This window comes from Streptomyces sp. NPDC012935 (genome assembly GCF_042900345.1).
Lineage (GTDB): Bacteria > Actinomycetota > Actinomycetes > Streptomycetales > Streptomycetaceae > Streptomyces.
Window position 1 is genome coordinate 1 of record NZ_JBIBBC010000020.1, and the last position, 112,944, is coordinate 112,944.

105 protein-coding genes are annotated in these 112,944 nt (G+C 70.2%); 49 read left to right on the forward strand and 56 right to left on the reverse strand.

The annotated features are described in order from the left end of the window. The first annotated feature begins 172 nt into the window (after nt 1-172). Nucleotides 173-754, forward strand: a complete 582-nt coding sequence (locus tag ACFY5C_RS34495; RefSeq protein ID WP_344408261.1) for a Uma2 family endonuclease — start codon at nt 173-175, stop codon at nt 752-754. Between the two features lie 262 nt (nt 755-1,016). Here the strand turns inward: ACFY5C_RS34495 and ACFY5C_RS34500 are convergent, their stop codons facing one another. Beyond that, the gene (locus tag ACFY5C_RS34500; RefSeq protein ID WP_086872828.1) at nt 1,017-2,126 is read right to left on the reverse strand and encodes a hypothetical protein; all 1,110 of its coding nucleotides are present in this window, start codon (nt 2,124-2,126) and stop codon (nt 1,017-1,019) included. 118 nt (nt 2,127-2,244) lie between these two features. Continuing rightward, the gene (locus ACFY5C_RS34505; RefSeq protein ID WP_389452064.1) at nt 2,245-2,733 is read right to left on the reverse strand and encodes a hypothetical protein; all 489 of its coding nucleotides are present in this window, start codon (nt 2,731-2,733) and stop codon (nt 2,245-2,247) included. A 735-nt stretch (nt 2,734-3,468) separates the two neighbouring features. Here ACFY5C_RS34505 and ACFY5C_RS34510 point away from each other — a divergent pair. The 5 genes from ACFY5C_RS34510 to ACFY5C_RS34530 all read left to right on the forward strand — a co-directional run bounded on the left by ACFY5C_RS34510 (nt 3,469) and on the right by ACFY5C_RS34530 (nt 8,828). Continuing rightward, the gene (locus ACFY5C_RS34510; RefSeq protein ID WP_389452067.1) at nt 3,469-4,302 is read left to right on the forward strand and encodes an alpha/beta fold hydrolase; all 834 of its coding nucleotides are present in this window, start codon (nt 3,469-3,471) and stop codon (nt 4,300-4,302) included. Nucleotides 4,303-4,321: 19 nt separating this feature from the next. Then, the gene (locus ACFY5C_RS34515; protein WP_389452070.1) at nt 4,322-5,227 is read left to right on the forward strand and encodes an alpha/beta fold hydrolase; all 906 of its coding nucleotides are present in this window, start codon (nt 4,322-4,324) and stop codon (nt 5,225-5,227) included. After that, nucleotides 5,224-6,822, forward strand: a complete 1,599-nt coding sequence (locus ACFY5C_RS34520; protein WP_389452073.1) for an FAD-dependent oxidoreductase — start codon at nt 5,224-5,226, stop codon at nt 6,820-6,822. The genes ACFY5C_RS34515 and ACFY5C_RS34520 overlap by 4 nt, the downstream gene beginning before the upstream one ends. Continuing rightward, entirely contained in the window at nt 6,819-8,144 is a 1,326-nt protein-coding gene (locus ACFY5C_RS34525; RefSeq protein ID WP_389452076.1) for an amidohydrolase family protein, read from the forward strand. The genes ACFY5C_RS34520 and ACFY5C_RS34525 overlap by 4 nt, the downstream gene beginning before the upstream one ends. A gap of 129 nt (nt 8,145-8,273) precedes the next feature. Continuing rightward, nucleotides 8,274-8,828, forward strand: coding sequence for a TetR/AcrR family transcriptional regulator (locus ACFY5C_RS34530; RefSeq protein WP_389452078.1), 555 nt, complete (start codon nt 8,274-8,276; stop codon nt 8,826-8,828). 69 nt (nt 8,829-8,897) lie between these two features. Here the strand turns inward: ACFY5C_RS34530 and ACFY5C_RS34535 are convergent, their stop codons facing one another. Further along, entirely contained in the window at nt 8,898-9,764 is an 867-nt protein-coding gene (locus ACFY5C_RS34535; protein ID WP_389452081.1) for an alpha/beta hydrolase fold domain-containing protein, read from the reverse strand. A 257-nt stretch (nt 9,765-10,021) separates the two neighbouring features. Between ACFY5C_RS34535 and ACFY5C_RS34540 the strand changes: the two genes are divergently transcribed. The 3 genes from ACFY5C_RS34540 (at nt 10,022) to ACFY5C_RS34550 (ending at nt 11,692) form a co-directional block, all read left to right on the forward strand. Next, nucleotides 10,022-10,366: a DoxX family protein gene (locus ACFY5C_RS34540; RefSeq protein WP_389452084.1), complete on the forward strand. Its 345-nt coding sequence runs from the start codon at nt 10,022-10,024 to the stop codon at nt 10,364-10,366. Nucleotides 10,367-10,577: 211 nt separating this feature from the next. After that, nucleotides 10,578-11,261, forward strand: a complete 684-nt coding sequence (locus tag ACFY5C_RS34545; protein WP_389452087.1) for a ferric reductase-like transmembrane domain-containing protein — start codon at nt 10,578-10,580, stop codon at nt 11,259-11,261. Nucleotides 11,262-11,299: 38 nt separating this feature from the next. Then, a complete protein-coding gene (locus ACFY5C_RS34550; protein ID WP_389452090.1) occupies nt 11,300-11,692 on the forward strand; it encodes a hypothetical protein in 393 nt (130 codons plus the stop codon). A gap of 115 nt (nt 11,693-11,807) precedes the next feature. Here the strand turns inward: ACFY5C_RS34550 and ACFY5C_RS34555 are convergent, their stop codons facing one another. The 5 genes from ACFY5C_RS34555 to ychF form a co-directional block, all read right to left on the reverse strand. Then, nucleotides 11,808-12,434: a TetR/AcrR family transcriptional regulator gene (locus ACFY5C_RS34555; RefSeq protein WP_389452093.1), complete on the reverse strand. Its 627-nt coding sequence runs from the start codon at nt 12,432-12,434 to the stop codon at nt 11,808-11,810. 707 nt (nt 12,435-13,141) lie between these two features. After that, nucleotides 13,142-13,729, reverse strand: coding sequence for a TetR/AcrR family transcriptional regulator (locus ACFY5C_RS34560; RefSeq protein WP_389452096.1), 588 nt, complete (start codon nt 13,727-13,729; stop codon nt 13,142-13,144). A 578-nt stretch (nt 13,730-14,307) separates the two neighbouring features. Further along, entirely contained in the window at nt 14,308-14,721 is a 414-nt protein-coding gene (locus tag ACFY5C_RS34565; protein WP_389452098.1) for a DNA-binding protein, read from the reverse strand. Then, the gene (locus ACFY5C_RS34570; protein ID WP_081551891.1) at nt 14,703-14,987 is read right to left on the reverse strand and encodes a hypothetical protein; all 285 of its coding nucleotides are present in this window, start codon (nt 14,985-14,987) and stop codon (nt 14,703-14,705) included. The genes ACFY5C_RS34565 and ACFY5C_RS34570 overlap by 19 nt, the downstream gene beginning before the upstream one ends. A 328-nt stretch (nt 14,988-15,315) precedes the next feature. Next, on the reverse strand, nt 15,316-16,404 hold the full coding sequence (gene ychF / locus ACFY5C_RS34575; RefSeq protein WP_389452101.1) for a redox-regulated ATPase YchF: 1,089 nt from the start codon (nt 16,402-16,404) through the stop codon (nt 15,316-15,318). A gap of 572 nt (nt 16,405-16,976) precedes the next feature. Between ychF and ACFY5C_RS34580 the strand changes: the two genes are divergently transcribed. After that, on the forward strand, nt 16,977-17,273 hold the full coding sequence (locus tag ACFY5C_RS34580; protein ID WP_389452104.1) for a hypothetical protein: 297 nt from the start codon (nt 16,977-16,979) through the stop codon (nt 17,271-17,273). Between the two features lie 254 nt (nt 17,274-17,527). Beyond that, nucleotides 17,528-17,977, forward strand: coding sequence for a DUF6542 domain-containing protein (locus ACFY5C_RS34585; RefSeq protein WP_389452107.1), 450 nt, complete (start codon nt 17,528-17,530; stop codon nt 17,975-17,977). A gap of 28 nt (nt 17,978-18,005) precedes the next feature. On the opposite strand, the gene ppgK is transcribed toward ACFY5C_RS34585, so the two are convergent. Next, nucleotides 18,006-18,755 (reverse strand): polyphosphate--glucose phosphotransferase, encoded by a 750-nt coding sequence (gene ppgK, locus ACFY5C_RS34590; RefSeq protein ID WP_389452110.1) that lies wholly within the window; start codon nt 18,753-18,755, stop codon nt 18,006-18,008. 29 nt (nt 18,756-18,784) lie between these two features. Further along, nucleotides 18,785-19,810, reverse strand: coding sequence for a 4-hydroxy-3-methylbut-2-enyl diphosphate reductase (locus ACFY5C_RS34595; protein WP_389452113.1), 1,026 nt, complete (start codon nt 19,808-19,810; stop codon nt 18,785-18,787). Between the two features lie 117 nt (nt 19,811-19,927). Here ACFY5C_RS34595 and ACFY5C_RS34600 point away from each other — a divergent pair, with 117 nt between their 5' ends. From ACFY5C_RS34600 to ACFY5C_RS34615, 4 genes are all read left to right on the forward strand, one after another. Next, nucleotides 19,928-21,316, forward strand: coding sequence for an APC family permease (locus tag ACFY5C_RS34600; RefSeq protein ID WP_389452116.1), 1,389 nt, complete (start codon nt 19,928-19,930; stop codon nt 21,314-21,316). A gap of 124 nt (nt 21,317-21,440) precedes the next feature. Continuing rightward, on the forward strand, nt 21,441-22,685 hold the full coding sequence (xseA, locus tag ACFY5C_RS34605; RefSeq protein ID WP_389452119.1) for an exodeoxyribonuclease VII large subunit: 1,245 nt from the start codon (nt 21,441-21,443) through the stop codon (nt 22,683-22,685). Between the two features lie 9 nt (nt 22,686-22,694). After that, a complete protein-coding gene (locus ACFY5C_RS34610; protein ID WP_389452122.1) occupies nt 22,695-22,952 on the forward strand; it encodes an exodeoxyribonuclease VII small subunit in 258 nt (85 codons plus the stop codon). Between the two features lie 140 nt (nt 22,953-23,092). Further along, a complete protein-coding gene (locus ACFY5C_RS34615; RefSeq protein ID WP_389452125.1) occupies nt 23,093-23,683 on the forward strand; it encodes a malonic semialdehyde reductase in 591 nt (196 codons plus the stop codon). Nucleotides 23,684-23,801: 118 nt separating this feature from the next. Here the strand turns inward: ACFY5C_RS34615 and ACFY5C_RS34620 are convergent, their stop codons facing one another. Further along, entirely contained in the window at nt 23,802-24,323 is a 522-nt protein-coding gene (locus tag ACFY5C_RS34620) for a DUF4245 domain-containing protein (RefSeq protein WP_389452127.1), read from the reverse strand. A gap of 126 nt (nt 24,324-24,449) precedes the next feature. Here ACFY5C_RS34620 and glpX point away from each other — a divergent pair, with 126 nt between their 5' ends. Next, nucleotides 24,450-25,487 (forward strand): class II fructose-bisphosphatase, encoded by a 1,038-nt coding sequence (gene glpX, locus ACFY5C_RS34625; RefSeq protein ID WP_389452130.1) that lies wholly within the window; start codon nt 24,450-24,452, stop codon nt 25,485-25,487. 156 nt (nt 25,488-25,643) lie between these two features. Here the strand turns inward: glpX and ACFY5C_RS34630 are convergent, their stop codons facing one another. After that, nucleotides 25,644-26,021 (reverse strand): WhiB family transcriptional regulator, encoded by a 378-nt coding sequence (locus ACFY5C_RS34630; protein ID WP_389452133.1) that lies wholly within the window; start codon nt 26,019-26,021, stop codon nt 25,644-25,646. A 175-nt stretch (nt 26,022-26,196) separates the two neighbouring features. Then, a complete protein-coding gene (locus ACFY5C_RS34635; RefSeq protein ID WP_389452136.1) occupies nt 26,197-26,880 on the reverse strand; it encodes a DUF1707 domain-containing protein in 684 nt (227 codons plus the stop codon). Between the two features lie 159 nt (nt 26,881-27,039). On the opposite strand from ACFY5C_RS34635, the gene ACFY5C_RS34640 reads away from it, so the two are divergent. The 4 genes from ACFY5C_RS34640 to ACFY5C_RS34655 all read left to right on the forward strand — a co-directional run bounded on the left by ACFY5C_RS34640 (nt 27,040) and on the right by ACFY5C_RS34655 (nt 33,647). Next, nucleotides 27,040-28,716, forward strand: coding sequence for a fumarate hydratase (locus ACFY5C_RS34640; RefSeq protein ID WP_389452139.1), 1,677 nt, complete (start codon nt 27,040-27,042; stop codon nt 28,714-28,716). A gap of 307 nt (nt 28,717-29,023) precedes the next feature. Then, complete coding sequence (locus tag ACFY5C_RS34645) at nt 29,024-30,409, forward strand: class II fumarate hydratase (protein WP_389452142.1); 1,386 nt, start codon at nt 29,024-29,026, stop codon at nt 30,407-30,409. Between the two features lie 72 nt (nt 30,410-30,481). Beyond that, on the forward strand, nt 30,482-31,180 hold the full coding sequence (locus ACFY5C_RS34650) for a DUF402 domain-containing protein (RefSeq protein ID WP_389452144.1): 699 nt from the start codon (nt 30,482-30,484) through the stop codon (nt 31,178-31,180). A 310-nt stretch (nt 31,181-31,490) separates the two neighbouring features. Next, nucleotides 31,491-33,647, forward strand: a complete 2,157-nt coding sequence (locus tag ACFY5C_RS34655; protein ID WP_389452147.1) for a SpoIIE family protein phosphatase — start codon at nt 31,491-31,493, stop codon at nt 33,645-33,647. A gap of 114 nt (nt 33,648-33,761) precedes the next feature. Here the strand turns inward: ACFY5C_RS34655 and ACFY5C_RS34660 are convergent, their stop codons facing one another. After that, nucleotides 33,762-36,149: a transglycosylase domain-containing protein gene (locus ACFY5C_RS34660; RefSeq protein ID WP_389452150.1), complete on the reverse strand. Its 2,388-nt coding sequence runs from the start codon at nt 36,147-36,149 to the stop codon at nt 33,762-33,764. 277 nt (nt 36,150-36,426) lie between these two features. On the opposite strand from ACFY5C_RS34660, the gene ACFY5C_RS34665 reads away from it, so the two are divergent. The 5 genes from ACFY5C_RS34665 to ACFY5C_RS34685 all read left to right on the forward strand — a co-directional run bounded on the left by ACFY5C_RS34665 (nt 36,427) and on the right by ACFY5C_RS34685 (nt 41,506). Beyond that, nucleotides 36,427-37,362 carry an SPFH domain-containing protein gene (locus tag ACFY5C_RS34665; RefSeq protein ID WP_389452152.1) on the forward strand — a complete coding sequence of 312 codons (936 nt, stop codon included), beginning with the start codon at nt 36,427-36,429 and terminating at the stop codon, nt 37,360-37,362. Further along, the gene (locus ACFY5C_RS34670; protein WP_389452154.1) at nt 37,359-37,616 is read left to right on the forward strand and encodes a hypothetical protein; all 258 of its coding nucleotides are present in this window, start codon (nt 37,359-37,361) and stop codon (nt 37,614-37,616) included. Before ACFY5C_RS34665 ends, ACFY5C_RS34670 begins: the two co-directional genes overlap by 4 nt. A gap of 346 nt (nt 37,617-37,962) precedes the next feature. Beyond that, nucleotides 37,963-38,487, forward strand: a complete 525-nt coding sequence (locus ACFY5C_RS34675; RefSeq protein ID WP_389452157.1) for a PadR family transcriptional regulator — start codon at nt 37,963-37,965, stop codon at nt 38,485-38,487. After that, entirely contained in the window at nt 38,484-39,173 is a 690-nt protein-coding gene (locus tag ACFY5C_RS34680) for an ABC transporter ATP-binding protein (RefSeq protein WP_389452160.1), read from the forward strand. The genes ACFY5C_RS34675 and ACFY5C_RS34680 overlap by 4 nt, the downstream gene beginning before the upstream one ends. Continuing rightward, entirely contained in the window at nt 39,170-41,506 is a 2,337-nt protein-coding gene (locus ACFY5C_RS34685) for an ABC transporter permease (protein WP_389452163.1), read from the forward strand. Before ACFY5C_RS34680 ends, ACFY5C_RS34685 begins: the two co-directional genes overlap by 4 nt. Here the strand turns inward: ACFY5C_RS34685 and ACFY5C_RS34690 are convergent, their stop codons facing one another. Beyond that, entirely contained in the window at nt 41,507-41,761 is a 255-nt protein-coding gene (locus ACFY5C_RS34690; RefSeq protein WP_389452165.1) for a hypothetical protein, read from the reverse strand. It lies immediately after the preceding gene. 138 nt (nt 41,762-41,899) lie between these two features. Beyond that, nucleotides 41,900-42,847 (reverse strand): LysR substrate-binding domain-containing protein, encoded by a 948-nt coding sequence (locus ACFY5C_RS34695; protein WP_389452168.1) that lies wholly within the window; start codon nt 42,845-42,847, stop codon nt 41,900-41,902. 187 nt (nt 42,848-43,034) lie between these two features. On the opposite strand from ACFY5C_RS34695, the gene ACFY5C_RS34700 reads away from it, so the two are divergent. Both ACFY5C_RS34700 and ACFY5C_RS34705 read left to right on the forward strand, forming a co-directional pair. Further along, entirely contained in the window at nt 43,035-43,589 is a 555-nt protein-coding gene (locus tag ACFY5C_RS34700) for a peroxiredoxin (protein WP_370264283.1), read from the forward strand. Nucleotides 43,590-43,594: 5 nt separating this feature from the next. Next, entirely contained in the window at nt 43,595-44,134 is a 540-nt protein-coding gene (locus ACFY5C_RS34705) for an alkyl hydroperoxide reductase (RefSeq protein WP_389452171.1), read from the forward strand. A gap of 24 nt (nt 44,135-44,158) precedes the next feature. On the opposite strand, the gene ACFY5C_RS34710 is transcribed toward ACFY5C_RS34705, so the two are convergent. From ACFY5C_RS34710 to ACFY5C_RS34725, 4 genes are all read right to left on the reverse strand, one after another. After that, nucleotides 44,159-45,583 (reverse strand): AI-2E family transporter, encoded by a 1,425-nt coding sequence (locus ACFY5C_RS34710; protein ID WP_389452174.1) that lies wholly within the window; start codon nt 45,581-45,583, stop codon nt 44,159-44,161. A gap of 147 nt (nt 45,584-45,730) precedes the next feature. Next, the gene (locus ACFY5C_RS34715) at nt 45,731-46,423 is read right to left on the reverse strand and encodes a transglycosylase SLT domain-containing protein (RefSeq protein ID WP_389452177.1); all 693 of its coding nucleotides are present in this window, start codon (nt 46,421-46,423) and stop codon (nt 45,731-45,733) included. Nucleotides 46,424-46,841: 418 nt separating this feature from the next. Next, a complete protein-coding gene (locus tag ACFY5C_RS34720) occupies nt 46,842-48,167 on the reverse strand; it encodes a PhoH family protein (RefSeq protein WP_389452180.1) in 1,326 nt (441 codons plus the stop codon). A 304-nt stretch (nt 48,168-48,471) separates the two neighbouring features. After that, on the reverse strand, nt 48,472-49,245 hold the full coding sequence (locus ACFY5C_RS34725) for an isoprenyl transferase (protein WP_389452182.1): 774 nt from the start codon (nt 49,243-49,245) through the stop codon (nt 48,472-48,474). A 950-nt stretch (nt 49,246-50,195) separates the two neighbouring features. Between ACFY5C_RS34725 and ACFY5C_RS34730 the strand changes: the two genes are divergently transcribed. After that, the gene (locus ACFY5C_RS34730) at nt 50,196-51,383 is read left to right on the forward strand and encodes a winged helix DNA-binding domain-containing protein (RefSeq protein ID WP_389452185.1); all 1,188 of its coding nucleotides are present in this window, start codon (nt 50,196-50,198) and stop codon (nt 51,381-51,383) included. Between the two features lie 14 nt (nt 51,384-51,397). On the opposite strand, the gene ACFY5C_RS34735 is transcribed toward ACFY5C_RS34730, so the two are convergent. After that, the gene (locus tag ACFY5C_RS34735; protein ID WP_389452187.1) at nt 51,398-52,183 is read right to left on the reverse strand and encodes a methyltransferase domain-containing protein; all 786 of its coding nucleotides are present in this window, start codon (nt 52,181-52,183) and stop codon (nt 51,398-51,400) included. Between the two features lie 51 nt (nt 52,184-52,234). Between ACFY5C_RS34735 and ACFY5C_RS34740 the strand changes: the two genes are divergently transcribed. Further along, a complete protein-coding gene (locus ACFY5C_RS34740; RefSeq protein WP_389452190.1) occupies nt 52,235-52,732 on the forward strand; it encodes a DinB family protein in 498 nt (165 codons plus the stop codon). Between the two features lie 45 nt (nt 52,733-52,777). On the opposite strand, the gene ACFY5C_RS34745 is transcribed toward ACFY5C_RS34740, so the two are convergent. Next, a complete protein-coding gene (locus ACFY5C_RS34745) occupies nt 52,778-53,656 on the reverse strand; it encodes an LLM class flavin-dependent oxidoreductase (RefSeq protein WP_389452193.1) in 879 nt (292 codons plus the stop codon). A gap of 236 nt (nt 53,657-53,892) precedes the next feature. Between ACFY5C_RS34745 and ACFY5C_RS34750 the strand changes: the two genes are divergently transcribed. Next, on the forward strand, nt 53,893-54,255 hold the full coding sequence (locus ACFY5C_RS34750; protein ID WP_389452196.1) for a DUF192 domain-containing protein: 363 nt from the start codon (nt 53,893-53,895) through the stop codon (nt 54,253-54,255). Nucleotides 54,256-54,281: 26 nt separating this feature from the next. On the opposite strand, the gene ACFY5C_RS34755 is transcribed toward ACFY5C_RS34750, so the two are convergent. From ACFY5C_RS34755 to ACFY5C_RS34820, 14 genes are all read right to left on the reverse strand, one after another. Beyond that, nucleotides 54,282-54,911, reverse strand: coding sequence for an OmpA family protein (locus tag ACFY5C_RS34755; RefSeq protein ID WP_389452199.1), 630 nt, complete (start codon nt 54,909-54,911; stop codon nt 54,282-54,284). Nucleotides 54,912-54,918: 7 nt separating this feature from the next. Further along, a complete protein-coding gene (locus tag ACFY5C_RS34760; protein ID WP_389452201.1) occupies nt 54,919-55,500 on the reverse strand; it encodes a hypothetical protein in 582 nt (193 codons plus the stop codon). Nucleotides 55,501-55,534: 34 nt separating this feature from the next. Then, nucleotides 55,535-56,155, reverse strand: a complete 621-nt coding sequence (locus ACFY5C_RS34765) for a pilus assembly protein TadG-related protein (RefSeq protein WP_389452203.1) — start codon at nt 56,153-56,155, stop codon at nt 55,535-55,537. After that, nucleotides 56,155-56,352: a Flp family type IVb pilin gene (locus ACFY5C_RS34770; RefSeq protein ID WP_389452207.1), complete on the reverse strand. Its 198-nt coding sequence runs from the start codon at nt 56,350-56,352 to the stop codon at nt 56,155-56,157. Before ACFY5C_RS34770 ends, ACFY5C_RS34765 begins: the two co-directional genes overlap by 1 nt. Before the next feature lie 133 nt (nt 56,353-56,485). After that, nucleotides 56,486-57,211 carry a response regulator gene (locus ACFY5C_RS34775; protein ID WP_389452210.1) on the reverse strand — a complete coding sequence of 242 codons (726 nt, stop codon included), beginning with the start codon at nt 57,209-57,211 and terminating at the stop codon, nt 56,486-56,488. Continuing rightward, nucleotides 57,208-58,431, reverse strand: a complete 1,224-nt coding sequence (locus ACFY5C_RS34780; protein ID WP_389452427.1) for a sensor histidine kinase — start codon at nt 58,429-58,431, stop codon at nt 57,208-57,210. The genes ACFY5C_RS34775 and ACFY5C_RS34780 overlap by 4 nt, the downstream gene beginning before the upstream one ends. 214 nt (nt 58,432-58,645) lie before the next feature. Beyond that, the gene (locus ACFY5C_RS34785) at nt 58,646-59,560 is read right to left on the reverse strand and encodes a DUF5936 domain-containing protein (RefSeq protein ID WP_389452213.1); all 915 of its coding nucleotides are present in this window, start codon (nt 59,558-59,560) and stop codon (nt 58,646-58,648) included. 34 nt (nt 59,561-59,594) lie between these two features. Then, nucleotides 59,595-60,539 (reverse strand): type II secretion system F family protein, encoded by a 945-nt coding sequence (locus ACFY5C_RS34790; RefSeq protein ID WP_389452216.1) that lies wholly within the window; start codon nt 60,537-60,539, stop codon nt 59,595-59,597. Between the two features lie 10 nt (nt 60,540-60,549). Beyond that, complete coding sequence (locus ACFY5C_RS34795; RefSeq protein WP_389452219.1) at nt 60,550-61,887, reverse strand: CpaF family protein; 1,338 nt, start codon at nt 61,885-61,887, stop codon at nt 60,550-60,552. A 12-nt stretch (nt 61,888-61,899) separates the two neighbouring features. Beyond that, nucleotides 61,900-62,271 (reverse strand): TadE/TadG family type IV pilus assembly protein, encoded by a 372-nt coding sequence (locus tag ACFY5C_RS34800; protein ID WP_389452221.1) that lies wholly within the window; start codon nt 62,269-62,271, stop codon nt 61,900-61,902. Between the two features lies 1 nt (nt 62,272). Further along, complete coding sequence (locus ACFY5C_RS34805) at nt 62,273-62,593, reverse strand: pilus assembly protein (RefSeq protein WP_389452431.1); 321 nt, start codon at nt 62,591-62,593, stop codon at nt 62,273-62,275. A 65-nt stretch (nt 62,594-62,658) separates the two neighbouring features. After that, a complete protein-coding gene (locus ACFY5C_RS34810; protein ID WP_389452224.1) occupies nt 62,659-63,921 on the reverse strand; it encodes a CpaE family protein in 1,263 nt (420 codons plus the stop codon). A gap of 9 nt (nt 63,922-63,930) precedes the next feature. Then, nucleotides 63,931-64,638, reverse strand: coding sequence for a Flp pilus assembly protein CpaB (gene cpaB / locus ACFY5C_RS34815; protein ID WP_389452227.1), 708 nt, complete (start codon nt 64,636-64,638; stop codon nt 63,931-63,933). 85 nt (nt 64,639-64,723) lie between these two features. Then, nucleotides 64,724-65,530 carry a hypothetical protein gene (locus ACFY5C_RS34820; protein WP_389452434.1) on the reverse strand — a complete coding sequence of 269 codons (807 nt, stop codon included), beginning with the start codon at nt 65,528-65,530 and terminating at the stop codon, nt 64,724-64,726. A gap of 243 nt (nt 65,531-65,773) precedes the next feature. Between ACFY5C_RS34820 and ACFY5C_RS34825 the strand changes: the two genes are divergently transcribed. After that, nucleotides 65,774-67,453: a chitinase gene (locus ACFY5C_RS34825; RefSeq protein WP_389452230.1), complete on the forward strand. Its 1,680-nt coding sequence runs from the start codon at nt 65,774-65,776 to the stop codon at nt 67,451-67,453. Nucleotides 67,454-67,468: 15 nt separating this feature from the next. On the opposite strand, the gene ACFY5C_RS34830 is transcribed toward ACFY5C_RS34825, so the two are convergent. Then, complete coding sequence (locus ACFY5C_RS34830) at nt 67,469-67,915, reverse strand: hypothetical protein (protein WP_389452233.1); 447 nt, start codon at nt 67,913-67,915, stop codon at nt 67,469-67,471. Between the two features lie 134 nt (nt 67,916-68,049). Between ACFY5C_RS34830 and ACFY5C_RS34835 the strand changes: the two genes are divergently transcribed. Then, nucleotides 68,050-68,565 carry a SigE family RNA polymerase sigma factor gene (locus ACFY5C_RS34835; protein WP_389452236.1) on the forward strand — a complete coding sequence of 172 codons (516 nt, stop codon included), beginning with the start codon at nt 68,050-68,052 and terminating at the stop codon, nt 68,563-68,565. A gap of 61 nt (nt 68,566-68,626) precedes the next feature. Next, nucleotides 68,627-69,877 carry a hypothetical protein gene (locus tag ACFY5C_RS34840; RefSeq protein WP_389452239.1) on the forward strand — a complete coding sequence of 417 codons (1,251 nt, stop codon included), beginning with the start codon at nt 68,627-68,629 and terminating at the stop codon, nt 69,875-69,877. Here ACFY5C_RS34840 and ACFY5C_RS34845 read toward each other — a convergent pair. From ACFY5C_RS34845 to ACFY5C_RS34860, 4 genes are all read right to left on the reverse strand, one after another. Then, complete coding sequence (locus ACFY5C_RS34845) at nt 69,874-71,193, reverse strand: Nramp family divalent metal transporter (RefSeq protein WP_389452242.1); 1,320 nt, start codon at nt 71,191-71,193, stop codon at nt 69,874-69,876. The two genes, ACFY5C_RS34840 and ACFY5C_RS34845, sit on opposite strands and share 4 nt — an antisense overlap. A 66-nt stretch (nt 71,194-71,259) precedes the next feature. Beyond that, nucleotides 71,260-71,751, reverse strand: a complete 492-nt coding sequence (locus ACFY5C_RS34850; protein ID WP_389452245.1) for an ATP-binding protein — start codon at nt 71,749-71,751, stop codon at nt 71,260-71,262. 98 nt (nt 71,752-71,849) lie between these two features. Beyond that, entirely contained in the window at nt 71,850-72,764 is a 915-nt protein-coding gene (locus ACFY5C_RS34855; RefSeq protein WP_389452248.1) for an anti-sigma factor RsbA family regulatory protein, read from the reverse strand. Nucleotides 72,765-72,828: 64 nt separating this feature from the next. Next, nucleotides 72,829-75,291: an ATP-binding protein gene (locus tag ACFY5C_RS34860; RefSeq protein WP_389452251.1), complete on the reverse strand. Its 2,463-nt coding sequence runs from the start codon at nt 75,289-75,291 to the stop codon at nt 72,829-72,831. 382 nt (nt 75,292-75,673) lie between these two features. Between ACFY5C_RS34860 and ACFY5C_RS34865 the strand changes: the two genes are divergently transcribed. Next, the gene (locus tag ACFY5C_RS34865) at nt 75,674-77,023 is read left to right on the forward strand and encodes a M14 family metallopeptidase (RefSeq protein ID WP_389452254.1); all 1,350 of its coding nucleotides are present in this window, start codon (nt 75,674-75,676) and stop codon (nt 77,021-77,023) included. Between the two features lie 4 nt (nt 77,024-77,027). Here ACFY5C_RS34865 and ACFY5C_RS34870 read toward each other — a convergent pair whose 3' ends face one another. The 5 genes from ACFY5C_RS34870 to ACFY5C_RS34890 all read right to left on the reverse strand — a co-directional run bounded on the left by ACFY5C_RS34870 (nt 77,028) and on the right by ACFY5C_RS34890 (nt 81,871). After that, on the reverse strand, nt 77,028-77,651 hold the full coding sequence (locus ACFY5C_RS34870; RefSeq protein ID WP_389452257.1) for a hypothetical protein: 624 nt from the start codon (nt 77,649-77,651) through the stop codon (nt 77,028-77,030). A 177-nt stretch (nt 77,652-77,828) separates the two neighbouring features. Next, nucleotides 77,829-79,307, reverse strand: coding sequence for a GntP family permease (locus tag ACFY5C_RS34875; protein ID WP_389452436.1), 1,479 nt, complete (start codon nt 79,305-79,307; stop codon nt 77,829-77,831). A 121-nt stretch (nt 79,308-79,428) separates the two neighbouring features. After that, a complete protein-coding gene (locus tag ACFY5C_RS34880; RefSeq protein WP_389452259.1) occupies nt 79,429-79,839 on the reverse strand; it encodes a RidA family protein in 411 nt (136 codons plus the stop codon). Continuing rightward, a complete protein-coding gene (locus tag ACFY5C_RS34885; RefSeq protein ID WP_389452262.1) occupies nt 79,836-80,597 on the reverse strand; it encodes an IclR family transcriptional regulator in 762 nt (253 codons plus the stop codon). Before ACFY5C_RS34885 ends, ACFY5C_RS34880 begins: the two co-directional genes overlap by 4 nt. After that, nucleotides 80,594-81,871, reverse strand: coding sequence for a sugar kinase (locus tag ACFY5C_RS34890; protein ID WP_389452265.1), 1,278 nt, complete (start codon nt 81,869-81,871; stop codon nt 80,594-80,596). The genes ACFY5C_RS34885 and ACFY5C_RS34890 overlap by 4 nt, the downstream gene beginning before the upstream one ends. 136 nt (nt 81,872-82,007) lie before the next feature. On the opposite strand from ACFY5C_RS34890, the gene ACFY5C_RS34895 reads away from it, so the two are divergent. Together ACFY5C_RS34895 and ACFY5C_RS34900 are read left to right on the forward strand one after the other, a co-directional pair. After that, complete coding sequence (locus ACFY5C_RS34895; protein WP_389452268.1) at nt 82,008-83,279, forward strand: amino acid deaminase; 1,272 nt, start codon at nt 82,008-82,010, stop codon at nt 83,277-83,279. Nucleotides 83,280-83,317: 38 nt separating this feature from the next. Beyond that, nucleotides 83,318-84,940, forward strand: a complete 1,623-nt coding sequence (locus tag ACFY5C_RS34900) for an amidohydrolase family protein (RefSeq protein WP_389452271.1) — start codon at nt 83,318-83,320, stop codon at nt 84,938-84,940. 55 nt (nt 84,941-84,995) lie between these two features. On the opposite strand, the gene ACFY5C_RS34905 is transcribed toward ACFY5C_RS34900, so the two are convergent. Next, nucleotides 84,996-85,925, reverse strand: coding sequence for a serine protease (locus ACFY5C_RS34905; RefSeq protein WP_389452274.1), 930 nt, complete (start codon nt 85,923-85,925; stop codon nt 84,996-84,998). A 231-nt stretch (nt 85,926-86,156) separates the two neighbouring features. Next, entirely contained in the window at nt 86,157-86,801 is a 645-nt protein-coding gene (locus tag ACFY5C_RS34910; RefSeq protein ID WP_389452276.1) for a hypothetical protein, read from the reverse strand. Nucleotides 86,802-86,927: 126 nt separating this feature from the next. Between ACFY5C_RS34910 and ACFY5C_RS34915 the strand changes: the two genes are divergently transcribed. The 7 genes from ACFY5C_RS34915 (at nt 86,928) to ACFY5C_RS34945 (ending at nt 93,828) form a co-directional block, all read left to right on the forward strand. Next, the gene (locus ACFY5C_RS34915) at nt 86,928-88,139 is read left to right on the forward strand and encodes a pyridoxal phosphate-dependent aminotransferase (RefSeq protein WP_389452279.1); all 1,212 of its coding nucleotides are present in this window, start codon (nt 86,928-86,930) and stop codon (nt 88,137-88,139) included. A 97-nt stretch (nt 88,140-88,236) separates the two neighbouring features. Beyond that, the gene (locus ACFY5C_RS34920; protein ID WP_389452282.1) at nt 88,237-88,656 is read left to right on the forward strand and encodes a hypothetical protein; all 420 of its coding nucleotides are present in this window, start codon (nt 88,237-88,239) and stop codon (nt 88,654-88,656) included. Nucleotides 88,657-88,735: 79 nt separating this feature from the next. Further along, nucleotides 88,736-89,320, forward strand: a complete 585-nt coding sequence (locus ACFY5C_RS34925; protein WP_389452285.1) for a Uma2 family endonuclease — start codon at nt 88,736-88,738, stop codon at nt 89,318-89,320. Between the two features lie 97 nt (nt 89,321-89,417). After that, a complete protein-coding gene (locus ACFY5C_RS34930; protein ID WP_389452288.1) occupies nt 89,418-90,482 on the forward strand; it encodes a hypothetical protein in 1,065 nt (354 codons plus the stop codon). Between the two features lie 16 nt (nt 90,483-90,498). Continuing rightward, nucleotides 90,499-91,674 (forward strand): toxic anion resistance protein, encoded by a 1,176-nt coding sequence (locus tag ACFY5C_RS34935; RefSeq protein ID WP_389452291.1) that lies wholly within the window; start codon nt 90,499-90,501, stop codon nt 91,672-91,674. Next, nucleotides 91,671-93,233, forward strand: coding sequence for a substrate-binding domain-containing protein (locus ACFY5C_RS34940; RefSeq protein ID WP_389452294.1), 1,563 nt, complete (start codon nt 91,671-91,673; stop codon nt 93,231-93,233). The genes ACFY5C_RS34935 and ACFY5C_RS34940 overlap by 4 nt, the downstream gene beginning before the upstream one ends. After that, on the forward strand, nt 93,220-93,828 hold the full coding sequence (locus ACFY5C_RS34945; RefSeq protein WP_389452296.1) for a hypothetical protein: 609 nt from the start codon (nt 93,220-93,222) through the stop codon (nt 93,826-93,828). The genes ACFY5C_RS34940 and ACFY5C_RS34945 overlap by 14 nt, the downstream gene beginning before the upstream one ends. Before the next feature lie 203 nt (nt 93,829-94,031). Here the strand turns inward: ACFY5C_RS34945 and ACFY5C_RS34950 are convergent, their stop codons facing one another. Then, nucleotides 94,032-95,855 carry a phosphoenolpyruvate carboxykinase (GTP) gene (locus ACFY5C_RS34950; RefSeq protein WP_389452299.1) on the reverse strand — a complete coding sequence of 608 codons (1,824 nt, stop codon included), beginning with the start codon at nt 95,853-95,855 and terminating at the stop codon, nt 94,032-94,034. Between the two features lie 342 nt (nt 95,856-96,197). Between ACFY5C_RS34950 and ACFY5C_RS34955 the strand changes: the two genes are divergently transcribed. The 4 genes from ACFY5C_RS34955 (at nt 96,198) to ACFY5C_RS34970 (ending at nt 98,850) form a co-directional block, all read left to right on the forward strand. Next, nucleotides 96,198-96,944 (forward strand): hemolysin III family protein, encoded by a 747-nt coding sequence (locus ACFY5C_RS34955; protein ID WP_389452302.1) that lies wholly within the window; start codon nt 96,198-96,200, stop codon nt 96,942-96,944. Between the two features lie 100 nt (nt 96,945-97,044). Continuing rightward, nucleotides 97,045-97,404, forward strand: a complete 360-nt coding sequence (locus ACFY5C_RS34960) for a hypothetical protein (RefSeq protein ID WP_389452305.1) — start codon at nt 97,045-97,047, stop codon at nt 97,402-97,404. Nucleotides 97,405-97,458: 54 nt separating this feature from the next. After that, the gene (locus ACFY5C_RS34965) at nt 97,459-98,088 is read left to right on the forward strand and encodes a TetR/AcrR family transcriptional regulator (RefSeq protein ID WP_389452307.1); all 630 of its coding nucleotides are present in this window, start codon (nt 97,459-97,461) and stop codon (nt 98,086-98,088) included. Nucleotides 98,089-98,121: 33 nt separating this feature from the next. Continuing rightward, nucleotides 98,122-98,850: a Mut7-C RNAse domain-containing protein gene (locus ACFY5C_RS34970; RefSeq protein WP_389452310.1), complete on the forward strand. Its 729-nt coding sequence runs from the start codon at nt 98,122-98,124 to the stop codon at nt 98,848-98,850. Here the strand turns inward: ACFY5C_RS34970 and ACFY5C_RS34975 are convergent. The 5 genes from ACFY5C_RS34975 to ACFY5C_RS34995 all read right to left on the reverse strand — a co-directional run bounded on the left by ACFY5C_RS34975 (nt 98,847) and on the right by ACFY5C_RS34995 (nt 107,596). Continuing rightward, entirely contained in the window at nt 98,847-101,264 is a 2,418-nt protein-coding gene (locus tag ACFY5C_RS34975) for a galactose oxidase-like domain-containing protein (RefSeq protein ID WP_389452312.1), read from the reverse strand. The genes ACFY5C_RS34970 and ACFY5C_RS34975 overlap by 4 nt on opposite strands. Next, on the reverse strand, nt 101,261-102,466 hold the full coding sequence (locus ACFY5C_RS34980) for a glycosyltransferase (RefSeq protein ID WP_389452314.1): 1,206 nt from the start codon (nt 102,464-102,466) through the stop codon (nt 101,261-101,263). The genes ACFY5C_RS34975 and ACFY5C_RS34980 overlap by 4 nt, the downstream gene beginning before the upstream one ends. Beyond that, complete coding sequence (locus ACFY5C_RS34985; protein WP_389452316.1) at nt 102,463-104,112, reverse strand: ArnT family glycosyltransferase; 1,650 nt, start codon at nt 104,110-104,112, stop codon at nt 102,463-102,465. Before ACFY5C_RS34985 ends, ACFY5C_RS34980 begins: the two co-directional genes overlap by 4 nt. Then, entirely contained in the window at nt 104,109-105,371 is a 1,263-nt protein-coding gene (locus tag ACFY5C_RS34990) for a glycosyltransferase (protein WP_389452319.1), read from the reverse strand. The genes ACFY5C_RS34985 and ACFY5C_RS34990 overlap by 4 nt, the downstream gene beginning before the upstream one ends. 191 nt (nt 105,372-105,562) lie before the next feature. Beyond that, entirely contained in the window at nt 105,563-107,596 is a 2,034-nt protein-coding gene (locus ACFY5C_RS34995) for a thioredoxin domain-containing protein (protein WP_389452322.1), read from the reverse strand. A 194-nt stretch (nt 107,597-107,790) separates the two neighbouring features. On the opposite strand from ACFY5C_RS34995, the gene ACFY5C_RS35000 reads away from it, so the two are divergent. Further along, nucleotides 107,791-110,991 carry a tetratricopeptide repeat protein gene (locus ACFY5C_RS35000; RefSeq protein WP_389452325.1) on the forward strand — a complete coding sequence of 1,067 codons (3,201 nt, stop codon included), beginning with the start codon at nt 107,791-107,793 and terminating at the stop codon, nt 110,989-110,991. Between the two features lie 120 nt (nt 110,992-111,111). On the opposite strand, the gene ACFY5C_RS35005 is transcribed toward ACFY5C_RS35000, so the two are convergent. Both ACFY5C_RS35005 and mca read right to left on the reverse strand, forming a co-directional pair. Continuing rightward, nucleotides 111,112-111,363, reverse strand: coding sequence for a hypothetical protein (locus ACFY5C_RS35005; RefSeq protein WP_389452328.1), 252 nt, complete (start codon nt 111,361-111,363; stop codon nt 111,112-111,114). Continuing rightward, a complete protein-coding gene (gene mca, locus ACFY5C_RS35010) occupies nt 111,356-112,216 on the reverse strand; it encodes a mycothiol conjugate amidase Mca (RefSeq protein WP_389452439.1) in 861 nt (286 codons plus the stop codon). The genes ACFY5C_RS35005 and mca overlap by 8 nt, the downstream gene beginning before the upstream one ends. A gap of 168 nt (nt 112,217-112,384) precedes the next feature. Here mca and ACFY5C_RS35015 point away from each other — a divergent pair, with 168 nt between their 5' ends. Beyond that, nucleotides 112,385-112,783: a DUF4307 domain-containing protein gene (locus ACFY5C_RS35015; RefSeq protein ID WP_389452331.1), complete on the forward strand. Its 399-nt coding sequence runs from the start codon at nt 112,385-112,387 to the stop codon at nt 112,781-112,783. The last annotated feature ends 161 nt before the right edge of the window (nt 112,784-112,944 follow it).

The following is a 112,944-nucleotide window of genomic DNA, read 5'->3' on the forward strand; positions in this document are numbered from 1 at the left end:
CTCGTACAGCCGCCGCCCCCCGACGACCGCCTCCCGCTCACTACGCCCCATCCCGCCCAGCCCTCCCCAACGTCTCCCCGCATCCTGCCACCGCCGGCGAACCCCCTCCCCATCCGGTGCGCCGCCGCACGATCTCGTGGTCGGGTCCCAGCCGAGTCGCTACCGTTGCACCATGACCGCACTGCCCGACTGGATGCGCCCCCCGCGCGAGGAAGGCTGGTTCGCGGAGGACCTGGACCGCCTCCCCGAGGCGCCCCGCCACACCGAGCTGATCGACGGAGCGCTTGTCTTCATGATGGCGCCGCAGAGGTGGTGGCACGGCCACCTCGTCACCATGCTCACCGTCGCTCTCATGGAGCAGGCACCCGGCGATGTCAGGGTCGGCCGCGAGATGACCATCAGGCTCGACGCGCGGAATCGCCCCGAGCCGGATCTGCTGCTGACGACAGCGGACTACGACGGAGACCGCACCTGGTTCGCACCGGACGAGGTGCGGCTCGTCATCGAGGTCGTCTCACCCGAGTCCGCACATCGGGACCGCACGGTCAAGCTCCGCAAGTACGCGGAGGCGGGCATCCCGCACTACTGGTGCATCGAGGACGAGACAGGATCCCCTGTCGTCCACGTCTACGAACTCGACGGCCCGACCGGCGCCTACGCCCCCGCCGGCATCTTCCGTGGCACCCTCGCCCGCCCCGTGCCCTTCGAGATCACCCTGGACCTCGACAAGCTCACCCCGCGGGGCGGCACCTGAGCCGGCGCCAAACCGCACGGAGGCTCTCCGGCCCTCACGTCGGCCGGACCGCCACGACCGGGAGCGGGTCGTCCGTGAGGGCGGATCGGTGCGGTGGAGAGCCGCCAGACCGTGCAGGCCGAAAGGCGCCCGCGCCAGCCACTTGATGGAGCCGGCGAAGAGCAGTTCATGCGGTCGTTGACGGTGGGGTCCGAAGATCGGACAGCAGATGTCGACCACTTGGGGAGGCACGAGCGTCTGGCCCTGTTCGGTTGCCAGACGGCTAGAAGGGGTGGTGGGTCCGGGTGCGCTGCGTGAGGTTCTCGACGAGCGTGAGCAGCCACGGGCTGCGCACGGCCGGCAGCCGGACCAAGGTGCGCAGGAACGTATCCCGGTCGGCCCGGAACGCATAGGTGGGAAGCAGCGGGAGAGGGTCGTCGCGGAGTACGTCTCGGGGTAGGCGACCTGACGCAGGCACCGGCAAATAGGGCCGGGGGGAGACCAGCCACAGCCACACACCCAGCGGCAGGGGCACCAGGTAAGCCGACGCAGTGGGGCCGGCGGGGGTCCAGGTCTGACCCGTCCGGGGATGGACCGGCACGAGAAGGATGTCGGCGCCCGCGTCCGGGGAGGGCTGTTCAGGTCCGGCCAGTACGGCGCGCCGCTTCGGAGGACCTGCGGGCAGCAGGGCGTCGAGCGCGCGTTGGAACACGTCCGCGGTCAGACCGCCCGGAACCTTCACCGGCTGCCCTTGGGAGGCAACCAGCAGGTGGGCGAGCGCCTGGCCCGCTGCCGCCTCCCACTGAGGGCTCCACGACCAGTAGTGGCCCGACCCCAGCCGTCCTCCCCACGTGGCAATCGGCTCGAACGGGGGCGTCTTCTCCCCCTTCTCTGCCAGCTCCGACCAGGAGAGGGGCGCAGTGTGGATACCGTCAACGGGGATGCGGTGCACGGCGTCCGGGCTGAGCCGCACTGCCTGCCAGAGCGAGCAGTCGTCGATCCTGGTCGCCACGGGGAGGTCGCATGTCGCACAGGCCATGTTGGGCCCGTCGGCTCCGTCGAGACCGCAGCAGGCACCGCCGCGTTTCTCAGGGATCAGCCGGGTTCCACGGATATCGCCCGGCGCGATGACACTGGCCCCGGGCGCGCTGTCGGACAGGGCGTGGACCGGCGCGTAGATGCCTCGTGCCTCCGCCTCGTCCGGATCGATCTCGTCCCACATCCGCCACGGCCCTCCCCAGGGGTCCGGGTCCACGGCAAACGTCCCGGACTCCATGAGGACCGGAAGCTGGGCCCCGTTCCCGTACTTCTGACGGGTGTGGACCGGCAGTGAGACCGGGGACAGCGCGGTGGTCAGCTCGGCGCCGCATCCCGCACACACGAAAACGAACAAATGCCCTCCGCCTGGGAAACAGACGCATCGTCGCAACTGGCCGGCAGCCGGCCAACATGTTTTCTCATCCGTCGCGGGAACGGCACCGCAGGGTCAGCGATGCATGCCCGCGGAAACGTCAAGGAGCGAACGGCTCCGCCAACAGCACGACCCGATCGCTCTCGACGTCGAACCCGACTACGGGATGGCTGCCGTCGCCGCCCTCGGCATCCATCAGCACTGGTTTCCCCAACCGCCGTCCGATGGCCGTGAGGAACCCGCAGAGCAAGTCGAGTCGCGCCTGCCCCTGGAGTTCCCGCAGGTCGACATCGAAGTCGATCTCGTCCGACGAATGGAACCGGAAGATCACCAGCACGTCGACAGCCGGCCAGACCCTCAACGGCGCGCACTCAGCATCGGCCGGGCGGGACAGCGCTGTCTCCGCCCGGGGCATCGGAAGTACCGACTCTCCCTCGGAGTACTGGTGCTTCCATCCGCTCGCGTCGACAAGGTCGAGGACAGCCTGCCAGTCCTCGACCGAGGCCCCAGGAACGAGCACGTCCGGCAGCGCGCCCATCAGATCAGGGTCGAAGAACCCCCTGACGTCATCCCACAGCAGGTCAGCCACTCCCCCATCCTGCCCGGCGCCCCTGCCCCCTGCGTACCGGGTTTCCCGCGCCCCTCCCCAGGTCCGCCCCTCGTTCTGTCCGACCTCACGCGGCACCCCGAAAACCCCGGCACACGGCCAGGAGGCAGGCTGATCCGGCCGGAGAGAACAGGAAGGGGCCAGACCCTAGGATCTGGCCCCTGACCTGGGGTTTTACGCCTTGACCGGGCACTTCAGCCGATCAAGGAATCAGGCACTACACGTTGAAGCGGAACTCCACCACAAGGCTCTGAACTGCGGAAATACAGGCGCATCCCAGCACGGGAGCCGCGACAAAGTACAAGAAGACCCAAGGTCGCCAACGCTACCCGGCAGCGCCCGCACGTGCCTGAAGTCCGAGGAACTTCCACGCCACATCAGGCTCGTGCCACCGCGTCGAACCTCGCAGGGCGGCACAGCGTCCGCGCTCGCTCGCGGTCTTCCAGGACGCCGACGGCCAGCTCCGCCGCCTGGCCACCGTCCAGAATGCACGTCCAGACCTCGGGGCCCACGCGAGCGCCCACAGATCCAGACCAGGCGCTCGGCCAGGGCCCTCATCGACAGCGCCTCCGCTCCCTCCTCGTCGACGGTGGGACCGGCGGACGACCGGCAGCGCGGCGCACCAACTGATCGATCTCCTCGCTCAAGACCACCGCGGTCGTAACACGCGGGGACTTCCGCTTGACACACCCACTTTTCGGTAACAGTGTATCCACTATGAGTACCTGGTCTGAGCCCCAGCCCGATTCCCGGTTCGTCGAGGTGGACGGCCTGCGGATCCACTACAAGCGTGCTGGGCACGGCCCGGCACTCGTCCTGCTGCACGGCAGTGCCTCATCCCTGCAGCACTTCGACCGCGCGACGGATCTGCTGTGGGATTCGTTCGATGTCATCCGTCCCGACCTGCCGGCGTTCGGGCTGACGGGCCCGCGCAAGGACCGCGACTACCGCGTCCCGGCGTACGCGGCGACGGTGGCGCGCTTCCTGGAGGCGCTGGGCGTGCCGCGCTACGCGGTGGCCGGCAATTCCCTGGGCGGCAACATCGCCTGGAACATCGCGCTGGATCATCCGGAGCGACTGACCGGCTTGGTACTGGTCAATGCCACCGGCTACCCGGAGAAGACGGTGCCCGCGGGGATGCGCCTGACCCGCAACCCGCTGGTGCGGCCCCTGCTGAGGCGGGTGATGCCGCGCGGGGCACTCGAACGCAACCTGCGCGGCGCCGTCGGGTCATATTCGCAGATCGTGGACGACGCCATGGTCGACCGCGCCCATCAGCTCATGAGCCGCCCCGGCAACCGCTCGGCCTTCGTCGACTTCTGCAACACCGACCAGCCGGACCGCAGCGCGCAGATCCCCCGCATCACGGTGCCCACGCTGGTGCTGCGCAGCGCGAGCATCGACGGCCAGCACTTCACCCGCGACGTCCCCGGCGCCCAGGAGCTCGTCCACCCCCACGGCGGACATCTGCTGCCGGAGGAGGAACCGCAGTGGGTCGCGGACGCGATCGCGAAGTTCCTCGGCTCCTGCGCCGACACCCCCGCGAACTGAGGGCAAGGAGGCCCGTTCCATGAAGTACTTCGTCGCCCCGGGCGAGGACCGCAAGCTCACCGCCGACTCGCGGGGGGCGCTGCGCGGCAGTTTCGTCGAGCTGTCCGACGGCGTCACCCACTACGAGTTGACGGGCCCCGAGGACGGGGATGTGGTCCTGATGGCGGGCGGTCTGACCATCCCGCTGTTCTACTGGGACGGCCTCGTCAGCGAGCTGCACGCCCGCGGGCTGCGCACGCTGACCTGCAGCGCCTACGGCCGCGGCTACTCCGACCGGGTACAGGCGCGATACGACGAGACGCTGTTCACGCGGCAGCTGGCCGAGCTGACGGACCGGCTCGGCCTGACGGCGCGTCCCCTGCACCTGGTCGGCACCTCCATGGGCGCGCTGGTCAGCGCGACGTACGCCGCCCGGTACCGCTCGTCGGTGTCCACGCTCACCATCGTCGGCCCCGCCGGTCTCGCGAAACCGCAGTTGACCTCCCCCGACCGGCTGCTGCGCAGCGATCTGCTGGCCGGGGTGGTCGCCCGCCGTCGCGGCCTTCAGCTGCTCCAGGGGCACCTGGGGCACAACGTCCGCGACCCCGAGCTCGGCGCGAAGCTGACCGAGATGGTCCTCGACGCCTTCCGCTTCGAGGGCTCGCTGTACGCGGTCTTCGACACCCTGCAGCACCTGCCTTTCACCGGCCGTGACGACCTCTTCCGGCGGACGGGGGCCCTGGGCATTCCGACGCTGCTGCTGTGGGGCGACGAGGACGCCGTCACACCGCCGGTGCACTTCGACACGGCACGCGCCCTGCTGAAGCCTCAGAAACATCACGTGATCAATAAATGCGGACATATGGCCCCCTTCGAACGGCCTCGCGACGTAGCCGATCAGCTCGTCCCGTTCGTGTCCGCACGCACCGAAAGGCTCGACTCATGAACAACCCGCAGGCCATCGACGTCCTGATCGTCGGTGCCGGCCCCTCGGGCTCCGCCTTGGCGATCGACCTCGTACGCCGCGGACTCGACGTCCGGATCGTCGACAGGTCCCCCCACGCTTTCGACGGCTCGCGCGCCAAGGGCATCCAGCCCCGCAGCCTCGAAGTCCTCGAGGACCTCGGCGCTCTCGACGACGTGCTGGCCGGCGGCAACAGCTATCCCAAGCTCGGGATCCACGCAGGACCCATCGGTGTGCCGTGGAAGATGTTCCCCCACAAAGAGGCAACCGCGGACGTCCCGTACCCGAACACCTGGCTGATCCCGCAGTTCCGCACGGACCGCGCCCTGCATGCCCGGCTCAGTGAGCTCGGCCGCGAGGTCGAGTTCGGCAAGGAACTGACCGAGCTGACGCAGGACGAGGACGCGGTGGTCGCCAAGGTGGTGGGCCCGGAGGGGGTCGAGGAGATCGTCGCCCGCTATGCCGTGGGGGCCGACGGCGGCTCCAGTGCGGTGCGCAAGCAGCTCGACATCGGTTTCGTGGGGACGACGGACGAGTCCGACCGCGTGCTGATCGTGGATGCCTCCGTGAGTGGCCTGGCCCGCAACCGGTGGCACATGTGGCCCGGCCTTGGCGGCAAGCTCATCGCCGCCTGCCCGCTGCCCCACAGCGACATGTTCCAGTGGATGATCCGGCTCACGCCCGACGAGAAGCCGCCCCAGGAGATCGGCGCCATCGTCGACCGGATCCACTCCCACACCCGCAACCGGCACATCCAGCTGCACGAGATCCACTGGACGTCCGTGTTCCGGCCCAACATCCGTCTTGCGGAGCACTACGGCCGCGGACGTGTCTTCCTCGTCGGCGACGCGGCGCACGTCCACACCCCGGCCGGTGCCCAGGGCCTGAACACCGGTATGCAGGACGGCTACAACCTCGGCTGGAAGCTCGGCCAGGTCCTCGCCGGAGCCGACCCGGTCCTCCTTGCCACCTACGAGGCCGAGCGGCAGCCGATCGCCGCCGGGGTCCTGGGACTGTCCACGGAGAAATGGGGCGGCATCGCCAAGCTCGACCCCTCCAGCATGAAGCGCGGCAAGGACGAGCAGCAGCTCTCCCTGACCTACTACGGCGGCCCGCTCGCCCCCGCCGACGGCGACAGCAGCGACACCAGCACGCTGCACGTGGGCGACCGCGCCCCGGACGCCCGACTGCTCAGCGCCGACGGCGCCGAGATCCGCCTGTTCCACCTCTTCCAGGGACCACACTTCACCGCCATCGCCTACGGCCCCGGCGCCGCCCGGGACCTCGAACTCCTCGACTGGCCGACGACGGGCGCCCAGCTGAAGCGGCTGACGGTCGGATCGGCCGCGGGCGACGGCCGCGCCTTCTCCGACCCCAGGAACACGCTGCGCAGTGCCTACGGCCTGACCGGCGACACGCTGCTGCTGATCCGTCCCGACGGCTACATCGGGCACATCGCCACTCGGGATTTCCTCACCACCACACAAGCCGCCGTGCGGGCAATGACGCCCGAGGCAAGGAGCCGCGCCATGTCCCAGCAGAGCCGCACCTCCGCCGGTTCGGGGGCCAGTGAATGAGCCGCATACTGCTGCGCGGGGCGCAGGTCATCACGATGACGCCGGACCGGCCGGACGCCGAGCAGGTCGACATCCTCGTCGACGGCGAGACCATCGCCGCCGTCGGCGAAACCATCGAGGCGCCCGGCGCAGAGGTCGTCGACTTCTCCGGCCGCGTCATCATCCCCGGCCTGGTCAACGCGCATCTGCACACCTGGCAGACCGCGCTGCGCTCCGCGGGCGCCGACTGGACGCTGATGCAGTACCTCACCCACCTGCACGGCAAGTGCGTCGGGCACTACACCCCGGCCGACATGCACATCAGCAATCTCGCCGGCGCCCTGAACCAGCTCAACTGCGGTACGACCACGGTGGGCGACTGGTGTCACAACGCCCTCTCCGCCGACCACGCCGACGCGGCCGTCGAGGGACTGCTCCAGGCCGGGATCCGCGCGGTCTTCCTGCACGGCACGCCCTACCGCTCGCCGGACACACCCCACCCGCTCGCCGAGATCGACCGGCTGCTCGACGGGCCCACCCGCGACCACGCCCTCCTCACCGTGGGCATGGCCCTCCAGGGGCCGCAGTACTCCTCCGCCGAGACCGCGGTGGCCGACTTCCGAGCCGGCGCGGAACGCGGCCTCGTCGTCTCGATGCACCAGAGCGGCGGCGAACCCTCACCCGGCTGGGAGGCCGTGCGCAACGCCGGACTGTTCAGCCCCCTGACCAACATCGCGCACGGGATCGACCTGCCCGCGGACTGGCTGAAGACGCTCCTCGAAGCGGGCGTCACTTTCACCACCACCCCGGAGAACGAACTGGGCCAGGGACACGGCACACCCATCACCGGATCCCTGCTGAGCCTGGACGCGGCACCCTCGCTGGGCACCGACATCGACACCGCCGTACCCGGCACGGTGCTCACCGCCGCCCGGATCGCTCTGGCCCACCAGCGGAGCCTGGACCACGCCCACCACCGGCAGACGACCGGCACGTACGCCAACACACCGTCCGTCACCAGCAAACAGGCGCTTGCGTGGGCCACGGTGGAAGGAGCGAAGGCACTGGGCCTGGCAGACAAGGTGGGCCGGATCGAGGCGAGCATGCAGGCCGATCTGGTCGCCGTCGACGCCCGGGCGCTCAACCTGTGGCCGGCGCACGACCCGGTCGCCACGGTCCTGCACGCCGACATCGCCAACATCGAAGCCGTGATGGTCGCCGGCACCTGGCGCAAACGCGATCACGTCCTGCTCGCATCCGGTCTCGACGAGGTCAAGGACCGGCTACGCGAGTCCGGAGAGCGGCTGCTGCGCAGCATCCGGCCCGCGGGCTCTCCCGGCTGACCTACCGCAACGGCCCCCACGCATGAACCGCGCCGGCGCGCACGACACCCGTCCTCGTCGGCGCGATGTCCACGCGCCCTCAGAGCCGCACACCGCGGCCTCGTTTCGCCCAGCAAGCAAGAAGGTGCCGTGAGCAGCCCCATGCCGACTACCGCGGGGATGCCCCGCGACGCCCTGCACCAGGAGCAGATCGTCCAGGCGGCCATCGCCCTTCTGGACGAGGGCGGCATCGAGAGTCTGAGCATGCGAAGACTCGGCAGCCGTCTCGGCATCACCGCGGCGGCACTCTACTGGCACGTCAAGAGCAGACACGATCTGCTCCTGCTGGCGGCTGACACCGTCTGGGGGCAGACACCCCTCCCCGCGCTCGACGGCGTCGAATGGCGTCCGGCCCTCCTGGCCATGGCCGACAACCTGCATTCGATGCTTCTCAGGCACCCCTGGCTGCTGGCCGCCATGACCATCCAGCCTCTCGACGGCCCGGCCAGGGGCCGCCATGACGAGCACCTGCTCGCGGTCTGCGAGGCGTCGGGCCTCACCAGGCGGGATGCCGAGCAGGCCGCCCAGAGCGTCGTCACGTTTGCGATCGGCGCCGCCCTCGCAGCCACCCCTCGCCCGTATGTGTCCTTCGGACTGCAGTCACTTCTCGACGGCGTCGAAGCCAGGCTGGCCGCCCGTACCTGACCCGACACAGCAGAAGAGGCAGACGCTCGGCTACAGAGCGCCTGTCTCTGAAGATCGCCTCTCACCCGCTCAGGAGGCCGCGGACCGCACGATGGCGCGGGCCGCAGCACGCCCCTCGGGAGCGGGGACGAGCGGGTAGGCATGGACCGCACCGTCGCACACGATGACATTCACCGCTGCCCCTTCCGCGGCAGCCCGTTCTTCCAGGCGCCGGACGTCCGGGTAGCACAAGTCGCGAGTGCCGATGTAGACGTCGATGGGCGCCAGGGGGTCAAGCGGGCCATTGACGGGACTGAGCCGGGGTTGGGCGGGGTCGTCCCCGCCTGCCCAGCCACGTGCGGCCGCGAGCAGGCTGCTGGTGGTGAGGAACGGATCTCGGGCTTCGACCGCGGGAATAGCAGGGTTGGTCAGAGTCAGATCCAGCCAGGGGGAGATCAGTACTACTCGGGTCGGCTGGGGCAGACCCGAGCCGACCAGGCTCTGCGCCATGCCCAGAGCCAAGCCCGCGCCGGCGGAGTCGCCCATGATCGTGACCTGGCCGGTGTCCGGGTCGCCGAGCAGGTCGCGGTAGACGGCAGTGACGAAGGGATAGGCGTCACGGTAGGTGTACTTCGGCGCCAGCCCGTAGTGCGCCACCTCGACTCGTACACCGGCGTCCACGAGCTGCGAGATCAACTGCCAGTGCCGGGGCGAGAGGTGTCTGATGTAGGCGCCGCCGTGCAGATAGACGACCGTTCGCTCCGCGCGGCGCCCGCGCGGACTGACGGTGTGGCATTCGAAACCGTCGATGCGGCGCGAGTTCACGTCGTGCCGCTCTACCAGTTTGGCGGGCGGACGAGGTGGCTCCTTCGACCCGGCCACGGGGTCCGGGGCCGCCTTGCCTTTGAGGGCCAGCCGCATGAATGCGGCGACTACGTGCATCTGGGGACTGCTCATGTCTGGCTCTCCTTCTTGGCACCGCGATGCGGTCCGCTTCGCCGACCATCATAACGGTTACACTGTTACCGTTATTACGCTAGGCTGAGCCGCTGCCCCGATCGACCACATCGCCCGTCCGGGCGCCGAGCGATGCGCCTGGTCGGCGAATCGACCGCGCCCGACACGCCCCATAACGGTCTCGCGACGACCCGCCCGCCATCAGACCGTCACCCTTGACGCCCGCCGCCACGACGCCGGCACCCTGGAGATACCTCATGACCCTCACCATCACCCTCGCCTGCGTCATCGCCCTGGTCTTCGGGACGCTCGGAGTGCTCAATGCACTTGCAGTGCCGAAGGCGCGCGAGCTGGCCGCCGAGACTGGCTTCTCCGTCGCCGCCTACCGCCGCATCGGCGTGCTGCAACTGGCAGGAGTCGCCGGCGTGGCGCTCGGCCTCGCCATGCCGCCGCTCGGCGGCCTCGCGGGGGTCGGGCTTCTCCTGCTGCTCGCCGGAGCTGTGGTCGTACACCTGCGCAAGGGCGACCCGGTCGCCAAACTCGCGCCCGCCGTCGTGTGCGCGGTGCTTGTCGCCTCATACCTCGCGGCCTTGTTCACCTGAAGCGCTGCGGATGGGCTGGCTGATGGGCATCCGATTGCACCACTGGATCCAAACCAGCTAAACGGCTACGTTGTAGCCAATATTAGGATGGCGGGAAACGCCTGGGCTCGAGGGCGCTCAAGCCGCGACCGCGCGGTCCGCCCTGCCTTCACCAGCGCCCCTTCGTCCACAGTGCTCACCCCGAGGGGTAGACGATGCCCGCCTGATCGTGATGGCGATCTACGCTATCCGGATCGCGCGCGCCCCCTTGGATGCGCGCCTGAAGAAGCGCACGTCGGACCCCTGCACCCTGGTGCTGGCCACCCGCCTGATGTGGTTGGAGCAGTGGTTCGGCGGCCTGGACCGTATGTACCGTCAGCACAAGCTGTACGCCGTATGGTCCATTCTCCTGCTCACCCCCCACCTGCTCCTCCACTTTCTCTCCGGTTTCGACGGGAGCCAGTACGGCTACGCCCACCGGCCCGCGTCGGTAGGGATGGGCCATCTCCTCGGCGCCGTCTCCGCCATCGGCCTGCTGCTCCTGGCGGCGCTGCTGCACGGCTGGTTCCTCGATCTCATCATCAACGGATCCACGCCCCTCCTGGCGATCTACGTCACCATGGCCACCATCGGCATGGCCGCCTACACCTACGACGAACTGGTGCTACGGCACATGGAAACCCGGGCGGACTACACCGTCCACCGTGTCGAGCGGCCGACACCCGACATCCTCGACCTCACCCTCACGCCCACCGGCGAGACGGCGCTTCCCGTGACAAGGGCCAGTTCGTCTACCTGCGGGTCGGCGGCTGGCGCGAACACCCCTTCAGCGTCGCAGGAACGCAGGCCGACGGCTCGGTACGCCTCACCATCCGTGCCGTGGGCCGCGGTACACGCCGCCTCTACACGGACATAAGTGAAGGACACCCCGCAACCCTCAAGGGTCCTTACGGCATGTTCGACCACACCCTCGGCGGACCCCGGCAGATATGGATCGCGGGGGGCATCGGTACCGCGCCCTTCCTCGGCTGGCTCACCCACACCGGTGCAGAGCCGCCCCGCACCGACCTGTTCTACTGCGCCCCCACCGCCGAAGACGCGCCGTTCCTCCCGGAACTCACCGCTGCGGCAGCACACCGCCCCGAGTTCCGGCTCCACCCGACGTTCAGCCGCAGCCACGGCCGTCTGACCGCCGAAAGAATCCAGGCCGAGGCCGGACCGATCACCCCCGACACGCACGTCTTCCTCTGCGGCCCCGCCTCCATGATCGAAAACCTCACTCGCGCCCTCCATCGCCAGGGCGTCCCGCGCCAGCATCTCCACGCCGAGCACTTCGCCTTCCGCTGACGAGCCGCCGACCGCACGAGATCACGCGCTCAGCACCAGCAGCTGTGGCGACGCTCCATGCCGACCGAGATGACCCCGTAGGCGGGCGGCCTCAGGTTCGCATCGTCCTGGCTGGTCAGGTGTCGTCGCGCAGGTGGGCAAGCCCGCTGAGAAGGAGTTCGAGTCCGAAGGAGAACTCGTCCTCGATCGGAACGGGCATCGACTCGGCGACGGTGACCGTTGCCGGGAACAAGGCTGGATCGACGCTCTGAAAGACGGCGGACAGTTGCGCGTCGTCGAGTTGCCCGCCTTCGCCATGACCGTTGACCTGTATGGCGAATCCGAGGACGTAGCGGGAGAGGGTGGCAAAGGTGTGCGCGGCCATTCGCGGCGGGAAGCCGCTGTCGAGCAACGCCGCGACGCAGTGCTCCCGCAGCGCCATGGCGTTCGGCCCCAGGGGAATCTCTTCGACCATCAGGCGCGCCGCGTTCCGGTGCCGGGCCAGGGACTCGAACATGGTGTGCGCGACCGTCCGCAGGGCTTGCTGCCAGCCCATCGCGAGGAGTTCGTCGCCATTCAATTCCACGGCGCCGAACATGCGGTCCACGACATGGGCGACCAGCGCTGCCCGGTTGTCGAAATGCCGGTACAGCGTCGCCGTGCCCGAGCCCAGGCGCTGAGCCAGCGTCCGCATCGAGAGAGCGTCGGCCCCTTCATCGTCCACGATCTGCAGTGCGGTAGCGACGATGCGCTCCAGCGGCACGGGCGGACGCCCCGGGCCCCGACCCGATGCCGTGGTCGCTCCCACAGGACCAGCTGCTGCCACTGAACGTCCACCTCCTCGGCCAGCACCATAACAGCAACACCGTATCCACTTTGGAGATCGCCGGTTGGGCACGGAGCGGCGGCGCCCCCCTTCGATCAGCCCATCGACGACCGCTCGTCCGAGGTCGGCGACCGCTCCGATACCGTCCTGGACGTCGCCCAGATTGCCTGCTGGTCGGGTTGCCTCGGCAACGAAACCACCATCGTCCCCGTCCCGGGCGCCCTCCACGACGTCCTGCTCCCCCGCCGCAAGCCACGCGAACACGCCTACACCGTGAACGGCGACCGGCCGCACGGCCAGCAACTGTCTGCCGCCGTGCCGCCTGCACAGGGAGCGCTGCCTCCTGACGCACTGGGGCTGCCACAGAAAAAGAAGGGGCATGGACGCCGGCCATTTGCGGTGTTCCTCTGCGGGCGCCCCGGCCACCCTCCTGACGAAGGAGTCCTTCGAGCCGAGATCCTGAGCCGTCGTCACTGCCAGGCGGGTGCGGTCAGCGAGCCATGACGAGTGGCCCCTCGAGCCACGTCGGGCACCCTGCCCGGCCGAACTGTACAAGTGACGCAGCATTGCCTCAGCCGACGCTGCGCACCGGTCACCTGGCCCGTTGTGCCGTACTGCAGCGCCGGCTACCCCGTCGCAGTGCCTCAATCACCCGTGCCGGCATCGCCGTTGCCCCTGTGGCCCAGTGCGCCAAGGCCCGCGGCAATCACCGCATCAGTGCGCTCGGTCCACCTTGCCTCACGGTTCGCCATCATCGTGACGGTCACAGCACCGATCGCAGACACCACCCGCACATGCCGTACCTCATCAGTCCAGACATCGGGATCGAAGGCTTCCATCAACATGCGCTGCGCCCCGGAGAGGCGTTGCATGATCTCGGGCTCTCGCGTCAGCCAGAAGGCGCCGGCCATGAGCGCGCCAGTCCCCGGCCACTCCTCGATCAGCTCGACCAGCGCACCGAGCAGGGCGGCGTCCCGCTCGAGCCCGACCGGGAGGCCCTCACCCGCAGCCGCCACTCGTGCGGCATGTTCCTCCGCGCGAGCCACCACGGCGTCCTGGATCCGCTCCTTCGAGCCAAAGCGCTTCAGCACAGCCGCCTTGGAGTAGCCGGCACCGTCAGCGATCGCCTGCACGGGCCCCTGAGCGAACCCGTGCCGCGCAAACACGAAGGCCGCCACGTCGATCAGGGCACGATCGATCTCCTCGCTGGTGGGCCTCACGGTTGGCTTCATGACCAAAGGTCACCGTTTCGGTCAGCTAGTGACCGAAACGGCAACACCGCCCTCCTCCACCATCACGTCCCCATCGGGGATGTCACGGACCAGGACGATCTCAAGTGCGCGATCCGAGCGAGCCACACGATCATCTCCGCACCCGACCCCAGCAACAACTTCAAGTCCATCCCGGTCGCACGGAGCGCCGCCGCACCCCTCTCGGCACTGCCCGAGCGGGCGCGACCCCGGAAGGCCCGCGGCAGCCGTAGGCGTCAGCGGACACGGCACCGAGCACACTCTCCCCCTGATCTCGCCCACCACAGCGATCGCACGGCTGCCAGGGCTGCGGCCGGAAGGAAACCTCGCCGCGGAGGAGCGCTTCCCCGGAAGACGCAGAACAACCGCACCCCCAGGTGCCTTCACTGTCGGCCGACGCGCATACACCGCCCCGCTACCGTCTCCTGCAAGCAGGTGCCGACGATTCAGCCGTACGAATAGCCAGCCCAAAGGGTGCTACATCAGCAGCACCGAATACTTGGAGCTCCACCGCCACTCACTGACCAACCGTCGAAAGGCAGAAAGCCGACTAGTGGAAATCACACCGCCACGAGCCGGACCCGCTCACCGCACAGCTTGGCCATGTCGTCGATATCGGAAGTCAGCATGACCACGGGACGGTGCTGCCGCAGCGCCGCCTCGGCGACCGCCGCATCGATCGCGTACTTGTGCCCGTGCAACCCGGCATTCATCAGCAACTTCGAGGCCGCCCTCGCCTCCTCGTCACCCACCGGGACGACCCGCAGCCCGGAAAGCGCCCAATTCAGGCGGGACTTGTTCGTACGGGCATGGACCGCTTCGATGATGGTGAGCGCACTGATCACGACCTCCATGCCGCGCGAGCGTGCCTCGGCGATCAGAGCCACCACCTGCTCGTCGTCGGCGAGCAGCTTCGAGAGCCCCTCGCTGTCGAGGACCAGCGTCCCCTCGTGACTCAGCCTGCGGCGGGCCACTCCGCCTCCTCGGCGAACACCTCGTCGAAGACCTGCCGCGCCCGCTGCCGAGCCGGTTCGGAGACGGGCCCCTTGCGGCTCTCGTAGTCAGCCAGGTACTCGTCCAGGACCTGCCCGCGCAGCTCACGCTCGACCGCCTCGGTGATGAACGCGGAGAACTCCCGCTTGCCCACCCGCGCCCGGATCGCCTCCGCGGTCCCCTCCGGCAGCGACAGGCTCACCCGGGTCGCTGGGCCTTCCCCGATGCTGTACGTCGTCTCACCCATACCCCGAGTGTGTCAAACGAGTAGGAAAAGTGCTACGCCCGAATTCTCGTGGCATCCCAGGGTCGTAAAGAAGACGTGTGGATGAAACCTCTCCCCGCCCACCCCGCGCACCGAGCAGATCACTGCCCAAAAACCAGCACGGGCTTCCCATCCCCTCCCAGCACGATCCCAGCACGGTACGGATGACCAGGGATGACGACAGGTGACGAAGGGTCAGCTATCCCAGCACCATCCCAGCACGGGAAAAACAAAGGGCCCGACCCCGAAGAGCCGGACCCTCTCTGACCTGCATGTTTGCCAGATCAGCGACGTGGTGGTAAGTCACCCGCTATACGTTGAAGCGGAACTCCACGACGTCCCCGTCCTGCATCACGTAGTCCTTGCCCTCCATGCGCGCCTTGCCCTTGGCGCGGGCCTCGGCGACCGAGCCGGTCTCCACCAGGTCGGCGAAGGAGATGACCTCGGCCTTGATGAAGCCCTTCTGGAAGTCGGTGTGGATGACGCCGGCGGCCTCGGGGGCAGTGGCGCCCCTCTTGATGGTCCAGGCGCGGGATTCCTTGGGGCCGGCCGTCAGGTAGGTCTGCAGGCCGAGGGTGTTGAAGCCGACGTGGGCGAGGGTGGCGAGGCCGGGCTCGTCCTGGCCGACGGACTGGAGGAGTTCGAGGGCCTCGTCCTCGTCGAGCTCGGCGAGGTCCGCCTCCAGCTTGGCGTTGAGGAAGATCGCCTCGGCGGGGGCGACGAGGGCGCGCTGCTCGTTCTTGAAGTCCTCGTCGGTCAGCTCGTCCTCGTCGACGTTGAAGACGTAGAGGAAGGGCTTCGTGGTGAGCAGGTGCAGGTCGTGCAGGAGCTCGTTGCGCTCGGTGCCCTGGACGATGCCGTGCGCGAAGAGCGTGTCGCCCTTCTCCAGGATCTCCTGGGCCTCCTCGACGGCCTTCACCTTCGGCGCGATGTCCTTCTTGATCCGCGACTCCTTCTGGAGCCGGGGCAGGACCTTCTCGATGGTCTGCAGGTCGGCGAGGATCAGCTCGGTGTTGATCGTCTCGATGTCGTCCTTGGGCGAGACCTTGCCGTCGACGTGTACGACGTTCTCGTCCTTGAAGGCGCGGATGACCTGGCAGATCGCGTCGGACTCACGGATGTTCGCGAGGAACTTGTTGCCCAGGCCCTCGCCCTCGGACGCGCCGCGCACGATGCCCGCGATGTCGACGAAGTCGACGGTGGCCGGCAGGACGCGCTGGGAGGAGAAGATCTCGGCCAGCTTGGTGAGACGAGGGTCCGGGACGCCGACCACGCCGACGTTGGGCTCGATCGTGGCGAACGGGTAGTTGGCCGCCAGCACGTCGTTCTTGGTCAGGGCGTTGAACAGGGTCGACTTGCCGACATTCGGCAGACCGACGATTCCGATCGTGAGCGACACGTTGCGACTTCCCGTACGTGAGAGGACTTCAGGGGCTGGGCTGGGGCCCGGTCCTTCTTGGATCTTCGATGCAGATGCACGGGCCGATCCACCAGTCTACGGCGTACCGGCCCGGGCCCCGGCGCCCTGTCGAACACCTGGCCAAGGTCCGCCCGCGGGCGTGTCCGATCCCCGATTCGCCACATAAACCGACCTAGGTTGGACCAGTGGAGCAATACGGGGCGCGACCTGCCGGGCACGGATCGCCACGCGGTACGCCACCACCGCCGGCGCAGCGGGCGGCCGGAGGTGGAGGTGCCGCGGGGCCGAATGGCGGCCGCGCCATACGGGGCCGGGCCGAGACAGTGCGGGGAGGGGACGAACCGCGGGGATGCGGGTGCAGGCCGGGACGGGGTGGGGGCGGGCCTGGACGGGGTGAGGGCGGGCCGGGAAGGGGTGAGGGCGGTGCGGTGCGGGGACGAGACGGGCCGATGCGGAGCGCGGACGGACCGGTACGGGGCGCGAACCGCATGGTGCGAGGGGCATACGTCCTGGCGCGAGGTGTGAGCGGAGCAGTGCCGGGAGAGGACAGCTTGGAGCGCGCCGCGAACGGCGCGGTGCGGGGCGCGGACGAAGACGTGCCGGGCGGCGACGAGGAGGTGCGGGGCGGCGACCAAGAGGTGCGGGGCGCGGACGAAGACGTGCGGGGCGGCGGCGCGGTGAAGACCGGCACCAGCGGACTGACGCGGGGCACGGACGGCGAGGAGCGCGGCGCGAACAATCCAGCTCGGGGCGCGGGCGAGACGGTACGGGGCAGCGGCGAAGTGAAGACGATGCAAGTGGACTGGCGCGGGGTGAAGACCGAGTGGTGCGGGGTGAGGGCGGCATGAGGCGGGGCGAGGGCGGATCTGCCCGCGGTGTGAGTGGTGCGGCTCGGTCCGCCTGGCCCGCCCGCGGCCGGTCCGCCTGGCCCGCTCGCGGCCGGTCTGCCCGGTCCGCAGGGGCCGTAGAAGACCCACGGACCGGAGATGCCGCGCGGTCCGCCGCGGCTGCCCGAGTCGGCCGGCCCTCCCGGCCCGCTCAACCCGCCTCGCCCCCGCGCGCCACCCGGCCCGTCTCCCAGCGCCGCCCGAGTTCGCCTCCGGTGGCAGCGGCGGTACGGCGCCCGGGGACGCCACCGGCGCCGCAGGCTCTGCGCCGTTTTCCCAACCCCCGGCTCACCGGGCTGGGCAGCGGTCTGTTCTGCGGTGCCGTGATGGTCGTGCTCGGGTACCTGGACTCGCTGCTGTTCGGGGCGTCGCTCACGCTGTACGGCGTGCTGTTCGTGCCCGTGTGTGTGCTGACGGCCGTCTGGGTGCGCAGGGGCGACCTGATGACAGCGCCGGTGGTCCTGCCGATCGCGTTCGCCGTGGGGCTGCTTCCGCTGTCCGACCACGGCGAGGGGATCGGCGGGCACCTGATGGGGCTCTTCACCGGCCTCGCCACGCAGGCCGGGTGGCTGTACGGGGGCACCCTGATCGCCGGTCTCATCGTGATCGTACGGAGAGTGCGTCTGGTGGCGCTCCGGGAGATGGCCCGGCGCCGGCAGCCGTGACCGTCGGCCCCCACGGTCGCAGGGCCGGCTAGCGGTCCTGCTCCGCCGCGTGCATCGCCGCGCCCACGATCCCCGCGTTGTTCTGCAGCTGCGCCGGGACGATCTCCGCCTTGATGCCCTCGATGTGAGGCAGGAACTTGTGGGCCTTCCTGCTCACGCCGCCGCCGATGATGAACAGTTCCGGAGAGAACAGCATTTCGACATGGGCGAGGTACTTCTGGACGCGGTGGGCCCAGTGCTCCCAGGACAGGTCCTCGTCCTCCTTGACCTTGCTGGAGGCGCGCTTCTCGGCGTCGTGGCCGTGAAGTTCGAGGTGGCCCAGCTCGGTGTTGGGGACGAGGGCGCCGTCGGTGAACAGCGCGCTGCCGATGCCCGTGCCGAAGGTGAGGAGAATCACGGTGCCCCGGCGGTCGCGGCCCGCGCCGAAGCGCATCTCGGCAACGCCTGCCGCGTCCGCGTCATTGACCACCGTCACCGAGTGGCCGCCGAGGCGGCCGCTGAACAACGCGCGCGCGTCCGTGTCGATCCAGCTCTTGTCGACGTTCGCCGCCGTACGGATCGTGGAGCCGCCGGTGACCACGCCGGGGAAGGTCAGGCCGACCGGCCCTGTCCAGCCGTAGTGCTCGACGACCTGCTTCACGCCGTCCGCCACCCCGTCCGGCGTGGCCGGGTGCGGAGTGAGCACCTTGAAGCGCTCCTCCGCCAGGTCGCCCCTGTCCAGGTCCACCGGGGCACCCTTGATCCCGGATCCGCCGATGTCCAAGCCGAAGATCTGCATGGCCCTACGTTACGACGAAGGACTGACAGTCACTCCCCGGAGTCGCCGGAACGACCGGGCCCCGTGCGCTCGGCGATCAGCGCCGCCGCCTCCTCGCGCAGGTCGCGGCGCAGTTCCTTCGGCAGCGAGAAGGTGATCGACTCCTCGGCCGCCTTGACCAGCTCGACGTCGCCGTAGCCACGCTGGGCCAGCCACTCCAGGACCTCCTCGACCAGTACCTCGGGGACGGAGGCGCCGGAGGTGACGCCCACCGTGGTGACACCCTCCAGCCAGGCCTCGTCGATCTCGTCGGCGAAGTCCACGAGGTAGGCCTCGCGCGAGCCGGCCAGCTTGGCGACCTCGACCAGCCGCTTGGAGTTGGAGGAGTTGCGGGAGCCGACCACGATGACCAGCTCGGCCTCGGCCCCCATCTGCTTCACCGCGAGCTGGCGGTTCTGCGTGGCGTAGCAGATGTCGTCACTGGGCGGGGAGATGAGCTGCGGGAACTTCTCCTTCAGCGCGTCGACGGTCTCCATGGTCTCGTCGACGGAGAGGGTGGTCTGGGACAGCCACACGATCTTCGACGGGTCGCGGACCTCGACCTTGGCGACATCGTCCGGGCCGTCGACGAGCTGGATGTGGTCGGGGGCCTCGCCGGACGTTCCGATGACCTCTTCGTGGCCCTCGTGTCCGATCAGGAGGATGTCGTAGTCCTCGTTCGCGAAGCGGACGGCTTCCTTGTGGACCTTGGTGACCAGGGGGCAGGTGGCGTCGATGGTGGCGAGTTGGCCGCGCTTGGCCTCTTCGTGGACGACGGGGGCGACGCCGTGCGCGGAGAACATCACGATGTTCCCCGGCGGCACCTCCTCCGTTCGCTCGACGAAGATGGCGCCCTTCTTCTCCAGGGTCTGCACGACGTACTTGTTGTGGACGATCTCGTGCCGGACGTACACCGGAGCGCCGTACTGCTCCAGGGCTTTCTCGACAGCGATCACGGCGCGGTCCACGCCCGCGCAGTAGCCACGGGGGGCGGCGAGCAGGACACGGCGGCCAGGCGAAGCAGTCATGCGTCCCATCGTAAGGGTGCCTTCGGCGGGTCGAAGATCGCGTGGGTGACGGCTTGGTGGGGAGACTGACCGTTGGCTGTGAGGGGTGGGAAACGGAGCGACGGACGAGGCAGTGGCGGAGGCGTGATGTCCGGGACCGGAACGGCGGAACGTACGTCCGACGAAGGACACGAGCTGCGCAGGAGTCTGGGCTTCCGTGACCTGGTCGTCTACGGGCTGCTGTTCATCGCGCCGATGGCTCCCGTCGGCGTGTTCGGCACGCTGGACGCGCGATCGCACGGGGCGGTCGCGCTGGTGTACGTCGTCGCGACGGTCGCCATGGCGTTCACCGCCTTCAGCTACGCGCAGATGGTGCGGGTGGTCCCCCAGGCGGGGTCGGTGTTCGCGTACGCGCGCGTGGGGCTCGGTGAGCGGGCCGGGTTCGTCGCCGGCTGGATGGCGATGCTGGACTACCTCCTGATCCCCGCCGTCGCCTACCTCTTCTCCGGTATCGCGATGAACGCGCTGGTGCCGGATGTGTCGCGGTGGGTGTGGACCGCGCTGGCCGTGGTGATCACGACCCTGCTGAACCTGTGGGGTGTGCGGGTGGCGGCCCGGGTCGGCTTCCTGGTGCTCGCCATGGAGATCGTGGTCCTGCTGGTGTTCGTGGCGGCCGCGGTGGTCGTGCTCGCGCGGGACGGGGCGGAGCGGGGGTGGCTGTCGCCGCTGTCGGGGGACGGCACCCAGGGTTCGTTCGAGGTGGCGGCGGTGATCGGGGCGGTGTCGATCGCGGTGCTGTCGTATCTGGGCTTCGACGCGATCGTCTCCTTCGCGGAGGAGGTGACCGGGGGGTCGCAGAAGGTGGCCAGGGCGGTGCTCCTCTGCCTCGCGCTGGCCGGCGTGCTGTTCATCGCGCAGACGTATCTGGTGGCACTGCTGGAACCGGTGTCGTCCGCCCGGCTGGCGGCCGAGCCGGAGAGGCAGGGGGCCGCGTTCTACGACGCCGTGGACGCGTCGGTGGGGACGTGGCTGCACGATCTGGTGGCCGTGAGCAAGGCGATCGGCGCGGCGTTCGCCGCGCTGGCAGGGCAGGCTGCGGCGGGGCGGTTGCTGTTCGCGATGGGGCGGGCGCGGGGGCTGCCGCGGGTGCTGTCCAGGACGGACTCCGGGGTCCCGCGGGTCGCTCTGCTGTGCGCGGGCGTCGTCACGCTGGTCGCTGCCGTGTGGGCGGCCCGGCGGGACGACGGGTTGGATCACTTGGCGTCGGTGGTCAACGTCGGGGCGCTGACGGCGTTCACGTTGCTGCACGCGAGCGTCGTGGGGTGGTTCGTGGTGCGGCGCGGGGGCCGGGGTGGGAGCGAGGGGTCGGTGAGCTGGTGGCGGCATGGGGTGGTGCCGGTGGTGGGGGCGGCGATCACGGTCGCGGTGATCGTGGAGGCGGCGGGAGTTGCGCAGGTGGTGGGGGCCGTTTGGCTGGGGGTGGGGATTGCGGTGCTGGTTCTTCGCTCCCGCCGCCCCTACCCGTCCCGTCCTTGACGGGGCTCCGCCCCTTCGACCCCGCCGGGGGGCGAGGCCCCCTGGACCCCCGCTCCTCAAACGCCGCAGGCGCTGGATTCACCGGCTGGGCCGCGTTGTCAGCCCTCCCCGTTACGCTCGGCGCATGGCTGTGAACACAACCCCCGAGTCCCCCCTGCCCGTCGGCGAGGTGTCCCGGCTCATCGGGGGCTGGATCGACCGGCTCGGGGCGATCTGGGTCGAGGGCCAGATCACCCAGCTGTCGCGTCGCCCCGGCGCCGGCGTCGTGTTCCTGACGTTGCGGGACCCGTCGTACGACATCTCCGTGAGCGTGACGGCGTACCGGCAGGTGTTCGACTCCGTCGCCGACGTGGTGAGCGAGGGCGCCCGCGTCGTCGTACTCGCCAAGCCGGAGTGGTACACCCCGCGTGGCCAGCTCTCCCTGCGCGCCACGGAGATAAAGCCCGTGGGCGTCGGCGAGCTCCTCGCCCGGTTGGAGATGCTGAAGAAGTCCCTCGCCGCGGAGGGCCTCTTCGCGCCGGAGCGCAAGAAGCCGCTGCCCTTCCTCCCCCAGCTGATCGGCCTGGTCTGCGGCCGGGCCTCCGCGGCCGAGCGGGACGTGCTGGAGAACGCCCGCCACCGCTGGCCCGCGGTCCGCTTCGAGGTGCGCAACGTCCCCGTGCAGGGCGTGCACGCCGTGCCGCAGGTCGTGCAGGCGGTCAAGGATCTAGACGCGATCGACGACGTGGATGTGATCGTCGTCGCCCGGGGCGGTGGCAGCGTCGAGGACCTGCTGCCCTTCTCCGACGAGCAACTGGTGCGGGCGGTCGCCTCGTGCCGGACGCCGGTCGTCTCCGCCATCGGGCACGAGCCCGACAACCCCCTCCTGGACTACGTCGCCGACCTGCGCGCCTCCACCCCCACCGATGCGGCCAAGAAGGTCGTACCGGACGTGGGTGAGGAGTACGAGCGGGTGCGGATGCTGCGCGACCGGGCCCGGCGCTGTGTCGAGGGGCTCGTGGAGCGCGAGGAGCGGGGGCTCGCGCATGCGCTCGCGCGGCCCTCGATAGAGGATCCGCACCGGATGATCGACGAGCGCGCCGATCACGTCGCCTCGCTCCTCGACCGGAGCCGCCGCTGCCTCGGCCACCTCCTCGACCGCGCCGCCTCCGAGCTGACGCACACGCACGCGCGCGTGGTGGCCCTCTCGCCCGCCGCGACCCTGAAGCGCGGGTATGCGGTGCTGCAGAAGGCCGACGGGCATGTGGTCCGGGACCCGGACGAGGTGACGGCGGACGAGGTGCTGCGTGCGCGGGTCGCCGAGGGCGAGTTCTCCGTACGGGTCGACGCAGGAAGCGACGCACGAAGCGACGCACGGACCGATGCATAGGGTGGGCGAATGACCAGCAAGGTGGAAGAAGCACTCGGGTACGAGCAGGCCCGGGACGAGCTGATCGAGGTCGTACGGCGGCTGGAGGCGGGCGGTACGACGCTGGAGGAGTCCCTCGCGCTCTGGGAGCGCGGCGAGGAGCTGGCCAAGGTGTGCCGGCGCTGGCTGGACGGGGCGCGGGCCCGGCTGGACGCGGCCCTCGCCGAGGAGGCCGAGGCCGAGCAGGAGAGCAGCGGCGACGGGGCGGGCGGCTCGGACGACCGATAACGCATGAGCGGGGCTGTGAAGCGGATCACCAGGCCCCGCCATTTGTTGAAGCTTGAACTTATCTCGCGTACTGTCGGTCGCGTAACCGGTCCCCGGTCCGTTTAGCGTACGACGCCCGCACTACCCGAGAAGGTTCACGCATGTCTCTCGTTCTTGACCCCGCCGCCCAGGACCTGCTGTTCCGCGAGGCCCGCACCGCGAACACCTTCACCGACGAGCCGGTGACCGAGGAGCAGGTCCAGGCCATCTACGACCTGGTCAAGTACGGCCCCACCGCCTTCAACCAGACCCCGCTGCGCATCACCCTGGTCCGCTCCGCCGAGGCCCGTGAGCGTCTGGTGCAGCACATGGCCGAGGGCAACCAGCCCAAGACCGCCGCCGCCCCGCTGGTCGCGATCCTGTCCGCGGACAACGAGTTCCACGAGGAGCTGCCGGCTCTCTTCCCGGCGTTCCCGCAGGCCAAGGACGTCTTCTTCAGCGAGCGCCCGGCCCGCGAGAACGCCGCCGGACTGAACGCCGCCCTGCAGGCCGCGTACTTCATCGTCGGCGTCCGCGCCGCCGGTCTGGCCGCCGGCCCGATGACCGGCTTCGACTTCGAGGGCGTCCGCAAGGAGTTCCTGGACGACGACCACACCCCGCTGATGGTCGTGAACATCGGCAAGCCGGGCCCCGACGCCTGGTACCCGCGCTCGCCGCGCCTGGAGTACGACCAGGTCATCACGACGGTCTGACCCCGACCGGCCGCCGCTTGAACCAAGCGCGCATGACGAAGGCCCCCGGCCGCGACGCCGGGGGCCTTCGTCATGCCCAGGTGGTCACCGCGGCTGCGCGGTCACGGCGGCTGTGCGGTCACTCCGCCTTCAGGGCCTTCGCCATCTGCGTCAGCTGCTCGAACGAGCCCGTGCCCGCCACCACGGTCGTCGCGCCCTCGTCCTGGTGCACCAGCGCCTCGTACCGGCCGCCCGTGTACCGCGTCCACGTCCGGTCGCCGATCTCCTCGGTGTCCTTCGTCGCCTGCCCGCCCTGGGTGGCCTCCTCCAGGAACGTCGCCGGCTTCTCGGTCGACTGCTCGACCTGTACGTACTGCCCACCGGAGAGGTGGAAGCCGAGATGCCAGGCGTCGAAGTCGTCGCCCTTGAAGCGCACGGACGTCGCCTTCCAGGTGTCGGGCAGACCCTGGGGCGCGACCACCGGGTACGACGCCGCTCGGCGGGCGGTGAGCAGCTCGACGCGGTAGTCCACCCGCGGGAGGTCGGGCTCGCCGTCGTCATGGGGGACGAAGAGATAGATGACTCCCGCCGCGAGCACGGTCACTCCGAGCGAGAGGACCATGTTGCGGACCGACTTCTGCTTGCCGTTCGAACCTGCCACGCCCCTATCGTCGCAGGTGCCCCGGCTGCTCATCCGTGGGGCCCCCTGCTCATTCTGCGCGCCCGAGGATAGAGTCAGGGCGGTCACCCTCATCCGGCCGTCGTCGTATCAGAAAGGTGCGCCTCGATGACCGAGAATCATCATCATCTGCCGTCCGAGCTCGAAGTACCCAGCGAAGCCCCCGACCGCAACCTCGCCCTGGAACTGGTCCGTGTGACCGAGGCAGCGGCGATGGCCGCGGGCCGTTGGGTCGGGCGGGGCGACAAGAACGGCGCCGACGGCGCCGCGGTGCGCGCCATGCGGACCCTCGTCCACACCGTGTCGATGAACGGCGTCGTCGTCATCGGCGAGGGTGAGAAGGACGAGGCGCCGATGCTCTTCAACGGGGAGCGGGTCGGCGACGGAACCGGGGCCGAGGTCGACATCGCCGTCGACCCGATCGACGGGACCACGCTGACCGCGAAGGGCATGCCCAACGCGATCTCCGTGCTCGCCGCGGCGGACCGGGGGTCCATGTTCGACCCGTCCGCCGTCTTCTACATGGACAAGCTGGTCACCGGCCCCGAGGCCGCCGACTTCGTGGACATCGACGCCCCCGTGTCCGTGAACATCCGCCGGGTCGCCAAGGCCAAGCGGTCCACGCCCGAGGACGTCACCGTCGTCATCCTCGACCGGCCCCGGCACGAGGGCATCATCAAGGAGATCCGGGATGCCGGTGCGCGCATCAAGCTGATCTCCGACGGCGATGTCGCGGGGTCGATCTACGCCCTTCGTGAGGGCACCGGCGTCGACATGCTGCTCGGTATCGGCGGTACGCCCGAGGGGATCATCTCGGCCTGTGCGGTGAAGTGTCTGGGCGGGACCATCCAGGGCAAGCTGTGGCCGAAGGACGACGAGGAGCGGCAGCGGGCGATCGACGCCGGGCACGACCTGGACCGGGTCCTGATGACCGACGACCTGGTCGCCGGGGACAACGTGTTCTTCGTCGCCACCGGGATCACCGACGGTGAGCTGCTGCGGGGTGTGCGCTACCGGTCGCAGAACGCGACGACGGACTCGATCGTCATGCGGTCGAAGTCGGGGACGGTGCGGCGGATCGATTCCGAGCACCGGCTCAGCAAGCTGCGGGCTTACAGCGCGATCGACTTCGACCGCGCGAAGTAGTCGGTAGCACCCAAGAGCTCGGCACCTGCGGATTGTCGGCGACTGCGGGCTGTTCACGGCTCGTCGCGCAGTTCCCCGCGCCCCTTGGGTTGATCTGCTCCCCCAAGTCAGAAGGGCGCCCCCGGTGCGGAGGGGGCGCCCTTCTCTTGCTGCTTGTCAGCCCGCCTGCGCTATGCGATCGGTCGTCCTCGCCGTCTTCTTCAGGTCCATTTCGCGGCGGCGGCGCCTCGCCAGGACCACTCGGCGTTCGGCTGCCGTCAGGCCGCCCCAGACGCCGTACGGCTCGGGCTGGAGCAGGGCGTGTTCGCGGCACTCCACCATGACCGGGCAGCGCGCACAGACCCGCTTGGCGGCCTCTTCACGGGAGAGGCGGGCCGCGGTGGGCTCCTTGGAGGGGGCGAAGAAGAGGCCGGCCTCGTCACGCCGGCACACGGCCTCCGTATGCCATGGGGCGTCTTGATCCCTGTCTCGCGCTGGCACCCGCTGGGCCGGAACGGCAGCTACCTGCAGGGACGAATGCGGCGGTTGCAGCACGGTCTACTCCTGACGACGGCTTCGCGAGCGAGAGACGATGCAGCAAGGTCTACCCGCTGTACGCGCGCCTATGCAGTCAGTTCCGAACCGCTGGATTTCGGGGGGTCCTGCGCGCCGCTGTGCGGCACCCGGAAGGGCCGCACAGCCAGGAAGGAGCCGGTCCGCTTCACAACCGTCAACGATCCAGATGCTTGCGCAAACCCTTGTCGACCTTGCGCTGGACGCGGTCGAGTATGTCCGCGACGAGCTTGCCCCGCTTCGGCCTGCCCTCGATGTTGCCGAGCACGGCCCAGCCGTCGACATGGACGACCGGGGCATGCGGGTCCTCCGCGTCGAGGTGGTCCACCTCGAAGTTGCCGAGGACGCCGCCGCCGGTGCCGCGCAGCGAGACATTCTCAGGGACGCGGACCTCGACGTTGCCGAAGACCGAGATCGCCCGGATCATCACCTGCTGGTACTCGAAGAGCGCCTCGCTGAGGTCTATCTCCACGCTGCCGAAGATCGCGTAGGCGTGGATACGGCGGCCCGGGCGCCAGCGGCCCTTGCGGACGGCGCTGCTGAACACCGCGACCACGTTGTCGTCGGGCTCGGCCGGGATCGCGCCCGGGGCGGGGCGGCCAGGGGCGGGCACATGGGGTCCGCGGCGCTGATGGGCGGCGGGCAGGTCCCGTATGAAGACGTCCAGTTCGCCGACCGTCTTGGCGGCCAGCACGCCCTCCACGCGCTCGGCGTGCTCGTCGGCGGTGAGGCGGCCCTCGGCCAGGGCGTCGCGCAGGATGTCGGCGATCCGGTCGCGGTCCGCGTCGGAGGCACGGAGCTCGGTCGCGGCAGCGGGTGCGGTCTGCTTCTGAAGGTCCACGGCAGCAGCGTACCCAAACACGATAGATCGCGATAGACCCCGTTCGGGCCGATCACCGGACATCGAACTGAGCCTTACCTCACAAGCTCGCTGCCGAAGGCAGGTTCTACGCTGGTGGACGCTGCCAATGGAGGCCAGCCGCTGTCTGTCGAGTGAGGAATGGGCGAGATGCCTGAGTTCGCGTACACCGATCTGCTCCCCATGGGAGAGGACACCACCCCCTACCGGCTGGTGACCTCCGAGGGTGTCTCCACCTTCGAGGCCGACGGGCGGACGTTCCTCAAGGTGGAGCCCGGGGCGCTGCGCAAGCTGGCCGAGGAGGCCATCCACGACATCCAGCACTATCTGCGGCCCGCGCACCTCGCGCAGCTGCGGCGCATCATCGACGACCCCGAGGCGTCGAGCAACGACAAGTTCGTGGCGCTGGACCTGCTGAAGAACGCCAACATCGCGGCCGCCGGCGTGCTGCCCATGTGCCAGGACACCGGCACGGCGATCGTGATGGGCAAACGCGGACAGAACGTGCTCACCGAGGGCGCCGACGAGGAGGCCCTCAGCCGGGGCATCTACGACGCGTACCTGAACCTCAACCTGCGGTACTCGCAGATGGCTCCGCTCACCATGTGGGAGGAGAAGAACACCGGGTCGAACCTGCCCGCGCAGATCGAGCTTTACGCCACCGACGGCGGCGCCTACAAGTTCCTCTTCATGGCGAAGGGCGGCGGCTCCGCCAACAAGTCCTTCCTCTACCAGGAGACGAAGGCCGTCCTGAACGAGGCCTCCATGATGAAGTTCCTGGAGGAGAAGATCCGCTCGCTCGGTACGGCCGCCTGCCCGCCGTACCACCTGGCGATCGTCGTCGGCGGCACGTCCGCCGAGTACGCGCTGAAGACCGCCAAGTACGCCTCCGCGCACTACCTGGACGAGATTCCGGCCGAGGGCTCGCCGCTCGGGCACGGGTTCCGGGACAAGGAGCTGGAGGAGAAGGTCTTCGAGCTGACGCAGAAGATCGGGATCGGCGCGCAGTTCGGCGGCAAGTACTTCTGCCATGACGTGCGGGTGGTGCGGCTGCCCCGGCACGGTGCCTCGTGCCCCGTCGCCATCGCCGTGTCCTGCTCGGCCGACCGGCAGGCCGTCGCGAAGATCACCGCCGAGGGCGTCTTCCTGGAGCAGCTGGAGACCGACCCGGCGCGGTTCCTGCCGGAGACCACGGACGAGCACCTCGACGAGTCCTCGGACGTGGTGAAGATCGACCTGAACCAGCCGATGGACGAGATCCTCGCCGAGCTGACCAAGTACCCGGTCAAGACCCGGCTCTCGCTCACCGGTCCGCTGGTCGTGGCCCGCGACATCGCGCACGCCAAGATCAAGGAGCGGCTGGACGCGGGTGAGGAGATGCCGCAGTACCTCAAGGACCACCCGGTGTACTACGCCGGCCCGGCCAAGACGCCGGAGGGCTACGCGTCGGGTTCCTTCGGTCCCACGACCGCCGGGCGCATGGACTCCTACGTCGAGCAGTTCCAGGCGGCCGGCGGCTCCAAGGTGATGCTCGCGAAGGGCAACCGGAGCAAGCAGGTCACGGACGCGTGCGGCACGCACGGCGGCTTCTACCTCGGTTCCATCGGCGGCCCCGCCGCCCGGCTCGCCCAGGACTGCATCAAGAAGGTCGAGGTCGTCGAGTACGAGGAGCTCGGCATGGAGGCCGTCTGGAAGATCGAGGTCGAGGACTTCCCGGCGTTCATCGTCGTCGACGACAAGGGCAACGACTTCTTCCAGGACCCGGCGCCCGCGCCGACGTTCACGTCGATTCCGGTGCGGGGGCCTGGGCTGGCGTAGTCCCTGCGGCTGCGGCACACAATCGGTCTTCGCCCCCGCCGCCCCTACCCTTCCCGTCCTCCAGGGGGCTCCGCCCCCTGGACCCCCGCTCCTCAATCGCCGGAGGGGCTGAATTTCCAGCGCCGGTCCAGGAAATCCAGCCCGTCCGGCGTTTGAGGACGAGGCCCGTTCAGGGCCGAAGCGGGGGTCTGGGGGCGGCAGCCCCCAGGTACGGGACGGGTAGGGGCGGCGGGGGCGAAACCCTTCGGTGGAACCCGGATGGGCCAAGCACAGGAACAACCCCGCCGCCCAGCACGCTTACTCAGGTATGAGCGACTACCGCATCGAGCACGACTCCATGGGCGAGGTCCGTGTGCCCGCCGACGCCAAGTGGCGTGCCCAGACCCAGCGTGCCGTCGAGAACTTCCCCGTCTCCGGGCAGCGCATCGAACGGGCCCATATCGAGGCCCTGGCCAGGATCAAGGGCGCCGCCGCGAAGGTGAACGCCGAACTGGGCGTGCTCGACAAGGACATCGCCGAGGCCATCCAGGACGCGGCCACGGAAGTCGCCGAGGGGCGGTGGGACGAGCACTTCCCGGTCGATGTCTTCCAGACCGGGTCCGGCACCTCGTCCAACATGAACACCAACGAGGTCGTCGCCACCCTCGCGACCGAGCGGCTCGGGCGGGACGTCCACCCCAACGACCACGTCAACGCCTCGCAGTCCTCCAACGACGTCTTCCCGTCCTCCATCCACATCGCCGCCACCGCCGCCGTCACCCGCGACCTGATCCCGGCGCTGGAGCACCTCGCCGGGTCACTCGAGCGCAAGGCCGAGGAGTTCGCGGATGTCGTGAAGTCGGGGCGGACCCATCTCATGGACGCCACGCCCGTGACGCTGGGGCAGGAGTTCGGCGGTTACGCCGCCCAGGTGCGGTACGGCGTGGAGCGGCTGCAGGCCTCCCTCCCCCGGCTCGCCGAACTCCCCCTCGGCGGCACGGCCGTGGGCACCGGCATCAACACGCCCCCCGGTTTCTCCGCCGCCGTCATCGAGGAGGTGGCCCGCGTCACCGGGCTGCCGCTCACCGAGGCCCGGGACCACTTCGAGGCGCAGGGCGCCCGGGACGGGATCGTCGAGACCAGCGGGCAGCTCAGGACCATCGCGGTGGGGCTGACGAAGATCGCGAACGACCTGCGGTGGATGTCGTCCGGGCCGCGTACCGGGCTCGCGGAGATCTCCCTCCCCGACCTCCAGCCCGGGTCCTCGATCATGCCGGGCAAGGTCAACCCGGTCATTCCGGAGGCCGTCCTCATGGTCGCCGCGCAGGTCGTCGGCAACGACGCCACCGTGGCCACCGCCGGCGCCGCGGGCAATTTCGAGCTGAACGTGATGCTTCCGGTCATCGCGAAGAACGTCCTGGAATCCATCCGGTTGCTGGCCAACGCGTCCCGGCTGCTGGCCGACCGCACCGTCGACGGCGTCGTCGCCCACCGGGAACGAGCCCTGGAGTACGCCGAGTCGTCGCCCTCCGTCGTGACACCGCTCAACAAGTACATCGGGTACGAGGAGGCGGCCAAGGTCGCCAAGAAGGCCCTCGCGGAGCGCAGGACGATCCGCCAAGTCGTCCTGGAGAGCGGGTATGTGGAGCGCGGTGACCTCACCGTCGAGCAGCTGGACGAGGCCCTCGATGTCCTGCGGATGACACGGCCGTAACCGTCTGGCACGAGGGCGTGAACCGTGACGGACACCGCAGCGTCGTATGCCTGTGGCACCTAATATCTGTCCATGGAAGACGGTGGAGCGGTGACGACGACGGAAGTGGAAGCAGGTGGGTCGACCCGCTTCTGGGCCCCCGGGACGCAGATCCTGTGGCGGTACCGGGAGAACGCGGGCCGGCGCTTCCACATCGCGCGCCCTGTCACCGTCGTACGGGACGACGACGAGATTCTCGCCGTATGGCTGGCTCCGGGCACGGAGTGCGTGAAGCCGGTGCTCTCCGACGGGACGGCCGTGCACCTGGAACCCCTGGAGACCCGGTACACCAAACCGCGTGCCGTCCAGCGCGACCGGTGGTTCGGGACCGGGGTGCTGAAGCTCGCGCGGCCCGGTGAGCCGTGGTCGGTGTGGTTGTTCTGGGAGCCCGGCTGGCTGTTCAAGAACTGGTACGTGAATCTTGAGGAGCCACTGGCCCGTTGGGCGGGCGGGGTGGATTCCGAGGACCACTTCCTCGACATCTCCGTGCACCCGGACCGCAGTTGGCACTGGCGCGACGAGGACGAGTTCGCGCAGGCCCAGCGGGACGGGCTGGTGGACGACCGGCTCGCCGCGCGGGTGCGGGAGGCGGGGCGCGGCGCGGTCGAGGTGATCCGCGCCTGGGGCCCGCCGTTCTCGGACGACTGGCAGCACTGGCGCCCGGATCCCACCTGGGCTGTACCTTCTTTGCCTGAGGACTGGGATCGCACGCCCGCGCACATGTCCTCATGAGACCCTTGATGCGCCCCCGGGCAACAAACGTAGGATCGTCCTCCGCAAGGGCGCACTTGGGCGGCAACTACCGGAGTGCGCGCCGGGCTTGACCGATCGTCACCGAGGGGCGGCAGGACGTGAGCGAGGGTTACCAGGGCAACGCCGCCAGGGCCGGCGGGGCTTTCTACGCCGGTCCTGGGAGCAGACGCCCCACCGGCGGCACAGGAACCGTCCCTGGCCACGCGGGAATTCCGTTCCTGGGGCACGTATTGCGGGTATCGGAGTTTCGGCGGGACGAACCGCACGTGCGGCGCGAAGCCCCGGACGGATGGATTCGAAAGGCGTGACGGAGCAGCCGATCTCCTTCGAACGCCCCGAGACGGGCGTCGACCCCGCGGAGTCCCGCGGGGCGCTCACGCGTACCTCGACACAGTCGACGCCGCACGCCACGCCGTCGCATTCCACGCCGCCGCACACCCCTCGCGACGGCGCCGGCGCAGGCACCCCCTTACCCGCGCAGGCGCGCACCGGAGAGACCCCCTCCACGCCGGGCACCACCGCACCGTCCGGCCCGAGCAAGGAGCCCTCAGACATCGTCGGCAACGGCCCCGAGCACTCGCAGCCCTCCGTCGCCGCCGAGCCCGACACGCACCGGCCGCGGCCCGTTCCGGAGGCCATTCCGCCGCAGCCCGGCGCCGAGCCGTCGCAGTCGTCCGCCGAGCGGCGCACCGGACAGGGCGTGGTGCCCGGTCGGCCCACGCCGATGCGGCGGGACGGGGACCGGCTGCGTTTCGTGGGCGCCGCCACCCGGCGGATCGCCCGCGGCATCGACCTGGACGAGATCGTGATGGGGCTGTGCCGGGCGACCGTGCCGACCTTCTCCGACGCGATCCTGGTCTATCTGCGCGACCCGCTCCCGGTCGGCGACGAGCGGCCCACGGGGCCCGTCGTGCTGCGGTTGCGCCGCACCGACCGGATCCCGGAGGAGCGGGACACCGAAGGCAGCTTCCTGCCCTCGGGGGCCCAGCAGCCGGAGCCGTCCGAGCTGTCGGAACTGTCCGCCCTCACCGCCGAACTGTGCGAGGTGCGGCCCGGCGGCGCGCTCGCCGAGGTGCTGCGCGGCGTACGTCCCGTCTTCGCCGACGCGCCCGCTGCCCGCGCCGCCCTGCCCGAACTGCTCGGCGACGACGGTGAGTTGATCATCCCCGACGGTCAGCGCGCGATCCTCGCCCCACTGCGCGGCCGGCGCCGTGTCATCGGCGCCGCGGTGTTCCTGCGCCGCCCGGAGCGCCTCGCCTTCGAGCCCGACGACCTCCTCGTCGCCGCCCAGCTCGCCACGCACAGCGCGCTCGGCATCGACAAGGCGGTGCTGTACGGCCGTGAGGCGTACATCGCCGACGAGCTCCAGCGCACCATGCTGCCCGAGACGCTCCCCCGCCCGACCGGCGTACGGCTGGCGTCCCGCTACCTCCCGGCGGCCGAGACGGCCCGGGTCGGCGGCGACTGGTACGACGCGATCCCGCTGCCCGGCAGCCGCGTCGCCCTCGTGGTCGGTGACGTCATGGGCCACTCCATGACCTCGGCCGCGATCATGGGCCAGCTGCGCACGACGGCCCAGACCCTCGCCGGCCTCGACCTGCCCCCGCAGGAGGTCCTGCACCACCTCGACGAACAGGCCCAGCGCCTGGGCACCGACCGCATGGCGACCTGCCTGTACGCCGTCTACGACCCGGTGTCGCACCGCATCACCATCGCCAACGCGGGCCACCCGCCGCCCGTTCTGCTGCACCTGGGCGGCCGCGCGGAGGTGCTGCGGGTGCCGGCGGGCGCCCCGATCGGCGTCGGCGGTGTCGACTTCGAGGCCGTGGAGCTGGACGCACCGGCCGGAGCGACCCTGCTTCTCTACACCGACGGCCTGGTCGAGTCCCGCCTGCGGGACGTGTGGACCGGCATAGAGCAGCTGCGCGAGAAGCTCGCCGCGACCGCGCAGCTCACCGGGCCCGACCATCCGCCCCCGCTGGAAGCCCTGTGCGACGAGGTGCTCGACATGCTCGGCCCCGGCGACCGCGACGACGACATCGCGCTGCTCGCCGCCCGCTTCGACGGGATCGCGCCGAGCGATGTGGCGTACTGGTTCCTGGAGCCGGAGGACGCCGCCCCGGGACGCGCCCGGCGCCTGGCCCGACGTGCCCTCGCCCGCTGGGGTATGGAGGAACTCAGCGACTCGGTCGAGTTGCTGGTCAGCGAGGTCGTGACCAACGCGGTCCGGTATGCCTCGCGACCGGTGACGTTGCGCCTGCTGCGGACCGATGTGCTGCGCTGCGAGGTCGGGGACGACGTGCCGCAGTTGCCGCGGCTGCGGCAGGCTCGGGCCACGGATGAGGGCGGCCGGGGGCTTTACCTGGTCAACCGGCTGGCCCGGCGGTGGGGGGCGACACGGTTGAGTACCGGCAAGGTTGTCTGGTTCGAGCTGAATCGCGGCTGACCGCCGTGGGCGGGGAACCGCGCTTCGCCGACCGCGGGTGCGTTGTGGCTGATCGCGCCCGCGCGGCGGAGCCGCATGTCAGACACAGCCCCGCGCCCCTTCCGGGGCGCCTTCCTACTCGTCGTCGTCGGGTCTGACCGGGTCCAGGGTGATGTCGCCCGTCGGCTCGTCCGTCGGCTCATCCGTCGGCTCGTCCGTCGTCGGCGTCTCCGTCGGCTCGTCCGTGGTCGGCGTCTGCGTCGGCTCCTGCGTCGTCGGCTCGTCCGTCGGCTTCTGAGTCGTCGGCTCGGTCGTCGGCTCCTCGGTCGTCGGCTCCTCGGTCGGAGTCGGGGTCCAGGTCGGCTGGACGGCCGCGCCCTGGTCGGTGTCGAGGTCGAACCTGGCGTCCGGGTCCGTGACGCCGAACATGTACGCCGACCAGACCTGCGCGGGGAACCCACCACCGTTGACCCGCGGCTCGCCGCCCGCGCCGTACATCTTGGTCTGGGCGTGGGTCTTGGCGTCCTCGCCGAACAGGCCCACCGAGGTGACCAGGTCGGGCGTGTAACCGGTGAACCAGGCCGACTTGTTGTCGTCGGACGTACCGGTCTTGCCGGCGACCTTCTGGCCGTCGCGCTTGGGGTTGTTCGCCACGGACGTGCGCGCCGTACCGTCGTCGACCACGCCCGTCAGCACCGAGGTCACCGTGTCGGCGGCCTGCGGGCTGATGACCTGCTCGCCGATCGGGTCCGGGAGCTCGACGGCACGGCTGTTGTGCTCGACCGACTTGAGGATGCTCGGTGTGACCTTCTTGCCGTGGTTGTCGAGGGTGGCGTAGACCCCGGCCATCTGCAGCGGGCTCGCGCCCATGGTGCCCAGGGTCTGGGCGGGCACGGCCTGCTCGTTGGTGGTGTCCATGCCGAGCTTGCCGGCCACGTCCATGACGTTCTTCATGCCGACGTCGACGCCCATCTGCGCGAAGACGGAGTTGACCGACTTGTTCATCGCCGTCTGGACGGTGATGTCGCCGTAGTCCCGGTCGTCCTCGTTCTCGGGCGCGAACCCGACCTTGCTGCCGTCCTCCACGACCGGCCGCTTGCTGGTGCCGTCGTAGACCGTGTCCGCGGTGATCGGGTTGCCGTCCTGGGTCTCGGCGCTCTCCTCGAGAGCGGCTGCCAGGATCACCGGCTTGAAGGTGGAGGCGGGCTGGTAGTCGGTGCGGGTCGCATTGCTGGTGTAGTGCTTGAAGTAGTCGACGCCGCCGTACAGGGCGACGACCTTCCCCGTCTTGGGGTCGACGGAGACCGCGCCGGCCTGGACGTTCCCGTCGACCTTGCGCTTCTTCGGGTCCAGCTTGCTGGTCAGCTGCGCCTTGGCGGCCTTCTCCAGCTCGGCCTGCTTCTTCTTGTCGATGTTCAGGGTGATGGTCCAGCCCTGGTCGACGACCTCGGCCTCGGCCTGGGAGCGGGTGATGCCCTCCTGCTTCATCAGCTGGTTGATCAGCTGCTGGTTGGCGAGCTCGATCAGATAGCCCTTCTGGCCCTCCAGGCCGGCTGTGGGCTTGGGTTCCTTCGGCTCCGGGAACGTCATGCCCTGGCGCTCGGACCGGTCGAGCCAGCCCTCCTCGACCATGTTGTCCAGGACGTAGTTCCAGCGGGCCGTGACCAGCTTCTTGCCGGTTTCGGACGCGACCGCCCAGTCGTACTGACTCGGCGCCTGGAGCAACGCGGCGAGGTACGCGCCCTGTTCGGGCTTGAGCTTCTCGGCGTCGACGCGGTAGTAGGCCTGGGCGGCGGCCTGGATGCCGTAGGCGCCGCGGCCGTAGTAGCTGGTGTTGATGTAGCCGGCGAGGATCTCGTCCTTGGACAGCTGGCGGTCGACCTTCAGGGAGATGACCATCTCCTTGAGCTTGCGGCTGACCGTCTGTTCCTGGCTGAGGTAGTAGTTCTTGACGTACTGCTGGGTGATCGTCGAACCACCCTGCGCGCCCTTGCCCATCACGGTGTTCAGCAGACCGCGGGCCGTGCCCTTGAGGTCGATGCCGTTGTCCTTGTAGAAGGACTTGTTCTCCGCCGCGACGAAGGCGCGCTGGACCTCCTTCGGCACCTTGGCCAGGTCCACGATCTCGCGGTTGACGTCGCCGTCGCGGGCCAGGGTGCTGCCGTCGCTGTACTTGTAGACATTGCTCTGGCGCTGCGCGGCCTGGGCGGCTGCGTTGTCGGTGGGGACGTCCACGTACAGGTACAGGCCGATGAACGCGGCGATCGCGAGCAGGCACGTACCGAGGAACGTGCCGAGGATCTTCTTCCAGGTGAAGAGCCGGCGTATTCGGCCCTTGCCACCGCCCTTGCCGGCACTCCTGGCCGCCCGGCGGGCCGCGGCGCGGCCACCCTGGGCGGCCGGCGGGCCCACCACGGTGGCCGATTCGGCTCCCACAGGGGCCGACGGCGTCCCGGACGGGCGCCGGGGCGCGGCACGTCGCCCGCCTTGCTGACGCGCTCGTCTGTCTTCCGCTCGTCCCATGGGTCCGTTCCGCTCCGCTTCGCTCTTGTGTGCACCAGTGCCACACAGGTTCGCCGCTCAGGTCAGCTCAGAAAGCTAACACCGGAAGTTGTGACAAAGAGCTGTCGATCCGGTCTTTTGCGGACGTGACAATCAGCACCTGTCCCACCGGAACCGACGGCTCAGGGATGCATAGGGTTGCCCGCTCGGGGTAAAGTGATATCACTTAGCTAGTTCGAAGCTAGACGAAGCCACTGCGGCTTCATGGATGAATGCGAACGAAACGGGGGAATCACCCATGCCTACCGACACCACATCCGTCACCGCCGACGTACCCGAGATGCCCGCCCCACGCGTACGTGAGTTCACGGCGCACAGCATCGGCGGCGGGCTCGCCCTGCTGCTGGGCCTCGTCGGGCTCCTGGTCGGCGCGGGCCTGATCGTCAGCGCCACTGCGGTCGCCGGGGCCGGCGGCAAGGCGGTGCTGATCATCGCCGGGATCCTGGTGGCCATCGCCGCCGTCCTCGCGATGTGCGGGCTCAACATGGTCGCGCCGGGCGAGGCGCGGGTCGTCCAGCTCTTCGGGCGGTACCGCGGGACGATCCGGGAGGACGGGCTGCGCTGGGTGAACCCCTTCACGTCCCGCACGAAGATCTCGACCCGGGTCCGCAATCACGAGACGGCCGTCCTCAAGGTCAACGACGCCTACGGCAACCCGATCGAGCTCGCCGCGGTCGTGGTGTGGAAGGTCGAGGACACGGCGCAGGCCACCTTCGAGGTCGACGACTTCCTGGAGTTCGTCTCCACCCAGACCGAGGCGGCGGTGCGGCACATCGCCATCGAGTACCCGTACGACGCCCATGACGAGGGCGGCCTCTCACTGCGCGGCAACGCCGAGGAAATCACCGAGAAGCTCGCCGTCGAACTGCACGCGCGCGTGGAGGCGGCCGGGGTGCAGATCATCGAGTCGCGCTTCACGCATCTTGCGTACGCTCCCGAGATCGCCTCCGCGATGCTCCAGCGGCAGCAGGCCGGGGCGGTCGTCGCGGCGCGGCGGCAGATCGTCGACGGGGCGGTCGGCATGGTCGAGGCGGCGCTCGCGCGGATCTCCGAGCGGGACATCGTGGAGCTGGACGACGAGCGGAAGGCGGCGATGGTGTCGAACCTGATGGTGGTGCTGTGCGGCGACAGGTCCCCGCAGCCGGTCCTCAACACCGGGACGCTCTACCAGTGACGGTTCCTTCCGAGGGTTCGGCCCCTCAGCGGCGGCCGCAGCAGCGCAAGCAGGTGCTGCTGCGGCTGGACCCGTCCGTCTACGAGGCGCTGGCGCGGTGGGCGGGGGACGAGCTGCGCTCGGCCAACGCGCAGATCGAGTTCCTGCTGCGGAAGGCTTTGGCTGACGCCGGTCGGCTTCCGAAGGAGACCGGGCCGATTGCGCGCCGCGGCCGCCCACCTGGGGGCTCCGCCCCCAGACCCCCATCGGCCTGAACGGCCTCGCCCTCAAACGCCGGACGGGCTGGATGCGGCCGAACCGGTCCCGCCCGTGCACGCCGGACGGGCTGGATGCGGCCAAGCCGGTCTCGTGCCTGCACGCCGGGCGGACGAGGTGCGGCCGAGCCTGTCACCTCCGTGCACGCCGGACGGACTGAATGCGGCCGAGCCGGCCCCGCCCGTGCACGCCGGACGGGCGTGGATCCGTTGGGGCTGCCGCCCCGTCTTAGCCATGTGGCAGAACCGTGACAATCGCGTCCCACCTGGGCCTTCACACCCCCCGCCATGATCTACACACTCCGCGTATACATGCGGCGTATACACCCCGTGTAGTGTCCTGGGCATGTCCATCGGTCACACCCTCCTGGGGCTCCTGGAGTCCGGCCCGCGTCACGGCTACGACCTGAAGCGGGCCTTTGACGAGAAGTTCGGTCACGACCGGCCGCTGCACTACGGCCAGGTCTACTCGACGATGTCCCGGCTGTTGAAGAACGGGCTCGTCGAGGTCGACGGGATCGAGCCCGGCGGCGGGCCCGAGCGCAAGCGGTACGCCATCACCGACGCCGGGATCACCGACGTGCAGCAGTGGCTCGCGACGCCCGAGAAGCCGGAGCCGTATCTCCAGTCGACCCTCTACACCAAGGTCGTCCTCGCCCTGCTCACCCGGCGCAACGCGGCCGACATCCTCGACACCCAGCGCGCCGAGCACCTGCGGTTGATGCGGATCCTCACCGACCGGAAGCGGAAGGGGGACCTCGCCGATCAGCTGATCTGCGACCATGCCCTGTTCCACCTCGAGGCCGACCTGCGCTGGCTGGAACTCACCGCCGCGCGTCTCGACAAGCTGGCCGAGGTGGTGACCAAGTGACTCCTCCTCCCGGTTCCCTGCTCGCGGCCCAAGACCTGCGCAAGGCCTACGGCCCGACCCTCGCGCTCGACGGCGCCGAGTTCTCCATCCACCCCGGCGAGGTCGTCGCCGTCATGGGCCCGTCCGGCTCCGGCAAGTCGACGTTGCTGCACTGCCTCGCCGGAATCGTGCCGCCCGACTCGGGATCCATCACCTACAACGGCCGCGAGCTGGCCACCATGGGCGACGCCCAGCGCAGTGCCCTGCGGCGCTCGGAGTTCGGGTTCGTCTTCCAGTTCGGGCAGTTGGTGCCGGAGCTGACCTGCGTCGAGAACGTCGCCCTTCCGCTGCGGCTGAACGGAACCTCCCGCAAGGAGGCCGAGAAGGCGGCACTCACCTGGATGGAGCGCCTCGAGGTCGACGACCTGCGCAAGAAGCGGCCCGGCGAGGTCTCCGGCGGTCAGGGGCAGCGTGTCGCCGTCGCCCGGGCCCTGGTCACCAACCCGCGCGTGCTGTTCGCCGACGAGCCGACCGGCGCGCTCGACTCCCTCAACGGCGAGCGCGTGATGGAGCTGCTGACGGACGCCGCCCGCTCGACCAACGCGGCCGTCGTCCTCGTCACGCACGAAGCGCGCGTCGCCGCCTACTCCGACCGCGAGATCGTCGTACGGGACGGCAAGTCCCGGGACATGGAGCGCGTCGTATGAGTGCCGCGGGTCAGTGGGCCAAGGATCTGGGCATGGGCGTCCGGTTCGCCTTCGCCGGCGGACGCGAGGGATGGGTCCGGGCTCTGCTGACGGCCGTCGGGGTGGGGCTCGGGGTGGCGTTGCTGCTGCTGACGACCGCGATCCCGAGCGCGCTGTCCGAGCGTGACCGGCGCGGTAGCGCCCGGGACGACTTCACGTACAGCGGGGAGGTGATGCCGAAGGCGGACGACACGCTGATCATCGCCAGTGCCGACACGGAGTACCGCGGTGACGACGTACGGGGCCGGCTCCTGGAGCCCGAGGGGGCGCTGGCGCCGCTGCCCCCGGGCGTGGACGAGTTCCCCGCGAAGGGCGAGATGATCGCCTCGCCCGCGCTGCAGAAGCTGCTGACGTCCGACTCCGGCAAGCTGCTGCGCGAACGCATCCCCTACCGGGTCACCGGCACCATCGATCAGCCCGGGCTGATCGGGCCCACCGAACTCGCCTACTACGCGGGCGGCTCGGGGCTCGAGGACCAGATGTCCGGCGGCACCGTCGAGCGGATCGACTACTTCGGTCCCTCCGCCGCGCAGCAGGACGACGCGCTGGATCCGATCCTGATCCTGCTGATCATGATCATCTTCGTGGTACTGCTGCTGCCCGTCGGCGTGTTCATCGCGGCGGCCGTGCGCTTCGGCGGCGAGCGCCGCGACCGTCGGCTCGCTGCGCTCAGGCTGGTCGGCGCGGACGGACGGATGGCGCGCCGGGTCGCGGGCGGCGAGGCGCTCGCCGGGGCGCTGCTCGGGCTCGTCCTCGGCACCGGCTTCTTCCTGGCGGGACGTCACCTGGCGACTCTGCTGAAGGTGCGGGACATCAGCGTGTTCCCGAGCGACCTCAATCCGTCGATCGCGCTCGCCCTGCTGGTCGCGGTGGCCGTACCGGCCGCGGCGGTCCTGGTGACGCTGTTGGCGCTGCGCGGGGTCGTCATCGAGCCGCTCGGTGTGGTCCGTACCGCAAAGCCCCCGCGCCGTCGGCTGTGGTGGCGGCTGCTGCTGCCGGTGGGCGGTCTCGCGCTGCTGTACCCGATGATGGGGCAGGGCAACGACAACGGGAACTTCAACGAGTGGATGGTCATCGGCGGCACCGTGCTGCTGCTGGTCGGCGTCACCACACTGCTGCCCTGGCTGGTCGAGGCCGTGGTGGCCCGGCTGAACTCCGGGTCGGTCTCCTGGCAACTGGCGGTCCGCAGGCTGCAGTTGAGCAGCGGCTCGGCCGCCCGCATGGTCAACGGCATCGCGGTCGCGGTGGCCGGCGCGATCGCGCTGCAGATGCTGTTCGCCGGCGTCGAGGGCGACTACACCGAGCGCACCGGCAACGACCTGAACCGCGCCCAGATGACGATCTCCGTGCACGGCGACGTCCCGCTGAACGACGTCGCCCGGCAGTTGGGCGAGACCGAGGGCGTACGCCGGGCATCGGCCCTCTCGCTGGGCACACTCGGCGAGAAGGCGAAGGAGCCCGACAACTCGCTGGAGGTGGCCGTCGGCAGCTGCGCCGAGCTGCGCGAGGTGGCGCGTCTGAAGTCCTGCCGGGACGGGGACACCTTCCGGATCGTCGGCGGCGAGTACGACGACGGCTCGGAGGAACTCGTCAAGGCGGGCGGCACCTTGTACTTCGACCCGCTCTACAGCGGATCGACGAGCCACACCGTGGCGTGGAAGGTGCCCGGCGGCGTCAAGACCGCCGCGACGCGCGAGGATCCGACCGGCTACGAGCGCGGCGGCCTGCTGTTCACCCCGGGCGCACTGCCCGAGGGAGCCGAGGCCGGCCTCGTCGAGCGGGTGTTCCTCTCGCTGGACTCGTCGGTGCCGGACGCCGCGGACCACGCGCGCAACACCGCCGCGCGGATGGACCCGCTGGCGGACGTGTTCACGCTGGCCGCCAACCGTGAGTCCCTGGAGTTCCGCTCCATCCGCAACGGGCTGTTCGTCGGTGCCACCTGCGTCCTGCTGCTGATCGGCGCGAGCCTGCTGGTCTCCCAGCTGGAGCAGCTGCGCGAGCGCAAGAAGCTGCTGTCGTCCCTGGTCGCCTTCGGCACCCGGCGCCGCACGCTGAGCCTGTCGGTGCTGTGGCAGACGGCGATCCCGATCGCGCTGGGCCTGGTGCTGGCGTCGACCGTCGGGCTGACACTGGGCGCCGTCCTGCTGAAGATGGCCGGCACCTCGGTGACCGTGGACTGGGCGAGCGTACTGACGATGACAGGCATCGGAGCCGGGGTCGTCCTCGCGGTGACCCTGCTCAGCCTGCCTCCGCTGCTGCGCCTGATGCGGCCGGACGGCCTGCGCACGGAGTGATCAAGGGGGCCGGGACTCGGATCCCGGCCCCCGAACCCGCATGGGCGACGGCCACGCCGTCGCACGGGTCGACCCCACCACGGCCCCGACCACGGCCACGGCCACCACACCGACCGCGACCGCGACCGCGACCGCGACCAGCGCAGGATGGACCAGGCAGGTGCCCAGGATTCGCCCCGTAGCCGCCGCATCCGCACCCGCCCGCATCAGCGACGCGTAGGGCAGGACGGCCCCCGGAACATGCGGCTCGGCCACGGCCCGGCAAAGTCCGCACCACGGCCTCGCCGGCCCGACCGCACCACTGGGCCGGACGCAGCCCCAACGGCCCCGCGCACCCCGCGTGCCACCGGGCCACCGGGCCACCGGGGAACCGGGGAACCGGGTTACGGGGACTCAGCCCCCGGCCCCCACCACCCGCACCGGCAACGGCCGCAGCGCATCCCGCAGAGCCGACGCCAGTTCCTCGTACTCCGCGGCGCGTGCCGCTCCCGTCCGCATGGCGAGGGCGACGCGGCGGGTGGGGGCCGGGTCGGCGAAGTAGCCGGTGAGGAGCTGGCTGCTGCGGGTGGTCTCCAGCTTGAGGGCGGTGCGCGGCAGCAGGGTCACCCCCAGGCCGCCCGCGACGAGTTGCACGAGCGTGGACAGCCCGGCAGCCGTCGTGGTCACCGGCGCGTCCTCGCGGCCCGCCTCCCGGCAGATGTCGAGGGCCTGGTCGCGCAGGCAGTGACCCTCGTCGAGCAGCAGCAGGTTCAGCTCGCGCAGCGCCTCGCGCGCGATCCCCTCCCGACCGCCGAGCCGGTGGTCGAGCGGCGTGACGAGCACGAAGTCCTCGTCAAATAGCGGGAGTTCGGCGACACCGGGCACCCCGAGCGGTACGGCCAGCAGGAGCAGGTCCAGGCGGCCCCTGGTGAGGCCGTCGACCAGGCTCGCGGTCTGCTCCTCGTGCACCTGGAGGTCGAGGTGCGGATACCGGTCGTGGGCCAGCCGCAGCACGGTCGGCAGCAGATACGGCGCGACGGTGGGGATGACGCCGAGCCGAAGGGCACCGGTGAACGGCGCCCGGACGGCCTCCGCCTCCTCCATCAACGCGCCGACCTCCACCAGCACCGCCTTCGCCCGCACGGCGAGCCGCTCGCCGGCCGGCGAGAGCAGCACCTTACGGGTCGTACGCTCCAGGAGCGTCACCCCGAGGATCTCCTCCAGCGCGGACACGGCGCCCGAGAGCGCGGGCTGGCTCATACCGATCGCGGCCGCGGCGTCCCGGAAGTGGAGGTGCTCGGCGACGGCGGCGAACGCCCGCAGTTGGGCGAGGCTGGGCTGCCGCCTCTTGCCCACGGTCATGTCCTGCCCCTCGTCATGCCCTGCCCCTCGTCATCCCTTACCCACGGCCATCAATAGGCACCTCCGATCAACCCGACCGAGTGTAGCTATTTCCCGTATCAATGCACGTTGTGCCAGGATCGGTAAGGTCCAACCCCATGGGAGACCCCTGTACCGAACGGGTGTCTCCTCGCTGCAAGGAGAGCGTGTGCTCACTGTCGGTGACAAGTTCCCCGAGTTCGAACTGACCGCCTGCGTCTCGCTGGAGAAGGGCTCGGAGTTCGAGACGATCAACCACAAGACCTACGAGGGCAAGTGGAAGATCGTCTTCGCGTGGCCGAAGGACTTCACCTTCGTCTGCCCGACCGAGATCGCGGCCTTCGGCAAGCTGAACGAGGAGTTCGCCGACCGCGACGCCCAGGTCCTGGGATTCTCCGGTGACTCGGAGTTCGTCCACCACGCCTGGCGCAAGGACCACGACGACCTGCGCGACCTGCCGTTCCCGATGATGGCCGACTCCAAGCACGAGCTGATGCGCGACCTCGGCATCGAGGGCGAGGACGGCTTCGCCAAGCGCGCCGTCTTCATCGTCGACCAGAACAACGAGATCCAGTTCTCCATGGTGACCGCCGGCTCCGTCGGCCGTAACCCCAAGGAGGTCCTGCGGGTCCTGGACGCCCTCCAGACCGACGAGCTGTGCCCGTGCAACTGGAGCAAGGGCGAGGACACCCTGGACCCGGTCAAGCTCCTTGCCGGAGAGTGAGTGACATGTCCCTCGACTCCCTGAAGTCCCGCATCCCGGACTACGCCAAGGACCTGAAGCTCAACCTGGGCTCGGTCATCGGCAATTCGGACCTCCCGGCGCAGCAGCTGTGGGGCACGGTGCTCGCCACCGCGATCGCCTCGCGTTCCCCGATCGTGCTGCGCGAGCTGGCGCCGGAGGCGAAGGCGAACCTCACGCCGGAGGCTTACGGCGCGGCCAAGTCCGCCGCCGCGGTGATGGCGATGAACAACGTCTTCTACCGCACCCGGCATCTGCTGTCCGACCACGAGTACGGCACCCTGCGCGCGGGCCTGCGGATGAACGTCATCGGCAACCCCGGCGTCGACAAGGTCGACTTCGAGCTGTGGTCGTTCGCGGTGTCCGCCATCAACGGCTGCGGCATGTGCCTCGACTCGCACGAGCAGGTGCTGCGCAAGGCGGGCGTGGACCGCGAGACGGTTCAGGAGGCGTTCAAGATCGCTTCCGTGATCCAGGCCGTCGGTGCCACCTTGGACGCCGAGGCTGTGCTGGCCGACGTCGAGTAGGCACGCTCGCTCTGCGGACCCCGCTCACCGTTCGTGGGCGGGGTCCAGTGCGTTGTCGTGGCCGACGGTCCCGGGGGCTGCGCTCCCGGCGCCGCCTTCGGCCTCAACGGCCTCGTCCTCAGGCGCCGGACGGGCCGGTTCCTGCCGACCGGTGGTCGTCTGCATCGCCTCCTGCGAATACCGCCGCAGGTACCCCACGATCGTGTTCGACACGGCCACCAGCGGTACGGCCACCACCGCGCCGCCGATCCCCGCGACCATGCCGCCGGCCGCCACCGACAGCACGACCGCCAGCGGGTGGACACGGACCGCGCGTCCGAGGATGAACGGCTGCAGGATATGGCCCTCGATCTGCTGGACGGCCAGGACGACGACGAGGGTCATGACCGCCGTGAAGACGCCCTGCGTCACCAGCGCCACGACCACGGCCAAGGCGCCGGAGGCCACCGCGCCGACGAGCGGGATGAAGGAGAACAGGAAGATGAAGACGGCCAGCGGCACCGCCATCGGCACATCGAGGAAGTAGATGCCGATGCCGATGAAGACGGCGTCGATCAGGGCGACGAGGACGGTGCCGCGCACATACGCGGTGAGCGTCGCCCACGCGCGCGGGCCGGCGCCGGCGACACCCGGACGGGCCGCGGCGGGCACCAGCTTCAGCGTCCACTGCCAGATGCGCTTGCCGTCGTAGAGCAGGAAGAGCGTCGAGAAGGCGGCCAGCAGAATGCCGGTGAGGGCCTCGACGACGACCGTGACGCCTTCGAGCCCGGCCGAGGTGATCTCGTCGGTGTTGGCGCCGATCGCCTCCCGGAGGTTCTCGGCGATCTCGTTGACCTGCTTGTCGGTGACGTGGAAGGGGCTGTTGAGCAGCCAGTTGCGCAGCTCGTCGATACCGTCCTGGACCTGGTCGGAGAGGTCGTCGATGTTCTCCATGACCTGCCAGGTCACGAACCAGCCCATCAGCCCGATGACGACGAACCCGAGGACCGCGGTCAGGGCGGTGGCGGGCCCGCGCGGCACACCACGCCGGGTCAGCCACGCCACCGAGGGCTGCATCAGCGCGGTGAGGAGCAGGGCGATGACGAAGGCCAGCACGACGAGTTGTACGGCGCTGATGACCCGCATCAGCACCCAGACCGTGCCGGCGAGCACCAGCAGCCGCCAGCCGGCCTCCGCGGCGACGCGCACGCCCCACGGCACGACATGCGCCGGGTCGGGCCGGGGCGGCGGCGCGGTGGGCGCGTAGTCGGGGGGCCGTGGGACGTGGTCGGCGCGCGGCGGCGGGACGTCCTCGACGGCGGGGCCGGGCTTCACGGCCGTGGCGGTCCGCCGCTCCGCCTGGAGCTCGGTGTCCTCCCGCTCCACCGCGGCGCGGCGCTCGTCCAACCGCTCACTCATCTCGGTCAGTCCGGCGCCGAGCCGACCGAGCCACCCTGGCACTCGCGACATGATCCGTCCTCTTCCCCCGTCTCTCCTCACCACTCCCCCTGGAGTCGTTGCGTCCGACCGTACATGGCAGGTCCCGGGGAAGCGCGAAAGCCCCTCACCCAGAGACGGTGAGGGGCTGCGCGAAGGTTGAGCGGCGGCGGTGCCGGCTCAGTACCAGCTGTTGGCCTGCCAGAAGTCCCAGGCGCCGCAGGGGCTGCCGTAGCGGTCGTTCATGTAGTTGAGGCCCCACTTGATCTGGGTGGCCGGGTTCGTCTGCCAGTCCGATCCGACGGACGACATCTTCGAACCGGGCAGGGCCTGGAAGAGGCCGTAGGCACCCGAGGAGGGGTTGACGGCCTTGTAGTTCCAGTCGGACTCGTGGTCCACGATGTTGCTGAAGCACTGGAACTGGCCGCTCGGCACCATCTGGCGCGCCATCGACTGGATCTGCGCGATGCTGTACGAGCCCTGGACGGGGAAGTCGGAGGAGGATCGGGAGGCCTTCGCCTCGGCCTCTTCGCGCTCCTTGGCTTCCTGCGCCGCCTTCTCGGCTTTCTCGGCGGCTTCCTTCTTCTCGATCGCGGTCTGGGCGGCAGCCTTGCGGGCGGCTTCCTCAGCACCCTTCTTGGCGCTCGCGTCCGCGGCGATGGCCTGGACGTCGGCCTGCGCCGACATGGACTCGATCTGCACCTGGGCCTGCTGGCCCGCGGGTATGTCCGCGAGGAGCGTCGAATCGGCAGCCGTCGCTTCGGCGTCGTTGTTCTGCGCGGTGCTGCCCGAGGCAACGCCGACGACGCTTCCGACAGCGGTGACCGCGGTGGCCGACGCCACTGCGAATCCCCTGACCGAAATCGGACTCACACGGTTTCCTTCCAGCATCGCCCGCTTCGGTGACCCTGGCGGACGCAATCGTGCCCCTGGCTCTGGCCTCCCAACTGCGGGGTCACGGGAGGCTCGGACCCGGTGGGCAACTCCCTTGCGAGGAGCGCCGCGTAAAGACTCGGGCGGCATACGACGACGCTATGGAGTTGGCTGTGGTGTTGCTGTGGTGCCGTACCGCTGGGGGTACAGGTGTGTCGTATGCGGGGCCTGACAGGAGTGAGACTCTGCCGTACCCCGACGCCGCAAGGCAATTCTGTGTTGCGTGTGAAAGCTCACACCTCGTTTGTCCCAGGGGTTTTACGGAAAGCCGCACACGCCGAGGCGCCGCCCGGATAGGCTCACTGCCTTTCCGAACGGCGCCAACCAACGAGTAGCTACCGCAAGTTGAGCACTTGGGTCAGATCTGCCCGTCCTCCAGCATTTCGGTCACAAGGGCGGCGATCTGGGACCTCTCGGACCTCGTCAGCGTGACGTGGGCGAAGAGCGGATGCCCCTTCAGCTTCTCCACGACGGCGACGACACCGTCGTAGCGCCCGACCCGGAGATTGTCCCGCTGGGCCACGTCGTGGGTCAGAACCACCCGCGAGTTGGCACCAATTCGGGACAGAACCGTCAGCAGGACGTTCCTTTCCAGGGACTGCGCCTCGTCCACGATCACGAACGCGTCGTGCAGCGAGCGTCCGCGGATATGGGTGAGGGGCAGTACCTCCAGCATGCCCCGCGCGGTGACCTCTTCGATGACCTCACGGCTGGTGACCGCCGACAGGGTGTCGAAGACCGCCTGCGCCCAGGGGCTCATCTTCTCGGCCTCGCTGCCGGGCAGATAGCCGAGCTCCTGTCCGCCCACCGCGTACAGCGGCCGGAAGACCATCACCTTCTGGTGCTGGCGGCGCTCCAGCACCGCCTCCAGACCGGCGCACAGCGCCAGTGCCGACTTGCCGGTGCCGGCCCGGCCGCCCATGGAGACGATCCCGACGTCAGGGTCGAGCAGCAGGTCCAGTGCGATCCGCTGCTCGGCGCTGCGGCCCTTGATGCCGAAGGCCTCCCGGTCGCCGCGCACCAGCCTGACGTTGCCCTCGGGCGTGATCCGGCCCAGCGCGTTGCCGCGCTCGGAGTGGATCGTCAGGCCGGTGTGCACGGGCATGTCGGCGGCCTCGGGGACGAAGACGTGCCCCTCCTCGAAGAGGATGTCCACCTGTTCGCCCGGCAGCGTCAGTTCGGACATTCCGGTCCAGCCGGAGGAGTCCGTGATGGCGAGTTCGGCACGGTACTCCTCGGCGAGGAGACCGACGGACGAGGCCTTGATCCTGAGCGGCAGGTCCTTCGACACGACGGTGACGTCGAACCCCTCGGCCTGCAGATTGCGGGCGACCGCGAGGATGCGGGAGTCGTTGTCCCCCAGGCGGTAGCCGGTCGGCAGAACGCTGGGGTCCGAGTGGTTGAGCTCGACACGGACGGTCCCGCCGAGGTCCCCGATCGGGAGGGGGGCGTCGAGACGGCCATGCTTCACACGGAACTCGTCGAGCAGGCGCAGTGCCTGCCGGGCGAAGTAGCCGAGTTCGGGATGGTGCCTCTTGGCCTCCAGTTCCGTCACCACGACGATGGGGAGCACGACCTCGTGCTCGTCGAAGCGGTTCAGGGCGTTCGGGTCGGCCAGCAGGACGCTGGTGTCGAGAACGTAGGTGCGCCGGTCTGGCTTGTGGCGCTTTGTGCTGGTCACCACGGAAGGACGTACCCCCTCGGATGAGGTCGGGGAGCGACGGAGTGGAGCTGGACCGGTCGTCGGCCGCTCTGCACGGGCCGAAAACCGGCCCCCCGCGTCTTCTTCCGTGCCGTGACCGCACGGTGGGGCTGGTGCAAAGGGCCTCCCGGGCGGACGGCCCCGTGCCGTCCGCTGAGATACGACACCCGTGGTTCGGGTGTCGACCTGCTTGCCTTATGCCCTCGAACGTGCGCTGCCATGCCGACGCATATGACGGCGCGCTGGTGAACTCCCTGTTACTTCTGTCCCGCGGGGGTGAGTTCTCTCAGCCGCCGTAGCGCCGGTGGCGGGCCGCGTAGTCGCGCAGAGCGCGCAGGAAGTCCACCTTGCGGAAGGCCGGCCAGAAGACTTCACAGAAGTAGTACTCGGAATGGGCCGTCTGCCACAGCATGAAACCGGACAACCGCTGCTCGCCGCTCGTGCGGATCACGAGGTCGGGGTCCGGCTGGTCGCCCGTGTAGAGGTGGCTGCCGATCAGGTCGACGCTGACGGACTCGGCGAGGTCCTCCATCGAGGTGCCCTTGTCGTGAGCGTCGACGATCATCGAGCGCACGGCGTCGGCGATCTCCTGGCGGCCGCCGTAGCCGATGGCGACGTTGACCAGTATCCCGTCGATGTGCGCGGTGGCCTCCTCGGCCTCCTTGAGGCTGGTCTGCATCCCGGACGGCAGCAGGTCGGGGGTGCCCACGTGGTGCACGCGCCAGCGCCCGTCGGCGGCGAGGGTGCGGACGACGTCCTCGATGATGCCGAGGAGCGGGCCGAGTTCGTCCTGGGGCCGGTCGAAGTTGTCCGTCGACAGCAGCCAGAGGGTGACGACCTCGACGTCGGTCTCGCTGCACCAGCCGAGGAACTCCTCGATCTTCTCGGCACCGGCCCGGTGCCCGTGCACGGTGGAGGAGCCGGCCGCCTTCGCCCAGCGACGGTTGCCGTCCATGATCACGCCGATGTGCTTGGGCACCTGAGCGTGGTCCAGGTGGCCCTCCACCCGGCGTGCGTACAGCCTGACCAGCAGGCCGCGCAGCTTGTCGCGCAGGTTCACGTGATTGTCAGCCCCTCCGTACGGATCGGACAGGCGCGCGGGCGCTGCGCGCGGCGCAGGCGAGGGCGGTTGCTGTCCGTATGGCGGTCCCCTACCGGCGAAGCGTACCCCTGCGGCGCTTGGGCCGTGTTTACGGGTGCGGGTGCGTTGGAGGCGCCTTGGGGTGGGGGGTCCGGGGCAGGTGGCGGCTGCGGGTCGATGGGGGCTGGTCGCGCCCACGCGGCGGAGCCGCACATCGACACAGCCCCGCGCCCCCCAGTGGGGACAGTCGCCGGCATGTGGAGGCACCCCCTGCGCGAACAAAAAACGGGCCGGTCCGTGGGGGGGAGACGGACCGGCCCGAGGGGGGGGGTTCCACCATAACCCTTCGTAAGTGATGCTGCGTGCATCGGCGTGCCACAACTACTCTCCGAAATCGCCCGGCGACGGCGCGGTAGCCGTGAGAGGGCCTTTTCGTGGCCGATTCATGGCCTGGCAGGAGCGGATTCCCAGGGGAAACGGGTGGAAAGTCGCCGGATCCACAGGGTTTGCCGCATCTTGAGCACCGACGCGCGACTTGTCCTCGCTTCCCCCGCCCGGGTGACCCGGTCGCGAACGCCGGCTTGACGGCGCACCGGGCTGCGGGAAGGGGAGGCGGCTTCGGCGCGACACGCGTCCAGCAGGGGCACTTTCGGAGGCACGGCACCGCGCAGCCCCCTCCGCCGCGCGGTGCCGCCGCGCAGCTTTGCTTACGCGAATTACCTTGGTCTGAACTTACGCGAGAGGTGTGGGGAAATCGAGTCGGCCGCCATAACAATGTGGAAAAGGTGTGGGTTCCTTGGATGCGCAGGGGGTGGAGCGTGTTCGCGCACGGATGCGTGGTTTGCACCACACGGGCCGCAGGTGCCCTCGGATGTCCTCAGGCGCCCCAACGGACGGTTTCCGGCCTGCATCCGGCCTAACGTCGCCCCATGACTGCGAACGCGAGCGGGACGATCACGTGGGACGAGGCGAGCGCACGGCGTACGGAGCGGCAGTTCCTGGCCCGGCCCGCCGCGCACGGCACTCCGGTCGCCGAGGTGGTGGGGGCGATGCTGGGCGCGCATGCGCAGGTGCTGTCCGCCGCCGAGGTGTCGGTGGGGGTACGGACCGCCGGGGTGACGCGGGCGGACGTACGGGCCGCGCTCTGGGAGGACCGCTCCCTGGTGAAGACGTTCGGCCCGCGCGGAACCGTCCATCTGCTGCCTGCCGCCGAGCTGCCGCTGTGGTGCGGCGCGCTGACCGCGATGCCGACGGGCCCCAGCCCGTTTCCGCCGGGGATCGCTGTCACGCAGGAGCAGGCGGAGCAGATCGTGGCGGCGATCGGGGACGCCCTCGACGGGGTCTGCCTGACCGTGGAGGAACTGGGCGACGAGGTCGTGGCGCGCACCGGCCCCTGGGCGGGCGACCGGGTGATGCCCGCCTTCCAGGACCTGTGGCCGCGCTGGCGGCAGGTGATGCACCGGGCCGGCCAGTCGGGCGCCCTGTGCTTCGGCCCGAACCGCGGGCGGAAGGTGACGTACACCCGGCCGCAGGGCGTCGAACCGGCACCGGGGCCCGGGCCGGCGCCGGCGGGCGAGGCGGCGCTGCGGGAACTCGTACGGCGGTATCTGCGGGCGTACGGCCCGGCGACGCCCCAGCACTTCGCGAAGTGGTCGGCGGCACCCGCGGGTTGGGCGGTGGCGCTGTTCGGCGAGCTGGCGGAGGCCGGGGAGGTCGAGGAGGTGTCGTTCGAGGGGGCCACGGCCTGGGTGGCGGCCGGTGACATGCGGTTCCCGGACGAGCCGGTGCGTGGTGTGCGGTTGCTGCCCTACTTCGACGCCTACGCCATCGCCGCGCAGCCGCGCCGGACGCTGTTCCCCGGGGAGGCGTACCAGCGGGCGCTGGCGGGCGGGCAGGCGGGGAACTTTCCGGTGCTGCTGGTCGACGGGGTGGTCGCGGGAGTCTGGCACCAGCGGCGCCAGGGCCGTCGCGCGACGGTGACGGTGGAGCTGATCGGCGGGCGCCTGACGGCGCGCCAGGAGCGGGAGCTGGGCGAGCAGGTGGAGCGGGTGGGGGAAGTGCTGGAGGCGAAGGCGGAGTTGGTGCTCGGGAAGGTGACCGTCGGTCCGCATGCGTGAGTCCCCCGGGCGGCTCAGACGCCGGGCTTGCGGGCCTCGAAGAGGTGGCGGGTGCTGTGCGCGACGAACGGGCCCTCGGACTCGATCCGCTCGTGCAGGGCGCGCAGTTGCGGCCGGTACGCCTCGACGGTGAAGCCGGGAACCATCCACACCACCTTCCGCAGAAAGTGCACGACGGCCGCGATGTCGTGGAACTCCATGCGCAGTTCCTCGGCGCGCAGGTCGACGATCTCCAGACCGGCGGCCTCGGCGCCGGCGCGTTCGCCATCGGGATGACGGCCGTCGCGGACCTCGTCGGGCTGGGGCCCGAGGAAGTACTCGACGAGCTCGAAGACGCTGTGCGGCCCGACGTGCTGGGCGAAGTACGTGCCGCCGGGGCGGAGCACGCGGGAGATCTCCGGCCAGTGAGCCCGCACCGGGTGCCGGCTCGTGACGAGGTCGAAGGCCCCGTCGGCGAACGGCAGCGGGGCGTCCTCGGGCGAGGCGACGACCGCGACGCCACGCGGAGCGAGCAGGGCGGTGGCCTTGGCGACGTTCGGCGGCCAGCCCTCGGTGGCGACGGTGAGCGGCGGAGCCTTCGGGGCGCGGCCGAGGGCGAAGTCCAGCACCTCGCCTCCCCCGGTCTGCAGGTCGAGCGCGGCGGTCGCGGCGGCCAGCCGGTCGGCCAGGGAGACGGCATAACCCCAGCTGGGCCGCGCCTCGGTGGCCCGTCCCTCGAACCAGGAGAAGTCCCAGCCCTCGGTGGGCACGGCCACGCCCTCGGCGACGAGTTCCTCGAACGACCCGCTGTCCTTTCCCATGCGGTGATGATCGCAGAGCGCTGTCAGTGGCCGCTGCTAGTTTTCGGCGCCATGACGAACTCGACGTACACGGCTGGCGAGAAGGACACACTCCGGGCGAGCCTCGACCACCACCGGGACGTGGTGCTGTGGAAGCTGGAGGGCCTGGACGACGAGCAGCTGCGCCGCCCCATGACCCCGACCGGCACGAGCCTGCTGGGCCTGGTCAAACACCTCGGCTCGGTGGAGTACGGCTGGTTCGTCTCGACCTTCGGCGGCAAGGTGGAACCCCTGTGGTTCGACCCCTACAGCTCCGAGGACATGCGGGCCGACCAGGGCGAGACGACACAGCAGATCATCGAGTTCTACGGCCGTGCGCGCGCCGCCGCCGACCACGTGATCGCCGAGCGGTCGCTGACCGACCTGGGGCAGCCGGCCTGGCGGGGCGAGCAGGTCTCCTTGCGGTGGGTGCTTGTCCACATGATCGAGGAGACGGCACGGCACGCGGGCCACATGGACATCGTGCGGGAGCTGATCGACGGGGGGACGGGGGACCACCGGCCGGAGTGAGCCCCCTGCTGCCGCCGCCCCTGGTGCCGTCGCTCGCGTCGTCTCTCACGGCACCAACGGCCGCACTTCCTGCGCCGCGAACCGTACGAACCCCTCCGGGTCGGGCTCGTCCCCCGTCGGCTGCAGGACCACGGTGTCCGCACCGGCGTCCGCGAGCCGCTGGACGGCCTTCGCGACGGTACCGGCGTCTCCGGCGACGCCGAGAGCGGGGATGTCACCGACCCCCTCGGCCTCGAGCTCAGCCTTGAGACGGGCGGGGCCGTCGGGGCCGGTAGCGGTCAGGAGGTAGACGACGACTCGGTGCGGCTCGTCGCCGGTACGTCCCGCCGACTCCCGCCCCTCATCGATGAGCTGCCGGGCCTTCCTGACCCCCTCGGGCGAGGTCGAGGCGGTGAGCAGGGTCCCGTCGGCCGCCTCACCGGCGAGCCGCAGCGAGCGGGGCCCGGTGACGCCGGCGATGACGGGCACCGGCTCGGCGGGCGGCCAGTCGAGGGCCACGTCGTCGAGCTGGACGTACCGCCCCTCGCTGGTGACCCTCTGCCCGCCGAGCAGGGCGCGCAGGGCGACTAGGTGCTCGCGCAACAGGGTCACCGGCGACTCGGCCCGCGCCCCGACCTGCCCCATCCAGTCCTGCACCCCGTGCCCGAGGGCGAGGATCGGCCGGCCCGGGAACATCCGGTGCAGCGTGGCGGCTTCCATGGCGGTGATGGCGACGTTCCGCAGCGGGACGGGCAGCAGCCCGACGCCGACCCGTACGCGCTCGGTCCACGCCAGTGCGGCGGCAGCGGTGGAGATCCCTCCCTCCCGGAAGCAGTCCTCCCAGAGCCAGAGCTCTTCGAGGCCTGCCTCGTCCGCGATGCGGGCGACGGAGCGGAGTCGCTCGGGGGCGAGTTGGGGGCGGAAGATTGCGCCTAGTCCAGTCATGGGGCCTTCCTACCCGGTTGAGATGCTCCTCGTCCTGAAGGGCGAGGATTCTGGCCTTCTGAACTGGCTACTGTGCCGATACGCGGCACAATTTCCGGTCGGGAATCCGTGGCTTCCTGTTTCCTTGCGCTGCGGCAGAACGGGTTCTGGTCCTACCGGCGCTCCGCAGACCCGACTTGCGAATGAATCCCGGTGGCACTCGCCGGACAACAGGGAAATCCAGGAGGTGGCTGGCGATGGGGCGGCGGTGGCGTGATGGCCGAGGGACGCTGGTCGTTCACGGGGAGCGGGGCGACGTTTCGGTGCCCCTGGAGGTCGCCGCGTCCTACCGGGCCCGCACGAAGGGGCTGCTGGGGCGCGACTCCATCGCCGGGGCGATGCTGCTGACCCCGGCCGGCAGCGTGCACACCTTCCGGATGCGCATGCCCATCGACGTCGCCTATCTCGACCGACGGCTGAACGTCATCGCCGTACGCACCATGCCACCGGGGCGACTGGGCCTGCCCCGGCTTCGGTCGCGCCATGTGCTGGAGGCGGCGGCCGGGGCGATGGCCGGGTGGGGGTTGCGGGCCGGGGTGCGGGTGACTGTCGAGGTGTAGGCGTGGGTGGGCGGCCCCCGGCCGGGTCAGTTGTCCGTGCGCGGGAAGGACACCTCCACCCGTCGGTTCTTCTTGCGGCCCGACTCCGTCGCGTTCGAGGAGATGGGGTACTGCTCGCCGTATCCGCGTACCTCGTAGGTGACCGTGGAGTCCGTCAGTTCCGACTCCAGGACGCCCTGTACCGCGTTCGCGCGCTTCCTGGACAGGACGTCGCCGTGGGCGGAGGAGCCCAGGTTGTCGGTGAAGCCGAAGACGCGGATGCGCGTGGCGTTCTGGGTCTTGATCTCCTCGGCGATCTCCGAGATGCGGGCCTTCGCGTCGCCGGTCAGCTTCGCGCTGTCCTTGGGGAAGAGGACCTCGGCCTGCAGCGCGAACTTCACGTCCGAGTTCGTGTCTTCCCGGCGTTCCTCGCCGGCCTGGTCCTCGACCACCTGCTTGATGTCCAGAACCTTGGCCTCGGCGAGCGTCGCCCCTTCGGGGAGCTTGAGGTCGGGGTCGTTGGCGTCCACCTCTACGGGGGCGGTGGCTGTGGCCTCGGTGCCCGGGGGAACGCTGGGGTCGTCGGCGGCGTCGGCTGTCGTGGCGCCCAGGAGGTTGGTGGCGACCATGAGGGTGGCTGCGGTGAGGGTGAGGGGGAGGCGGGGGGTGCGGGTCATTTTGGCCTCACCCGGAGATCTGGATGGTGGCGGAGGCGAAGGTGGGCAGCTGGAAGACGACCTCGGACGTGTCCGCAGGTGGTGCCGGGAACTGCATGAATACAGCCAGGCTCTCGCCGGATTTGAGACTCGAGAAGCCAGTAGTGGTCAACGGGCGGCCGTCGGTGTCGCGCAGCACGTAGTACCGCTTCTTGCTCTTCGAATCCACGAGCGTGGCACCTCCGAGGGACCTACCGTGCCGGACGATCTCCGTCTCGTCGCCCCTCACCTGCGAGGGAACGGTGACGCTCTTGTCGCCGTCGTTCACGAGACTGCCGTTCACCGTGAGGAAGCCGCCGGAGTCCCGCTCGGCAGAGGTGAGCTGGAGGAGCAGACCGTCCGAACCCTTCATCTCCGCCAAGGTCCCGTCCGCCTGCCCTTCCTGAGCACTCGGGTCTGATCCACGGTTCGTGGGAGCGGACGCCGAAGCCTTCGGCTTCTTGTCGTCGTCTCCCCCACCACCGCAGCCGGCCACGCCGAAGGCCAGTCCGGCCATAACGGTCAGCGCGACCATCCCCCTGTGGGCCTTCGCCGTGAACCGAATACTCATGCCTCTGCTTCCTTCGTCACTCGTCGTTCGCTCGTCAGTCGGCCAGATGGACGTCGAAGAGGTCCTCGGGATGCGGAAGGGTGGTCGGTTCGTCAGGGTCCGGATCCCAGTTGGTGTCTCCGCAGGTGAGTTGCGGCAGTGGCAGTGTGTCGTTGCCGTCACCCTCACCGTCGTCGGAGCCCCCGCCGGGGAGATCGAACGTGCAGCGGGGCTCGATCACGGCGGTGGCTGACGCCGTCGACTTCTTGTCCTCCGTGCCGGGGACAATGGAATCGCCCACGGTCTTGTTGGTCACGACATCAACGTTGTAGCCCGGGGGCAGCCCGAACGCCGCTGTGCACTCCGCCGTGGCGTCATTCTGGGCCGCGAGCTCGTGAGCCCGCCAGCAGCCGTCGAGTACCGCGGTATCGCCGTCGAGTATGTCCTCCCACTTCGCCGGGTCCGCCACGACCTCCAACCAGTCCCCCGCCAGCTGGTCCCGGGTCTCCTGCGCCGCCGCCAATGCCGCTGCGTCCGCGGCGGTCTGGGCACCATTCCGGTTTGCCGCGGCCTGACCGACCGCAAGATACGCGAACGCGAGAAAGAGGAGGCCCGCCACCACCGTGATGTAGATGGGGAAGGCCTGCCCTGCGTCGCCGTACCTGGATGGCCGCATCAACCGCCGGTCACTTCGGTGATCTTGTCTGTGATCGCGTCGTAAATCGTGCTGCCGATGTCCGTCCCCGTAATGGCCAACACAATCGCCACCACCACCGCGATGATCCCCAGATACTCCACCGCCGTCTGCCCCCTGTCGTCGCGCGCGGCACGGGAGCGCAAGTACTCGACGGTGGTGTTGATCCAGTTGCTCATGGTGTTCCCCTCTGGGCACGCAAGTCCTGTGAGAAGTCTCAGGAGAAAAGTAAGCGCGAACACCCCGAACACCAGAGGGTCCCAGGACCCAATTCCAGGCCTCGGCCGAAAACCGCCGTCGCACCATCGCCGCTCAACCCCGTCCTGGGTGTGAACCCGGCGCCGTCCCCAGCCACTTGGCCGCGGCCTCGCCGCGACTGCTGCTGTGGAGTTTGGCGAAGATGCGGTTGATGTGGTTCTTGACCGTCTTCTCGCTGATGAAGCAGGCGGCGGCGATCTGCTGGTTGTTCATGCCGGATGCGATGAGGTCCATGATCTCCGCCTCCCTTCTGCTCAGCCGGAACCGTGACCGATACGACGACGACTGTCCCACAGTTGGTTGCACTTGCGAAAGCGGTTCCGCGGAAATCCCTGTCCCAGTTGGGAGTTCGGCGTTTGCTTGCGCGAGTGACGCCGCTGCAGTAGGGGTGAGCCGGGACTCCGCCGACCCCGTGCCTCGCTCGATGTCCCGTACGGCCTCCACCAGTTCGTCCGTGGTGAACTCACCGTGGACCAGATAGCCGGCGGCGCCGAGGCGCAGGGCTTCGCGGACCGTCTCCGACTCCCCGCTGTAGGTCAGCATCATCACGGGAGCGATGCCGACGAGGTGCGGGAGCGCCGTGATGCCGTCCGTGCCCGGCATGCGGACGTCCAGGAGGATCACGTCGGGGCGGTGGCGGCGGGCCGCTTCCTGGGCCTCCTGGCCGTTCGCCGCCTCGGCCACCACCGTTATGTCCGCGTGGGTGGACAGGAGGGCCGTCAGGCCCGCTCGGACCACCGGGTTGTCGTCGGCCACCACTAGCCGCAGGGGGGTGTTCATGGGGTCGCCTTCGTCGTCGTCAGGGCCGCCAGCGGGAGTTCGAGGCGGACCTCCGTGCCGCGCGCGTGCGGGCCCTTGCCGATGTGGATGCCTGCGCCTATGGAGGCGGCTCGTTCGGCCATGCCGATCAGACCGAAGTGGCCCGAGCGGCGGAGGTGTTCGCGTGTCGTGTCGGGGGGCAGGCCCCGGCCGTCGTCCCGGACCGTCAGGCGCAGGACCTCGCCCCGCACACCTGCCCGCACGTCCGCTCGTACGTCGACCCGGGTCGCGTCCGCGTGACGGTGGGCGTTCTCCATGGCCTCCTCGGTGATGGTGAGGAGCTGGCGGGCGACCGCCGGTGGTACCGGGAGGGCGGCGTCGGCGGCCTCGCCCAAGGTGTCGTACGTGGCCGTCATGCCCGTGCGCTTCGTGAACGCCGCGGTGCGAGCGGCCAGTTCCGGAGTGATGTCGATCGCGTGGTCCGGGTCGGACTCGCGGCGCAGGTCCGCCAGAAGTTCCCGGGACTCCGCGGCGGCTCGGCGGGCCGCGCGGGCCACCAGTTCGGCCTGCCGGCTGACGCGGGCCGGGTCCATCGACGCCGACGCCGCGGAGAGCGCCAGGCCGTCCGCCGCCAGCGCCACGCCGTGCAGCGTCTTCGCCACCGAGTCGTGCATCTCGCGGGCCAGGCGGGCCCTTTCCGCGCTCACCGCCTCGGTCACGGCCAGCCGCGCCTGGATCGCCGTCAGTGCCTGCGTTGCCGTACCGAAGCGGAGCATGAGGCCGCGCAGCGACGAGCCGAGCGCGCCTGTGATGACGCACAGGCCCGGGAGCAGGAGTTTCTCTGCGAGGCCGCTGCCCGCCTGCGCCTCCTTGTTGATCGCGTAGGCCAGCAGCAGGATCAGGGACTGCACGCTCGCGAACACCGCCGCGCCCCGGTAGCCGTAGACGATGCCGGCGAGCAGGGGCGTGCAGACGCTGACGTAGGCCAGCGTGGTGTCGGGGCCCGCGGAGATGAGGAGGAGGGCGGTGAAGAGGGTGTCCAGCGCCAGGAGGGTGGGGTGGCGCAGGAGGAGCGGGCCGAAGCGTTCCCAGTCGCGGAACAGGGCGTAGGAGCCCATGAACGTGACCACGACCGCCGCGCCCATCAGACGGGTTCCCATGCCGGGCGTCGCGTTGAGCAGGGCCGCGGGTGCGGCGAGGGCGATCATGGCGAGGCGGAAGCCGAAGACCTGCCGGCACATCGCCTGGAGGGCGTTTATCTGCAGCGGTATCGCGGCGGCCTGTTCGGCGCCTCCGGCTGCCCGGGACGGCCGAAGGCGCCGCAGCAGCAGGGCGACGCCTGTCAGCGCACCCTGCGCCAAGGTCCCCCCTTTACCTGTACCTGTACCTGTGCCCGCGCCCCTGCCCGTGCCCGCGCGCATCCTCACCGGCATGCCTGCCATGCAGTCCTCCCCCCTACTCCCCCGTCAACGAACCGAAGTCCGTCCCGGACCCCAGCAGCAGTCCCGCCCCCAGCAGGATCATCGTGGCCGGCACCATGAACGTCGTGATCATGAGCGTGGCCCGGGGCACCGCCCGTGCCGCCTTCCGGCGGGCGTTCTGGGCGTCGGTGCGGCGCATGTCCTTGGCGAGGGCGACCAGCGTGTCGACGATCGGCGCACCCAGTTCCTCGCCCTGCTGGAGCGCCGTCACGAACATCGCCACCTGTTCGGAGTCGTTGCGGCGGCGGAGTTCCGCGAAGGCCTGGCGGCGGCTCATGCCCAGGTCCATCTGACGCAGGGTGATGCGCAGTTCGTCCGCCCAGGGGCCCTCGTACTTGGACGCGACCCGGTCGAGTGCCTGGCGGAAACCCAGGCCCGCGCTGACCACCACCGCCAGGACGTCCAGGAAGTCCGGCAGGGTGCGTTCGATCTCGTCCTTCCTGATCCGGATCGCCGACCAGATGCCGACCTCCGTCCAGAAGGCGCCGAAGGCCAGCAGCAACAACGCCACGAGGACCTGGCCGCGGAGCAGGAACACCAGGAAGCCGACCGCGCCCAGGAAGCCGTACACCGCGCGCCTGGCCGCATAGCGGTCGATGGTCAGGCCGCCGGGGTTGCCCGCGAGGTCGATCTTGCGGCGGTACTTGGCGACCAGCTTCGGGCCCATCAGACGCAGTACGGCGGGGGCGTAGCGCATGCCCATGCGGTCGATGAGCGAGTCCACGGCGCCGGTGCGGGTCGCGCCGATCTCCAGGGCCAGCGCGAGATCGCTGGGCAGTCTGGCGTCCGCGCGGTACATGCGGATGCCGGCGAAGATCCCCCACACGCTGAGGGCCATCACCAGGGCCAGCACAAGTCCCAGTGGTCCGAGTCCGAGTCCGATTCCCATGGTCCGTCGTCCTCCCTTCCCGCGCCCAGGCGCCTCAGACGTCGATCCGCGAGAGGCGGCGGATCAGGACGAAGCCCACGGCATACAGCCCGAAAGCGATCAGCACCGCCACCTGGCCGACCGGGGAGGCCGTCATCCGGTCCAGGGCCCCGTCCTTCACCCCGTTCATGAGGAACAGCGACCCCACGCCCAGTGCCGGGACGGCGTACGACGTCATGCTCACCTGGGACAGCTGGGTACGGACCTCGCGTCGCGTCTCCTTGCGCTCCTCCAGCGTCTCCGTCAGGTTCCGCAGGGCGCTCACCACCTGGCCGCCGGCCCGGTTGGACAGCACCAGCGTGGTCACCAGGACGACCAGTTCGCGGGACGGGAGGCGTTCCGCGAGTTCGCCGAGGGCGTCGTCCATCGAGGCGCCCAGCGCCAACTGGTTGGACACCTTCGCCAGTTCCTCGCCGGCCGGTGCCTCCAGCTCCTCCGCCGCCAGGCCGATGGCGGTGCGCAGGGCGAGGCCCGCGTGGGCCGCGTTCGCCAGGATGCGGGCCAGTTCGGGGAGTTGGTTGATGAACCGCTCGATGCGCTTCTGGCGTTGCCAGTTCAGGAACTGCATCGCCGCCCAGACGCCCAGCAGGCCCGCGATCGGGCCGAAGAAGGGGGCCAGCGTCGCCTGGCCGACCAGCCACAGGCCCGCCACCGTCGCCAGCATGTAGACGAAGAACTCGCCCGGCGTGACGTCCAGGCCCGTCGCCACCAGCCGCAACTCCAGCCGCTTGCCGAGTTTTGTCCGGCGCAGGCGGCGGTCCAGGTCGGCGAAGCGGCGCCGGCGGCCGGCTCCGGTGACCTGGCCGGCGGAGGTCAGACGCTCGACGAGGGCCTGGCGCTGGGCCCGGCCGGCGGCGTGGACGTGTACGCCCGCCACGGCAAGGGCGCAGGTCAGCAGGGCGACACCGGTCGTGAGCGTGATACGGGTCTGGAGGTCCATCAGCGGGGTCCTACCTGGCTTCTCGGGTGGCGAGCTCGAGCGGTGACTGGGCGACGCCGAAGGCCTGGGGTATCGGCTGGCTCGCCATGTAGAGGCGGTCGGCGGTGCGGCGCGGGAGGGGGAAGTACGCGAAGGCGCCGTGGACGCGGCCGTCCGGCGTCATGGGCTGGGCGTGGAAGCGGGCCACCGTCGCCAGCCGGTACGGCTCCGCCCCGTGGCTGTCCAGGATCGCGATCTCGGTGATCCTGCGGGCGCCGTCGGGGAACCGGGTCAGCTGGATGATCACGTCCACCGCGCTGTTGATCTGGTCGTGCAGCGCCTCGAAGGGGACCGACACGTCGGACATGGACGCGAGGGTCTTCAGCCGCATCAGGGCGTCCTCGGCGCTGTTGGCGTGCACGGTGGCGAGGGAGCCGTCGTGGCCGGTGGACATCGCCTGGAGCATGTCGAGGGACTCGCCGCCGCGGACCTCACCGACGACGATGCGGTCGGGGCGCATCCGCAGGGAGTTGCGGACCAGGTCCCGGATGCTGACCTGGCCCTTGCCCTCGACGTTCGGCGGGCGGGACTCCAGCCGGATCACGTGCCCCTGCTGGAGCTGGAGTTCGGCCGAGTCCTCGATGGTGATGATGCGCTCGGACTCGGGGATCAGGCCCGACAGCGCGTTGAGCAGCGTCGTCTTGCCCGTGCCCGTCGCGCCCGAGACGATGATGTTGAACTTCGCCTGCACCAGCCCGGCCAGCAGGTACACCATCGGCTCGTCGAGCGAACCGAGGCCGGTCATCTCGTGCAGGGTGAAGGAGCGAGGGAAGCGGCGGATCGTCAGGGTCGCGCCGGTCAGGGACAGCGGCGGGATGATGACGTTCACGCGCTCACCGGACGGCAGGCGCGCGTCGACCATCGGGTTCGACTCGTCGACGCGCCGGTTCACCGTCGAGACGATCCGCTCGATGGTCTGCATCAGCTGGTCGTGGGAGGGGAAGCGGAGCGGCAACTGCTCGACGCGGCCGCCGCGTTCGACGAAGATCGCGTCCGGGCCGTTCACCATGATCTCGGTGATCGACGCGTCTTCGAGCAGCGGTTCCAGGATGCCCAGGCCGAGTGCCTCGTCGACGACCCTGCGGATCAGCTGCGAGCGCTCGACCGTCGACAGCACGGGGCCCTCACGGCTGATGATGTGCCCGAGGACGCGCTCGAGGCGGGCCCTGCGCTCGGCCGCCGCCAGCGAGCTCATCTCCGCGAGGTCGATCTCCTCGAGGAGCTTGGCCCGGTACGAGGCGACCAGGTGACCGTCCTCGCCCCGGCCGGCGTTCTCCTCGGGGGTGTTGATGCGTGACCTCAGGCTCATGTGGATCCTCGTTCAGTGGTCGAGCGGCATGGTCGCGGTCTTCTCGGCGGGGTCGAAGTTCCAGCCGGGAACGATCGACGGGATCTCGACGGTGGCGGTGACGGTGACCGAGTCGCCGCCGGCCGCCTCCGAGCAGGCGGTCCCGTCGGCGAGCCAGCCGCTGACCGCGTTCTGGCACCCCTCCTGAGCGGCACCGGGCTCGAGCGAGGCGGCGCGCGCGCCCGCCCTGGCCGCCGTACCGGCCTGCTGGGCGGTGTAGGCGATGAGCCCGACCTGGATGCCGGCCATGGCGACGAGGATCAGGACCGGGATGAACCCGAGGTACTCGATGGCGACCTGACCGCGGTCACGGCCCGCACGGCGGGGGAAGAGCCGGTACGACATCTCAGTCCTTCTCCTCCTGCACGGCCCCCGCGTGACCCTCGACCGTGAACGGGAAGCCGATGGAGCCGGGGAAGAGGACGGGTACCTGGAGGCTCACGTCGGCCGTGACATAGCCGCCGTTCGCGTCGCACTCCACAGTGGCGCCCCCCTGCCATGAGTCCGGAAGGTGTTGCAGCCCTGCTTCCGCGCAGGCCGACTGCCCCTCCGACGCCGTCGCCGCCCGCACCGCCTCGTCCGCAGCATTCCCCGCGAGCGTGAACGTGTACCCCAGCAGCACGCACTGCCACAGCAGCACCAGCGTCAGGATGATCAGCGGGGTCATGCCGAGGAACTCGATGGTCACCTGGCCCCGGTCCTCGCTGAGCCGACGCTTCTCCCCCCGCCCCCTCACCTCCCGATCTCCTTGCGGCGCCGGAAGGTCAGTGCGGTCCGGTCCCCGCCCCGTGCCCGCCCGCCCCGGCGCGGCGCGGCTCCCTCGGTGCCCTTGACCAGCCCCAGTTCCCCCGCGAGTGCCCACAGGGCCTGCTTGACCGTCCCCCTGTTGTCCAGCTCGTGCACCCGGCCGGCATCGACCGCGCCCTGGAGTTCCTTGAAGTTGGCGGGGATCGCGGTGGCCGCGACCGACGTGCCGGTGATCCGCTGGATCAGGGCGGGCTGGATCTCCGTACCGCGCGAGTGGCGGTTGACGACGATCATGGTCTCCTCCGCCTTGCGGATCTGCAGGCGGTCCCACATCCGGACCGTACGCTTTGCGCCGCGCACCGCGACCACGTCCGGGGTGGTGACGAGGAGGGCCGTGTCGGCCATCTCCACGGCGGCCGCGCTCGCGCCGCTCAGTTGGGCGCCGCAGTCGACGACGACGACCTCGTAGCGGGAGCGCAGTGCGGTGACGACATGGCGGGCGGCGCGGTCGGTGACCTCCTCGCCGCGTTCGCCGTCGCCGGGGGCGAGGAGCAGGGCCACCCCCGTGTCGTGCCGGAACACCGCGTCCGCCAGCACGCGCGGCGTGATGTCGCTGATGGCGGCGAGGTCGACGACCGAGCGGCGGAACTGGATGTCCAGGTAGGAGGCGATGTCGCCGGTCTGCAGGTCCATGTCGAGCAGGGCGGTGCTGCGGCCCGACGCCTGGGCTGCGAGCGCCAGTTGGATGGCCGTGAGGGTGGCCCCCACGCCTCCCTTCGCGCCGCTCACCGTCACGACGGTGCCGCCGACGCCGCTGAACACATCGCCGCCGGCGCCCAGATGACGCCGTACGCCCACCGACCACTGGGCGACCGCGTGGACGCGGCTGGCCAGCTCCTCGTAGTGCAGCGGCAGGGCGACCAGGCCCCGGGCGCCGTAGTCCATGGCGGCCTGGAAGAGGCCGGGGCTCGCGTCGGACGTCACGAGGATGACGCCCACCGCCGGGAAGCGCAGGGCGACCTCCCGGATGAGCTCCAGGGCCGGGACGGGGCCGATGCGTTCGTGGACGACGACGACCTCGGGCAGTTCGTCGATGGACTCGGAGGCCAGGCGTGCGAGGGTGTCGACGAGCTGGGTGGAGTCGGTCACCGGGGCCACCGGCTCGGCGTCGGGGAGCTGGCTGAGCAGCGTCGTGAGGGACCGGACCGCGTCCGCGTCGCCGACGGCCGGGAGGATCCTCGTGGGCATGGGGGCCTCTCACTTGTCCTTGGCGAGTTCGTAGGTGCGGTCCGTCGCGGGGATGTCGGAGTCGGCGCCGGGTGCCACCAGGGCGAGCCGGACCTCGTCGGCGAAGGACTCGGCGTACGTGATGCGCTGGGCGTCGACGGTGCGCAGGGCGAAGGTGATCGGGACGGCCTCGGTGGGCTGCCGGTCCCGGTCGTCCGCGTCGGGTCGCAGGGACGTCAGCTCGCCCACGTCGATGACCCGGGCGTTCGCGACGATGAGCTTGGACTGGTCGGGGTCGCCGTCGCGCTGCCCCTCGAAGGTGGCGTAGACGTTGACCGTGGAGCCCGGGGTGATCTTGCCGGCCACGCCCGTGGCCGCGTCGATCATGATGGCCAGTTCCTGCTCTCCCTGCTGGAGGGCGGGCTGGTCGACGATCATGTCGCTCTGCAGCAGGGAGCCTTCGAGGAGTCTCGTGACGGCGATCTTGCCCTGGATCTCACGGAGGTCGGTGACCGCGTTCGCGGAGAGCCACCGCTCGGGCATCTCGGTCTTCTCGAACTGGGCCGCGCTGAGCGGGGTGTAGGGATCCACGTTCCGCTTGAGCCGGTACGCGGTGACCTCTGGCCCGACCTTGGACTTCACGTCGTTGATGACGGACAGGACACCGGCGAAGGCGCCGAGGGCGCAGACGACCGACAGGAGCAGGAGTATCACGCCGCGGCGCTGACGGGAGTTCATGCCGTGCAACCTCATTGGGGGAATCGGTCGGGTGCGGTCGGAGTGGGGTCGGGGTCGGGGGCTGCCGAGAGGGACCGGGTGCCGGTCAGCCCGCGCGGGCCGGTTGCTCGTGGGTGGGCGGGATGGCGGAGCAGAAGACGCAGCGATCGCCGATGACGTCGATGCCGCACCAGTGACAGGAGTTCTGCCGTACCGAGGTGACGAGCTGGTAGAGCACCGAGAGGTCGGGCAGGTAGGCGCAGAACTCGATCAGCCGGGGTGTCCCCCACCAGGTCGTCGACTCGGCGGGCAGGACCACCTCGCGCAGGCCCTGCGCGTTCCAGGTCTTGGCGAGGCCTGTGACCCAGTCGGACTGGAGCTGGCCCTGGGCGACGAGCATCGAGGTGCCGAACTCCGGGCCGGGGAGGGTCGCTCCGGGGGCGATGCGGACGAGTTGCGGAGCCGGGTGGGCGAGGACGCCGAACTGGCTGCCCGGCATCCAGGACTTGGCGTGCGACTTCAGGTCCACGGGGACGCGGTCCAGCTTGGCGACTGAGCCGAGGAGGGCTCCGGCGTGGAGGTAGTGGGTGAGCAGCCGGCCGGCCGAGGCGAGGACCCCGGGGCTGAGGTCGCAGGAGGCCAGCTGCCGCAACTGGCGGGCCAGGACGGCGAGTCCGAGCGGGGGCAGTCCGGGGCGGAACACGGCGATACGGTCGCTCTCCAGCAGGGACCGTACGGTGTGCAGTCGCTGCTGGACGCCGCGGGGAACGGCCTGCGAGCAGACGACCACTACGTGCCCGTGCTGCTCGATCAGTGTCTGCATGCCCGCCAACGACCGCTCAAGGGGCTCCCGGTCGAGGTCCTGGAGTACGACGGCGGGCACGGTTCGCTCGTCCTGCGCCGGTAGCGCCATGTCGGCGCTGGTCACGGCAATGGCAGTTGGCACGCGCAGCTCCCCGGTGACTTCATTGCGTGACTGTCTCAGCACTGTATCCACGGCTCGATGGCCGGAGAACAGCTTCTCTCCAGCCGAGAAGCAACTGGTCTCGTACAACTCACGCCAAAACGGGGCAGGTTGCGCACACGATTTCTCCACCACCTGAATCTCTTGACAGGTGAATTGGTCTGGACCAAGTTGTTGGACATGCCTCTTGTCATGTCCATACGCAGTAGATTCCGGGCAGGAGCGGTCACCGCCGCCCTCGCCCTCGCCTTCCTCCCCGCGGGCCACGCATCCGCCGCGGACGTCAACAACGCCAAGAACGCCGGCTTCGAGTCCGGCCTGAGCAACTGGACGTGTTCCGCGAACAGCGGCACGACCGTCTCCTCTCCGGTGCACGGCGGCTCGACCGCACTGAAGGCGACACCGGCCGGGCAGGACAACGCCCGCTGCAGCCAGACGGTGGCCGTCAAGCCCAACTCGACCTACACGCTGAGCGCCTGGGTCCAGGGCGGCTACACCTACCTCGGCGTCACCGGCACGGGCACGACGGACGTGTCGACCTGGACACCGGACTCGGCGTCGTGGAAGCAGCTGTCGACCACCTTCAGCACCGGCTCCTCGACGACCTCCGTGACCCTCTACACGCACGGCTGGTACGGGCAGGCCGCGTACTACGCGGACGACGTGTCGGTGTACGGCCCCGACGGCGGCGGGGGCACCGACCCCTCCCCCACGATCCCCGGCGCGCCGAGCGGGCTGACGGTCTCGGGCACGACCGCCTCGTCCGTCTCGCTGGCCTGGAACACCGTCTCGGGCGCCACCGGTTACAACGTCTACCGCAGCGGCACCAAGGTCACGGCGGTCACCGGCACCTCCGCGACCGTGACCGGGCTCGCGGCCTCGACGTCGTACTCCTTCCAGGTCACGGCCACCAACGCGGCCGGTGAGTCGCCGAAGTCGGCCGCCGTCACAGGCACGACGAACAACCCGACCGGACCGGGCCCGGCCCTGCCCAAGCACGCGGTGACCGGCTACTGGCAGAACTTCAACAACGGCGCCACGGTCCAGGAGCTCGCCGACGTGCAGTCCCAGTACGACATCATCGCCGTCGCCTTCGCGGACGCGACCTCGACGCCGGGCGCGGTGACGTTCAACCTGGACTCGGCCGGCCTGGGCGGCTACACGGTCGACCAGTTCAAGGCGGACATCCGGGCGAAGCAGGCGGCCGGGAAGAAGGTCATCGTCTCGGTGGGCGGCGAGCGCGGCACGGTCGCGGTGAACGACGCCGCCTCGGCGACGAACTTCGCGAACTCCGTGCACTCCCTGATGCAGACCTACGGCTTCGACGGCGTCGACATCGACCTGGAGAACGGCCTCAACGCCACCTACATGACGCAGGCCCTGCGGTCACTGTCGGCCAAGGCCGGCTCGTCCCTGATCATCACGATGGCCCCGCAGACCATCGACATGCAGTCGACGTCGAACTCGTACTTCCAGACGGCCCTGAACATCAAGGACATCCTCACGGTCGTCAACATGCAGTACTACAACAGCGGTTCGATGCTGGGCTGCGACGGCAAGGTCTACAGCCAGGGCTCGGTGGACTTCCTGACCGCCCTGGCCTGCATCCAGCTGGAGGGCGGCCTGGCCCCGTCCCAGGTGGGTCTGGGCCTGCCGGCGTCGACGCGGGGCGCGGGCAGCGGGTACGTGGCGCCGTCCGTCGTGAACAACGCCCTGGACTGCCTGGCCAAGGGCACGGGGTGCGGTTCCTTCAAGCCGTCCAGGACCTATCCCGACCTTCGCGGCGCGATGACCTGGTCGACGAACTGGGACGCGACGGCGGGCAACGCCTGGTCGAACGCGGTGGGACCGCACGTGCACGGGCTGCCGTAGCAGCGCCGGACGCCGTCAGCCCATCGGTCGGTAGTGGCCAAGTACCCAGGCCAGCTGCGGGAACCACTCCTGCAGCCGCGTCCTGGGCTTGGCCTCCACCACGCACTCGTAGAACCGGCCGTCCATGTGGACCACGGCGACCATCAGCGCCTTGCCGTCGGGGCTCGCCTTGTAGTGGACGCCGCGGATCTCGGGCCAGCGGAACTCGATCGTGAGACCGGACATCTCGAAGACGACACCGGAGGGGTCGACGACGACCGCGTTGCGCCTGTCCACGGCCAGGAACTCCGGGCCTGCCGGAACCGGCTGAGGCGGCACCGGTTGGGGCGGCACCGGTTGGCCCTGGACCGGTTGGCCCGGGACCGGGGTGTACGGGCCCTGCGCGGGCGGGTGCTGCGGCGCATACTGCGGTGGGGGCGGACCGAAGCCCGGCACGGGCGGTGGGGGTGGCTGCTCTGTCATCCGTCGGGTCCTCGGTCCTGTCCTTGCCCTGGCTGTGAACTTCTCGGCGCTGCGGTGAAACATTCTCCCTGCCCCGCCGCATCAGTGAAGTGAGGGCCTCACCGACGGCCGGCACGCAGCAGCAGGGGGACGGCATGAGACAGGCCCGCGCCGACGACTACGCGGAGTTCGCGGTGGCCAGGGCCGGGCATCTGTACCGGTCCGCCTGTCTGCTGACCGCCGGGGACACCCACCTCGCCGAGGACCTCGTCCAGGAGACCCTCGGCCGGATCTACGTCCGCTGGGGACGGGTGTCCCGGGTGGACAACCCGGCCGGGTACGCGCAGACGGTCCTCACCCGCGCCTTCCTCGCCCACCAGCGCCGGCGCAGCAGCACCGAGCGCGCCACGGACACGTTCCCCGACCGGCCGGCGGACGACGGCGGCCACGGTGACCCGTCGCTGCGGCTGACCCTGCTGCAGGCGCTCGCCCGGCTGCCCGCCAAGGACCGGGCCGTGGTCGTCCTGCGGTACTGGGAGGACCGGTCCGTGCAGGAGACCGCCGACGTGCTGAACGCCAGTTCCGCGGCGGTGCGGACGCGGTGCACCAGGGCGCTCGGCCGGCTGCGGGAGCTGCTGGGCGAGGACCTCGGCGAGTACGCGGCTCCCTGACCCACGGCCCCCCTTTCCCGACCCGACCTCGACCCCGACCCTGAGAAACGGTGGTTTCGCCATGCCTGTGGAACACGACGAGGAGCAGTTCGAGGGGCGGCTCGGTCACGCCCTGCACGACGCCGGTGCCCGCTTCGACACCGACCGGACCGTGCTGGTCGCCGCCGGTCTCACGCGGGGCCGTCGGCTGCGGTTCAGGCGGCGGGCCGCGATGGCGGGCGGCGTGGCCGGGATCGCCCTCGTGGGGGTGGGCGGGGCGCTGCTGGTGCCGTGGGGCGGCGCCCCCGCCCCGCAGCCCTCGAGCTCCGGCGTGGCCGACCAGCCGTCCGGCACACCGGCCCCCGCTCCCGTGACGGCCCGCGAACTCATCGCGACCCTCGAAGACCTGCTCCCCGAGGGCAAGGTCAGCGCGCAGGAGGCCCGGGGCGCCGCGGACGGGCAGGTGCCGCCGTACGTCCGCCTCGTCCACGACGACGGCAAGGGACCCGCGGCCGTCGGCGTCAGCCTGAACCGGATCGAGCCCGGCAGCGACCAGGCCCGGCAGACCACCGACTGTCCGGACAAGGCACTTGTCCCGCACGACAGTTGTGTCTCCACGCGGCTGTCCGACGGCTCCCTGCTCAAGCTGTTCCAGGGCTACGAGTATCCCGACCGGCGCGTCGACACCAAGCTGTGGTCGGCCGACCTGCTCACCCCGACCGGACAGCACATCTCGGTCAGCGAGTGGAACGCGGCCGCCGAGAAGGACGCACCGGTCAGCAGGAGCGAACCGCCCCTGTCCACCGACCGGTTGAGGGAGCTGGTGACGGCCGACATCTGGCGCGGGTACGTCGACTCCATTCCCGAGGACCCGAAGAAGCCGACGGCGACGGCCGCGCCGAGCGCCCCCGCCGAGCCGACGGTCGAGGCGGTCCTGGGCACGCTCGTGCCGCTGCTGCCCAAGAACGCGAAGGTCGTCGAGAAGGGCAGCGACTACTCGTACGTCGTGGTCGACGACGGCAAGGGCAGGAGCTACGTCCAGATCGACGTCCAGCACGGCATGGGAGACGTGGCCGGCGAGCTCTTCGGCGACGACGCCGAGGAGCTGCCCGACGGCACCTTGGTCTCCTTCCGGCCGAGCAGCGGCGACAAGGGTGTCGACGGCGCCGTGATGTGGACCCTCGACACGCTGCGCACGGACGGCTTCCGCGTCGCCGTCAGCGCCTTCAACGCCGGGACCCAGCACGAGGCCCCCAGCCGCGAGACCCCCGCCCTGACCGAGGAGCAGCTACGGGAGATCGCCCTCAGCCCGCAGTGGGACGCGTTCCGTTAGAAGAAGTCCGCCCACGGCTGGTCCCAGATCTGCTTCACGCACAGCACCAGGAACAGCAGGCCCGCGATGGCCAGCATGACGTTGCTGAGCGGCCCGTTGCGCCACTGGGCCGGTGTGCGGGAGGAGTTGAGGAGCCAGATCAGCGTGCCGGCGAGGAAGGGCAGGAAGGCGGCGCCCAGCACGCCGTAGATGATGATCAGGCGGAAGGGCTCGCCCTGGAAGAGCAGGACGATGGGCGGGAAGGTCAGCCAGAGCAGGTAGGCGCGGAAGGGCCAGGAGCGCTCCCGCTCACCGGAGGCGACCTTCTCGCCCTTCAGCGCCTCGCGGGTGCGGTAGCGGGTCACGAAGTCCGCGAACATCAGGCTCACACCGTGCCAGACGCCGATCAGGGAGGTGAAGGAGGTGGCGAAGAAGCCGATCAGGAAGAACTTGGCCGTCGCCGTGCCGTATTCATCCTCCAGGATGTCACCGAGCTGGATCAGGCCCTTGTCACCGCTGGCGATGGCGACGTTCGCGGAGTGCAGCAGCTCGGCGCCGACGAAGAGCATCGCGATGACGAAGATGCCGGTGGTGGCGTAGGCGACGCGGTTGTCCAGCCGCATGACCTTCATCCAGCCGGTGTCCGTCCAGCCCTTGGCGTTGACCCAGTAGCCGTACGCGGCAAGGGTGATGGTGCCGCCGACGCCGCCGATGAGGCCGAGGGTGTTGAGGATCGAGTCCTGCTCGTCGGGCAGGACGGGCAGCAGGCCCGCGAAGGCGTCGCCGAGGTTGGGTGTCACGCGGATCGCCAGGTACACCGTCACCACGAACATGACGCCGACCAGGACCGTCATGACCTTCTCGAAGACGGCGTACTTGTTGAACCAGACGAAGACCAGGCCGACCAGCCCGCACGCCACGCCCCACCATTCGAGGTCCATCACGTTCGGGAACAGCGCCTGCAGCGGCAGCGCACTCGACGACATCGCCGCCGCGCCGTAGACGAAGCCCCAGATCACGACGTAGACCGCGAAGAACCACGTGGTCCAGCGGCCCAGGCTCGCCCAGCCGTCGAAGAGGGTGCGGCCGGTGGACAGGTGCCAGCGGCCCGCCGCCTCGGCCAGGGAGATCTTGACCAGGCAACCGAGGATCGCGGCCCAGAGCAGGGTGTAGCCGAAGTTGCTGCCCGCGATGAGGGTGGCGACCAGGTCGCCGGCCCCGACGCCGGTCGCGGCGACGACGATGCCGGGGCCGATGTACCGCCAACTGGACTTACGTGGCCGGGATTCCGCCTCGCCGACCTGTGATGCCGCTGTGTTTCCCGTGGTGTCCGCCATGAGGGTCAAGAAATCTCAAAGCTGCCGGGGGGACAAGAGGGCGTGCGCGATCTCCACCCAATGTGCTCACCAGGGTTTGAAGCCGCAGTCGTCCGACCCGCAGGTGCCGAGCTCGAACCACACGGTCTTGCCCGGCCCGTCCTGATGACAGCCCCAGCGCCTGGAGAGCGCATCCACCAGGAACATCCCGCGGCCGCTCTCCGAGTCCCCCGCGTCCAGCACGGCCGGCACGCGGCTGCCGCCGTCGCTGACCTCGCAGCGCAGGATGCCGTGCGCGGCGAACAGGGTGAGCCGGAAGCGGCTCGCCGAGTGCCGTACGGCGTTCGTGGCCAGCTCGCTCACCAGCAGCTCGGCCACGTCCACCAGCTCGTCGCGGTCCGTGAGCCCCCACCCCTCCAGCTGCCGCCGGACCTCCGCCCGGGCCTCACGCACAGCGGTGGGACGGGGGTCGTACTCGACGCTCAGGTGTCCTGCTCCCAGGGGCGGTTGGGGATAGGAGCCGAACGAGCCGTACTGGGGACCGGGATCCGGGAAGCGCGCCCCGTGGAGGTGCAGCATGGGTCCACAGTGACGCGGGCGGGGGTAGCGCACACGGGGAGGAATACCCGATTCCATACCTGCACCCGGTCGCCCCCCGAGGGGCTCCGCAGGCGCCGCTACCCGTACTGCAGCCGTACGCTCGTCCCCTCCCCCTCGTCGCGTACGTCCACGTACGCGCACACCTGCCGGGCGAACCACAGCCCCTGCCCGGGTTCCAGTTCCGCGCTCGGCGGCGGTACGAAGCCGGCCAGCGGGTCGTCCACGCGGCGGGTCGTGCGCAGTTCGCACACGCACGCCGGGGCCTCGCCCCACAGCAGGGCACCGTCCAGCGGGCCGAGCGCGGCGGCCGCCTCGGTGACCGCCAGGGCGAACAGCTCCGCGTCCGCGGCGGTCAGCCCGTGCGCGGCCGCCCAGCCGCGGACCGCGTCGGCCGTGGCCGCCGGGCCGGCAAGCCGCTCGGCATCGGCGGGAAGCGGTGGCAGCGGTACGGCGTCGAGTTCGGCGGCGAGCCGGACCGGGTCCTCGTACACGTCGGTGTCGGGGTGGGCGCGGCGGGCGGCGGCGACGATGGCCGGGCCCGCCACGCGGGCGTCGTAGGCGCACAGGGCCGTCGTCGCGAGCGGGGCGAAGAGCAGGTTGGCGAGGGCCTCGTAGCGGATCCACTCGGCGGTCTCCCGCGGGGAGCGGCCCGCGCGGCCGCCCCAGACGGGCTCCATGAGCAGATGGATACGGCCGCCGGGGCCGGCGTTCGCCGCGAGGTAACCGGCGCCCTGGGCCACCGCGTTGGCGGCGGAGCCGGTGTACCACTCCGTGTGCGGGACGAGGCCGACGCTCTTGGCGTCGCTGCCGAGGGCGTCGCGCAGGAGGTCCAGGTTGTCGGGGGCGGCGATGGCGACGGGCGCGGGTTCGCCGGGAGCGGCGAGGGCTTCGGTGAGGAAGGGCAGGGCCGCGGCGAGGAACTCGTCGTCGGCCGCGAAGACGGCCATGCGGTGGTCGAAGTGGCTGGGGCGTAGGGCCGGTTGGGTGGTCATGGGGGTGCTCTCCTCGGGGCTGGTTGTCGGGGCGAAGATGCCGAGGGCCCGATGGCCGGGCGTCTCAGCGTTGGGCCGCCACCCAGACCGCGATCTGGCTGCGGTTGCTGAAGCCGAGCTTGCCGAGGATGCGTTCCACATGGCCTTCGGCGGTGCGGCGGGCGATGACCAGGCGGTCGGCGATCTGCTGGTTGGCGAGTCCCTGGGCGACGAGTTCGGCGACCTCGGTCTCGCGGCGGGTGAGGCGGACGCCGGCCGTGGCATGGGGGAATCCGGGACGGCCGGCGTTCGGTTTGCTCGGGTCGCAGGGCCGGCTCGGCAGTCTGCGGTCGTGCACGGCGTAGTCGACCGTCCCCGCGAGGTCGAGGCCGAGGCCGCGCTCGTACGCCCGTCGGAAGCCGGGTGGGCCCAGCGCCTCACGGGCCCGGGTCTCGCTGTCGCGGCGGGTGGACTTCAGGGCCGCCGATCCCCAGCGGTCACGGTCGATGCCGGCCCAGGTGTGGTCGGCGGCGCCCAGCAGGACGGCGGCCCGCTCATGGGCGCCCGTCTCCGCGGCGACGCGGGCCAGCAGGTCGAGGGTGAGGGCGATGCCGGTGACATCGTGGACGGCGAGTTTGAGGCGCAGTGCGTGGCGGGCGTGGTGTTCGGCCCGGTGCCAGTCGCCCCGCACGGTGTGGGCCAGGGCGAGCATCCGCAGCACGTACGAGTGCACCCACTCCTCGCCGTGCAGTTCGCACATCCGGCGGGCCCGCTCGCAGACCTCGACGGCGCGGTCCGCCTCGCCCAGGAAGCACAGGGTGCAGGCGAGTTCGACCTGGTCGAGGCCGTACAGGCTGAGGTGCTGGCCGGGGGCGGGGCCGCGGACGACGCTCGCCTCGAAGTGCTTCAGCGCGGTCGGCAGGTCGTCCATGAACAGGGTGATGACCCCGATGACGTACTCGGCGTGCGCAGCCTCCGCCTCGTCGTCGAGGTCTTCGGCCAGGGCGTGGGCGTCCCGGGCGAGGGCGAGGCCCGCGGTGAGGTTGTGGGTGGCGGCGGCGAGGAGTCCCGCGATCCACAGTCCGCGTGCGCGTTCCGGTGTCGGTTCCGGGTTGGCGGCCAGGGCGCGGTCCAGCCAGTGGCGGCCTTCGCGTGGGGCGCCGCATGCGTGCCAGTAGAACCACAGGGTGCCGGCGAGACGCAGGCCCGTGAGGCGTTCGCCCGGGGTGGTGAGGCTGAAGTCGAGGGCGGCGCGGAGGTTGTCCTGGTCGGCGCGGAGGCGGGCGACGATCTCGCGCTGCCCGGTGCCGAACCAGGCCCGCTCGTAGGCGGTGGCGCGCCGCAGCATCCAGTCCCGCTGGCGGCGGCGGGCTGCGGGCTCCTCGCCGGGGAGTCGGCGCAGCCGGTCCAGGCCGTAGTGGCGGAGGGTGTCGAGGAGGCGGTAGCGGGTGCCGTTCGGGCCGGACTCACGGGACAGTACGGACTTGTCGACGAGGCCGGCGATGGCGTCGAGGACGTCGTCACTCCGCAGCGCCGCCACGGACGCGACGGACACCACGGGAGCCACGGGAGCCACGGGAGCCACGGGAGCCACGGGAGCCACGGGAGCCACGGGAGGCAAGGACGCCCCCTCCGGGGAGGTCCCCTCCTGCGCACACACCACCTCCGACGTCTCCAGATCGAAGCTCCCCGCCAGGACCGACAACCGCGCCCACACCAACTGCTCCCGCTCGGTGCACAGTTCGTGGCTCCAGTCGACCGCCGCTCGCAGGGTCTGGTGGCGGGGCAGGGCCGCGGGGCTGCCGCCCGTCAGGAGGCGGTAGCGGTCGTCGAGGCGGTCCAGGAGCTGGTCGACGTCGAGGACGCGCATGCGGACCGCGGCGAGTTCGATGGCGAGGGGGAGGCCGTCGAGACGGCGGCAGAGGCGGGCGACGGCCGCGCGGTTGGCGGCGGTCAGGCGGAAGCCGGGGACCACGGCGGCGGCCCGGTCGGCGAAGAGGGCCAGGGCCGGGCAGCCCTCGGACGAGGACAGGTCGGCGTCCGGGTCGGGCACCGGCAGGGGGCGTACCTCCAGGAGGTGTTCCTCGGTGAGACCCAGGCGGTGACGGCTGGTGGCGAGGATCCGTACGCCGGTCGTGCCGTGCAGCAGAGCCGCGGCGAGTTCGGCGCAGGCCGGCAGCAGGTGCTCGCAGTTGTCGACGAGCAGGAGCAGCCGACGGTCCCTCAGCTGTTCCACCAGCGCCCGAAGCGGCGGCTGCGCGGAGTGGTCGTGCAGGTCGAGCGCGTCGGCGGCGGCGAGCGGGACGAGCTCCGGATCGTCCAGGCCGGAGAGGTGCACGAAGCGCACGCCGTCCGGGAAGGTGCGCCGTACCCCGGCCGCGATCCGTGCGGCCAGGCGGGTCTTGCCGACGCCGCCGGGCCCGGTCAGCGTGACCAGCCGGGTCCTGGCCAGCAGCTCGCGACCGGCCGCGAGTTCGCCGCGCCGGTCGACGAAGCTGGTCGTCTCGACCGGCAGATGGTGGTCCCGTCGTGGCGCTGATCCGCCCATGACCAGCCGTTCCTGTGGGGGTGGTGTCGAAGGGAGCCGGGGAGTCCGGGGGTCGAGGGTAGGGGAGTCGGGGAAACGGAGGGTGCGCCGGTCCCCGCCATGCCGCCGCTCCCACCGCTCCCCCCTTGCGCGGAACCTCACCCTCCTCCGGCCCCGAGCCGGCACGCACACCCGGATCACACCCCCGGGTGGACTTCACACGGGACCGCTCCGGCCGGAACCGGCCCGCGTACACTGCGCGGCTGATTTTCGGGTGGTTCACGCCGACAACCAGAGTGTCGCCCTTGACCTGTGCATGCCACCGCCGGACGATGGGCGCCACACCCGCACCACGTCCGTACGTCGCACTGAACCCCACCCCCCACTCCCACAAGGAGAATTCATGCGACTTCGCATCCGCGGCTCAGGCGGCCGCAGCGGCAGACGTACTGCCGCTCTCGCCGCACTGCTCGCCCTCGCGCTCGCCGCGCCCCTTTCCGCGAACGTGTCCGCCAACGCCGACAGCGCTGCCAAGCCGGCCCCCTCGGCCGACGACGTCCGGCAGTACGAGGTCCACATCCACTCGACCGCCAAGGACCGCACCGCGCTTCAGCAGGCCGGCGTGACCGTGGACGAGGCCGACTCCCACGGCGTCGTCGTCTCCGGCCGGGCGGACCAGATCAAGAAGCTGAAGGCCCTCGGCTACGAGGTCACCCCGCTCGGGGCGGTCCCCGACCGGTCCGCCGGCGAGGACGACGTCCGCCTGCACGACTTCCCGTCCGGCGACTCGCGCTATCACAACTACGCGGAGATGACGGGCGAGATCAACTCGATCGTCTCGGCCAACTCCTCCATCGCGAGCCAGCGCGTCATCGGCACGTCGTACCAGGGCCGGAACATCGTCGCCATCAAGATCAGCGACAACGTGGCGAGCGACGAGGCCGAGCCCGAGGTGCTCTTCACGCACCATCAGCACGCTCGTGAGCACCTCACCGTCGAGATGGCGCTCTACCTGCTGCGCGAGCTGACCTCCGACTACGGCACCGACTCCCGGGTCACCAGCATGGTGAACAACCGCGAGATCTGGATCGTGCCCGACCTCAACCCGGACGGCGGGGAGTACGACATCGCCACCGGCTCGTACCGGTCATGGCGCAAGAACCGGCAGCCCAACTCGGGTTCGTCGGCGGTCGGGACCGACCTCAACCGGAACTGGGCCTATCGGTGGGGCTGCTGCGGCGGTTCCTCGGGGTCGGCGTCCTCGGACACCTACCGGGGCGCGTCCGCCGAGTCGGCGCCGGAGGTCAAGGTCGTCGCCAACTTCGTGCGCAGCCGGGTCGTCGGCGGCGTGCAGCAGATCAAGGCCGGGGTCGACTTCCACACGTACAGCGAGCTGGTGCTGTGGCCGTTCGGGTACACGTACTCCGACACCACCACCGGGATGACGGCCGACGACCGGAACGCGTTCGCGGCCGTCGGGCAGAAGATGGCGGCCAGCAACGGCTATACGGCCGAGCAGGCCAGTGACCTGTACATCACCGACGGGTCGATCGACGACTGGCTGTGGGGCAACCAGAAGATCTTCGCGTACACCTTCGAGATGTACCCGCGCTCCGGTGGCGGCGGCTTCTACCCGCCCGACGAGGTGATCGAGCGGGAGACGTCCCGGAACCGGGATGCGGTGCTGCAGCTGCTGGAGAACGCCGACTGCATGTACCGGTCGATCGGGAAGGAAGCCCAGTACTGCAGCTAGCTAGCTACTTGGCGTCGGCTGCCTCGACGTCCGCGTCCTCGACGTCCGCTCCCTCGACGGCGTCCGCCTCCTTGGCGTCCCCGTCCTCGAAGTAGGCGTCCAGGACCGCGTCGAGCTGCTCGTCCCACTCCTTGAAGCGGCTCCTGGCCGTCGCCTCGATCTCGATCGGGTACCAGCGGCGGTCAGGAGTGTGCACCGTGACGGTGTACCGCTTCCCGAAGCGCGGGGACTCCGTCTCGATCGCGCCGATCTCGTCCCAGTGGAACTCGCACTTCTGGTCGTCCAGGGAGAGCCGTACGCCCTTGTGGTCGACGACGATACGGGCCCGGCGGTCGGCGGCCTCGAAGACGGGTCCGGCGACAGGGGCGTCCTCATCGTCCTCATCGGCCTCGTCGTCGATGTCCGCCTCGTCCTCGTCGACGGCTTCGCGATCCGCCTCCTCGGAGTCCCTCACCTCGGCGTCCGTCTCCTCGGAGTCCGTCACACCGGAAGCGGCCTCCTCGGCGGTGGCCTCCTCCTTCACGCCTTTCGGCTTGGCGGACGCGGGTGACGTGAGCCCGGGGATGAAGGCCGGGTCGAACCCGGCGCCTTCCAGGGGCTGGCTGCCTGAACCTATGCGCTGCTCCACAGCGCAGCAGTATGGTCGACAACCCTGTGTCCCGCGCAACCAGCCCCCGCATCGTTACCGGAAGATTCACATGCGAGCGGCCCCCACCAGCGCAGCAGGGGCCACCGACTTTCCGCACCGCCGGGCGAACGCCCCGCTGCACGAACAGACCTACACGACAGACCTACACGAACAGACCTACACGAACAGACTCAGCACCGCCGCCACCACGAACCCGGCGACCGACAGCACGCTCTCCAGCACCGTCCACGTCTTCAACGTGTCCCGCTCACTGATGCCGAAGTACTTGGCGACGATCCAGAAGCCTCCGTCGTTGACGTGGGAGGCGAAGATCGAGCCGGCCGAGATGGCCATGATGACGAGGGCGACGAAGGGCTGGGAGTGGTCGCCCTCGGTGAGCAGGGGTGCGACGATGCCGGCCGTCGTGACGATCGCGACCGTGGCCGAGCCCTGGGCCACCCGCAGGACCAGCGAGATCAGGTAGGCGAGGACCAGCACGGGGAGGCCGACGTCGTTGAAGGTGTCGGACAGGGCCTGGGCCACGCCGCTGGCCTTGAGGATGGCGCCGAAGACGCCGCCTGCGCCGACGACCAGCAGGATGTTGCCGACCGGCTTGAGCGAGGAAGTCGACACCGTCTCGAGCGACTTGCGCGACCAGCCGCGGCGGATGCCCAGCAGGTAGTAGGCCAGGAGCAGCGCGATCGTCAAAGCCACGAACGGGTTGCCGAAGAACTCGATCACCGAGCGGGTGGTGGAGGGGTCCAGGGCGATCGAGGAGAACGTGGCCGCCAGGATCAGCACCAGCGGCGTACCGATGATGCCGAGCACCGTGCCGAGCGGGACGGGCGTCTCCCGGGGCTCGACCCCGGACGCACGCTGCTCGTCGATGACCGCCTGCTTCGCCTCGGCGGCCGCCTCGACCATGTCCTGCGGTACGGCGACGAAGATGCGCTTGCCGATCCATGCCGAGAACACCCACGCGGCCAGCACCGCCGGGATGCCGCAGACGATGCCCATGAGGATGACCCAGCCCAGCTGGACGTGGAGCAGACCGGCCGCCGCGACCGGACCGGGGTGCGGGGGCAGGAAGGCGTGGGTCATCGACAGGCCGGCCAGCAGCGGCAGGCAGTAGAGCAGGACCGACTTCCCCGAGCGCTTGGCGGCGGCGTACACGATCGGTGCGAGCACGAAGATGCCGACGTCGAAGAAGACTGGGATGCCGAAGATCAGGCCGGTCAGGCCCATGGCGAGAGGGGCTCGTTTCTCGCCGAAGAGGTTGAGCAGACGGGACGCCAACACCTCCGCGCCGCCGCTGACTTCGAGGATCGCGCCGAGCATGGTGCCCAGGCCGATGATGATCGCGACATGGCCGAGGATGCCGCCCATGCCGGACTCGATGGTGGACACCGCGTCCGACCGCTGGACCGTGCCGAAGAGTTCGGTGACCGACAGACCCGCCATCAGGCCGACGGCTATGGAGACGGCGAGGAGGGCCACGAAGGGCTGCAGGCGCACCTTGATGATCAGGAAGAGCAGGAGCGCGATGCCGATGGCGGCGACCGTGAGCAGTCCGGCCGTACCGTCGATGAGCAGGAGCAGACCGCCGGTGTGGGGTGGGGTCTCGGCGGGGGCCGATGCGGCGAGGGGGAAGGATATCGGGGACAAGGGGGGTCCTCTGGGTAAGTACATGCTGCTTTCGGGCAGGGGGGATCGCGGCATGGCGTCCCGGGGGATGACGGACGCGCTGCCGTATGCGGCGTGCGGAGGTGCGAAGGCGTCAGCCGAGTACGGCCAGCGCGTCGATCTCGATGAGCAGCCCCGCCGGCAGGCCGACGTACACCGTCGTGCGGGCGGCGGGCGGCTGGGTGAGCCCCTGCTCCTCGAAGTAGGTGTTGTAGATCTCGTTCATCTCGGCGAAGTGCGCGACGTCCGTCAGGTAGACGCGGATCATCATCACGTCGTCCCAGGACGCGCCGCCCTCCTCCAGGATCGCCTTGACGTTGGCGAGGGTCTGGAGGGTCTGCTCGCGCAGGGTGGGACCGGCGGGCGTCGGGGCCTGCCCCTCGACCGCGGGGAGGAATCCGACCTGCCCGGCGACCTGAAGGATGTTCCCCTTCCTGACGCCGTGCGAGAACTTCGCGGGCGGGGTGGTGTGGGTCTTCGGGGTGAGTGCGGTCTTGTCGGTCATGCGGTGCCCTTCGCTGAGGTTCTGCCGGAGTACTCCCCGCTGATGCCGTCCGCCGTACGGCGCACCAGCGGGAGGAGGGTGAGGAGTTCGTCGGCGGTGACGACGACGTTCGGCGCGGAGACCGACATCGCGGCGACGACGCGGCCGTCGGCGCCGCGGATCGGTGCGGCGACGCAGTTGATGGACTCCTCGTGGCCACCGAGGTCGGTGGCCCAGCCCTGTTCGCGCACCTTCTCCAACTCCCGCAGGAATGCGGGGGCGTTGGGGGTGGAACGGGCCGTGTACATGGGGTAGTCGAGCTTCTCCGCCAGGGCGCGGCGCTCGTGCTCGGGCCGGTCGGCGAGCAGCAGCTTCGCGACGGCGGCGACGGTGATGGCCACGGGCTTGCCGATCCGCGAGTACATCCGCACCGGGTACCGGCTCTCGACCTTGTCGATGTACAGCACCTCGTCCTCCTCGTACACGGCGAGGTGGACGGTGTGCCCGCACTGCTCGTTGAGCCGGGCGAGGTGAGGGTGGGCGATCTCGCGGATGTCGAGGTTCTCCATCGCCTCCTGCGCGAGCGCGATGAGGCGGGCGCCGAGGCGGTAGCGCTGGTCGGACTGGCGGTAGACCAGGCCGTGCTCGTGCAGGGTGCGCAGCAGCCGCAGCGCGGTGGACTTGTGCACCCCCAGCCGGTCGGCGACCTGACCGAGGTCGGCGGGACCCTCGGCGAGCAGCGGCAGGATGCTGAGCGCGCGGTCGACGGTCTGGCTCATGGCGTACGTACCTCCTCGACGGCCCGCTCGGTGGCTTGCGTCCAGCCGGGGCCGAGTCGAAGTTTCTCCCACTCGACGTCGTCCAGGGTGACCAGCCGGTCGGCGTGGTCCCGGGAGGGCGGTGCGGCGAGGTCCCCGGAGACGGTGAGCGCGGCGGCGGCCATCAGATGCCCGTGCCGCACCCGCTCCCGGACGCCGAGCCCACGCAGCGTCCCGGAGAGAAACCCGGCAGCGAAGGCATCGCCGGCACCGACGGCTGCGACGACGTCGACGTGGAGGGCTGGCACGAAGGTGGCCGTCGACTCGGAGGTGGCCGGGCGGATCCGGGGCGCGCCCGCCGGGGCAGCCGGGGTGCCGTCCTGTTCCGGGCCGGGGGCGCCCGCGGCGCTGCGGAAGGGCTGGGCGCGGGCCGTGACCGCGTCCGCGGGCCCGTGGCCGGACTGGCCGCCGGGCGTCAGGTCGGGCTGACGGGCCGGCGACCGGCCGGAGGCCGCCTCTGACCCGTGGCCGCACTGCCCAGGCATGGCCGCGCGCTCGAACGCCGTCGCCCCCCGGGCCCCGTCCTTCACGACCAGCACGCCCGGCTCCGGCAGCAGCGCGCGGATTGCCTCCGGGCCGCCGGTGATGCCCCAGGCCGCCTCGGCCTCGTCGGTGCCCACGAAGACGATGTCGCAGGCGCGGGCCAGGTCCAGGAGCACGTCGGGGCCGTCGGTGTTCCGCCACAGTCCCGGGCGGTGGTTGACGTCGAAGGAGACGAGCGGGCCGCCGTCCGGCCGCCGGGCGACGAGGTCGTGCATCAGCGCCAGGCAGTCGTCCGACAGTGCCGCCGTGATTCCCGACAGGTGCAGCATCCGTCCCGCCCGCACCGCCACGAGGTCCACGTTCGCCGCGGACATCGCGGAGGCCGCGGAGCCCGCCCGGTAGTACGCCACTTCATGCGCGTCCGTGGCCCGGTCGCCCGCCGTGCGGAAGTACACGCCCGTCGGACGCACCGGGTCCCGGCGCACGGCCGAGACGTCGACGCCGTACTCCCGGATCGCCTCGACGAGATGGTCGCCGAACCCGTCTGCGCCGACCCGGCTGACCCACCGCACGGCATGCCCCGCGGCAGCGAGCCCGCACGCGACGTTCGACTCCGCGCCCCCGATCGCCCGGTCGAACGACGGTACGTCGGCGAGGCGTCCCGGCCGCGTCGGCAGGAACGTGACCATGGACTCGCCGAGCGCGACAACGTCCACGACGTCGAGGGCATTGCAGGGTCCGGTGACAGTCACGATCGTCGTAGCTCCTCGGCGGTTTCGTGGGACGCGGTTTTCGTTGACCCGCGGTTCGCCGAGATGTTAGACAGCGGTTAGCGATATACGCAATGGATGTTGCAGGGTATGCAACACCGCAGATCAGGGAGGTTCCATGAGCACCGAGGCGCTCGCCAGCCTGGCCGAGGAACGCGTCGACCACCGCTTCAAGGGCCTCCCGCCGGACGCCGACGGCCTCACCGTCGCCGAACTGGCCGCCCAGCGCCGCAACCTCTTCACCGACGGTTTCGCCACCCCCGTGCTCGCCCTGTCCGCCGAGCGCCTGGAGCACAACCTCGACCTCATGGAGACGTACGCCACCCGGCACGGTCTCGCCTTCGCCCCGCACGGCAAGACCTCCATGGCCCCTCAGCTGTTCCAGCGGCAGATCGAGCACGGGGCATGGGGCATCACCCTCGCCGTACCGCACCAGGTGCGGGTGGCGCGGGCGTACGGCACCCGGCGGATCTTCCTGGCGAACGAGCTGGTGGACGCGGCCGCCCTGCGCTGGATCGCCGGTGAGCTGACCGCCGACGAGGACTTCCGTCTCATTTGTTACGTCGACTCCGTGCGCGGGGTCGAGCTGATGGACTCGGCACTGCGCGACGCCGGGGCCACCCGTTCGCTGGACGTCGTCGTCGAGCTGGCGGCCGGTGACGGCGCCCGTACCGGCGTCCGTACGGAGGCCGAGTGCGCGGCCGTCGCGGACGCGGTGGCCGCCGTGTCGACGCTGCGGCTGGTCGGCGTCGCCGGGTACGAGGGCGAGGTACCGGACGCGAACCCCGAGCGGGTGCACGCCTGGCTGCGGCGGCTCGTCTCCCTCGCGGCCGAGTTCGACAAGTCCGGCCGGTTCGCCGGCCTCGACGAGATCGTCGTCAGCGCGGGCGGCAGCGCCTGGTTCGACGCGGTGGCGGACGTCTTCGCCGAGATCCCCGAACTGTCGCTGCCCGTACTGAAGCTGCTGCGCTCGGGCGCCTACGTCTCGCATGACGACGGCCACTACCGCAAGCTCACCCCGTTCAACCGGGTCCCGCAGGAGGGCGCCCTCGAACCCGCCTTCCGCCTGTGGGCCCAGGTCGTCTCCCGCCCCACCCCCGACCAGGCATTCGTCAACGCGGGCAAGCGCGACGCGGCGTACGACCTCGACCTGCCCTTCGCCCAGGTGGTTCGCCGCGACGGTCCCGAACGCCCGGCCACCGGTATCTCCGTGACCGCCCTGTCCGACCAGCACGCGTGGCTGCGCACGACCGAGGAGGCGGATCTGGAGGTCGGGGACTGGCTCGGCATGGGGCTGTCCCACCCGTGCACGTCGTTCGACAAGTGGCAGCTGATTCCGGTCGCCGAGGCGGACGGGACGGTCGTCGACTACATCCGCACGTTCTTCTAGGAGACACCGGAGACACAGGAGACAGGGGAGGCTCAGCCATGGAAGAGCTGGTGATCCGGGACGCGGACGTCGTCGACGGCAGCGGCGGCCCGTCCTACCGCGCCGATGTGGTCGTGGACGGCGGCAGGATCGTGTCGATCGTCCAGGAGGCGGCAGCGGCCGGCTGCCAACGGCCCGAGGCGCGCCGGGAGCTGGACGCGGAGGGCCTGGTCCTCTCCCCCGGCTTCGTCGACATGCACGCCCACAGCGACCTGGCGCTGCTGCGGGACCCCGACCACAGCGCGAAGGCGGCGCAGGGCGTCACCCTGGAGGTCATCGGTCAGGACGGCCTGTCGTACGCCCCCGTCGACGACCGCACCCTCGCGGAGGTCCGCCGCGCGATCACCGGCTGGAACGGCTCCGGCGACGACATCGACTTCGACTGGCGGACGGTCGGCGAGTACCTGGACCGCCTCGACGCCGGTTTCGAGGGCCGGGGCATCGCCGTGAACGCGGCGTACCTGATCCCGCAGGGCACGGTCCGCGCGCTCGCCGTCGGCTGGGAGGACCGCGAGGCGACGCCGGACGAGCTGGACCGGATGCGGCAGCTGGTCGCGCAGGGCATGGAGCAGGGCGCGGTCGGCATGTCGTCCGGGCTGACGTACACGCCCGGCATGTACGCGAAGGACGCGGAACTGACGGAGCTGTGCCGGGTGGTGGCGTCGTACGGCGGCTACTACTGCCCGCACCACCGCTCCTACGGGGCCGGGGCCCTGGAGGCGTACGAGGAGATGGTGGCGCTGACGCGGGAGGCGGGCTGCGCGCTCCATCTCGCGCACGCCACCATGAACTTCGGGGTGAACGAGGGCCGGGCCCCGGAGCTGCTGAAGCTCCTCGACGAAGCGCTGTCAGCCGGTGCCGACATCACCCTCGACACCTACCCCTACACCCCCGGCTGCACGACCCTCGTCGCCATGCTGCCGAGCTGGGCGAGCGAGGGCGGCCCGGAGGCGATCCTGGCCCGCCTGTCGGACGACGACACGGCCGGGCGCATCCGCCACCACATGGAGGTCATCGGCGCGGACGGCTGCCACGGCGTGCCCATCGAGTGGGACACGATCGAGATCTCGGGCGTGACCGACCCGGCGCTCGGGGACTTCGTCGGCCGTACGATCCAGCAGTCCGCAGACGCGCGGGGCGAGGCCCCTTGGGTGACCGCGCGCAGGCTGCTCCTTCAGGACCGGCTGGGCTCGACGATCCTCCAGCACGTGGGCCACGAGGAGAACGTCCGGGCGATCATGCGCCACCGGGTCCACACGGGCGGCTCGGACGGCATCCTGCAGGGCACGAAGCCGCATCCACGGGCGTACGGCACGTTCCCGCACTATCTCGGCCACTACGTACGCGAGTTGGGGGTGCTGTCGCTGGAGGAGTGCGTGGCCCATCTGACGGGGCGCCCGGCGGCGCGGCTGCGGCTGCCGGACCGCGGGCTGGTGCGCGAGGGCTACCGGGCGGACCTGGTGCTGTTCGACCCGCGGACGGTGGCGGCGGGTTCGACGTTCGAGGAGCCGAGGAAGCTCCCGACGGGCATTCCGTACGTCCTGGTCGACGGCCGTTTCGTGATCGAGGACGGGCGCAGGACGGACGTACTGGCGGGGCGGGCGGTCCGCAGGACACCGTGAGCTGTCTCAGTGGCCTGGGGACCGCCCGCCGCGCGGGCCGTGGCTACGACTGCGGCTACGGCTTGGGCAGCACGCACCCGCTCGCGTTCAGGTCGAGCTTGTTGTCGACGCCGAAGCAGGCGTGGATCTGGTAGATCTGCTGGGCGTAGTTGATGCCCTGGCGGACGGTGACGTTGCCGCTCTCGTCGACCTCGCACGGGTTGTTGACCGTGCAGCGCTGGCCGTCCTCGTTGCCGGTGTTGTTGACGGCGACGACCTTGTTGGTGGCCTGGTCGATGACGGGGGAGCCGGACGTGCCGCCGATGGTGTTGCAGGCGGATGTGTAGCGGACCGAGTCCTTGAAGGTCCAGTCGCCTTCCTTGAGGCGGTATGCGAACCCGTCGATGTTGCAGTTGTACAGCCGCTTCCAGTAGCCGGAGGCCACGGTGATGGCGGTACCGGCGACGGGGTGGGTGTCGGCCATGGTGAGCGCGTTGATGCCGTACGAGCTCTTGATCTGCCCGTACGTGGTGGTGAGCTGATAGAACGACACGTCCGTGTCGGTCATCGTCCCGTACGCGAGCTTGCTGGCGCGCAGGTTGGCGACGCGGTTCCCGGAGGCGTTGAGCAGACCGAACGTCCGGCTGGAGGCCCGGTCGACGACGACCTCGCCGGGTCCCGGCATGCCGGTCTCCAGACAATGGCCGTTGGACATCACCAGCGCCGGGTCGTTGTCCTCCGAGTCGGAGAAGCGCACGACGGAGCCGGAGCAGTTGCTGAGCGAGACGGTGCCCGCGAAGTTGACGGCCTGGGCCTTGGGGTTCAGGACCTGGCCGAGGCTCTCCGTGGTGGACGTGACGGTGTCCCGGACCAGGGAGGTGACCGAGTCGGTGTCCGCGCTCTTACCGAAGGAGTCGGCCGAGTTCACGGGAGCCGCAGCCGCGGGTACGGCGCCGGCCCCGGCTATCGCCAGGGCGAGGAGGGCGGCGCCGAGAGGTTTTCTCATGTGGGGGTCCCCTCATACGGAGAAGGTGACCGGAAAATCTCCGGTCACCCACGTGTTTGTCATGCGCATTGTCACGCACGAGGGGGGTGCGGACAAGGAGTTGGTTACCCGTGAGTTCAAGCCGTAGGGGATTCCCTATCACGGTGAATGGGCGGTGCGCAGAGGGCGGCGCAGGACGTTCACGGGAGGGTGATGAGATCACCACACACGACGGCGTCCGGTCGCCGTCGCCTACTTCGGCCCCTTGGTGCCGCCCTGCCCACGGCCCCGGTTCTCGCCCGAGTTGCCCGGCGCGATGCTGCCCGCCGAGGCGGTCGGGGTGGCACTGGCCGTGCCGGAGGGCGCCGTCGTGGGCTCCTCATCGCCGCCGGCGGCACCGTCGGACGCGGACGGGCTCGCCGAGGTGTCGGGGGTGTCCGGGCGCGAGGGATCGGCGGTCCCCGGTGCTCCCGGCGCGACGGATTCGGCCGGCTCCGTCGGCTCCCCCGCGGTCGGGCTCGTACGGTCATGCCCGCCCCGTGAGTCACCGGACGACGAGCCGGACTGGGAGAGGCCGGCCATCAGCGCCGCCGCCGACACCACCGAGACCGCCCCGGCCGCGACCAGGAAGCGCCGCGAGCCCCGGGCACGCGCCTTGCGCCGCGAGCCGCGGCCGGCACCCGCAGCCCGTCGGCCACGTGGCTCTCCCCCGCCCGCGGCGGGCTCCTCGGCCACCGAGGGCAGCTCGGCCGTCGCGTCGTACGCGTTCTGCCAGCCGTGCGCGGCCGCGGGGTCCGCGAACTCGTCGTACGCGGGGGGAGGTGTCGTCGGCCGCGGGTGGTACACGTTCGGCGGCGTCGACGGGGTCCCGTTCTCGTTCTCCGGCGGCCTGGACATGACCGCGAATTCTAGGGACGTGAGGGGCTCCTGGGACAGCTACCGCCGATAACAGCCCAAACCCCCGCGTCTCACGTGTCGGAAAACACGACCCGAGGGCCGTTACCGGGCCGTAAGCTCCTTGACATGCAGGTGATCCAGTCGACCAAGCTCGCCAACGTCTGTTACGAGATCCGGGGCCCGGTGCTCGAGGAGGCGATGCGGCTCGAGTCGGCGGGGCATCGGATCCTCAAGCTGAACACCGGGAACCCGGCGGCGTTCGGCTTCGAGTGTCCGCCCGAGATCCTGGAGGACATCCTCCGCAACGTGTCGTCGGCCCATGGGTACGGCGACGCGAAGGGGCTGCTCGCGGCGCGCCGGGCCGTCGTCATGCACAACCAGACCCTCGGCATCGAGACCGACGTCGAGCACGTCTTCATCGGCAACGGCGTCTCCGAGCTGATCGTCATGGCGATGCAGGGGCTCCTCGACGACGGGGACGAGGTGCTCGTCCCCGCTCCCGACTATCCGCTGTGGACCGCCGCCGTGTCGCTGTCCGGCGGTACCGCCGTGCACTACCGGTGCGACGAGCAGTCCGACTGGATGCCGGACCTCGCGGACGTCGAGCGCAGGGTCACCGACCGCACCAAGGCCATCGTCATCATCAACCCCAACAATCCGACGGGGGCCGTGTACGACGAGGCCATGCTCCGGGGGCTGACGGACATCGCCCGGCGGCACAACCTGCTCGTCTGCTCCGACGAGATCTACGACAAGATCCTCTACGACGACGCCACGCACACCCCCACCGCCGCCATCGCCCCCGACCTGCTCACCCTCACCTTCAACGGCATGTCCAAGGCCTACCGGGTCGCCGGTTACCGGGTGGGCTGGATGTCGATCTCGGGCCCGCGCGCCCACGCCGACTCCTACATCGAGGGCCTGACGATCCTCGCGAACATGCGGCTGTGCGCGAACATGCCCGGCCAGCACGGGGTGGTGGCCGCGCTCAGCGGGCGGCAGACCATCAACGACCTGGTGCTGCCCGGCGGGCGGCTGAAGGAGCAGATGGACGTCGCCTACGAGCTGCTGACGCAGATCCCCGGCGTGACATGCGTACGGCCGAAGGGGGCGCTGTATCTCTTCCCGCGCCTCGACCCCAAGGTCTTCAAGATCAAGGACGACCGGCAGATGGTCCTGGACCTGCTGCGCAGCGAGAAGATCATGGTCGTCCAGGGCACGGGCTTCAACTGGCCCGAGTCGGATCACTTCCGGGTGGTGACGCTGCCGGCGGTCACGGACCTGCGGGACGCGATGGGACGCATCGGGCGGTTCCTCGACGGGTACGGCCAGCCGTGACCCTGGGTGTGTAGATGGTCCACTTCGGTGAACGACTCAACTTTAGACAGAATCTAAGCTAGGATGGTTTCCTGTCAGCGCACAGGAGGCCATCCCCATGTACGAACCGATCCGAACCAAGTCGGTCCACAGCACGATGGCCGGCAACTCCACCGACTTCCCCCACCGCTCGCGCGAGGAGGAGCTGGACATCCAGCTCGCCGGCCATCTCGCGGCGCTGCTCGCCGTCACGGACGAGCTGCGTGCGACGGCGCCCTCGGAGGACCTGGACATCGCGGCCGACCGGCTCACGAGCCAGGTGGCCCGGCTACGGGAAGGTCGTAAGCCGACCCGCGCGGTGAGTCCCGGCGGTCAGGCGAAGCTCGCGGCACTGCATCGGCGTGCGCATGCCCTTGCCGGGCGGGCACTGGTCGTCGCAGCGTCCCGGGCGGATACGGCTGCGGCGATTCTGGCCGCCGAGCGGATGGACGCGCACGCTGCGCAGGCTGAGCCACAGGAGTTGACCGGCGTCGGCTGACAGCCCCTCGAACGGCCCCGGTCCGCGTGCACCCGCAGCGACGCGCGGACCGGGTGCCACATTTCCGTACTCTGCAGACATGGAGTACGCGAAGATGCGCGCGATCGCCGAAGATCTCGGAGCCCATGCCGAGCGGCTCGAAGGGACTTGGTCCGTCGAGATCGGCCCGTCCGGCCCGATACTGGCCATGATCTGCCCCTCGAAGCGTCACGAGGGCACCGTTCGCCGCATCTGCAAGCAGTTGGACGCACAGCTCCTCACCACGCACCCGGGTCACGGCTGCGTACCCGGCCCCGAGATCGAGCACCCCTCCGTCGGCCGCATGCGCCGACCGGACGCGGTCGTCATCCCCGAGGATGCCCTCGACGAGGATGGCCTCGCCGTCGATGCGACACAGGTACTCGCGGTCATTGAGATCGTCTCCCCGTCGAACCCCGGCAGCGATTACGGCGAGAAGCTCACCGAGTACGCCGCCATGGGCATCGCCCACTACCTGATCGTCGACCCGCGCACCGGCACCATCGAGGTCCACTCGGACCCGTGCAAGGAGCGCTACAGCCACAAGGAGCCGTATATCTACGGCGACTCGGTGCCGTTCGGTCCCTGGACAGTGGAGACTTCGGCGTTCCGTCGTTACGGCAAGATGGGCAACGACACGGACTGACGGCAAGCCGCTCCCGTGGCATACCGGGACCGGTAATACACCCCCCGTTCACCCCCCACGGCGGGGAACGTTGGATTCCGCGAGCACGCTCCCCGGCGTGAGACGAATTGCAGGAATCGTCCTCGCGGTGTTGCTGATCGGTGGCGTGGTGGCCGCCGTCGTCGCGGGCCGCAGTGATGGGGACACGGGCACGGCAACGAAGACCGTGCGCGCGGTGATCGGATCGGAGAAGGCGGAGTTCTTCGCCGATCCCGACGTGGTGCGGGCCCTCGCCGCCAAGGGCTACACCGTGAAGGCCGAGACCTCCGGGTCCTGGGCCATGGAGGGACTCGACCTCGCGGGGTACGACCTCGCGCTGCCGTCGAGCCAGGCGCCGGCCGCCGAACTCGCCGCGAAGTACAAGGTGACGGGGACTCTCCCCCGCCCCTTCTACTCGCCCCTCGTCGTCGTGGCGCACAAGAGCGCCGCCGAGGTGCTCGCGGCGAACAAGCTCGCCACCCTGGACACCGAGCACCGGGGCACCTTCCAGATGGCCGCCTATCTGGACGCCGCCCGCTCCGACCGCACCTGGCAGCAGCTCAAGGGAGCCGGGAAGTACGGGGAGTTGACGGGGACGCTCTATCTGTCCAGCACCGACCCCGAGACCTCCAACTCCGGCGCCCTCTACCTCGCCGCAGCCTCCTACGTCGCGAACGGCGGCAAGGTCGTCGCCTCGGGCGCCGAGGTGGACCGCGCCTCCCCGCTGCTGCACAAGCTGGTCAGCGTGCAGGGCGCCCAGCAGTCCAGCAGCGACGCCGCCTTCCGGGACTTCGTCAGCGGGGCCGGCAATCCACTCGTCGTGGTCTACGAGTCCCAGGTGGCCTCGCTGCTGACGGACGGACAGCAGCCCGACGACCTGGTCGTCCTGTACCCCGACACCACGGTCAACAGCGACCACACCGCCGTTCCGCTCACCGAGAACGGCAAGGCGGTCGCCGAACTCCTCGCCAGCGAACCGAAGTTGCGGGCGCTGGAGGTCAAGCACGGGTTCCGTCCGCAGGGCGAGGTCACCGAGTTCGCCTCGGACACGACGTATCTCAAGCAGGAACTGACCGGCGTCCGCCAGGCGCCCGTGCCCACCGCCAAGGTGCTGCACGAGCTGGCGCGACGGGCGCGCGGATAAGGGGGGGCAGCACCTCATGAACAACAGCGACGACACGTTCGTCCTCACTCCGCCGGAGCCCGTGGCCACCGTGCCGCGCGAGAAGGCCGGCGGACTCGTCCCGGTCGACGAGGGCGTCCGTACGGACATGGCCGCGAAGGCCTCCGCATATGTGGAGGGGCTCGCGGCGCTCGACGCCCGCTCTCCCGAGTTCGCCGGCAAGGTGGGTGAGATCACCGGCCTCGGGGCCGGCGAGATGCGGACCGCCGCCGCGCAGTCCAACCGCATGCTGGAGCGGACCGTCCGCAGCCTGCCGGACAAGGGCGGGGACGCCCAGTCGCAGGTCGCGGGCTCGCTCGTGGAGCTGCGGCGGGTCGTGGAGGACCTCGACCCGCGGGACCTGCCCGCCGCCAAGGGGCGCAAGTTCCTCTCCAGGCTTCCCGGCGGCAACAAACTGCGCGACCACGTCGCCAAGTACGCCTCCGCCCAGGGGACCCTCAACAAGATCGTGGGGTCGCTGCGGGGCGGACAGGACGAGCTCCGCCGCGACAACGCCGCCCTGCAGACCGAGCGGGTGCGGCTGTGGGAGACCATGGGCAAGCTCCAGGAGTACGTCGTCCTGACGGAAGCCCTGGACACGGCCGTAGGGCAGCACATCAGCGGCGTGGAGACACAGGACCCCGCGCAGGCGGACAACCTCCGGGCCGACATCCTCTTCCCCGTCCGGCAGAAGCACCAGGACCTGCTCACCCAACTCGCGGTGTGCGCGCAGGGATACCTCGCCATGGACGTCGTACGACGCAACAACGAGGAACTGATCAAGGGCGTCGACCGGGCCGCGACGACGACCGTCTCGGCCCTGCGCATCTCCGTGATGCTGGCCTCCGCCCTCGACAACCAGAGGAAGGTCGTCGAGCAGGTCAACGCGCTGCGCGGAACCACCGAGGACCTCATCCGGGGCAACGCCGAGATGCTCGCCACGCAGAGCGGCGAGATCCAGCGCATCGCCGCCGACCCGGCCGTCGGCGCCGAGACCCTGCGCTCGGCCTTCCAGCAGATCTACCGCACCCTCGACGCCATCGACACCTACAAGGTCCAGGCGACCGAGGCGATGGCGACGACGGTGGAGAACCTGACCGCCGAACTGCAGCACGCGAGTGCCTACTTGGAGCGCAGCCGCTCCCAGGGTGCGCTGGAGGGTGGCCTCGGATGAGACACACCCAAGGCTCCCGGCGCCTGCTCGCCGTCGCCCTCGCGGCGGTGGCGCTGCTGACGGCGTGCACCTCGCAGAAGGGCACCGACGCCCCTGACCCCAACGCCCCGCAGCCCGGCACCCTGCGCGTCCTCGCCTCCAGCGAGCTCAGTGACATGACCCCGGTCCTCGACCGGATCGCCGGCGACACCGGCGTCAAGATCCGGCCCACGTACATGGGCACCCTCGACGCCGTCGAGATGCTGGCGAAGGGCAAGGTGGACGGCCGGTACGACGCGCTGTGGCTGTCCTCCAACGACTATCTGCGGCTGCGCCCCGACGCGGCGAAGAAGGTCGTGTCGGAGACGCCGGTGATGTCGAGCCCGGTCGCCCTCGGGGTCAGGTCCACCACGCTCGGCCGGCTGGGCTGGAAGCCGGATGACGTCACCTGGTCGCAGATCGAGAGGGCCGTCCAGGACGGCAGGCTGACGTACGGCATGACCGACCCGGCCCGCTCCAACTCCGGTTTCGCCACGCTCGTCTCTGTCGCCTCGGCCCTCTCCGGCGCCCAGTCCGCCCTCACCGACGCCGACGTCAGCGAGGCCACGCCCCGCCTGAAGGAGTTCTTCAAGGGGCAGAAGCTGACGTCGGGCTCGTCGGGCTGGCTGGCCGCGGCGTACAAGCGGCGCGGTGACGTCGATGCGCTGCTCAACTACGAGTCGGTTCTCAAGGGCATCCCGGGCCTGACCGTGATCCGCCCCAAGGACGGCGTCGTCACCGCCGACTACCCGCTCTCCTCGCTCGCGTCCACCGATGCCGCGACCCGCGAGGACGTCCGCCGTGTCACCGAGGCCCTGCGCACCGACGGCATCCAGCGGCTGATCACCGAGCGCACCCACCGCCGCCCGGTCGTCGCCTCCGTCCGGCCCGGGCCCGGCCTCGACGCCGGCAGGCGGCGCGAACTGCCCTTCCCGGGCAGCCGTTCCGTGGCCGACGGCCTGCTCGACTCGTACGAGAACGACCTGCGCCGCCCCTCGAGGACGGTCTACGTCCTCGACACCTCGGGGTCGATGGAGGGCGGCCGCCTGGAGCAGCTGAAGCAGGCGCTCGCCGACCTCACCGGCGACTTCCGCGAGCGCGAGGAGGTCACGCTGATGCCGTTCGGGTCGGATGTGAAGAGCGTGGCCACGCATGTCGTGGATCCGGCCGACCCGAAGGCCGGGCTGGCCGGGATCCGCGAGGAGACCGACGCGCTGACCGCCGAGGGCGACACGGCGATCTACACCTCGCTGGAGAAGGCGTACGAGCATCTGGGCGCCGGCCGTTCCCAGGACACCTTCACGTCGGTCGTGCTGATGACGGACGGCGAGAACACCACCGGCGCCGAGGCGGCCGACTTCGACGCCTTCTACGCGGGGCTCGACCGCGACCGGCGGGAGACGCCCGTCTTCCCCATCCTCTTCGGCGACTCCGACCGCTCCGAGCTGGAACACATCGCCGAGCTGACCGGCGGCCGCCTCTTCGACGCCCAGGAGGGCTCGCTGGACGGCGCCTTCGAGGAGATCCGTGGCTACCAGTAAGACGTTCGCGTACCTGGAGTCCCGCAAGAACATCGCCGGGAGCGCGTGCGGGCTGGCCGGACTCGTGCTGACCTTCACGGGGGTCGCGGGCCCCTACTGGCCCGTCGTCGTCGCCGGTCTCTACGGCGCGGGCGCGCTGATCGCCCCGCCGGAGCGGCCCGCGCTGCCCGACTTCCCGGACCCTTCGGCGCAGCTCGACGAGTTGCGGGGCGACTTCGAGAAGCTGCGCGGCTATCTGACGGACATCGAGCTGTCGGTCACCGCGGCCGCCCGGCTGCGTGAGCTGACCGAGCTGCTGACCGCGTTGCTGGACCGCGGCTGGGTCGCCGAGCTGCTCACCCACGACCCGGAGGGCGTGCACGTGCTCTCCAGGATCGTGCGGCGCGATCTCCCCGAGGCCGTCGACAGCTTCGTACGGACACGCTGGTGGACGCGGATGACGCCCGGAACCGAGTCCCCCGAGCTGCATCTGGAGCGCCAGCTCGGCCTGCTGAAGAAGGACGCCGAGCGCCTGGCAGCGAGCCTGCGTGAGGTGGAGGCCCGTCGCCAGGAGTCCCACACCCGGTATCTGGAGGACCGGGGCGGGGCGGTGTGAGCCAACCGCCGTGAGAAACAGGCGAGGGCCCGTCGTCGCGTGCCTCCCGTCGGGGCGGACGGGAGCGTGCGACGACAGGCCCACAGCCCCGCACGCCGTTGTACGGAACCTCGCCGGTCTGTGGTGCTGTCACCGCGGCCGGCCGTGACGATATTGCTGGTCAGGGCACAATCGGAGCCGGCCGCGGCGTCTTCGGGGGCTGGTCAGCCCAGGCGCTGCACCAGAGCGCGGTACTCGTCCCACAGCTCCTTCGGCGTGTGGTCGCCGAAGGTGTTCAGGTGGTCGGGGACGAGCGCGGCCTCCTCGCGCCAGACCTCCTTGTCGACGGTGAGCAGGAAGTCCAGGTCGGCTTCGGCCAGTTCCAGGCCGTTCGTGTCCAGCGCACCCTTGGCCGGCAGGATGCCGATGGGGGTCTCGACGCCCTCGGCCTTGCCGTCGAGACGCTCGACGATCCACTTCAGGACGCGGCTGTTCTCGCCGAAGCCGGGCCAGACGAACTTGCCCTCGTCGTTCTTGCGGAACCAGTTGACGTAGTAGATCTTCGGGAGCTTCGCCTGGTCCTTGTCCTTGGCGACGTCGACCCAGTGACCCATGTAGTCACCCATGTTGTAGCCGCAGAACGGCAGCATGGCGAAGGGGTCGCGGCGCAGCTCGCCGACCTTGCCCTCGGCGGCGGCGGTCTTCTCGCTGGCCACGTTGGCGCCGAGGAAGACCCCGTGGTTCCAGTCGAAGGACTCCGTGACCAGCGGAACGGCGGTGGCGCGACGGCCGCCGAACAGGATCGCCGAGATCGGCACGCCCTTGGGGTCCTCCCACTCGGGCGCGATGATCGGGCACTGGGCGGCGGGGACGGTGAAGCGGGCGTTGGGGTGGGCGGCCGGCGTCTCGGAGGACGGCGTCCAGTCGTTGCCCTTCCAGTCCGTCAGGTGGGCCGGAGTCTCCTCCGTCATGCCCTCCCACCAGATGTCGTTGTCGTCGGTGAGGGCGACGTTGGTGAAGACGGAGTTGCCCCACAGCGTCTTCATCGCGTTGGCGTTGGTGTGCTCACCGGTGCCGGGCGCGACGCCGAAGAAGCCGGCCTCGGGGTTGATCGCGTACAGCCGGCCGTCCTCGCCGAAGCGCATCCAGGCGATGTCGTCGCCGATCGTCTCGACGGTCCAGCCGGAGATGGTGGGCTCCAGCATGGCGAGGTTGGTCTTGCCGCAGGCGCTCGGGAAGGCGGCGGCGACGTACTTGGCCTCGCCCTGCGGCGGGGTGAGCTTCAGGACCAGCATGTGCTCGGCCAGCCAGCCCTCGTCGCGGGCCATCACGGACGCGATGCGCAGGGCGTAGCACTTCTTGCCGAGCAGGGCGTTGCCGCCGTAGCCGGAGCCGTACGACCAGATCTCGCGGGACTCCGGGAAGTGGGAGATGTACTTGGTGCTGTTGCACGGCCAGGGCACGTCCTGCTCGCCCGCCTCCAGCGGCGCTCCGAGCGTGTGCACGGCCTTCACGAAGAAGCCGTCCTCGCCCAGTTCCTCGAGGACGGGCTGACCCATGCGGGTCATGGTGCGCATGGAGACCGCGACGTAGGCGGAGTCGGTGATCTCGACGCCGATCGCGGAGAGGTCGGAGCCGAGGGGGCCCATGCAGAACGGGACGACGTACATGGTCCGGCCGCGCATCGAGCCGCGGAAGACGCCCTTCTCACCGGCGAAGATCTCCCGCATCTCGGCGGGGTCCTTCCAGTGGTTCGTCGGGCCTGCGTCCTCCTCCTTCTCGGAGCAGATGAAGGTCCGGTCCTCGACGCGGGCGACGTCGGTCGGGTCGGAGGCCGCGTAGTACGAGTTGGGGCGCTTGATCGGGTCGAGCTTCTTGAAGGTGCCCTTCGCGACGAGCTCCTCGGACAGACGCTCGTACTCGGCCTCGGATCCGTCACACCAGACCACGCTGTCCGGCTGCGTCAGTTCAGCGATCTCGTTCACCCACGAGACCAGCTCCCGGTGGTTGGTGGGGACGACGGGGGGAGCCGCGATGTCGCGCGCCACGGTTGCTCCTAAATGAGGGGTTTTTGTCCTGAATATGCCCTTGTATGCCCCGTGGGGGCCGCGACCCGGATGCTTCGCGGAGGAGATGCGCTGTGGATCTTCCGCGCTCATCCGGTGCCGACCGCACTCATTTGATCATCCGACGGGTCCGCGCATATGTCCAGAGGGCGTCACAGGTGAGCGGCGTGAGCATCGCCACTCATCCAGATGTTTTCGATGCGTCACCACGGCTTCACCCCGGGTGCGCCCCTCACGGGTACCCCATGAGACGATGGCCACTTCCGGGCGCCCATCTCGCGGCCCTGATACGTAACTTACGGTTCCGTAGGTACCATGCGGGACATGACTGCGCCCGTCCCCGACGCGCCCTCGGACACGCCGGCCGCCGGCCGCGACTCCGGCGCGCCGTCCCTGCCACATCAGATCGCGCACCATGCCCAGCAGCTCTCGGACGAGATCAAGCCCAAGCTCCGCGGCTGGCTGCACCTCGGAATGTTCCCGGCCGCGCTCGTCGCGGGCCTGGTGCTCACCGCCCTCGCGGACTCCCCTCGGGGCCGTCTCGCCTGCGGGATCTACGCCCTCACGGCCTGCCTGCTGTTCGGCGTGAGCGCGCTGTACCACCGGGGCAACTGGAGCCCGCGCATGGACGGCATCCTGCGCCGGCTCGATCACGCCAACATCTTCCTGATCATCGCGGGCACGTACACGCCGCTGACGATGCTGCTGCTGCCGGGCGCCAAGGGCCAGTGGCTGCTGTGGGGCATCTGGGGCGCGGCTGCGGCGGGCATCATCTTCCGGGTGTTCTGGGTCGGCGCCCCGCGCTGGCTCTACACCCCCTGCTACATCGCGATGGGCTGGGCGGCCGTCTTCTTCCTGCCGGACTTCATGCGCACCGGCGGCATCGCGGTACTGGTCCTGGTGATCGTCGGCGGCGTCCTGTACAGCGCGGGGGGCGTGATCTACGGCATCAAGCGCCCGAACCCGTCACCGCGCTGGTTCGGCTTCCACGAGGTCTTCCACTCCTTCACGCTGGCGGCGTTCGTCGTGCACTACGTGGGGATCTCCCTGGTGGCCTACCAGCACGCGTAGCCACCGCACAGCCTCTCCGAGGGCCACGGCTTCCCGCCGCGGCCCTTTTCGCGTCACGCGACACTGACAGTGACTCTCTTTTAAAAGTCACCCTCATTTCATGGTTACTGTCACTCCGATACTCAACGTGGCGCTGTCGACACCGGCCGCCGCCCTCGGCGCCGCCACCGGCCAGCAGCTGGGTCCCCCAGGCGTTTGGCACTGGGGGCGGATGGCGGACGCGTACGTCGTCGTCTTCGCCGCGCTGATGCTTCCCACGGGCCTGCCCGGCGACCGGTCGGGGCGGCGGGTCGCGGCGTACATCGGCGCCGAGCGGGCGGGCTCGGCGGCGGTGGCGGCCTCCGCGAACAGCGCGTACGTCCACGGCATGGGCGTCGTCCTCCGGGTGTGCGGGGTCGCGGCCCTCGGCTCCGCCCTGCCGGCGGCCGCGTCCCTGCCGGGCACCCCCCGATGCGCATGAGCCGGAGAGCCCGGACATGGCCGCCGCGGGGGCCGATGCCCGACAATGAGCCCCATGACCCCCGCGCGCTCCTCTCCCCTGACCGACCGCCCCCAGCTGGGGCTTCGCGAGCGGAAGAAGATCAAGACCCGGACGGCGATCCGCGACGCGACGTACGCGCTGATCAAGGAGCAGGGCTACGACGCCACCACGATCGAGCAGATCGCCGAGCGCGCCGAGGTGTCCCCGTCCACGGTCTTTCGCTACTTCCCGACGAAGGAGGACATCGTCCTCACGGACGAGTACGACCCGATCCTGCTGGAGGAGCTGCGCAAGCGTCCGGCGGACGAGCCGTGGATGCAGTCCCTGCGGTACGTCATGAAGCTGGCCGTCGGCGCCGCGAAGGACGAGGACCCCGAGGCCGTCCGGCTGCGCTCGCACCTGCTGGTCCAGGTCCCCTCGGTGCGGTCCCGGATGCTGGAGAGCATGTCGGTCACCGGCCGGATGCTCGGCGAGGCCATCGCCGAGCGCACCGGCAGGGCGCGGGACAGCTTCGAGGTGCGGGTCTTCACGATGTCCCTCATCGGCGGCCTCACGGAGGTCTCCGTGTACTGGGCCGAGAACGACTTCGAGAACGATTTCCACGACCTCGTCGACCGCGCCCTGGACGTCATCGAGCACGGCCTGGCCGCGGAAAAGTCCTGAAACCACGGCCCACTCCCGTGACATCCTGATCGGGTGAACGGTCCCGAGATCCACGTCGAGTTCGCCCCCGAGCTGCGCCTGTTCCTCCCCAACGGACGACGCCAGGACGGGTCCGCCCAGGTCACCACCGACGGCGTCTCGACCCTCGGCCATGTCGTCGAGTCCCTCGGCGTCCCGCTGACCGAGGTCGGCCCGCTGCTCGCGGACGGCCACGAGGTGCCGTTCTCGCACATCCCGGCGGCCGGCCAGTCCATTGCCGTACGGCCCGTCGAGCGCCCCCAGCGGGTGCCCGGCGCCCCACTGCGCTTCCTGCTCGACGTCCACCTCGGCACCCTCGCCCGCCGTATGCGCCTGCTCGGCGTGGACACGGCGTACGAGTCGACGGACATCGGCGACCCGGCGCTCGCCGCCCGCTCGGCCGCCGAGCAGCGGGTCATGCTCAGCCGGGACCGGGGCCTGCTGCGGCGCCGCGAACTGTGGGCCGGCGCCTACGTCTACAGCACCCGCCCCGAGGACCAACTCCGGGACATCCTGGACCGGTTCCGCCCCGAACTGCGGCCCTGGACCCGCTGCACCGCCTGCAACGGCCTGCTCAAGGAGGCCACCAAGGAGGAGGTCGCGGACCAGCTGGAGGGCGGCACGCAGCGGTCGTACGACGTCTTCGCGCAGTGCACCGAGTGCAAGCGCGCGTACTGGAAGGGCGCGCACCACGAACAGCTGGTGGCCATCGTGGAGCGCGCCCTTGCGGAGTACGCCGACTAACGCCGGGTCACATCACCCTTTCCGCAGGCGATCCGGTCCCTGTTCGGGTCCAGCCGCAGCGGGTCGTCCTTGCCGTTGACCTTGAGGCGGCCGTAGTCGTTCTTCTTCAGCCAGTCGCAGCGGGCCTTCGTCGTCGCCTTCACGGTCGGCGGGAAGTCCGTCGGCACACAGACGTTGGCGGAGCCGTAGTGCCGGTCGCAGCCGGAGACGGTCGGGCTGACCTTCTGCGACGTGCGCTTCTTGCCGGGGCCCGTGACCTTGCCCTGGAGGTCGTCGGCGAAGTCGTGGACATGCGCCGAGGCGTCCTTGGCGCTCAGCGCCTGCGGGCCCTGGAGGTGCACCCACTTGGCCACCGACGGCACCCCGTTGGCGTCGACCGCGAAGAGCATGTACCAGCCGGGCGGGGCCAGGTTGGGGTTGCTCGTCACGTTCAGGTCGACGTTGTTGCCGTCGACCGACAGGGGGAGATCCACGAAGCGCTGGTTCGGGTCCGAGGAGTGGGTCACTGCGGCCGGGCGGATCAGCTCGGCCTTGGCGATGGGCCGGTCGACGGTGATCCGCTGGGTGTCGCCGTACGTCCACTCGGTGTCGATGACCGAAGTGATCGTCGGGCGTGCGCCCTTGAGGAGATAGGGCGGGGTGTAGACCGACACGTCGTGGTTCCAGGAGCCGTTGCCCGGGTTGTCGCCGGTGGCCATCACACGGCCGTCGGGCAGCAGGAACGCCGAGGAGTGGTAGCCGCGCTCCTCCGGGTCGGCCGCCACCGGGTCGAAGGTGCCCGTCGCCGGGTCGTAGAGCGACGACTCGTACACCGGGTCGGCCCGGTTGTGCAGCGCGCCTCCCGTCTCCAGAACCTTGCCGTCGGGCAGCAGTACGACGGAGGCGTACATCTTGCCCTGGTTGCCGGTCTGCGGGACCTTGCCGGCGCCGAGGTCGACCTTGCCCTGCGGGAGCGGCGGGCCGGCGACGTAGGACGGGTTGGGCTGCTTGAGGTCGATGACGTCGGTGAGGCGGTTCGCGTCCGGGTTGGAGTCGATGTTGCCGCCGCCGATGGTGAGGACCTTCTGGTCCTGTGCCGGGGGCAGCAGCACGCTCGCGGACTGGTCGCGCTCGTCCTTCCGCTGCAGGCCGGGGACCTGCGTGATCGTGTTGGCGTCGTAGTCGTAGATCGCCGATCCGGTGCCCGGGATGTTGTTGCCGAAGACATGGCTGCCGGAGTAGAAGAGGCGGCCGTCCTGCATCAGGATCATCGACGGGTACAGGCCCCAGTACGACCAGGTCTGGTTGACCTTCCAGAGCTCCAGCCACTTCTGCTCGGCGTCCGACCACCGCTCGGCCGCCACCGATCCGGTGGAGTCCTCCTTCAGCCCGCCGAAGGAGATCACGTCACCGTTGCCCAGGATGGTGGCCGACGGGTACCAGTGGCCGTCGTTCATGTCGTTGGTCTTGCTGTACGTCTCGCTGACCGGGTCGAAGATGTACGAGTCCTTGTAGCCCTGGTAGCCGATCGTGCCGTCCGCCGACGGATAGCCCTTGTTGCCGCTCATCACGAGCACACGCCCGTCGTCGAGCTGGACGTGGCCCGCGCAGAACATGTCCTTCGGCGTCGGGACCTGCTTGTACGTGCCGTTCTGCGGGTCGTAGACCGCGCTGGTGAACGTGCCCGCCTGGAACATCGTCGGGTCGTTGCCGGAGCCCGCGATCAGCAGCACCTTGCCGTTGTTCAGGACGACGGAGTGCATGGAGCGGACCGGGTTCTTGGTGGGCAGCACGTCCCAGCGGCCGTTCGCGCACTCCTCGGCCGTACCCGTGCACACCGGGTCCGGGACCGGTTCGGCGACCTGGTCCATCGTGTAGTCGTCTGTGATGACCGAGCCGGTGCCGTACACCGATACGCCCCAGGCGATCCGGTCGGTCCCGGCGGGCACCTCGGGCGTACGGACCGTCGCCTCGGTCCAGCCGGCCGCCATCTCCAGCGTCTTGAGATCGGTCCAGTACTGCCAGCCCGCCGTCGCGTCATGCCGGAAGAGCGTGACCGAGGTGTCGGGGGTGGTCGACTTGTACCAGAGCCCCAGGTCGTACTGCTTGCCCGGCGTGACGACGGGCGCGCACTCGGCGGACTCGGTGATCAGCGCCTTGCGGTCGCCCTCGACCCGGCGGGTCAGCGACACCTTCATCGCCTTGGAGCCGCTGTGGGCGTCCGTCGTCGTCTCGAAGGTGAAGTCGTTGTCGCCCCAGCCGGACTTCTTCCAGCAGTAGGGCATGTCGTCGGTGCCGGCGGTCTCGAAGCCGGGGTTCTTGATGAGGTTGGCGGCGGAGGCGGACTCGGGCGAGGTGAGAAGGAGGCCTCCGGTGAGGCCCATGACGGCCAGCAGGGCCGTCCTCCTCCCGGATCTCTTGCGGCTGGTTCTCATGCGGAACTCCTTGCTGTGCGGCTCCCGCGCCCGGTGCCCTTCCCGCTCCGGCGCGGCAGATAGACCAGCGCTTCGGTACCGACGAAACGCAGGACGAAGGTGAAGACCAGGGCCAGCGCGGTGGCCGGCAGCACGGCCAGCCCGAACTGGCCGACGAGCAGCGCGATCAGCGGGATCCGCAGCACCAGGTCCGCGTTGGCGAGCAGCGCGAACCGTACGGTGCGGTCGGCCCAGTGGCGGTGGATGCGGCGGTCGCGGAACAGCAGCTTCTCGATCAGCAGGAAGTTCCAGGCCACGCCGAACTGGTTGGCGACTATCTCCGCCGGGAGATAGTGCAGCCCCGCCTGGGTCAGCGCCCACAGCGCGGCCAGGTTCGGCACGAAACCCGTCAGCCCGATCAGCCCGAAGACCACCATCCGGGACAGCGGGTCGGCCGTACGCAGCCCTGCGAGGTGCCGCAGGAAACGCCGGCCCTCCGCCGCCGTCGACTTGGACTCCCCCGCGAACCGCTCCTGGAAGACGAACGGCACCTCGGTGACCGCACGCGGACGGCTGCGCACGGCCAGCTCGAGCAGGATCTTGTAGCCGAGCGGCTTGAGCGCCTCCGCGGTGATGTCGCTGCGCCGGATCGCGAAGAAGCCGCTCATCGGGTCGCTGATGCCGTGCAGCCGGCGCGGGAAGAGGGACTTGGTCAGCCAGGTCGCGCCGCGCGACACGGCCACCCGGTAGCTGCCGGCGAGCCCGGCCCGGCTGCCGCCCTTGATGTACCGGGAGGCGACGACGAGCCCGGCGTTCGCGCGCTCGCCGGTGGCGACCAGGTCCGGGACCAGGGACGGCGGGTGCTGGCAGTCGCCGTCCATGACGACGATCCAGTCCGACCCGGCCGCCTTCATCCCCTCGACGACCGCGCCGCCGAGTCCGCCGACGGGTTCGTCGCGGTGGATGACGGTGACGGGGAACGGGCAGTCCTGCGCCGCCTCCTTGATGACCTGCGGGGTGTCGTCGCTGGAGTCGTCCACGAAGACGACCTCGCAGGGCAGCCGGGACGGCACCGACTCGGTGATCTGGTGCAGCAGCTGCCGTACGTTCGCCGACTCGTTGTAGGTCGGTACGACGATGGTGACGGCGCCCGGCTCGGGAACCTCGGCAGCGTCGACCGACGGATCGCCCAGCTCTCCGGGGGCGGTGTACTCGTGCGTCATCGGACCCCTCCGGATGCTGTCTGGATCTGCCGGATCTCGATCCGGTCCGCACCGGTGCCGAACACGGCGACCGGCTTCGAGTGCTCCATGGCCGCCTTGACGTTGGGCAGGTCGACCGCGTCCCGCCGCACCGTCGGCGAGGCGACGACATAGTCGAGGTCCTTCCAGCCGCGCGGCATCGTCTTCGTCACGGCCGGGTCGAGGTCCGCCTTGTAGAACCAGATGGCGCCGAGTCCTGGCTCGTACCCGGCGTGCACCAGGTCCAGCCACAGCGCGTCGTCGACGAGCACCCGGGTGTCCTTCGGGTCCTCCACCTCGGTGGCCAGCCACTTCGAGGCGGCCTGGTAGGGCGCGTTGGCGTCGGCGGTGACGGCGGTGTGGGCGCCGTCGTACCAGCGGGGTACGACATAGGCGCCGGCCGCGATCGCGAGGACGGCCGCGAGGGCGTACCGCCCGCCGGTGACGTACCGGTTCTCGGCCTCGGAACGCCGTCGCCGCAGTACGCCGTGGGCGACGGACGCCGTGCCGCCGGCGAGGACCAGGGCGAGGAACGGCAGCGCCTGGATGACGTACATCGCGGGCAGGTAGCCGGTGGGGCGCATGGCCACCAGGGCGAGGATCACCACCGCGAAGGAGGGACCGGCCAGCGCGCGTGCCGTCACCGACCAGCGCCAGGTGACCAGGAGCAGCAGGCCGCCCGCGAGGCCGCCGACGATGAGGACGCGGTCGTAGTAGAGCCACGACTGCAGGACGCCCCAGGAGCCGGAGCCCTGGTCGAGGATGAAGCCCGAACCGGGCCTGGTCATCTGGTACTTGATGCCGTCCCAGAGCGAGACGTGCCCGCTGCCCGGGAACAGCTCGCCCTTGAGCAGGGCGAACAGCGGGTACGACAGGCCGATCAGCACGCACGCGGTGACGGCGCCGGTCAGGGCGAACTTGCGGGTGTCGCGGTGGCTGTGCCGCCACATGGTGACGAAGACCGCCGGGAGGACGAAGAGCATCGTCTCCTTGGTCAGCACGGCCGTGGCCGCCGCGATCCCGGCGCCGAAGTGGTGCCAGAGGTGGCGGCTCGGGGAGGCGGCGAGGGCGAACGCGAGGAGCGTCCACATCACCGCGAGGTTGTCGAGGAAGATCTCCCGCTGGAGCACGACCGACAGCGGCGAGAGCCCGAACAGGACCATGCCGAGCCCGGCCGCCCAGCGCGGCAGGGACAGCCGGCGCCCGAGCACGTAGACGAGGACCGCGCTGACCGCGCTGATGACGAGCATCGCGGCCCGCATGGTGCCGACGGTCATGGACTCGGGGCTGAGCGCTGCGGGTATCCAGGTCAGCAGGGCGAGCTGGATCCAGCCGAGCGGCGGGTGGTCGTACCAGTACGTGTAGTGGGCGAGACCCCGGCCCTCCTGGACGGCCCAGGCCTGGGCGAGGTAGGTGCCCTCGTCGTCGCTGAGGGTCGGGTAGTCGGCGATGTTCCAGCCCTGCACGACGAGGATCGCGACGAGGAGCACGCCGCACAGGATCAGGTCGGGCCGGGACGAACGCAGGCGCGTCGGCGGGGTTGTTCGGGTGTCCGAACGCGTCGTGGGCGCAGGCTGCCGCTGCGCGGGGACCTTGACAGTGGTCACCGCGGGAAGGGTGGAGGTCACGCAGGAACGTCCTCTCGGTTCACGTGCGCGAGATGTGCGCCGACGTGGCTGGTCAACTCCCAGTCATTGCGGCCGCGTTGCTCACGCCATACGGCGCGGATGGCGGCGCCGGCGAGGAGCACCTGATAGAAGGGGCCGCCCACGATCAGCTTCAGGTAGTGGACGAAGCGGACCCGAAGCCCGTACTGCTTGCCGAAGTCGTGCAGTCCGACGACCTCGAAGACGAACGTGACGAGCGCGGTCACGGCCGGCAGGAAGGTGATGAACGCGACGCTCACCGGCACGTCGAGGAAGAGCGCGATCGCCACGTTGAGCGGGATGATCAGGCCGGTGAAGGCCTGCAGGAACGGCGTGGTGAGCGTGTAGCGGGCCAGCAACCGCTGCCCGAACGTGGGCAGTTGCTTCCAGTCCTTCTTCCGGTAGACCTGAAGGAAGCCCTGGTTCCAGCGGGTGCGCTGCTTGAGCAGCGACATCAGGCTGCCGGGCGTCTCCTCCTTGGTCACCATGTCGGAGTCGTAGGCGACGACGACCTTCTTGCCGACGCTCGACAGCCGCACGCCCAGATCGCAGTCCTCGGCGAGGCAGTTGGAGTCCCAGCCGTCGGCTTCCCTGAGCACGTCCGTCCGGACGAAGACGGTGTTGCCGCCGAGCGGGATGAACCCCTTCTGCGCGTGCAGGTGCAGCCGCGAGCGGAACCAGAAGAAGTACTCGAGGCAGTTGCGCAGGCTGTACCAGCTGGAGTGGAAGTTGATCAGCTGGACCCCGCCCTGGACGACATCCGCCCCGGTCGTGCGGAACGCGTGGTCCACGTGCGCGAGGAGCTCCGGATGGACCTGGTCCTCGGCGTCGAAGACCCCGACGACGTCACCGCGGCAGTGCGGCAGCGCGGTGTTCATGGCCTTCGGTTTGTTCTTCTTGTCGTGGGTGTCGACGACGACACGGACGCGCGGATCACGTGCCGCGGCCCGCTCGGCCACCTCGGTGGTCTCCGGGTCGTCGTGCCCGACGATGACGATGATCTCGAAGTCGGTGTGTGTGGACTCCAGCAGCCGCTGGATGGTGTGGTCCAGCACGGCTTGTTCGTGCCGGGCCGGCAACAGCAGCGAGAACGACACGTGCTCGCCGCCGTCCGGTCTGCTGAACCGGGTGGAGGCGAGCACTTCGGGCGTACGCCACGCGTGCATCTGCCACCACAAGGTGAAAGCCGCCATCCAGAACAAGGCCAGCGAGACGACGGCTATGAAGACAGACGTCAGCAACAGATCCCCCCAGATCCCCAATGCCCCCTGTCGCAACGGTGAGTTACAGCCGTCGCGTCACTGTGGAGACATTAAGGGGGATCTGTGAAGTCCGCAGGCTGTTTTGATGAAGAGCGCGTTTCCTCACAACGAGCCCCGAGAGTGAGTAATTCGAACACAGGCTACGTAAGTGCCCCGATTTGGCTGCCGTTTCAACTGCTCAACGCGGTGCGCAGGCGTTCGGGATCAGTGATCGGGGCATCGCACGTGAAGTTGCGGCAGACGTACGCCGCGGGTGCGCCCTGCTGCAGCGGCCGGTCAACAAGGAGCGGAAACTCGTCACTCTCCGGAGTGCCCACGGCCACGACCGCGCCCGGAGCGGTGCCCAGGAGCGCCGTACGGTGCAGGGTCCTCGTGCCCTCGTCGGCAAGGGACGGGCCGACCACCGCGACCTCGCGCGGTCCGTCGAGGTTGGCCTCGGCGACCGCGAGCCCCCAGCCGATGAAGCGGGGAACGCGCGGGCCGAGGGCCTTGACGACGCCCAGGGCCTTCACGGCCGCGGCGCGATGCGGCTCCGCACCGGTCTGTGCGGCGTAGCTCAGCAGGGCGCCGGCCGCCGCGCTCCAGCCGGACGGGGCGGCGTTGTCGGTGGGGTCCTGGGGGCGGCGGATCAGCTGCTCGGCGTCGGCGGCGGTGTCGTAGAGGGCGCCGGACTCCGCGTCGACGAAGCGCGCGAGCACGTGGTCGAGCAGGAACCCGGCGAAGTCCAGCCAGACGCCCTCGCCGGTGACCGAGGCGAGCGCGAGGAAGCCCTCGGCGACGTCGCCGTAGTCCTCCAGCACGCCCGCGTTGGCGCCGGCCTTGCCGTCCTTGCTGGTGCGGGCGAGGCGGGCGTGGTCGTCGAGGTGCAGCCGCACGAGGAGGTCGGCGGCGGCGACGGCGGCGTCCACGAGGTCGGGGCGGTCGAAGTAGGCGCCGGTCTCGGCGAGGGCCGCGACGGCGAGGCCGTTCCAGGCGGCGACGATCTTGTCGTCCCGGCCGGGGGCGGGGCGCTCGGCCCGCGCGGCGAGCAGCCGCTCCTTCACCGAGGCGACCTGCTCGGCGTCGAACACCCCGTCCTGCTGCGGAAGCTGGAGGACGGAGGAACCGTGCTCGAAGGTGCCCTCTTCCGTCACACCGAAGTACCTCACGGCGAGCTCGGCGTCATCGTCCCCGAGCACCTCGCGCAGCTGCTGCGGGGTCCACACGTAGTACGCACCCTCGACGTGCTTGCCGGTCCCGTCGTCGCTGTCCGCGTCGAGCGCGGAGGCGAACCCGCCCTCGTTGGTGCGCAGTTCACGCACCATGAAGTCGGCCGTCTCCAGGGCGACCCGGCGGGCGAGCTCGGAGCCCGTGGCGCGCCAGAGGTGGGCGTAGACGCGGCACAGCAGCGCGTTGTCGTACAGCATCTTCTCGAAGTGCGGCACGACCCAGTCCCGATCGACGGAGTACCGCGCGAAGCCGCCGCCGAGCTGGTCGTAGATCCCGCCCCGGGCCATCCGCTCGCAGGTGTCCTGTGCCATCTGCAGCGCGCCGTCGGCGCCCGTCCGCGCGTGGTGCCGCAACAGGAACTCGATCACCATCGACGCCGGGAACTTCGGCGCGCCCCCGAACCCGCCGCGCTGCGGGTCGTACTCCCGGGTGAGCCCGAGCAGCGCCTGCGCCAACTCCTGCTCGCCGGGTGCCTCGGTCCCGCCGTAGGAGATCTCCCGTTCGGCGAGATCCCTGGTGATCTTCCCCGCGACGTCGGCCACCTCGTCCCGCCGGTCCGCCCAGGCACTGCGCACCCCCTCCAGGACCTGCCGGAAGGACGGCATCCCCTGCCGGGGGGCGGGCGGGAAGTAGGTGCCGAAGTAGAAGGGCTCGGCGTCGGGTGTGAGGAACACCGTCATGGGCCAGCCGCCCTGCCCGGTGGCGGCCTGGACGGCCTCCATGTAGACGGCGTCGACGTCGGGGCGTTCTTCGCGGTCGACCTTGATGTTGACGTAGTGGGCGTTGAGGTAGTCAGCGGTCTCCTGGTCCTCGAACGACTCGTGAGCCATCACGTGGCACCAGTGACAGCTGCTATAGCCGACGCTGAGCAGCACGGGCACGTTCCGCTTCCGCGCCTCCTCGAAGGCCTCGCCGGACCAGGGCCACCAGTCGACGGGGTTGTCGGCGTGCTGAAGGAGGTACGGGGACGTCTCGTGCGCCAGTCGGTTCGGCATGGGGTCCATCCTGCCGCAGTACCCCGCCCGTCATGCGTCAGGCGCCCACCAGACGGTGACCTCGAGCGTTCCCGTCCCCTGAACAGATTCACCGACCCCGCAAAGTGATCGAAGTCCGCTCGCCCTCTCGCCCCGATGCGTGGTCCGCAGCACACTTGACCAAGAACGCAGTTGCCGCCGGAGGGGGACGTGCCATGCGGGACAGCCATCGGACGGAGGCCGAGCGGCTGTTGGCTCGGGCCGTGGAGGAAGAGGTGCGGCGCTCGGGCGGGCGCATCGACGGACAGGTGCTGCTGTCGCGGGCACGCGGATCGCTGGACGCCATGGCGCAGTCGGCGGCCGAGGAGTACGAGGCGTATACGGGCGCGCTGGACGAGGCGGAGGCCGGCCGTCTGACGTTCGGGCAGCGGTTCGCGCGGGAGGGTGGCAGTACGCCGCTGATGGTGGCCGGCGTCGCCGCGGTCGCGGCCGTGGTGTCGGACCTGGCCCTGGGCACCGGCACGGTGACGGCCGTCGGCGCGGGCGTGACCGTGGGCGTCGTCGGCGCCGCGGCGACGGTCGTGAAGGTGGCCGGCACGCATCTGCCCGCCGCGCACCAGCGCGCGGGCGCCGTCGGCCAGCCCGGCGGCCCGGAACAGCTGCGACTGCAGTGGCTGACGGCGCTGGAGGTGCGGGGCATCCGCCCGTTCCTCGACCAGCAGCGGGTGCTGAGCGCCTCCACCGGCCCGCAGAAGTCGGCGCCGCGGCTGAAGGGTGCGGACAAGAGCGCGGCGGCCCGCGGCCGGAACGTACTGGAGCAGTCGTTCGGTCAACTCCCCGAGCCGATCGGCGCGTTCGCGGGTCGCAGGAAGGAGATGGCCCGCATCCGGCAGTGGGTGCAGGCGGCGCGGGCGAGTACGGAGACGAAGCCGACGGTGGTCGTCCTGCACGGGGCGCCCGGCAGCGGCCGTACGGCACTGGCGATCCGCGCGGCCCATGATCTGAAGGACCAGTTCCGCGGGGCGTGCGTGGTGGATCTGCGCGGTGACACGACGGAGGAGGCGCCGCTGTCGACGCGGGACGCGCTGCTGCATCTGCTGAACCGTTTGGGCGCCCCGCGCGAGCAGTTGCTCTTCCGTGAGCGATCCTCGACGGACCAGCAGGTCAAGCGATTGAGCGAGCTCTATCACCAGCATCTGACCGGCCTCCCGGTCACGGTCGTCCTGGACGACGCGTCGGACCCTGAGCAGGTCCGCACCCTCGTCCCCGAACGCTCCGACAGCCTGGTCCTGGTCACCGCGCGGGAGGCTCTCGGCCTGCCGGCGGATCTCGCGGCGTGGGTGCATCAGCTGCCGGTGGAGTCGTTGGACGCGGCGGGCGCGGAGGAGCTGCTGTCCGAGGCGGCGCAGGATTCCTCGGGCCCCTACGACGCCGAATCCGCCGACCTGATCCGGCAGTTGTGCGGCGGGCTGCCGCTCGCGCTGCGCATCGCCGGCTCGTCGCTGGGGCCGCGCTCACCGCGCACGCTGGCGACCGATCTGGGCGCGTACGGCCCGGTGGAGCCGATCGAGCGGGTGCTGTGGCTGCGCTACACCGACCAGTCGGACCCGGCGAGGCGGCTGCTGCGCAGGCTGGCGCTGGCGGGGCGGGCATCGCTCGGCGCGGCAGCGGCGGCATCGCTCCTGGCCACGGACGAGGCGGAGGCGACACGCCACTTGGTGGCCCTGTCCGAGGCGGGCCTGATCGACCACGTCCGCGGCAACCGCTACCGCCTGCACGACCTGGTCCGCGGCTTCGCCCATGCCCGCCTTCTCGACGAGGAGGAGCCGTCGGAGCGTACGGCGGCGCAGGAGCGGCTGATCGTGAACTACGCCGACCTCGCGGAATCCGTTCTGCGCCTGGTCGACGGCAACATGTCGACCCGGTCGGACCGCTTCAGCCCGCACGGCTTCACCTCGCTGGACGACGCGCTGCGCTGGCTGGACGACGAGTCGAGTTTCATCACGGCGGCCCTCAGGCACGCGGAGGACGCGAATCAGGCGGCCGTGCTCAATCTGCTGGGCGCCCTGTGCGACTACTGCCTGCTGCGGGGCGACCTCTACCGCCTCGGCGAGATCAGCGAACTGGCCCAGGCGGTGGACCAGGGCCTGCTGGTCCGCTCGGTGCAGTGGCGTACGGGTATCGCGGCCCGTCAGCTCGGTGAGCTGGACAAGGCCCGCACGACGCTGACCTCGGTGGTCGACCTCTATATGCAGGCGCATCACGACGCGGGTGCGGCCCGCGCCCTGTGTTCCCTCGGCATCACCCTGCACCACCAGGGCCACCTCACCGAGGCGGCGGCCAAACTCAGCGAGGCCCTGGACCTGCAGTCGGCGCCGCAGCTGGCGACCGACCGCGCCTGGACGATGCACGCGCTGGCGGCGGTCGAACGGGACCGGGGGCGCGTGTCGGAGGCCCTGGACCTGCTCACCGATTCCCTGGTCCTGCACCGCGCCGGCGAGTCGGTGCACGGCGAGGCGTGGGCCCACTTCCAGCTCGGCCAGCTGGGCCTGCGGATGGGCGACGTACCGCACGCGGAGTCCGAGCTGCGCCAGGCCCTCGATCTGTACGGCCGTACGCGCGACGCCCGCGGGGAGGCCTGGGCGCTGACTCAGCTGGCCCGCGCCCGGCTGGTCGCCGGGGATCCCTCCCAGGCGGTGGACGGACTGCGTCAGGCGGCGTCCCGGCATCGCGACAACGAGGACGCGCGCGGCGAGGCGTGGTCCGTCTACTACCTGGGCCAGGCCCTGGAGGAGACGGGCAACCTGGATGTCGCGGTGCGCGAGCTGGAACGCTCCCGCACGATGTTCTCGCGCATGCAGGACGTCTACGGCCTCGCCTGTGCCCGGCACCACTCGGCCCGGGTGACCCGGGACCAGCGGGCCGCCCAGACCGGTTCGCTGAAGAACTCCGGCTTCGCCCGTCAGCTCCTGGTGGACGCCCGCGCCAACTTCCAGCGCATCGGGGTCGCCCATGGGGAGGCGTGGACATGCCTGGAGCTGGCGGTGGTGGACGCCGGGAACAGCCGTACGCAGCAGGCGCTGGCCCTGTGCGACGACGCGGTGGACCTGTTCGCCTCGTACGGCGACCGGCGGGGCGAGGACTGGGCCCGCTTCCTGCGCTGCACGCTGCTGCCGTACGCGGCTCCCGGGGGCGTGGAGGTCGGTGCGGCGGTGGCGCAGGAGGAACTGGCCCAGCTGACCCGCAGCGGCCATCCCCTCCGGGACGCGAAGCTGGACGGCTACCTGGAGGCGTACCAGCTCCTGCTGGAGCGCGGCGTGAACCTTGAGGCGGGATGGCAGGCATGGCGGCTCGGCATGGTGCCGAACCGCCATGCCCGGGAGGTCATGGGGGTGGCGGTCGCAGCCCGGCACTGACTCGCGGGCCCAGCCCGGAAGTGGCTCGGGTGCCACGGGTCCACCGGGCCCGGGTGCCACGGGTCCACCGGCCCGACGGTACGACCCCTCAGGAGCCGGGCCCGTCGGCCCGGAACAGCGTCAGCCCTGCCGCGGCTTGGCCGGCCCGGTGGCCTCGGCGGAGCCCTCCGTCTGCGGGGCCGGGGACTCCGCGAAGTCGACCTTGCCCATGTGGCGGTTCATCGACTTCATCAGGGCCCACACCGCCAGTGCCATCACCGCGAAGACGATGAAGCCGAGGACGCCGGGGGTCACCTTGTCCTCGTCCACCTCCTTGGCGAGGGTGGCGAGCTGTGTCATTGCCAGGCTTGCGCTTGCGCTCATGTCAGGCATTGTCGCGGATGCCCGCAAAGAGGTCGTCCTCGGGGAGGGAGGTATCGACGAGGGACTTCGCCAGCTCGTACTCCTCGGTCGGCCAGACCTCCCTCTGGAGCTCCAGCGGGATCCGGAACCAGCCGCCGTCGGGGTCGATCTGGGTGGCGTGCGCGATCAGGGCCTTGTCGCGGATCTCATAGAAGTCGCCGCACGGGACATGCGTGGTCAGGGTGCGCTGTTTCATGCCGAACTCGTCCCAGCGCTTGAGCCAGTCCCCGTAGGGGGACTCCAGGCCGCGGTCGAGCATGGCCTGGTGCAGCGCCTCGGTGCGGGGTCGGTTGAAGCCCTGGTTGTAGTAGAGCTTCTGCGGCTGGTACGCCGCGCCGTACTCCCCCTCCGGGTACTTCTCGGTGTCCGCCGCACCCTCGAAGGCCACCATCGAGATCTTGTGGGTCATGATGTGGTCGGGGTGCGGGTAGCCGCCGTTCTCGTCGTAGGTGGTGATCACCTGGGGACGGAAGGTGCGGATCTGCTTCACCAGCTCACCGGCCGCCTTGTCGACGTCCTCAAGGGCGAAGCAGCCCTCGGGGAGCGGGGGCAGCGGGTCGCCCTCGGGCAGGCCGGAGTCGACGAAGCCGAGCCACTCCTGCTTGACCCCGAGGATCTCGCGGGCCTCGTCCATCTCCTTCTTACGTACCTCGTGGATGTGCTCCTCGATGTACTTGTCGCCCTGGAGCTTCGGATTGAGGATGGAGCCGCGCTCCCCGCCCGTGCAGGTCACGACCAGCACGTCCACCCCCTCGGACACGTACTTCGCCATGGTGGCCGCGCCCTTGCTCGACTCGTCGTCGGGGTGGGCGTGCACGGCCATCAGTCGCAGCTGGTCAGTCAAGACTCAATCCTCATAAGTCGGCGCCCGGTGTGAACCGGTGCGATCGGCGGCTTCTATAGTGACCGAATCGGGGGGCGGATAATTCCGGGGTACGGCCCTGAGAACCCCTTTCGGGACATCCGTCCCGCCCCGGCCGAGAGGACGATCATGAGTACGGCGAGCACGCGGCGGCCCGAGAGCCGCTACGGCCGCTCCTCGGACGAGCGCGCCGACCGCACGCTCAAGGTCGTCGGCGCCGTCCTCGGTGCGGTACTGCTGGCGGTGATCGGCTACTTCGGCTATCACTACGTCGGCCAGAGCAAGATCAGCGCCGAAGTGATCGAGTTCGACGCCGGGAAGGACGCCGTGAAGGTGCATCTGGAGGTCCGCAAGGACGCCGGCGCCTCCGGCTACTGCACGCTGCGCTCCCAGGCGGAGAGCGGCGCCGAGGTGGGCCGGGCCGACTTCCGATTCGACGGCGACGCGACCCGGATCGACAAGGTGGTCACGCTCCGTACGACGTCCCAGGGAACGACGGCCGAGCTGCTCGGCTGCCACGCCGACTGACCGGGCCGTCCGGAACTGACCGACCTTGGCCGACACCGACCACCTTTGTCCGGAATACGTGTGCACTGACCTGCGTTGACGTGATTCTGATGGCTTATGTCCTCCCCCTTCGGCCGTTGAATTGTTAGGCTCGTGGTTTCGCCCATCCATGAAGGAACATC

Excerpts from the sequence above, each read along its gene's own strand:
- ACFY5C_RS34940 (WP_389452294.1), top strand. The coding sequence starts at position 91,671 with ATGAGACACACCCAAGGCTCCCGGCGCCTGCTCGCCGTCGCCCTCGCG.
- ACFY5C_RS34595 (WP_389452113.1), bottom strand. The coding sequence starts at position 19,810 with ATGGGACGCATGACTGCTTCGCCTGGCCGCCGTGTCCTGCTCGCCGCC.
- ACFY5C_RS34645 (WP_389452142.1), top strand. The coding sequence starts at position 29,024 with ATGAGCGACTACCGCATCGAGCACGACTCCATGGGCGAGGTCCGTGTG.
- ACFY5C_RS34845 (WP_389452242.1), bottom strand. The coding sequence starts at position 71,193 with ATGGCGGACACCACGGGAAACACAGCGGCATCACAGGTCGGCGAGGCG.
- glpX (WP_389452130.1), top strand. The coding sequence starts at position 24,450 with ATGACCGAGAATCATCATCATCTGCCGTCCGAGCTCGAAGTACCCAGC.
- ACFY5C_RS34895 (WP_389452268.1), top strand. The coding sequence starts at position 82,008 with ATGAGCACCGAGGCGCTCGCCAGCCTGGCCGAGGAACGCGTCGACCAC.
- ACFY5C_RS34975 (WP_389452312.1), bottom strand. The coding sequence starts at position 101,264 with ATGAGAACCAGCCGCAAGAGATCCGGGAGGAGGACGGCCCTGCTGGCC.
- ACFY5C_RS34750 (WP_389452196.1), top strand. The coding sequence starts at position 53,893 with ATGGGGCGGCGGTGGCGTGATGGCCGAGGGACGCTGGTCGTTCACGGG.
- ACFY5C_RS34570 (WP_081551891.1), bottom strand. The coding sequence starts at position 14,987 with ATGGGTGAGACGACGTACAGCATCGGGGAAGGCCCAGCGACCCGGGTG.
- ACFY5C_RS34540 (WP_389452084.1), top strand. The coding sequence starts at position 10,022 with ATGACCCTCACCATCACCCTCGCCTGCGTCATCGCCCTGGTCTTCGGG.
- ACFY5C_RS34790 (WP_389452216.1), bottom strand. The coding sequence starts at position 60,539 with ATGGACCTCCAGACCCGTATCACGCTCACGACCGGTGTCGCCCTGCTG.
- ACFY5C_RS35005 (WP_389452328.1), bottom strand. The coding sequence starts at position 111,363 with ATGCCTGACATGAGCGCAAGCGCAAGCCTGGCAATGACACAGCTCGCC.
- ACFY5C_RS34765 (WP_389452203.1), bottom strand. The coding sequence starts at position 56,155 with ATGCGGCCATCCAGGTACGGCGACGCAGGGCAGGCCTTCCCCATCTAC.
- ACFY5C_RS34880 (WP_389452259.1), bottom strand. The coding sequence starts at position 79,839 with ATGACCGACAAGACCGCACTCACCCCGAAGACCCACACCACCCCGCCC.
- ACFY5C_RS34755 (WP_389452199.1), bottom strand. The coding sequence starts at position 54,911 with ATGACCCGCACCCCCCGCCTCCCCCTCACCCTCACCGCAGCCACCCTC.
- ppgK (WP_389452110.1), bottom strand. The coding sequence starts at position 18,755 with ATGCAGATCTTCGGCTTGGACATCGGCGGATCCGGGATCAAGGGTGCC.
- ACFY5C_RS34855 (WP_389452248.1), bottom strand. The coding sequence starts at position 72,764 with ATGACCACCCAACCGGCCCTACGCCCCAGCCACTTCGACCACCGCATG.
- ACFY5C_RS34865 (WP_389452254.1), top strand. The coding sequence starts at position 75,674 with ATGCGACTTCGCATCCGCGGCTCAGGCGGCCGCAGCGGCAGACGTACT.
- ACFY5C_RS34515 (WP_389452070.1), top strand. The coding sequence starts at position 4,322 with ATGAAGTACTTCGTCGCCCCGGGCGAGGACCGCAAGCTCACCGCCGAC.
- ACFY5C_RS34885 (WP_389452262.1), bottom strand. The coding sequence starts at position 80,597 with ATGAGCCAGACCGTCGACCGCGCGCTCAGCATCCTGCCGCTGCTCGCC.
- mca (WP_389452439.1), bottom strand. The coding sequence starts at position 112,216 with ATGGCCGTGCACGCCCACCCCGACGACGAGTCGAGCAAGGGCGCGGCC.
- ACFY5C_RS34925 (WP_389452285.1), top strand. The coding sequence starts at position 88,736 with ATGGAGTACGCGAAGATGCGCGCGATCGCCGAAGATCTCGGAGCCCAT.
- ACFY5C_RS34615 (WP_389452125.1), top strand. The coding sequence starts at position 23,093 with ATGTCTCTCGTTCTTGACCCCGCCGCCCAGGACCTGCTGTTCCGCGAG.
- ACFY5C_RS34640 (WP_389452139.1), top strand. The coding sequence starts at position 27,040 with ATGGGCGAGATGCCTGAGTTCGCGTACACCGATCTGCTCCCCATGGGA.
- ACFY5C_RS34795 (WP_389452219.1), bottom strand. The coding sequence starts at position 61,887 with ATGAGCCTGAGGTCACGCATCAACACCCCCGAGGAGAACGCCGGCCGG.
- ACFY5C_RS34660 (WP_389452150.1), bottom strand. The coding sequence starts at position 36,149 with ATGGGACGAGCGGAAGACAGACGAGCGCGTCAGCAAGGCGGGCGACGT.
- ACFY5C_RS34525 (WP_389452076.1), top strand. The coding sequence starts at position 6,819 with ATGAGCCGCATACTGCTGCGCGGGGCGCAGGTCATCACGATGACGCCG.
- ACFY5C_RS34840 (WP_389452239.1), top strand. The coding sequence starts at position 68,627 with ATGCCTGTGGAACACGACGAGGAGCAGTTCGAGGGGCGGCTCGGTCAC.
- ACFY5C_RS34710 (WP_389452174.1), bottom strand. The coding sequence starts at position 45,583 with ATGTCGCGAGTGCCAGGGTGGCTCGGTCGGCTCGGCGCCGGACTGACC.
- ACFY5C_RS34745 (WP_389452193.1), bottom strand. The coding sequence starts at position 53,656 with ATGACTGGACTAGGCGCAATCTTCCGCCCCCAACTCGCCCCCGAGCGA.
- ACFY5C_RS34860 (WP_389452251.1), bottom strand. The coding sequence starts at position 75,291 with ATGGGCGGATCAGCGCCACGACGGGACCACCATCTGCCGGTCGAGACG.
- ACFY5C_RS34600 (WP_389452116.1), top strand. The coding sequence starts at position 19,928 with ATGTCCGGGACCGGAACGGCGGAACGTACGTCCGACGAAGGACACGAG.
- ACFY5C_RS34730 (WP_389452185.1), top strand. The coding sequence starts at position 50,196 with ATGACTGCGAACGCGAGCGGGACGATCACGTGGGACGAGGCGAGCGCA.
- ACFY5C_RS34935 (WP_389452291.1), top strand. The coding sequence starts at position 90,499 with ATGAACAACAGCGACGACACGTTCGTCCTCACTCCGCCGGAGCCCGTG.
- ACFY5C_RS34830 (WP_389452233.1), bottom strand. The coding sequence starts at position 67,915 with ATGACAGAGCAGCCACCCCCACCGCCCGTGCCGGGCTTCGGTCCGCCC.
- ACFY5C_RS34775 (WP_389452210.1), bottom strand. The coding sequence starts at position 57,211 with ATGAACACCCCCCTGCGGCTAGTGGTGGCCGACGACAACCCGGTGGTC.
- ACFY5C_RS34760 (WP_389452201.1), bottom strand. The coding sequence starts at position 55,500 with ATGAGTATTCGGTTCACGGCGAAGGCCCACAGGGGGATGGTCGCGCTG.
- ACFY5C_RS34665 (WP_389452152.1), top strand. The coding sequence starts at position 36,427 with ATGCCTACCGACACCACATCCGTCACCGCCGACGTACCCGAGATGCCC.
- ACFY5C_RS35000 (WP_389452325.1), top strand. The coding sequence starts at position 107,791 with ATGCGGGACAGCCATCGGACGGAGGCCGAGCGGCTGTTGGCTCGGGCC.
- ACFY5C_RS34495 (WP_344408261.1), top strand. The coding sequence starts at position 173 with ATGACCGCACTGCCCGACTGGATGCGCCCCCCGCGCGAGGAAGGCTGG.
- ACFY5C_RS34685 (WP_389452163.1), top strand. The coding sequence starts at position 39,170 with ATGAGTGCCGCGGGTCAGTGGGCCAAGGATCTGGGCATGGGCGTCCGG.
- ACFY5C_RS34785 (WP_389452213.1), bottom strand. The coding sequence starts at position 59,560 with ATGGGAATCGGACTCGGACTCGGACCACTGGGACTTGTGCTGGCCCTG.
- ACFY5C_RS34800 (WP_389452221.1), bottom strand. The coding sequence starts at position 62,271 with ATGTCGTACCGGCTCTTCCCCCGCCGTGCGGGCCGTGACCGCGGTCAG.
- ACFY5C_RS34780 (WP_389452427.1), bottom strand. The coding sequence starts at position 58,431 with ATGTGCCGGCAGGTCTTCGGCTTCCGCCTCGCCATGATCGCCCTCGCC.
- cpaB (WP_389452227.1), bottom strand. The coding sequence starts at position 64,638 with ATGAACTCCCGTCAGCGCCGCGGCGTGATACTCCTGCTCCTGTCGGTC.
- ACFY5C_RS34655 (WP_389452147.1), top strand. The coding sequence starts at position 31,491 with ATGGATTCGAAAGGCGTGACGGAGCAGCCGATCTCCTTCGAACGCCCC.
- ACFY5C_RS34650 (WP_389452144.1), top strand. The coding sequence starts at position 30,482 with ATGGAAGACGGTGGAGCGGTGACGACGACGGAAGTGGAAGCAGGTGGG.
- ACFY5C_RS34920 (WP_389452282.1), top strand. The coding sequence starts at position 88,237 with ATGTACGAACCGATCCGAACCAAGTCGGTCCACAGCACGATGGCCGGC.
- ACFY5C_RS34560 (WP_389452096.1), bottom strand. The coding sequence starts at position 13,729 with ATGAAGCCAACCGTGAGGCCCACCAGCGAGGAGATCGATCGTGCCCTG.
- ACFY5C_RS34675 (WP_389452157.1), top strand. The coding sequence starts at position 37,963 with ATGTCCATCGGTCACACCCTCCTGGGGCTCCTGGAGTCCGGCCCGCGT.
- ACFY5C_RS35015 (WP_389452331.1), top strand. The coding sequence starts at position 112,385 with ATGAGTACGGCGAGCACGCGGCGGCCCGAGAGCCGCTACGGCCGCTCC.
- ACFY5C_RS34770 (WP_389452207.1), bottom strand. The coding sequence starts at position 56,352 with ATGAGCAACTGGATCAACACCACCGTCGAGTACTTGCGCTCCCGTGCC.
- ACFY5C_RS34980 (WP_389452314.1), bottom strand. The coding sequence starts at position 102,466 with ATGACGCACGAGTACACCGCCCCCGGAGAGCTGGGCGATCCGTCGGTC.
- ACFY5C_RS34960 (WP_389452305.1), top strand. The coding sequence starts at position 97,045 with ATGGTTACTGTCACTCCGATACTCAACGTGGCGCTGTCGACACCGGCC.
- ACFY5C_RS34510 (WP_389452067.1), top strand. The coding sequence starts at position 3,469 with ATGAGTACCTGGTCTGAGCCCCAGCCCGATTCCCGGTTCGTCGAGGTG.
- ACFY5C_RS34610 (WP_389452122.1), top strand. The coding sequence starts at position 22,695 with ATGACCAGCAAGGTGGAAGAAGCACTCGGGTACGAGCAGGCCCGGGAC.
- ACFY5C_RS34740 (WP_389452190.1), top strand. The coding sequence starts at position 52,235 with ATGACGAACTCGACGTACACGGCTGGCGAGAAGGACACACTCCGGGCG.
- ACFY5C_RS34805 (WP_389452431.1), bottom strand. The coding sequence starts at position 62,593 with ATGACCCCGCTGATCATCCTGACGCTGGTGCTGCTGTGGCAGTGCGTG.
- ACFY5C_RS34825 (WP_389452230.1), top strand. The coding sequence starts at position 65,774 with ATGTCCATACGCAGTAGATTCCGGGCAGGAGCGGTCACCGCCGCCCTC.
- ACFY5C_RS34835 (WP_389452236.1), top strand. The coding sequence starts at position 68,050 with ATGAGACAGGCCCGCGCCGACGACTACGCGGAGTTCGCGGTGGCCAGG.
- ACFY5C_RS34695 (WP_389452168.1), bottom strand. The coding sequence starts at position 42,847 with ATGACCGTGGGCAAGAGGCGGCAGCCCAGCCTCGCCCAACTGCGGGCG.
- ACFY5C_RS34965 (WP_389452307.1), top strand. The coding sequence starts at position 97,459 with ATGACCCCCGCGCGCTCCTCTCCCCTGACCGACCGCCCCCAGCTGGGG.
- ACFY5C_RS34535 (WP_389452081.1), bottom strand. The coding sequence starts at position 9,764 with ATGAGCAGTCCCCAGATGCACGTAGTCGCCGCATTCATGCGGCTGGCC.
- xseA (WP_389452119.1), top strand. The coding sequence starts at position 21,441 with ATGGCTGTGAACACAACCCCCGAGTCCCCCCTGCCCGTCGGCGAGGTG.
- ACFY5C_RS34550 (WP_389452090.1), top strand. The coding sequence starts at position 11,300 with ATGTTCGACCACACCCTCGGCGGACCCCGGCAGATATGGATCGCGGGG.
- ACFY5C_RS34520 (WP_389452073.1), top strand. The coding sequence starts at position 5,224 with ATGAACAACCCGCAGGCCATCGACGTCCTGATCGTCGGTGCCGGCCCC.
- ACFY5C_RS34705 (WP_389452171.1), top strand. The coding sequence starts at position 43,595 with ATGTCCCTCGACTCCCTGAAGTCCCGCATCCCGGACTACGCCAAGGAC.
- ACFY5C_RS34915 (WP_389452279.1), top strand. The coding sequence starts at position 86,928 with ATGCAGGTGATCCAGTCGACCAAGCTCGCCAACGTCTGTTACGAGATC.
- ACFY5C_RS34850 (WP_389452245.1), bottom strand. The coding sequence starts at position 71,751 with ATGCTGCACCTCCACGGGGCGCGCTTCCCGGATCCCGGTCCCCAGTAC.
- ACFY5C_RS34900 (WP_389452271.1), top strand. The coding sequence starts at position 83,318 with ATGGAAGAGCTGGTGATCCGGGACGCGGACGTCGTCGACGGCAGCGGC.
- ACFY5C_RS34545 (WP_389452087.1), top strand. The coding sequence starts at position 10,578 with ATGGCGATCTACGCTATCCGGATCGCGCGCGCCCCCTTGGATGCGCGC.
- ACFY5C_RS34905 (WP_389452274.1), bottom strand. The coding sequence starts at position 85,925 with ATGAGAAAACCTCTCGGCGCCGCCCTCCTCGCCCTGGCGATAGCCGGG.
- ACFY5C_RS34735 (WP_389452187.1), bottom strand. The coding sequence starts at position 52,183 with ATGGGAAAGGACAGCGGGTCGTTCGAGGAACTCGTCGCCGAGGGCGTG.
- ACFY5C_RS34995 (WP_389452322.1), bottom strand. The coding sequence starts at position 107,596 with ATGCCGAACCGACTGGCGCACGAGACGTCCCCGTACCTCCTTCAGCAC.
- ACFY5C_RS34820 (WP_389452434.1), bottom strand. The coding sequence starts at position 65,530 with ATGGCGCTACCGGCGCAGGACGAGCGAACCGTGCCCGCCGTCGTACTC.
- ACFY5C_RS34910 (WP_389452276.1), bottom strand. The coding sequence starts at position 86,801 with ATGTCCAGGCCGCCGGAGAACGAGAACGGGACCCCGTCGACGCCGCCG.
- ACFY5C_RS34810 (WP_389452224.1), bottom strand. The coding sequence starts at position 63,921 with ATGCCCACGAGGATCCTCCCGGCCGTCGGCGACGCGGACGCGGTCCGG.
- ACFY5C_RS34955 (WP_389452302.1), top strand. The coding sequence starts at position 96,198 with ATGACTGCGCCCGTCCCCGACGCGCCCTCGGACACGCCGGCCGCCGGC.